The sequence below is a fragment of the Brucella sp. H1_1004 genome (assembly GCF_047308065.1).
Classification (GTDB): Bacteria; Pseudomonadota; Alphaproteobacteria; order Rhizobiales; family Rhizobiaceae; genus Brucella; species Brucella pseudogrignonensis_B.
In genome coordinates this window covers 2,187,624-2,299,913 of sequence record NZ_JAYKZA010000002.1, presented here as the reverse complement: position 1 = coordinate 2,299,913, position 112,290 = coordinate 2,187,624, and the positions used below count along the sequence as shown (strand labels likewise).

The window sequence follows — 112,290 nt, the reverse complement described above, 5'->3', positions numbered from 1 at the left end:
GCTGACCCTTTTCTGGGAGGAGCATGACCCGACACAGGGTATGCGACAGGGCAATGATATCGGCACGGCTTATCGTTCGGTGATTTATACATTTGATGCTGCGGATCGTGAAGTGGTTGAAAAGAGCAGGGATGCTTATCAGGCCGCCCTGACGTCGCGTGGTCTCGGACCGATCACCACGGAAATTGCTGATGCTCCGACGTTCTATTATGCGGAAGATTATCACCAGCAATATCTGGCTAAGAATCCGAATGGCTATTGCGGCCTGCGCGGAACGGGCGTGAGCTGCCCGATACCGGCTGCATCATAAGAAGCAAAAAAATCGCGCGGTTAGCCCCGCGCGATTTTCTTATTTAGGATCAGCATGGCTTCATCATCGCCGGTCAGTTCTTCAAAGTCGCTCCAGCCGATTTTCCTGTAAAAGTCTGGCTTGTCGGTGTAGAGATAGACTTCGCTATAACCGAGCTCATGAGTTGCCGTTTCAATCGCTGTCATGAGCGCCTTGGCAACACCGCGCCCACGAAACTCCGGTGCAACGAGCAGGCTTGCAACCCATGGCTTGAGGTGCGGGTGGCTTTCGAGATCATTGTGAATGAGCAGAACAAAGCCTGCCAGTTCACCATTCCAGAGCGCTGCACGCACGGCCTGACCATCGGTGGCGTTGATCAGCTCATTCAGAGCATGGACGATTTGTTCTTCGGTTGCGCCTGCCGCCTGTCCCCATTCGGCATGGTTCCATTTGGCGCAAGTGGCTGCAAGGTTGGGGCGGTCCGTTAGCTCTATGATTTCGATCATTGCATTACCAGTGTGGAGGCTTGGTGACAGGGATTTCAGGTGCCGTCTGTTCTTCCAGTGTCAGAAAGCGGTCTGTCAGCGCGGACAGTTTTTTGTTGAGGTGATCAATCGTTTTCCACTGCTCTGCAAGCGCAGATGAAAGCTCATCAATCGTCTTTTCCTGCTCTGCGACTCGAATTTCAAGTTCTGTCAGGCGGTTATCCGTGGACATAGGACTATTCCGTTTCTGCTGATCATCAGAAGATAAAAAATCCGCACTGTCCGCTCAATAGCAATTATCGAGTGGTCAGCGCGGATTGATATAAGGCTTATCGTAGGATTTGAAGCTTACTTCGTGCCATACATGCGGTCGCCGGCATCACCGAGACCCGGAACAATATAGCCTTTTTCATCAAGGCTATCATCGATAGAGGCGGTAAAGACATCAACATCTGGATGAGCCGCAGTGAAGCGCTCAATGCCTTCCGGGGCTGCCAGCAGGCACAGGAACTTAATATTGGTCGCGCCGCGTTCCTTCAGCTTGTCGATGGCCGCAATGGCCGAATGGCCGGTGGCCAGCATAGGATCAACAACGATAATCAGGCGGTTGACGATATCTTCCGGAGCCTTGAAATAATATTCGATTGGCTGAAGCGTATCGTGATCGCGATAAAGACCGATATGTGCCACGCGCGCTGCTGGCACCAGATCCAGCATACCTTCTAGAAGTCCATTGCCCGCACGCAGGATCGAAGCGAAAACCAGCTTCTTGCCTTCAAGCGTCGGCGCTTCCATTGGCATCATCGGTGTTTCGATATGCATGGTGGTCAATTCGAGATCGCGTGTCACTTCATAGCAAAGCAGCAGCGATATTTCTTTCAGCAAACGCCGGAAACTGGCCGTCGAAGTTTCGCGCTTGCGCATAATGGTGAGCTTGTGCTGGACAAGCGGATGGCTGACGACATTAACGCCCATGTTGTTTCCACTTTTCTTGTTATCTTTATCGACTGTAACGGCTAATTAAGCCGGAGAAAACGCGTGGCAGGCGCGCACGCACAGTTTTCTATTTCTTTGAACATTTTGCACAGATGCGCAAGTGGAGATCACAAAAGGGGTATCGGCTTGCGGTCTGTGCTTGTATCGTCCGGTACAAGCTTTATATGCATCAGGCAAACGGAAAACGGAGATCGGCTTCGTTTCGCACATGAACCGGCAGGATAGTTATGAGCCAGCACAACGGCAATGCAGACCGCGTGGGCGCACAAGGTGGCATGGAGCATTCATTCGGCTTCAAATCGGTCGATGAAAGCGAAAAGCAGGGGCTGGTCAACGAGGTTTTCCATAAAGTCGCCAAGCGTTATGATGTGATGAATGATCTGATGTCGGGTGGCCTGCATCGTGTCTGGAAGGATGCGATGATCGGCTGGCTGGCGCCATCCAAGCGTCCGGGCTTCAAATCTCTCGATGTGGCTGGCGGAACCGGCGATATTGCTTTCCGTATTGTTGAGGCCTCTAACCGTCAGGCGCATGTCACCATTCTCGACATTAACGGCTCGATGCTGGGCGTCGGTCGTGAACGTGCGATTAAGAAGGGCTTGGCTGACAATCTCGAATTTGTTGAAGCGAGTGCAGAAGAACTGCCCTTTGAAGATGCAAGCTTTGATGCCTACACGATTTCATTCGGTATCCGTAATGTACCGCATATCGACAAGGCGCTGTCCGAAGCCTATCGCGTGTTGAAGCCAGGCGGTCGCTTCCTGTGCCTTGAATTCTCTGAGGTCGAAATGCCATTGCTTGATAAGATTTATGATCAGTGGTCGTTTAACGCCATTCCTCAGATCGGAAAGATGATCACGGGGGATGCTGATTCTTACAGCTATCTTGTGGAATCGATCCGTAAATTCCCCAAGCAGGAAGATTTTGCGCGCATGATCCGCGAGGCGGGTTTCGAGCGTGTGAGCTATCGCAATTTTACCGGCGGTATTGCAGCCCTTCATTCTGGCTGGAAGCTCTGAGATCAGTATGAGCAATATTTCTGCGGCTTTGAGATTGATGCGTGCTGGCTGGATCATGGCACGTGAAGGCGTGCTGAGTTCACTGCCTGTGGATGATGCGGCTGGATTGCCAGCGTTAGGACATAAGGCTGCGAAGCTTCTGGCGCGCAAACGTGCGAAAGACGCGCCGCGCTCGGAACGCATTTCGCGGGCGATGAACAAGCTTGGGCCGTCCTATGTGAAGCTGGGTCAGTTTCTGGCCACGCGACCTGATATTGTCGGCAAGGATGTTGCCGCTGATCTGGAGCTTTTGCAGGATAGGCTTGATTTTTTTCCGCAGGCAGAAGCGGTTTCAGCAGTCGAAAATTCCCTTGGCCGTAAGATCGATGATCTCTATGTGAGCTTTGACGCACCAATTGCTGCCGCATCCATGGCGCAGGTGCATCCAGCCTATGTAATGAAAGACGGCGCGCCACATAAGGTTGCGGTGAAGGTTATTCGCCCCGGCGTACGCCAGCGTTTTGCACGTGATCTTGAAAGCTTCTTCATGGTCGCTCGCATGCAGGAGCGGCATATACCCTTTACGCGGCGCTTGCGTCCGGTTGAGATGGTGGAAACGCTGCATCAGACCACGCGTATCGAAATGGATCTGCGGCTCGAAGCGGCAGCACTGTCCGAGATTGCAGAAAATATCAAGGACGATGAAGGCTTCCGCGTTCCTAACGTGGACTGGGAACGCACGGGCCGCGATGTTCTGACGCTTGAATGGATCGACGGCATTAAAATGTCGGACATTGATGGCTTGAGAGCGGCAGGCTTTGATCTCAAAAAGCTTTCCGAAACGCTGATCCAGTCGTTCCTGCGCCATACGCTGCGCGACGGATTTTTCCATGCCGATATGCATCCGGGCAATCTGTTTGTTGATCCGCAGGGCGTCATTGTTGCCGTTGATTTCGGCATTACCGGGCGGCTTAACAAAGATCAGCGCCGCTTTCTGGCAGAAATTCTCTATGGCTTCATTAAGCGTGATTATTTGCGTGTGGCGGAAGTACATTTTGAAGCCGGTTACGTGCCGCACACGCATGACGTGGCGAGCTTCGCACAGGCAATCCGCGCCATTGGCGAACCAATCCACGGTCAGCCAGCCGAAACCATTTCGATGGCAAAGTTGCTGACGCTGCTGTTTGAAGTAACCGAGCTGTTTGACATGGAAACGCGGCCTGAGCTTTTGATGCTTCAGAAGACCATGGTGGTGGTGGAAGGTGTTTCGCGCACGCTCGATCCGCATTTCAACATGTGGAAAGCTGCAGAGCCGGTTGTCGGCGGCTGGATTCGCAAGAATCTCGGACCGCAGGGCATGTTGCTTGATGCAAAAGATAGTGCTTATGCGCTGCTACATTTCGCCCGTAAAACGCCTGAAATGGTTGCACGAATGGATCGTGCCACGGCTGCAATGGATGCGATGGCCGTCAAGGGTTTGCATTTTGATGCAGAGACAGCGGAAGCCATTGGCAGGGCGGAAGCGCGCCATACGCGTTGGGGCCGCATCGCACAGATCGTGATTGCAATATCACTGGCTGCGATTGCAATTAAACTGTATATCGAGCTTTAACTCAACATTTAGTTGATTATCTAATGGGATAGTGATTTCATTGATTGCACCAGAAAACATACGGTGCAATCAAATGGCCAGTATTACCATTCGCAATCTTGATGACGCAGCCAAAGAACGGCTGCGTGTGCGTGCCGCTCAAAACGGGCGTTCGATGGAAGAAGAAGCGCGGCATCTACTTGGCGGGTTTGAAGAGGCAACGTCGGTAGCCGTTGCCTCGTCGCCTGTTTCCGGTTCATTGCGCGATAAGCGTATTCTTCTCATCATCAGCGGCGGGATTGCAGCTTACAAAGCACCGGATCTTATCCGGCGTCTGCGTGAGCGTGGCGCGCATGTGCGTCCGCTGATGACGGCGGCAGCTCAGGAATTCGTAACACCGCTGACTATTGGTGCGGTCGCTGCCGATCATGTGTTTACCGATCTTTTCTCACGCGAAGACGAGCAGGATGTTGGCCACATTCGCCTTGCACGTGATGCTGATCTGATTGTGGTTGCACCCGCGACTGCTGGCCTTATGGCTAAAATGGCCAATGGAATTGCTGATGATTTGGCGAGTGCCGTGCTTCTGGCACGCAAAATTCCGGTGTTGCTTGCGCCTGCAATGAATCCTGCCATGTGGGATAATCCGGCAACCAAGCGCAATCGTGTGACACTTGAAAAAGATGGTGTACATTTCATTGGCCCTGAAAAGGGTGAGATGGCGGAAAGTGGAGAGGCGGGCACAGGCCGCATGAGTGAACCGCTCGCAATTGTTGCAGCCATTGAAAGCTTGCTCACACCACAGGCAAAGCCGCTTGTGGGTAAAGTGATCGTCATGACATCCGGGCCGACGCACGAGCCGATTGACCCGGTGCGCTATATTGCCAATCGTTCATCGGGCAAACAGGGTCATGCGATTGCCGGAGCCTTGGCACGACTGGGCGCAACGGTGCATCTGGTTTCCGGTCCGGTCACCATCCCCGATCCTGAGCGGGTCAATGTCATCCATGTTGAAACCGCGCGGGAAATGCAGGCGGCGGTCGAAAGCCGCCTTCCGGCTGATGCAGCTGTGATGGTTGCTGCCGTTGCCGACTGGCGCACAGCCAATGCAGCGGATCAGAAGATCAAGAAGCAACCGGGCGAGGGTGCACCAACGCTCAGTATGGTTGAAAATCCGGATATTCTGGCCGGTGTTGGGCATAGTGAGAAGCGTCCCGGCCTTGTAATAGGCTTTGCCGCGGAAACACAGGACGTCCTCGCCAATGCTACTCGCAAGCTCGACAAGAAAGGTGCCGACTGGATCGTTGCCAATGATGTGTCTGGCGATGTGATGGGCGGCGATCGCAATCGTGTGCGTATCTTAAGTCATTCTGGCATCGAAGAATGGCCGGAAATGAGCAAGGAGCAAGTTGCTGAAAAGCTTGCAGAAAAAATTGCGAGCGTTCTTCTCGCAATAAAAAGCTGAATTTTCTAAGCGGGCATGTCACATTCCGGTGCAGCTATCTCGTCCTGTTGATGAGCGACCATTATGGATCGATATCAAGGAGAAGAGATCATGGAACAAAGACTTGCCCCTTACACTTTCGCACCGCAGATCATGCAGGCAATGGTGGAGCTGGAAAAGCGTGTTGCTGCATCAGGGCTTGAATATAGCCTTTATGAGCTGGTGAAAATCCGCGCTTCGCAGATCAATGGCTGCGCCTATTGCATCTATATGCATACGGCTGATGCGCGGAAGGCTGGCGAAACCGAAGAGCGTCTCTATCTGGTTGCTGCATGGCGTGAATCACCGCTTTATACCGCGCGGGAGCGGGCGGCACTTGGCTGGACCGAGGCGCTGACACTCGTGGCACAGACGGGCGCACCGGATAAGGATTTTGATGCTTTGAAAGCGCATTTCTCAGATGAAGAGATCGTCAATTTGACTATGCTGATTACCACCATCAATGCATGGAACCGCATTGCGGTCGGCCTGCGTCTCGTTCATCCGGTTAAAACCGATGCAGCTGCCGCTTGAGCCAAATATCAATGATGCGGGTGTTTTCGAGGCCTTGCGGCCTCGGCTCATCCGCATTGCCTATCGAATGGTGGGCACGCATTCTGAGGCTGAAGACATTGTGCAGGATGCATGGTTGCGCTGGAGTGCTGCGGATCGGGAGATTATCCGCGAGCCGAAGGCATGGCTTACGCGCGTGGTCAGCCGGCTTGCGCTCGACCATCTGAAATCTGCCCGTGTGCGGCGCGAGACCTATCCCGGTACATGGTTGCCTGAACCGCTCGTCGAGACTGATGAAGATCGCAGCGATGACATCACTTTTACATTGATGCTGGCGCTTGATCGCCTGTCGCCGCTGGAGCGGGCGGCATTTCTTTTGCATGACGTGTTCGATATGGGCTTTGACGAGGTTGGGCGTGTGCTTGGTCGCGATGCTGTAGCCTGTCGTCAACTGGCGAGCCGCGCGCGCAGCCATGTTCGACAGGAGAAGTCGCGTTTCAACGTGCCTGAGGATCGTGGACGCACGATTGCAGAAGCTTTCTTTCAGGCATCCCGAAGCGGGGATATGACGGCGTTGAAAGGCCTTCTGGCGGAAGATGTTGTGATGTATTCCGACGGTGGTGGTATCCGCAATGCTGCGCTCAACCCGATATACGGGCGCGAAAAGATTATGCGGCTTTATGAAGGGATCGCTCGAAAGGCTTTCGGCAAGGTGCCTGCCGTCAATCATTTTGCGCTGTTTGATGGCTTGCCCGGCCATATGAGTCTTGAGGCTGATGGCCTGCCGCAAGTGGCTGCGATAGAGATCGAAGACGGATTGATCCGTACAGTCTATCTCATCCGAAACCCGCAGAAGCTGACGCATCTGCGGATGGATGAATTGATCAGGCCTTGTCGCGAACCTGATAGTCTTTGATCGTGGCAAAGCGGATCGCCTTCCAACGCTCGGCTTCGTAGTTGAGCGAGAAGCCGTTTTGCGCGAGAAATACCGGATCATTATCAAGATCATGCGCGATGTCGGCGCGATGCGAGGCAATGAAGCGGTCGAGTTCAGCCGGATCATCTGCTGAAATCCAGCGGCAAATCGAGAAGCGTGACATTTCAAAGCCGACCGGCAGTGAATATTCGATCTTGAGGCGTTCAGTCAGAACGTCGATCTGGAGAGCGCCGACAACGCCGACAATCGCTGGAGAACCATCATCCGGCACGAAGAGCTGTACGACGCCTTCTTCTGCCATCTGTTGAAGCGCTTCGCGCAGCTTTTTGGCCTTCATTGCATCATCAAGACGGACGCGGCGCAGGATTTCCGGCGCGAAGTTTGGCACGCCACGGAACAGAATGTCTTCGCCCTCGGTCAGCGTGTCGCCAATTCGCAATGTACCATGGTTCGGGATACCGACGACGTCACCCGCAAAAGCTTCATCGGCAATCTGACGAGAACGCGCAAAGAAGAACTGTGGTGCAGACAAGCTCATTGGCTTGCCGGTGCGGACCAACTTTGCCTTCATGCCGCGCGACAGTGTGCCTGAGCAGACGCGCAGGAAGGCAATACGGTCGCGGTGGTTCGGGTCCATATTGGCCTGAATCTTGAACACGAAGCCAGTCATTTTGTCTTCGGTCGCACCGACCATGCGGCTGTCCGCCTGCTGGTCGCGTGGGCTTGGGCCAAAATCACAGAAGGCTTCGATCAGATCGCGCACGCCGTAGTTTTTGAGTGCCGAGCCGAAATAAACTGGTGTCATATGGCCTTCGCGGAAAGATGCGAGGTCAAACGGGCGGCAGACGCCCTGCGCCAGTTCCAGACTGTCGATCCATGCCTGACGTTCGTTTTCTGGCAGAAGCTTTGCTGCTTCTTCGGGGCCGCTCACTTTGGTGGGCTTTTCTTCCGAATCCTTCTGGCGCACAGTGTTGTTGCGCAGATCATAGGTGCCAGCAAAGCTTTTGCCTGAGCCGATTGGCCAGGTGATCGGGGCAGTATCAAGCGCCAGCTTTTCTTCGATCTCATCAAGAATTTCGAGCGGGTCGCGAGCTTCGCGGTCCATCTTGTTGACGAAGGTCACGATTGGAATATCGCGCATACGGCAAACTTCAAAGAGCTTCAGTGTGCGTGGCTCAATACCTTTCGCGGCGTCGATAACCATGACGGCAGAATCCACGGCTGTCAGCGTGCGATAGGTATCGTCCGCAAAGTCTTCGTGGCCCGGTGTATCGAGCAGGTTGAAGATGCAATCCTTATATTCAAACGTCATCACGGAAGTGACGACGGAGATACCGCGATCGCGTTCGATGTTCATCCAGTCGGAACGTGTCTGGATGCGATCTTTCTTGGCCTTCACTTCCCCGGCCAGCTGAATAGCGCCACCGAACAGCAGCAGCTTTTCTGTGAGTGTGGTTTTACCGGCGTCAGGGTGCGCGATGATCGCGAAGGTGCGGCGCTTTGAAACTGGATGGTCTTGAGCGGACATAAAAGAAACTCGTAATTGCGAAAGGTTGGGCTGCGCAAAACGCGCGCCGCGAAGATGTTGCGCTGCATCTAGCAGTCATTGGGCAAAAGGTCGAGTTGAAATGAAAAAAGCGGCGTGTGAACGCCGCTTAGTGTCGCTTGAGAGCCTGTATCAGCGCTTGATTCCAAGGCCGAAGGCAATGAACGACCAGCCTTGGAAGATCAGATCGATGGCAAGAAATAGGCCGAGAATGAACAGGCTGTTGACAGGCCACTGCATGGCAATAACGAGACCGGCGAGAGCGGTGATAACACCAGCCGCAACGATCCAGCCCCAGCCAGCCGCCGGTTTTGAATGGAAACCAAGCCAGATACGGAAAACGCCCGCACCAATCAGCGCTGCTGCCAAAAAGATAGTAAAGACGCTGGCGGCAAGAAATGGATTGGTGAATGCGACAATACCCGCAGCTGCATAAAGCAGGCCGCTCAGTAGCCAGAAGAAGAAACCGCCCCATGTTTTAACGCCGAATGCGTGAATGATTTCGATGATGCCTGCGACCAGCATCATGATACCGACATAGTAAACTGAAACCACGGTAGCGAGCACAAGATTGCCGAACGCAATGCCACCCAGAATCAGTAGCGCTACGCCAAGAGCGACGAACCAGCCCCATTTCGTTGTGACTTCTGTCGGAAGATTAGACCGGTTAAAATTACTTTGCGTTGTTGCCATGAGATGTCCCTCTGATTGCAAGTCCCGCAGCTAATATAAAGTAGATCGCAGATTTGACCAGCGAACTCTATAAGTTTGGTTTATTTGGTAAATGAGTGTTGGCGGATCGGGCTTTCCACTATATCTCTAGTGTGGTGGGCTTGAAGTCCCTATCATTTGTGTTGCATTCGCGTTTAGGAACTTCAAATCCGTAAACCACACTAGATTCAAAATTTTACTCGTATGGCTTAGAATCCGAAATTCGCTCCGAGAATTGCTTGAAAGTGATACGAGTTTCGGGTTCGCCATACTAGGCTGTCGCAGTGCGTTTGAGGATAAGGTCGGTTCATGTTTGATATTCTTTCACATTATTGGCCGCATATCCTCGCAGTCTTGTCGATCATTCTTGGTGCAATCGCTGCCATTCACGCCACTATGACGAAAGATGAAGTCCGCACGGCGCTTGGCTGGGTCGGTATCATCGTGCTGTCGCCTATTGTTGGAGCAGTGGTTTATGGTCTGGCTGGTGTTAACCGCATCAGACGAAATACGCTCGAGCATCAACGCGAAAATCTCGGCAATATAGCTCTGTATCATCTGTCTCATTTCGATACCACCAATGACCGGGTGCGCGCAGCTTTTGGCCGACAGTTCGGCGCGATGAAAATTCTCGGCGACACTGTCAGCCTTTATGATTTTACCAGCGGCAACAATATACAAATGCTGCAAACGGGCGACGAAGCCTATGATCAAATGCTGGAAGCCATTGCGAAGGCTGAACGCAGCATTATGCTCGAAACCTATATTTTTGATCGCGATGCGATTGGGCAGAAATTTGCCGATGCTCTGGAAGCAGCAGTTAAGCGTGGCGTTGAAGTGCGCGTGCTGGTCGATGCAGTGGGTGCACGTTATTCCATTCCGAGCATTGTCGGCTTGTTGAAGGAAAAAGGTATTATTGTTGATGTCTTCAACGGTAATATCATCATGGGTCTGCGCTTGCCCTATGCCAATTTGCGCACACACCGAAAGATCCTGATCGTTGATGGCAAGCTCGCTTTTACCGGCGGTATGAACATTCGCGGCGCTTTTGTGAAGGCCATTGCGGGTGACGAGGTGGCTTTCGACACGCATTTTCATATCGAAGGCCCAGCAGTTGCCGATCTGTTTCATGTGGCGTCTGAAGACTGGCGCTTTGCAACGGGCGAGCTTTTGGCGGGGGATGCGTGGAGCATCGTTGCACCCAATGACCCGCCAGGAACGGGTAAGCTCATCCGTGTGGTTGGTTCGGGGCCGGATAAGAATATCGAGACCAACCACCGTATGATGATGGGCGCGTTTTCAATTGCACAGGAGCATATCCTGATCATGTCGCCTTATCTGCTTCCGGACCGTGAATTTATCAGTGCCCTAGTCACAGCCGCACGGCGTGGTGTTTCAGTCGACTTGGTTATTCCGGGTGTCAACAATCTTAAGTTGGTGGATCGCGCCATGCGCGCGCAGTTCGATCAATTGCTCAAAGGCGGTTGCCGCATTTGGCGTGCCGGAGGAGCGTTTAATCACTCGAAGCTGATGACTATCGATGGGGCATGGTCTTATGTCGGCTCATCGAATCTGGATGCGCGTTCGCTTCGACTGAACTTCGAGATTGATCTTGAAATTCTTGATCGTGACGTGGCCCTGCAGGTGGAAGAACGCATCGGCAAGGCAATCGAAACAAGTCGTGAAGTCAATCTCACACGGCTTAAAAATCGCCCATTCCATGAGCGGCTGATTGACCGGATTATCTGGCTTGGAACGCCTTATCTTTAGTTTTCTACAGTGGAATTACTTGTCAGCAGCGATGGATTGAACTCTTCCAAAAGCTTCGAAGCCGTTTTGAGATCAAGATGGGCCTTAATCGGTAAATGATCGGACGCCATACGCGCGAGCGGCGTGTTGTGCACTTCGACAGCTGTTACCAGATTATGCGGTGTGCCGAGAACGCGATCCAGCGCGAAGATCGGAAAGCGTGACGGAAAACTCGGCACTGCGGTCGCGACATGGTTGAAGGTTGGCATGAGTGAAGCCAGCGAGGAACGCTTGCCGATGCGCCATTCGTTAAGATCGCCAATCAGCAAGGTTGGCAGCGTGTCGGCTTCTTCCAAGGCAGAAAGGATGCTTTCGGCCTGTTGTTGACGCGAGCGTTTCAAAAGCCCCAGATGGGCGGCGATGACGCGCAAAGGACCAGAGGAAAACTGCAAGTCCGCGACAAGCGCCCCACGTGGCTCAACGCCGGGCAGTGCAAGCTGGCGAACATTGCGCACAACTCCTTCGCGAAATAGCAATATATTTCCGTGCCAGCCATGGCCTTTGGGCATGGTTGACGTGATCGGCACCGGGACGAGACCATGGCGCTTTTCCAAAAGACCGAGATCAAGCAGACCAGAGCGTTCGCCAAAGCGTTTGTCTGCTTCTTGTAGCGCGATCACATCGGCATCAATCTCACTGATAACATCGGCGGTACGCTGCGGATCAAAGACCTTATCCACTCCAATGCATTTATGCACATTATACGACGCAATCGTAATATCGCCTTCTGGCGTATCGGGGTGATGGGGTCGGAAGCCGGGCCGATTACGGATTGCAGTCAATATTTTGCTAGAAATCCGCCCCGGTGTTTTCTTCTTCTGCACGCGCTGCTGCCTCGCATTATGATTTGAAGAGTATTGTTATTCTTAAATAGGGCATTTTGCAGTTTGAACAGTATTTATATTCTATCTTGTGATGAAGCGAATGATCCGATCCGTCAGGCCAGCATAGGGCGGCTTGATCAAATCCGTTGAGGCTGGTGTATATTTGGTTAGAACTGGCATGGCTTTCGAGAACGTCAAAAAGCCATCGCGCCCGTGATAGTGCCCCATGCCGCTATGCCCAACCCCGCCAAAGGGCAGGTCGCCACAGGCAAAGTGATAAAGCGTGTCATTAATGCAGACGCCACCGGCCACGACTTGCGAAAGCACAGTTTCAATTTCTGCCGAGTTATCGCTGAAGCAATAAAGCGCCAATGGCCGCTCATGGTTTAATATAACGGCAATTGCCTCATCAATTGAGCGATAGCTGATGATGGGCAATAGCGGACCGAAAATTTCCTCATTCATGATCGCGCTGGTCGGGGCTGGTTCAAGAATAAGTGTTGGCGTCATCAGCCGCGACCGGCTCTCTATTGCTGCTTCATTCAATAAAGGTATGACGGCTTCGCTTTTGTCTTTTGCATCATCAAGCAATCCAACAAGACGTGAATGCTGCATGTCATTAATGATTGTGGTGCGGTCCGCTTGCGCCGTTTCGCCGCCATAGCGCTGTTGTGTTTCGGCGCGCAGCAAGTCTACAAAATTATCGCGCTTGCTGTGATGGATCAGCACATAATCGGGCGCAATACAGGTCTGACCAGAATTGAAATATTTGCCAGTCGCAATAGATGCCGCAGCACGTTTGAGATTGGTGCTTTCATTGACGATGGCTGGCGACTTGCCGCCAAGCTCTAGGGTGACGGGCGTGAGATTTTCAGCCGCCGCTTTCATGATCTTGCGCCCCACAGCTGTTGAGCCTGTGAAGAACAGATGATCAAAGGGCAGGGCGGAAAAGGCAGCTGACAATTCTGCATCACCCAGAATGACCGTTGCCCTGTCCTCTGGGAAAACATCCGCTATAAGCTTGCGCAGAAACTCGGATGTATTCGGTGTGTGTTCCGAAGGTTTCAGAAAAACGTGGTTTCCGGCGGCGATCGCCGCAACAAGCGGCGCAAGTGCCAAATTGACCGGATAATTCCACGGCGAAATAATGCCAACAACACCGAGCGGCACAAAACGCAGTTCTGCCTTCGCGGGCCAAAGCTTCCAACCAGCCTTGCGGCGCTGCGGCTTCATCCAGCGTTTAAGATGATGCAAAGTGTGGTCGATTTCTGCGAAAACGACACTGGCTTCGCCCAGCAATGTTTCATGAATGGAACGATTGCCAAAATCGGCATTGATCGCTTTTGCCATATCCTCAAGGCGTTCGTGCAGCAGCTTACGCAAAAGACGCAGATCATCGACACGCTGCTCATAGGAGGGGCGGTCGTCGAGCCAGCTTTGCCTTAAGCGCTGAAAGGTCGGGCGAAGCTTGGTATCAGCGCTCATAGGCAAAGTTCTCGGTTGATCGGGCAAAGAGGAATTGTGCTGCATAATATGTGCTGAGTACCCAAAGGCCAGCCAATGGGATTGGCGTGTAAAAACGGTTAAAGGCTAGCAAAGTGTCGCTTGCCATGAAGAAAAGACCTCCCGCGGCTGCAAGCCATGCGCTGTAGCGCTGTGTGGTTTCGGGCGGCATGGATATTGCGCGGCTGAAAGCCTGAGCCGCCATAACTCCCAGCGCAATCGCATAGATAACAACCGGGATTTTCATCGCATTTGGTAAGCTGGTCCACAGGCCCGCGATAATCATAATTGCAAAAATGACAAAGATTACAAAGATAGGCTTTTTATCAGCGAATTTGGTATTGCGAGACAGTCCATAGATATAGATGCAATGGGTAATCAAAAAGCAGATTAGGCCTGCAAGAAAATAATCGCCGGGCAGCATCAGAAAAAAGTCTCCTGCCGCTGCAAACAAAAGACCAAAAGAAATCGTGAATCCGTAGCTTTTCGTGATCAGGCGCGGGGCTGCCAGAATAGCGCAGATCAACAGCAATGTTGCGGTTGGTTTCGTGAGATAATAAAGCCAGCGCCAGAAAGTGGAATCATCATTCTGGCCTAGAAGACTGCTGAAAATCGCACAGGCAGCACAGATGAAAAACAGTTTGAAAAACACAGCATGATGCTCAAAATTGAACAGCTTCTTGTGTCGCATTTCGCTCCCCATTGCTTTTGTCAGGCCATTTCCCTTGTTTTTCTGAGGCCTTTTGTGTGGCTTACGGCTCGCTTTTCTTCTCTGCCCCACGTCGACGTTTGCGACCCATACGTTCCGCTCGCGTCGAGAGCTCGCTATTTCCTTCCAGATCGGATTGCAAAATGAGGCCATGTTCTTTGAGCCAGCGAATTATCTCGCCAAACTCAAGATCATAGGTAGGCTGCGCCATCTGATTTCGTCCTCAATTTGCAATCACTTTCAGGCAGGATGCGCGGAGTTGTTGCATGTGGCAAGGCCCAAAGCTTTGCGATGCAGGAAAGCTTGGCGGGTTAACGTTTTATTAACCATTCGCTTTCACTATGAGGACATAGCTGTTGCGGTGACTGCGGATGTACCAGCACTGTCGACAAAGAAAAAAGGCCGGGCAATTTGCCGGCCTTTTTTGTTTTTACTGTATTAGGCTTTTTAAGCCATGTGCGACGGACCTGCGCTTGGAGCGCCTTGCGATTCCGATTTGCCTTCGCCCCAGTTGCGAGGCTTATATTCGGTCGTCTGGCATCCCGCTGTGGCCAAAGCGATTGCTGCGATTGCGATGAGTGAGAATATCCGCTTCTTCATGCTTCATTTCCTTAATTTGCCTGAATTTATCAGACCGCTCTATTGGCCAACTGTTGATTTTTGGTTTCATTTTTGAACTGAGCGTTTCAGCTCACGCTTATGTGTTTTGAAGGTCAGCCGCGGGAAGATTTAGGTAACAAAAAAGTCCGCTTGCGCGGACCTTTTTGGGGTGCTTCTAGACCTTGGTAGTGGTCCGAAGACTTGGAAATGGTGCCCAGAAGAGGACTCGAACCTCCACGCCCTTGCGAGCGCCAGCACCTGAAGCTGGTGCGTCTACCAATTCCGCCATCTGGGCGACGAGGACCGATCTAAGGGGTCAGCCTGCTTCTGTCAATCGTGATTTCATACTTCTATCAGCTTTTTTTCACATTGCGGATTGAAGCAATCAAAAAGGCAGGAAAACGCAGATCGGGCGCGGAGCGTTAGAGCTTCCGCGCCCGAAAAAACCTTATGCAGAAAGCACTTCCTTGGAAGCGACAGTCGAATCGGCATTCAGCTTGTAGATGATCGGCACGCCGGTATTGAGTTCTTGCTTGAGAATTTCTTCCGGTGTCAGGCCATCAAGCGCCATGATGAGCGCGCGCAGTGAGTTGCCGTGTGCCGCAACCAGAATGGTTTCGCCACGCAGAACGTGTGGCTGGATGGTGTGCAGGTAATAAGGCCAGACGCGCGCGCCAGTGTCTTTCAGGCTTTCGCCACCCGGAGGAGGGACGTCGTATGAACGGCGCCAGATGTGAACCTGCTCTTCGCCCCATTTTTCGCGCGCATCGTCCTTGTTGAGACCGGACAGATCGCCATAGTCGCGTTCGTTCAAAGCCTGATCGCGGATAGTTTCAAGATCGGACTGGCCGAGTTCGTCGAGGATGTGCTGGCACGTGACCTGCGCGCGCGAAAGGCCCGAAGTGTATGCGAGGTCAAATTTGAGGCCAGCGGCCTTCAAACGCTGGCCGGCAGCCTTGGCTTCGGCATGGCCCTGTTCGGTCAGGCCCGGATCGCGCCAGCCGGTAAACAGGTTCTTGAGGTTCCATTCGCTTTGGCCGTGGCGGACCAGGACGAGGGTACGAGACATCGCAGCACTCCGTTGGGATAAAATAAGTTAGTCGTTAAGTCCAAGAACATCGAGCATGGAATAAAGACCGGGCTTTTTGCCATGCGCCCAAAGCGCTGCCTTCACAGCGCCACGGGCAAAGATTGAACGATCCTGCGCATGATGGGAGAGCGTGATGCGCTCGCCTTCGCCAGCCAGAATGACGTCATGGTCGCCAATGACAGAACCGCCGCGCAATGTTGCAAAGCCGATAGTGCCTTGCTCACGCGGGCCGGTATGCCCATCGCGCACACGCACGCTGTTCTGCTCAAGATTGATTGCACGGCCGAGGGCTGCGGCTTCACCAAGCAGAAGCGCTGTGCCCGATGGCGCATCGACCTTGTGCTTGTGGTGCATTTCGAGAATTTCAATGTCGAAGTCTTCAGGGCCAAGGGCTTGAGCAGCCTTTTTCACGAGGCCAGACAGAAGATTGACACCAAGGCTCATATTGCCGGATTTGACGATTGTTGCGTGGCGGGCTGCCGCCAGAAGCTTTTCGTTGTCATCGTTCGAAAAGCCCGTTGTGCCAATGACATGCGCGATGCGCGCCTGAGCCGCGAGGCCCGCATAGTCAACGCTTGTGGCGGGCGTGGTAAAATCAAGAACACCCTGCGCTTTTGCAAAAACGGGCAGTGGGTCATCGGTGATTGCGACACCGAAATTGCCGACACCTGCGACTTCGCCAGCGTCTTTGCCCAGAAATGGCGAGCCGGGACGCGCAATGGCACCCGCGAGGCGAGCCCCATCAATAGCATGGATAGCGCGGATAAGCGCTTGTCCCATACGGCCATTCGCGCCAACAACCACCAATCCGATTTCAGCATTCTCAGCCAATGGACTTTTCCTCCGTGCCATTGTTCCCGATAAGCAATTCGTCTTTACCGCTCTGCAGTTCATAGAAACGGGCATAGACCCCGTTGGGGATTTTAATCAGATCGCCATGGCGACCTTCTTCAACAACGTGGCCTGCTTCCATGACGACGATACGATCTGCGTTAACGACTGTGGAAAGTCGATGCGCGATCACGATGGTCGTGCGGTCATGCATGATGTGATCGAGCGCCTGCTGAACGCGCTTTTCAGACTCGTTATCGAGTGCCGAGGTTGCTTCATCGAGCAGCAGAACCGGCGCATTGCGCACAATTGCACGGGCAATCGACACGCGCTGACGCTGACCGCCTGAAAGCGTTACGCCGTTTTCACCAACGGGCGTGTCATAGCCCTGTGGTTGTTGCAAAATGAACTCATGCGCGTTGGCAAGCTTGGCTGCTTCGATAATATCGTTCTGTGTCGCGTCCGGGCGTCCGTAGCGAATGTTATCGGCAATCGTGCCTTCAAACAGGTAAGGCTGCTGCGAGACATAGGCGACGGAATGGCGCAGCGAGTGTTTCGTGACTTTGGCAATATCCTGTCCGTCGAACAGAATTTTCCCATCCGTGACATCGTAGAAACGCTGCACAAGATTGATAAGTGTTGATTTACCAGCACCCGATGCGCCAACGATAGCGGTGGTCTCACCGGCTTTTGCGGTAAAGCTTATGCCGTGCAGAACAGGCACTTTATTTGCATAAGCAAAATGCACGTTCTGGAAGTCGATCTCGCCTGTACCAGCCTTTAGTTCTGTTGCGTCTGGTGCATCACCCTGATTGGGCTCGATATCCAGCACTTCATATATCATGCGCGCATTGACGAGTGCGCGTTCAAGGCCAACTTGCAGACGTGCCAGGCGGCGTGCAGGGTCATATGCCAGAAGCAGGGCTGTGATGAACGCGAACATCGAGCCGGGAGGCTGCTGGTTCAGAATTGCATTATAGCCGCTATAGGCCAACACGCCCGCAATCGCGATGCCAGCAAGAATTTCTGAAATAGGGGTGGTGCGCTCTGAAACACGGGCAATTTTGTTGCTGCGGTTTTCGGTCTGATCAATAAGCAGGTCGATTTTGCCACGAAGCTGGTCTTCCATCGTGAATGCTTTCACAATGGCGATGCCTTGAACAGATTCCTGCATCGCACCGAGCAGATGCGAATTCAGATGCACCAGATCACGGGTAACGGTGCGGATGCGGCGTGAAATATATGCGACTGCCAGAACCAGTGGTGGTCCAATCAGGAAGACCGCTGCTGACATATATGGGTCGGTATAAAACATCATGCCGACGAGACCGATCAGCGACACGAAATCGCGCGCGATCGAGGTTATGGTCATATTCAGAAGGTCACGGATGCCGTTGACGTTCTGGTTGATTTGCGCGGCCAGATGGCCAGAGCGCGTATCATTATAAAAATCCAGACCGAGCTTCATCAGATGGTCGAAAATGCGCTTTTGATAACGGGCGACCAGATTGTTGCCGATCTTCGCAAGCTCGACCGCCTGAATATAGCTCGACAGACCACGCATGATGAAAATGCTGAGGATCGCGCCGCAGATAATCCAGATGAGACCGATTTGCTGTTCATAGAAAATCTTGTCGATCATCGGCTTCATCATATAAGCCAGAGCAGCGTTTGAGCCACCCACGATCAGAGATGCGCAAATTGCAATCGCGTAGCTCGTTTTATACTGATGCACATTCTCCGACATCATGCGGCGAATGACGCGCGTGGCCTCGCTTGGGTCGATCTTCTTCTTTTTCTTTTTGAATAAGCTCACGGGCAAAGTGCTTTTTATCTGGCAGCCAAAGGCCGCAATAGGTGTCTGTTTGCAGCGCTTCTATAGCGTTATCTTTGTGGCTTGACCATGCCTGAGAATAAAAGCCCCATCAGTCAACGCGCCAGCGACGGCCTTTGGTGGCGACTTCAAACCGCGTCGGCGCGCGGGCAAATGCGGATAATCCGCTCAAAGCTGCGAGCGGGTGGACCACGACGCGTACCGGAATTTCGCGCATAAAATGGCTGTGTGGTGCCTTGTCTTCAAAGGCTGCGCGGAACGATCCGGCTTGCAGCGCAGATAAAATGCGCTGTGGAATGCCGCCAGAAAGATAGACGCCGCCATGCGCTTTGAAAACGAGCGCCAGATCGCCAGCAATGCGTCCCAGATAGGTTACGAAAAGTTCCAGCGTTTCGACAGCCTGTGCATTGCTGCGATTAAGGCCAGCTGCGGTAATCTCCGGCGGCGTATCAAGAACCGGCGTTACTTTGTCGGCAGCACAGATAGCCAGATAAAGATTGCGCAAGCCGCGTCCACACAGGATCTGTTCTGCTGCAACGCGGCCTTCAATCGTCTCGATATGCGGGAATACTTCATAATCGCGCGCGCTGCGTGGGCCAATATCGATATGACCGCCTTCGCCGGGGACTGGTACCCATGCCTTGCTGGTACGCACAAGCCCGGCAACGCCTAAGCCTGTGCCCGGGCCCAGAACAACGCGCGTGGCAACGATCTCTTCGTCATTGCCGCCGATCTGATGCAAATAGTCTTTATCAATTGAGACTACGGCGAGCGCTTGTGCCTCAAAATCATTGAGAACCGTGACGTCTTCAAAGCCCAGATTGGCAATCATCTGCTTTGGGCGAACAACCCAATCGCAATTGGTGAGGTCAATTTCGTCGCCGTCGACCGGACCTGCAACCGCAAGAATTGCTGAGCGTGGGCGAATGGATGTGTGGTTGAGCACTGTTTGCTCTATTGCATCATCAATCGTTGCGTAATCAGCCGTTTGAACGACCGGAAATTCTTTTGGCTCTGCATGAGAATCAACAAGCAATGCGAAGCGCGCATTGGTGCCACCGATGTCGCCGACGAGGACGGGAAACTTAAAACTCTGGTCAGCGTTCATCATCATGTGCCTTGCTGTCTCGTTTATTCTTATTATTTGCGGGCGATACCGGAGTGACGGATTAATCCAGCACTTCTATAAGTTTGTCTGCCGTTGCGGGGTTCAGTGCCATTGGAATGTCATAGACGCTGCCAAGGCGGGTCAACGCCTTCACGTCCACGTCATGTGGGAGTGGTGAAAGCGGGTCAATGAAGAAGAACAATGCCTGCACAGTGCCTTCTGCAATCATTGCGCCGATTTGCTGATCACCACCCAATGGACCGCTTTTAACACGCAGAATATTGAGTGAAGGACAGGCCTCCTGAATAAGTCCGCCTGTGGTGCCAGTCGCCACAATATCGTAGTGCGCCAAAGCTTTTTCGTGGCTGCGTGCGAAAGCAACCATCTCGTCCTTCTTCAGATCATGGGCAATCAGTGCAATGCGCAGACGTTCGGACATGAGAATGATAACCTTGTCATACGTTTTTTACGCACATCTTGATCCGAAATTGGCTCCCCACTTTCGGGATGTGCTCTAAGTTAAATCGTTTGAAAGCTATAGCGAAGCCATAAGCCAGTGAAAAGCTTGTTTTCTATTGTATGCTTTAATTGGCATTATAGATCACATCTGCGATAGAATCGGGCGAGGGACCGTTCAGCACCGCAGCGCAAGCCTTTGGGAGGTCTGAAACCATCACCGGCTTTGGCTTTTTGGGTGGCTCTTTGGATGGCTTTGCTGGCTTCCACGGCTCGTCCGTGAACCACCATGCAAGCGACTTATCGCAGCCATCGCCGCCTGTGACTTTCGGCTGCGGCGTGCAATCCGGTGATCCTGGCTGGCAATGCAGCCTCACGTGGAAATGATAGAAATGACCCCAATATGGGCGCACTTTTCCAAGCCACTTTCTATCGCCTGTCACTGTATCGCAAAGCTGTTTCTTGATGCCCGGATGAACGAAGATACGCTCAACCTCCGGGTAGCTGGCCGCATGTTTGATGAGTGCCGTGCGTGCTGGCGTCCATTTTTTTGGATCGACATAAAGTGAATCATTTTTAAGCATCGATACGGCAGACACGCTTTCGCGTTCGGCATCTGTAAAGCGCTTTTTTGGCATCGGCGTCAGCCAGATGTCGGCATCAAGTCCGATCTGATGCGAGGCATGGCCTGTCAACATCGGACCACCACGCGGCTGCGAAATATCACCAACCAGAAGCCCCGACCAGCCGTCTTTTGCGGCGTCGCGGGAAAGCTTTTCCAGAAGCCCAATTGTGCGCGGGTGGCCCCAATTGCGGTTGCGCGATAAGCGCATAACCTGCCAGTTTGGACCATCAATCGGGAGCGCAACGCCACCGGACAGACAACCCTTGGCATAGAATCCAATGGATTGCGGCTCTTGCGCTACCACGGGAAGTTTTTTGCTACCGAATGCCTGTTTGGCGGGTGCATCCTGCGCAAAAGCTTGCGCAGCGAATTCCGGCGCAATCATTGCCGTAAGGCAGGTTGCAAGGACGAAACGCGACCAGAATTTGGAGAGAGATCTCTTAGCCATGGGCAGTTTCCAAATAAATATTGCTCGAATCATACGAACGGATAGCGTGAATTATGCTTCGCGTTGATAAAAACGGCAATTAATCACTTATTTTGTGCGTGTCGTTAGCAAAAATTAGGTCGCACTTTTACGCGATACACCTTAACGCCAATTGTCGTCTTGCCACATTTTAGTAAAGGCTGCTTTGTAATCGGGATATATAAATTCATAGCCCAACGCTTTGATACGCTGGTTGGAGACCCGTTTGTTTTCGCCGTAGAATGAGCGCGCCATCGGGCTCATCTCAGCTTCGTTAAACGGAACTTCCGGCGGCGGAACAACGCCCATCAGCTCGGCCGCATAGGTCACGACATCTTGTGGAGGTGCTGGTTCATTGTCGGTGATGTTGAATGCGCCGCCGGTATTGGTGCCTGCAAGAAAGCGCAATGATCCGGCAATATCGTCGACATGGATACGATTGAAGACCTGATCTTCCTTGATAACGCGGCGTGCGGTGCCCCGTTCAAGGTTGACGAAAGCATTGCGGCCGGGGCCGTAAATTCCTGACAGGCGCAAAAGAGCAACCGGCGTGCCGTGGCGTTCACTCAGCGCTTCCCATGCATCTTCTGCTTCAACGCGTTCAAGCGAACGTTGCGAACCGGGCTGGCGCTGTGCTGTCTCGTCAATCCAGTTGCCATCGAAATTGCCATAGACGCCGACCGTTGAAAGATAGCCGATCCAGCGAATAGTATTACCGGGGCGACGCAGCGCTTCTTCAACGATTGCAAGCGATGGATCAACATTGTCACGCGGTGAAATTGAAATAACCACATGCGTTGATTTTGCGAGACGGTCGATCAATTCGGGAGACGCGGTATCACCGTCGAAAATGATCGGCGCGATGCCAAATTTTTCGAGAAGTGGGAAATTCTGTTCGTTGCGCGTGGTGCCGTCGATGCGCTCTGCCTCTCCGGTCATCAGGCGGGAAAAGGCTCTCGCAGAATAACCAGCTCCAAACAGAAAAATGCGCATTCTAACAGTCCTCCAATTTCCATTCTGCACGCACCGTATCATCCTCTTCGCGTGAGGCCAGACGATTTTTCAGAATTTTGAAATGTTCCTGATCTGTGAGTTGGCTCAAGGCCCAGATAGCCGCTCCACGCACCACCGCAGCAGGATCTTCGAGCAGGTTTTCCACGTGTGGTACCAGCGACGGATCGTCTGAATTGCCTGTTGCAATCAGCACATTGCGCAAAAAGCGGTCGCGACCGATGCGCTTGACGGGTGAGCCAGAAAACAGCGTGCGGAAGCTCGGATCATCAAGGGCGAGAAAATCAGCAAGCTTTGGCGCTTTGAGATCATCGCGTGCTTTCAGCTTCATTTCGCTGGTCGTTTGCGCAAATTTGTTCCAGGGACATACCGACAGGCAATCGTCGCAACCATAGATGCGGTTGCCCATCGCTTTGCGAAACTCGAGCGGGATCGGGCCTTTATTCTCAATACTCAGATAGGAGATGCAGCGCCGCGCATCGATCCGGTAAGGCGATGGGAAGGCTTTTGTCGGGCAGGCATCAAGGCAGGCGCGGCAGGAGCCGCAATGATCGCGATCTGGCTGATCGGGTGGGATGTCAGCTGTGGTGAAGATTGAGCCGAGAAACAGCCACGAACCAAGTTCTCGGCTGACGAGATTGGTGTGTTTGCCCTGCCAGCCAAGCCCTGCGGCCTGCGCAAGCGGTTTTTCCATCACGGGCGCCGTATCAACAAAGACTTTGACATCCTGTCCTGCACGCGCAGCAAAGCGGCTCGCTACATGCTTGAGCTTGCCTTTGATGATGTCGTGATAATCGCGGTTCTGCGCATAGACCGAGATTGCCGCCCGGTCTTTGTGTTTGAGAATTTCGAGCGGGTTGCTGTCCGGGCCGTAATTCATGGCAAGCACCATGATGGACCGGACTTCAGGCCATAAAACGCTCGGATTGCCGCGGCGCTCTTCGGTCTCTTCCATCCAAAGCATATCGGCATGATGGCCGTCAGCAATATATTGCCGCAAACGCCGGGGCGCTTGCGGGATGGAATCAGGACCAGTGAAAGCCACGGCATCAAAGCCGACAGCTTTCGCCTCTTCGATCAGAAACCGCTTGAGCTTGAGTGCTTTTTCCGCAGCTTGATTGGTGTCAGAAATCGAGATCGCCATAATGAGCCACTGGAGCCAGTCCGCGCACACGATCAGCCAGGAGCGGACGGAAAGCAGGGCGCGATTTCATGCGAGCATACCAGTCGCGCGCAGCTTTTGTCTCGCCCCATTCGATTTCGCCGAGATAGTCGAGGACGGAAATAGCAGCCGCTGCTGCGATATCCGCATAACTCGGATGACCACCCGCAAGCCAGTCGCGGGTGGCTGCAAGCCAGTCAATATAGCGCATGTGCTGGCGAATGTTGGTGCGTGCGGCACGAATGGCGGTTGAATCAGGCGCACTGCCGCCCATTTCATCGGCCATTTGCAGCTTGAACACGCGCTCGCGGGCAATGTGGCGTGTGACTTCATTTTCGAGCTTGAGCAAAAACCAATCGACAAGGCGACGCACTTCGGCGCGCTCCATCGGGCTTTCTGGCAGAAGACGGCGGCTGCGCTTCAACGCACCGCGCGTCTCATCAAGATATTCGGCAATGACGGTTGCGCCGACGACGGGCAGGTCGCGTTCGGCCAAAAGCACAGGAAGCGTTGCTGCCGGGTTGAGCGCAAGGAATTCTTTTCGGCGCGACCACGGGCGTTCCTCGATCATTTCCGCTTCAACATCGTATTCACCGAGAATAAGCCGCACATAGCGCGAGCCTGAAGACATAGGATGATGAAAAAGCGTAAGCATAATCGACGCGGTACTCTCGACTAAAAAAGCTCTGATTGAATTCCGCTCAGGAATTGTGGCTGGCATCTGCACTGGCAGCAGGTTTTTCTGCTGTCAGGAGATTTAAGCCACCTCAACGGAATGTTTAGGTTATAGGTGCTAAGCTTGATGGAGACAAGCAATCGCTGTAGGCGCTAATTGTAGCACTTTCATGCTTAACAGCTCGTCAAGATGCGCCATTTTTATCCTGCCACCTTCTAAGGTACTGACTTCATGGAAATTTATAATCTTCTGGAAGCCGCTTTTCTCGGCCTGGTCGAAGGTTTGACGGAATTCATCCCTGTTTCGTCGACAGGCCACTTGCTGCTGATCGGCCATTTTCTGGGCTTTGAATCAAACGGTAAGACCTTTGAGGTGCTCATTCAGCTTGGTGCAATTCTCGCGATCTTGACGGTCTACTCGTCAAAACTCATTAAGATACTGACCGATTTTCCGCGTGATGCCCGCACACGGCGCTTTGTTTTCGGCATTCTGTTGGCGTTTCTGCCTGCCGCTGTGATTGGTGCAATGGCGCATGGCTTTATCAAAAGCGTGTTGTTTGAAACGCCGATGCTGGTTTGTATCATGCTGATCGTTGGCGGTTTTATTCTTCTCTGGGTCGATCAACTCGATCTCAAGCCGCGTTATAATAATGTGATGGATTATCCGCTGCCGATTTGTCTGGCGATTGGCTTTGTGCAGTGCCTTGCCATGATCCCCGGCGTATCGCGCTCAGGCTCGACAATTGTTGGTGCACTTTTGCTGGGTGCAGACAAGCGCTCTGCTGCAGAGTTTTCGTTCTTCCTCGCCATGCCAACAATGGCCGGTGCTTTCACCTATGACCTTTATAAAAGCCACAGCTCGCTGTCGATGAATGACACAGCGCTGATCGTCGTCGGCTTTATTATGGCCTTTATTTCAGGCGTGTTTGTTGTGAAGCATTTGCTTGATTATGTCTCGCGCCATGGCTTCAAGCTGTTTGCATGGTGGCGTCTGATTGTCGGTTCTCTTGGAATGGCAGCGCTTCTGATCTGGGGGTGAGGAGCGTTCCGCGTAAAAGAAAAGGGGCCTTTCGGCCCCTTTACTCGTTAGTCTTGCAATCTCATGCAAATCCGGTCTTGGTGTATTGACCCGCAACGCGGTAGCGCCAGAGATAGGCTGGAAGAATGGCATCGACGGCTTCAGGCTTGATGCCGATGCCCTGTAAAGTGCGGCCTTCTTTGGCAGCCTGATCCGACACAACATTATCGGACTTGAGCAACGTTACCTGATCATTGGTGAGCATTGGATTTGGCAACAGGCCGAGAACTGAAGCCTGAATTCGAGCAACCCAGAACGGAATGGACAAGATCATGCGCTTGCGTGCGATGACACCGAGCATATCTTTCATCCAATGCTTGAATGGCTGAACGTCTGGGCCACCCAGTTCATAAATTGTGCCTGCGGTTAGATCGCCATCCACGGCGCGTGCAACAGCTTCGGCAACATCACCGACATAAACCGGCTGCAGCTTTGTTTCGCCACCACCGATAACCGGTAGGAATGGCGAGAAGCGTGCCATATTGGCAAAGCGGTTGAAGAAGCTGTCTTCATGGCCGAAAATAATCGACGGACGCAGGATGACCGTATCGGGCAGTACGCTCAGAACAGCCTTTTCGCCTTCTGCCTTTGTGCGGGCATAATCGGATGCGGAATTTGCATCTGCTGCAAGCGATGAGAGATGCGTAAGCTTGATGCCTGCAGCTTTGGTGGCTTCGGCAATGTTCTTGGCGCCAAGCACCTGAACGCTGTTGAAACGTTGCTTGCCGCTTTCCGAAAGAATGCCAACAAGATTGATCACATGATCGGCACCCATAATGGCGCGTTCAACTGATGCGCGATTGCGAACATTGGCCTGAAGCATCTGAATTTGACCAACATTGCCCAGTGGCGCCATATAATAGGCAACTTCTGGCTTGCGCACTGCAACGCGCACACGATAGCCGCGCTTGGTAAGGGCTGCTACGACCGCGCGTCCAACAAAGCCAGAGCCGCCGAAAACGGTGACCAGTTTCGGCCTGTTGTGAACTTCGTTTGGTTCGGTCTTCATCCTGAACTCCTGCATGAAAGCCTGATTATTAACGCCGGACATGATCATTGCGGCATGTTTTCTGGCGCTGATTTATCGCCTTTTGGCAACAACGCAAAGGGGACTTGTTGTCACGACTGCGACAAAGGCCGCTTTTCCCGTATTAATCATGCAATACCGCTTTGAGATTTCGCGGCTTACTGGTAAATCGCGCGCATGAGCACACCACTTGACCATATTCGCAATTTTTCGATCGTCGCCCATATCGACCACGGCAAATCGACGCTGGCCGACCGCCTCATTCAATTGACGGGCGGGCTGGACACGCGTGAGATGAAAGACCAGGTCCTCGACTCGATGGATATCGAGCGCGAGCGCGGCATCACCATCAAAGCCCAGACCGTTCGTCTTACGTATAAGGCGAAGAACGGCGAGGACTATGTGCTGAACCTTATCGACACCCCCGGACACGTCGACTTCGCTTATGAAGTCTCGCGTTCGCTGGCTGCGTGCGAGGGTTCGCTTCTGGTGGTGGATGCTTCACAGGGTGTTGAAGCGCAGACGCTGGCCAATGTCTATCAGGCCATCGACAACAACCATGAGATCGTGGTGGTGCTGAACAAGGTTGATCTTCCGGCGGCAGAGCCTGAGCGCGTTCAGAACCAGATCGAAGAAGTGATCGGTATCGATGCCAGCAAGGCCGTGATGATCTCGGCCAAGACTGGCCTTGGCATCGCTGATGTTCTCGAAGCGATCGTCGAGCAGCTGCCGCCTCCGAAAGAGGGTGATCGCAATGCGCCGTTGAAGGCCATGCTGGTCGACAGCTGGTATGACAGCTATCTCGGCGTTATCGTTCTGGTCCGCGTTATCGACGGTGTGCTGAAAAAGGGCCAAACCATCCGCATGATGGGGACGGGCGCGAAATATCCTGTTGAACGGACCGGCGTATTTACGCCGAAAATGGTTCAAATGGATGAACTTGGACCGGGCGAACTGGGCTTCATCACCGCTTCTATTAAGGAAGTGGCTGATACGCGCGTCGGTGATACCATCACCGAAGACCGCCGTCCGACAGCAGCGGCCTTGACGGGCTTTAAGCCAGCGCAGCCGGTCGTGTTCTGCGGACTTTTCCCGGTTGATGCGGCAGATTTTGAAGACCTGCGCGCCGCCATGGGCAAGCTGCGTCTCAACGATGCGTCATTTTCGTTTGAAATGGAAACGTCTGCGGCGCTTGGTTTCGGCTTCCGCTGCGGGTTCCTGGGGCTTCTGCATCTTGAAATCATTCAGGAACGTCTTGAGCGTGAGTTCGATCTCGATCTCATCACGACGGCACCTTCGGTTGTCTATCGTCTGAACATGCAGGATGGTTCGCAGAAAGAACTGCACAACCCGGCGGATATGCCGGACGTTGTGAAGATCGAAGCGATTGAAGAGCCGTGGATTCGCGCCACAATCATGACGCCCGATGATTATCTCGGTGCGATCATGAAGCTCTGTCAGGAGCGTCGCGGCCTGCAGATTGATCTCACTTATGTTGGACCGCGTGCGATGATCACCTATGATCTGCCGCTCAACGAAGTCGTATTCGATTTCTACGATCGTCTGAAATCGATCTCGAAGGGTTATGCTTCGTTCGACTATAATCTCTCGGATTATCGTGAGGGCGATCTGGTCAAGATGTCGATCCTGGTCAACGAAGAGCCAGTGGACGCGCTTTCGATGCTCGTTCACCGCTCGGCTGCAGAAAAGCGTGGCCGTGCGTTGTGCGAAAAGCTCAAGGAGCTGATCCCGCAGCATATGTTCAAGATTCCTATTCAGGCAGCCATTGGCGGCCGTATCGTGGCGCGCGAAACTATTTCGGCACTGCGCAAGGACGTGACGGCCAAGTGTTACGGCGGCGATATTTCGCGTAAGCGCAAACTTCTGGACAAGCAGAAGGAAGGCAAGAAGCGCATGCGCCAGTTCGGCAAGGTGGAAATCCCGCAAGAGGCCTTCATTCAGGCACTCAAGATGGGTGATGATTAAAAATACAAAGAGGTGCATTGGGGCACCTCTTTTTTGTTTCAATGTTGCTATTGCATGGTAATCGGGATAAATCTGATGAAAGCGTTGCCTCGTATTTCCATCAGCTATTGCACGCAATGTAATTGGATGTTGCGGGCTGCATGGCTGGCGCAGGAGCTGTTGCAGACATTCGGGCAGGACTTGGGCGAGGTGGCATTGCGGCCCGGCACAGGTGGCGTGTTTGAAATCCATCTGTCTATGCCGGGCGGTCAGGATGAACTCATCTGGGATCGCAAGCGGGACGGCGGATTTCCGGAAGCCAAGGTATTGAAGCAACGCGTGCGTGATCTGGTCTGGCCTGATCGCGATCTTGGCCACTCTGACAAGACGTCAAAACCTCAATAAGACAAAGCCCGCAAGTTGCGGGCTTCTTTGTTTTGGTAGGTTTCAATCCTCATCCACCACGCGCAGGCGCATTTGGCTGGGAGCGTTTTCTTGTTGTCGCTTAGGTTGTTGAACCTCATCAGTAGGGGCCGGCCCAAATTCCAGTGCTTCGATCTTCGCACCGCGCTTGGTGACTTTGTTTGAAGACACCAAAATATCGTCAATATCCTTGTTGGCCTGCACGAAATGGGTTTGCAGCTTGCGCACACGCTCATCAAGGCGGCCTACGTCTTCCATCAGACGGATCACTTCACCCTGAATGACATGCGCCTGTTCGCGCATACGTGCATCTTTCAGGATCGCCTGAATGACCTGAATGGACAGCATCAGGAGCGATGGCGAGACAATAACGATCCGCGCCCGGTGCGCGCGCTGGATCAGCGCTTCAAAATGCTCATGAATATCGGCAAAAATAGATTCCGACGGCACGAACAGGAAAGCCGTATCCTGTGTTTCGCCTGTAATCAGATATTTGTCGGAAACATCCTTGATATGCACTTCCATATCGCGACGGAACTGCGCAACAGCTGTCTTGCGTGCTTCCGGCGCTTCGGTTTCGCGCATGGAGTTCCATGCTTCGAGCGGGAATTTCGCATCGATAACCAGTGAAGGCGCGTTGTTTGGCATCCTGACAAGGCAATCGGGGCGCGTGCCGTTGGAGAGTGTCGCCTGAAACTCGTAAGCGCCCTGTGGCAGGCCATCGGCAATGATCGCTTCCATGCGCGATTGGCCAAAGGCTCCGCGCGTCTGCTTGTTGGCAAGGATCGCCTGCAACTGCACGACCTGACCGGCAAGCGACTGGATATTGTTCTGCGCTGTGTCGATGACCGCAAGGCGCTCCTGCAACTTTGCGAGGTTTTCATGGGTGGAGCGTGTCTGCTCGGTCATGGTCTGGCCGATGCGATGCGTCATACCGTCGAGCCGTTCGCGGATCGATTGGTTGAGCTCTGCCTGCCGTGAACCAAAGACTTCCGCCATGGTTTGCATCCGACCCTGCATTTCGGATTGTGCTTTCAAAATCTCCGCCATGCGGTATTCCGCATCACGCGCACGGTCTTCAGCCTGTGCTTCCGCAACCGCGCGAAGACGCGCAGAACGCGCTGCCGCAATGAGGAAAATGGCGAGGCACAGGACCAGCGCGACAATGCCCGCAAGGAGGATATCTCCCAGCGTGAAAGAGGTTGCACCAAGCTGCAAAAGCGGTTCGTTCAAGAGATTCTGGTTTTCCATAGAATAAGCTTAGCTGATTCGTGTCGTCTTGATGAGATCAAAACAAGAACGTTTTACAAGTTACAATTGACGATTCTCGCGCAAGCGATTACGTGAAGCGCATGTCTATTAAACCACTCATCATCCTTCCGGATCCTCTTCTGCGTGAACTGTCCAAGCCAGTTGAACGCTTTGATGATCAATTGCGCAAATTTGCCGGCGACATGCTCGACACCATGTATGACGCGCCGGGCATCGGCCTCGCTGCCATTCAGGTGGGCGAACCTCTGCGGATGCTGGTGATTGATCTGGCCAAGGAAGACGCTCCGAAGGAGCCGCATGTCTTCATCAATCCAGAGATCATGGCTTCATCGGACGAACGCAGCGTTTATGAAGAAGGCTGTCTTTCGATCCCGGATTATTATGCCGAGGTCGAGCGGCCTGCGAGCATCAAGGTCAATTATTTTGATGCGGACGGCAAGGAAAAGTCGATGGAAGCCGACGGGCTGATGGCGACCTGTCTGCAGCATGAAATCGACCATCTCAATGGTGTGCTGTTTATCGATCATATCTCCAAGCTCAAGCGCGATATGGTCATCAAGAAGTTCAAGAAGCTCGCCAGCCAGCGTGCGTCAAACAGGGCTTTGTGATGCGGATCGTCTTTATGGGGACGCCGGATTTCTCCGTGCCAATCCTTACAGCCATCATCGGACAGGGCTATGAAGTTGTAGCGGTTTATTCGCAGCCACCGCGACCGGCGGGCCGTCGCGGATTGGAAGTGACCAAGTCGCCTGTGCATGAAAAGGCTGAGGAATTCGGCATTCCGGTTTTCACGCCGAAAAGCCTGAAAGTCACGGAAGAGCAGGACGTCTTTGCGAGCCTGGAAGCGGATGTGGCGATTGTGGTGGCCTATGGCCTGCTGCTGCCACAGGCCATTCTCGATGCGCCGCGCCTTGGATGTTATAACGGTCATGCGTCGCTTCTTCCGCGCTGGCGCGGGGCGGCTCCCATTCAGCGGGCCATTATGTCTGGCGACACGGAAACCGGCATGATGATTATGAAAATGGATGCGGGGCTTGATACCGGTCCTGTCGCCATGGCGGAAAAAGTTGCGATCACGCCGGACATGACTGCAGGCGAGCTGCATGATCGTTTAAGCCTTATCGGTGCAGATCTGATGGTCCGTGCATTGGGTGCGCTTGAGCGCGAAAGTCTCACACTTCAGCCACAGGACGAAGAGGGCGTCACTTACGCCGCCAAGATCGACAAGGCCGAAGCGCGTATCGACTGGTCGAAGCCTGCGCAGGACGTTCACAATACGATCCGTGGCATCTCACCATTTCCGGGCGCCTGGTGCGAGATGGAAATCAACGGTGTCGTTGAACGTGTCAAACTCCAGCGCTCCACATTGGGCGAGGGAAGCGGCGCTCAGGAAACTGTGCCGGGAACTATACTTGATGATCGCCTGACGATTGCGTGCGGCGAGGGGGCCGTGCGGCTCGTAACGTTACAACGTTCAGGTGGTAAACCTTTGCCCGCGCAGGAGTTTCTGCGTGGCGCGTCTGTGACGAAGGTTCTCTGAGCGGTGCCTCGTTATAAGATCACAGTCGAATATGATGGCACGCCCTATGTCGGTTGGCAGCGGCAGGAAAATGGCCATGCCGTGCAGAACGCGATTGAGCAGGCGTTTAAGAAGTTCTGCGGAGAAGATCTGACGTTGAGTGCGGCAGGCCGCACCGATGCAGGCGTTCATGCGAGCGCGCAGGTCATTCACGTCGATCTGACAAAAGATTGGGGTGCTGCGAAAGTGCGCGATGCGCTCAATGCGCATCTGGTGATGGCGGATGAACGTATCAGCATTCTCAATGTCGAGAAGACGACGGATGCTTTCGACGCACGGTTTTCGGCGCGTGGACGGCATTATCTTTATCGCATTCACAATCGCCGTTCGCCGCTGGCAATTGATTATCAGCGCGTTTGGTGGGTGCAGAAACGCCTTGACCACGAAGCGATGCATGAGGCTGCAAAGCGCTTGCTTGGTGAGCATGATTTTACGACATTTCGCGCCACGCAATGTCAGGCTAAAAGCCCGATCAAAACGCTCGACCGGCTGGATATTACACGCACTGGCGATTATGTCGAAATGCGGGTTTCAGCGCGCTCGTTCCTGCATAATCAGGTCCGTTCCTTTGCAGGAAGCCTGATGGAAGTGGGCGTTGGCCGTTGGACGGCTGATGATTTGCAGGCCGCTTTAGAAGCGAAAGATCGAAAAGCTTGCGGTCAGGTTGCACCACCTTACGGTCTTTATCTGGTTGGTGTGGATTATCCGTTTCCGTTTTAAAAAGTCTGCGCGCCAATTCCGATGCCAAAAAGCTGTTGCAGGACCACTGTGATAAACAGTGAGCCGAAAAACACACAGGCATAAAACGGTGCGACATAGGCATGTGGGCGTTGCAGCACGATGAATGTCAGTCGGTAGCTCAGGATAATCGAGATGCCGAAAAGCACAAAAGCGAACAGCGTCGCAAAATCCAGCGCTCCCGGAAAGAATAGTTGTATCAATGTTATGGGCGCGAAAAGCCAAGCCAGCAACGCGCTGCCCCAATTGGTCGCGATGACGTAAGGCGCGTAACGTTTTGAGATACCGATGCGGTGGGCGAGCAGGCCGATTATGATAAGTGGTATGATCCACGCTGCAATATCAACGAAAGCTGCACGGATAGTGATTGCAAGGCGGAGCCCCGCTTCGTCTTGCCCTGATGTCAGATCCGCTGCATAGGCAACCCACGTCGCAAAAAGCGGCGGCAGGGCCACGATAATCGCATAAAACGATGCCCAGAAATCTTCTGCTGAGATGTCCAGATATGCAAGGCCATCTTTGCGGCCAAGCATCATCTTCCAGACGCCCGTGAAATATCTGAAAATATCATCCAGACTGGGCATGTCGTTCCCTTATCCGAAGAAATCAGCGATGAAGCGTTCGTAGATCTGTGTCAGGCCTTCAAGGTCGGCCAGTGCCACGCGCTCGTCAACCATATGCATGGTTTGTCCGACAAGGCCGAACTCGACGACCGGGCAGTAATCCTTGATGAAACGCGCATCCGACGTGCCGCCCGATGTGGAAAGCTTGGGGCGTTTGCCGGTGACAGCCTCTACAGAAGATGTGAGTGTGCCGATCAGCTTTTCATCGCGTGTCAGGAACACATGGCTTGGATGTTCGCGCCATGTCAATTCATAATTGATGGGCGTTTCGCGGCCCGGGCGCAGACGGTCGTTACGCGAAGCCTTTTCAAGACGTGAAATGATTTCAGCCTTCAGGCTATCTGCGGTCCAGGTATCGTTGAACCGGATATTGAAGGAGGCTAACGCCTTGTTGGCAATGACATTGGTGGCCTTGTTGCCAACATCGATGGTGGTGACTTCCAGATTGCTGGCCTGAAAATCTTCAGTGCCTTCATCAAAAGCTGGATAGAGCAGGCTATCGACAAGGGTTGTGATGCCACGGACTGGATTTTCTGCAAGGTGCGGATAGGCGGCATGGCCCTGTACGCCGTGAACGGTGATCGTGCCGGAGATTGAGCCACGACGCCCGATCTTGATCATGTCGCCGAGCGTATCGGGATTGGTTGGCTCGCCAACAAGCGAAGCATCCCACGTTTCACCACGCTCTTTGGCCCATTGCAGCAGCTTTTCGGTGCCGTTGATTGCCGGGCCTTCCTCATCACCTGTGATGAGGAAGGAGACGCTACCCTTAAGGCTTCCGTGTTTTGCAATATGGCGCGCCACGGCAGCCACAAAGCAGGCAATGCCACCCTTCATGTCGACTGCACCACGGCCATACATAATGCCGTCTTCGATAGCGGCGGAGAAAGGCGGATGTTTCCAGTCGCTCTCATTGCCCGGAGGCACGACATCTGTGTGGCCGGCAAACATCAGATGAGCACCATTGCCGGATTTGCGCGCATACAGATTTTCAATGTCGGGCGTATCTTCATCGGTAAAGACTGGACGCTGGACGGAAAAGCCCATTGGCTCAAGCATCGCTGCAACTGCCGTAAGCGCGCCGCCTTCTGCGGGCGTTACGGAAGGACAGCGGATGAGAGCGGCGAGGTTATCGGCGGGATTGGTAGGCAGGCTCATGATGTCAAAGCTTCATTCTGAGAATCGTATGGGCTTGAGATTAGATCGGGACGCTCCCAGATGAAATAGCAATCGCCTCTTTAGATAAACAAGTTCGCGAACGCGCAAAAATCGCAGCTTTTCTCAGATCGTTGCAATTCGGGAATGAAATTTCCTTGACCAAGGGGGCTTTGTCATCGTTAGTTAAAAAAAGGTTGATAGCGAGACCCGGGAAACGGGCCGGTCAACGGGAACAGTTTCTACAAATGCCTTTCGTGGCATTTTAAAAATGGGAATCCGCTATGCGTTTAATGACCACAGCAGCATTAGGTTTCATCGCGCTGTTTGGCGCAGCTGTTGCTCCGGCAAAGGCTGGTCAATGGAGTGAAGCAGGCGGGATCACCAGTATTCCCTACGGTCATCTTGATTATTGCAAGCGCAATCCGCGTGATTGCGGTTCGCACCGCGCTCTTGCGCCGATGAAGCTGACGCCAGATCGCATGAAGCTGCTGCAAAGCGTCAATGCTTCGGTCAATGCCGCGATCAAGCCGGTTTCCGATCAGGATAATTATGGTAAGCGCGATTACTGGACCATTCCTCGCAATGGGAAGGGGGACTGCGAAGATTATGTACTGATGAAGCGCGCCAAACTGATGGCTCGCGGTATTAGCCCTTCGCAACTGCTCATCACTATGGTGCAGGGGAGCGAGGCACATATCGTTCTGACAGTCCGTACAGATCGTGGTGATTACATTCTCGACAATATGCGATCAGAGGTGTTGCCGGTTGAGAAGACCTCTTATCGCTATATCAAAATGCAGTCACCGTCGCATTCGGGGCAGTGGGTTTCAATTTCAGGCCGTTCTGTGAATGTCGCGAGCAATTAAAATCCAGGCGGAAAAACGGGTGAACTTGTTTGAAACAAAGGGTCGGCTTGCCGACCTTTTTTGTTGTTTGTCATTGAGCTGACAAACCAAAAGGCTCACTGGCCTGATTTTCAATTAAATCATCAGCGCTGCAACTGTGACTAACGCCCTTTATTGTTCATTAATATGATACAGTAATCGATAACAGACTGTTCGCAAAAAATGAACAAAAATGTCTTTATAACGTATTTGTGAATGCTGATATATGATTTAAGGTATTGATTATATTTATTAATATTCATTTCATTTGTGTGTTTAGAAAAAATTGGTTGCACAAATGTGTGATTAGGAAAACATTTTCGTGACTGGAACTTTTCATCACTGTCACCCATTTGAGATGCATGAGGACGACGCAGAGAACGTCGCCCAAGTGACTAAGGAGATAGAAAATGAATAAGTTTGTTCTTGCTGCTGCTGCCCTTGCTCTTAGCGCCGGTGCTGCTTTTGCTGAAAACCCAAATGTTGGTACACCAGCAGATCTTTATGCAAATGATCGTACTCCAGTTGCTGCTCAGCGTGTTGATCACACCGCAACTGCTGCAATCGGCCAGTCGACCTATATGGATGGTTCTGCAAACCGTTTCGGTGATGCATCGCCATCAAGCTTCCAGAATTAAGCATGTCGTCCGTTATCCGCTATTGAGGCCTGATCGCAGGCCTCAATAGTTGAAATTGATCAAGTCGTGAGCATGACCTCCCAAGCTGTTCGCTGACGGATCGTAAGATAGTGAATTAACGAATCTCCCCGGAGGATGGCTGTTTGCCAACCTGGAGTCCCCGAAAGGAGTGGTAGATTGCCGTCCGATGGGGTGATAGAAGGATTATGAAAATGAAGAAGTTTGCTCTTGCTGCCGTAGCTGTTGCCCTTAGCGCCGGTGCTGCTTTCGCTGAAAATCCAAATGTTGGTACTCCAGCAGACCTGTATGCAAATGATCGCACGCCAGTTGCAACTCAGGGCGTTGATTACACCGCTCCTGCATCGATCCAGACACAGACCTACAGCGACGGCTCCGCACACCGTTTCGGCGATGCGTCGCCTTCGAGCTACCAGAACTAATCAGTCTGATAGTAAAATAAAAAAGGCGAAGCTTTCGAGCTTCGCCTTTTTCTTTGATCAAGTGGTAGAATCAATCACGCAGCAATTCATTGATTGAAGTCTTCGATCTGGTCTTTTCATCAACGCGTTTGACGATTACAGCGCAATAAAGGCCAGGACCAGCGTCACCATTCGGGAATGGCTTGCCCGGCATTGTGCCTGCAACAACGACCGAATATGGCGGCACTTCGCCATAGAAGATTTCGCCGGTTGCACGGTCAACGATCTTGGTCGATTTGCCGATGAAGACGCCCATGCCGAGCACGGCACCTTCGCGAATGATACAGCCTTCAACGACTTCCGAACGCGCACCGATGAAGCAATTGTCTTCAATGATGGTCGGGCCAGCCTGCATTGGCTCCAGAACGCCGCCGATGCCAACGCCGCCCGAAAGATGCACATTCTTGCCGATCTGTGCACAGGACCCGACTGTTGCCCATGCATCGACCATTGTGCCTTCATCGACATAAGCGCCGAGGTTGACGAAAGATGGCATCAGGATCGCGTTTGGTGCGATGTAAGCTGAATAGCGCACAACCGAATTAGGCACGGCGCGAATACCAGCCTTTTCGAACTCATTGGCTGTCCAGCCGTCAAACTTGGAAGGAACCTTGTCCCACCATGATGCTTCGCCGGGGCCGCCCTTGATAATCTTCATTGGGTTGAGGCGGAACGAAAGCAAGACTGCTTTCTTGAGCCACTGATTAACCTGCCAGTTGCCGTCCGCCTGTTTTTCTGCCACACGCGCTTCACCGCGATCGAGCAAAAGCAGCGACTGCTCAACAGCATCGCGAACTTCGCCGCGGGTTGCTGTGCTGATGCCATCGCGTTCGTCAAAAGCCTTTTCGATGACCTTTTCAAGGGGGGCGAAATCTGGCTTGGTCATATGGCGGTCTCCATAAAATGGCAGGAAAAGCGGCTGCCGTCTTTTTTGGTCGGCAGTTGTCAGCCAAGTGATTAAGCGAAGGCAGGATATGGGTCAATCGCGTTATTGTTTGAAATAACTCAACGCAATTGCGCCAGATTAAGAATTTAACGCTGAAAATAATGCTAAGGCAACAATACGCATTGAAATTGAAGGAGCAGGCAAGCATGAACCCGATGGAGAAGACTGGCTGGACGCCTTTCCCCAATTCTGAGGAGGCCGTTAAACAGGCGCGTACTGTGCCAAAGACTCCTCAGACCGAGGCCGAAGCCTATCGGCTTGCCTTCATGGATGATGATTTCATGACGCGTCGCGATATGCGTCCGATACGGCTTCAGCTTGAGCTTTTGAAACCAGAACTGATTCTTGCGGATCGTGGCATCAAGTCTACGGTCGTGATGTTTGGTGGCGCCCGTATTCCAGAGCCCGGCGGCGAAGCATGGGCGGCGAAGAACGAAGTCCAGAAAAAAAACCTAGAGGCGAATGCACGCTATTATGAAGAAGCGCGCAAATTTGCCCGTATCTGCTCTGAATATGCAGCGACGACCTATTATCGTGAGTTCATCGTGGTTACGGGTGGCGGTCCGGGCGTGATGGAAGCGGGCAATCGCGGCGCGGCCGATGTTGGCGCGCCGACTATTGGTCTCAATATCGTGCTGCCGCATGAGCAGGCACCAAACGCTTATGTGACGCCGGAACTCTGCTTCAACTTCCATTATTTTGCGCTGCGCAAGATGCACTTTCTGATGCGTGCGAAGGCAATCTGCGTATTCCCCGGCGGCTTCGGCACGATGGACGAGTTGTTTGAAGCCATGACACTGATCCAGACCGACCGCATGGAACGTATGCCGCTTATTTTGTTTGGCAAAGAGTTCTGGAGCAAGGCGATCAATATTGAGTTTCTGGCAGAGCAGGGTACCATCTCGCCTGCCGATATTGAGTTGCTGACCTTTGTTGATACAGCCGACGAAGCTTGGGACGAGATCAAGAATTTCTATAAGCTTTGATGTAAAAAGAAAAAGCCCGGCTCTAAGCCGGGCTTTTTTAACGGCCTGCATTTATGGTTTGCAGGAACTGGGTCAGATTGTCGGTGACGTAATCAACCTGATCGGTGAATTCCGGATCGCTTTCCCAAATCTCTGAGAATGTCGGTTCAAAATTATTGGGCACAATAAGCACTGTCTTCATGCCAAGTGTTTTTGGCACAACGAGATTGCGTGCCAGATCCTCAAACATCACGGCCTTCTGCGCATCAATGCCAAAAGCACCAAGGAAGCGGTCATAGGTCACGCGCTCCGGCTTTGGTGTCAGGCCAGCTGCAACAATGTCGAAAATGTCGTCAAAATCATCGAGAATGCCGAGCTGCTTTGCTGCTCGTTCCGCATGGCCGCGATCGCCATTGGTGAAGATAAAGCGACGACCGGGCAGGGCGCGGATTGCCTCGCTTAAAGCCGGATCAGGTGTCAGCCACGTATAGTCGATGTCATGGACGTGTTTGAGAAAATCGTCCGGATCGATTTTGTGACATTCCATCAGGCCTTTGAGCGTGGTGCCATATTCCAGATAAAACTGCTTTTGAATCTTGCGTGCTTCATCGCGTGGCAGATTAAGCAGCTTCTCGACATAGTTCGTCATCCGCACGTCGATCTGCGAAAACAGATCGGCGGCGTGCGGATAGAGCGTGTTGTCGAGGTCAAATACCCAGTCAGTGACGTGAGCAAAGGCCGAGGCTTCGGGTTGGTTGGTCATCGGTCTTTTATGGCACGATCAGCGTGCCAGCACCATGCTCGGTGAAAAGCTCAAGCAGAACCGAGTGGGGTGTCTTACCATTGAGAATAACAACACCTTCAACGCCGCGGCGGATTGCATCGATACAGGTTTCGACCTTGGGGATCATACCGCCTGAGATCGTGCCGTCCTTGATCAGTGCTTGCGCATCGGCAACCGACAATTCCTTGATGAGGTTTTTGTCTTTGTCGAGAACACCAGGAACGTCAGTCAGGAACAGCAGGCGCGTCGCAGCCAGCGCGCCAGCAATGGCACCAGCAAACGTATCGGCATTGATGTTGTAGGTATGCCCATCACGGCCCGGTGCGACAGGTGCGATCACCGGGATCATTTCGGAACGCGCCAGCAGATCGAGAAGCGTGCGATCAACTTCTGCCGGTTCGCCGACGAAGCCCAGATCTAGCACTTGTTCGATGTTGGAATCGGGATCAATAACGGTCTTGTGCGCCTTGCGCGCGAAAACCATGTTGCCGTCTTTGCCGCACAGGCCGATGGCCCATTCGCCTTCGGCATTGATGAGGGCGACGATTTCCTTGTTGATGGAACCGGCCAAAACCATTTCCACCACTTCAACCGTCTTTTCGTCGGTGACGCGCAGGCCACCTTCAAAGCGCGATTCAATGCCGAGCTTGGTCAGCATGGCCTGAATCTGTGGGCCACCGCCATGCACAACGATTGGGTTGATGCCTGATTGCTTTAAAAGCGCGATGTCGCGAGCAAAGGCTTTGCCGAGTTCCGGGTTGCCCATGGCGTGTCCGCCATATTTCACCACGACATTCTTGTTCTCGTAGCGCTGCATATAGGGCAGGGCTGCGGAAAGGAGTTGCGCTTGCATTTCAGGACTTTCAAGAGTCGTCATCGTGGCTTCCATGGCTGGCGACGGGGCAAATCGGGAGCGTTTTTAAAGCAGTTTGGCGCTTATGAAAACCGCTTTATGATTTCAGACTATTCCTTGGCAACCAATGCGATAGCAGCGCGCAACTCATCAAGGCCGAGGCCTTTTTCCGATGATGTTGTGATGATGCCGGGGAAACAGGCCGCGCGCTTTTTCGTGAGCGCGTGGGTTTCTTCAAGCAAGCGTGGAATGCCAGCGGCTTTGATCTTGTCGATTTTTGTCAGCACGATCTGATACGACACGGCTGCTTTGTCGAGCAGGTCGAGCACTTCGGCATCGTTCTTCTTAATGCCATGACGCGAGTCGATGAGAAGATAAACGCGCTTCAATGTCGTGCGGCCACGCAGATAATCGAACACGAGACGTGTCCATGCATCCACATGGGCCTTTGGTGCTTCGGCAAAGCCATAGCCCGGCATATCGACGAGTGCGAGCGGCGGCAAATCGCCGTTCTCACCCGAATAGCCATCGGGAACAAAATAGTTGAGCTCCTGTGTGCGGCCCGGTGTGTTCGATGTGCGCGCCAAACCCTTCTTGCCGACAATCGCATTGATCAGCGATGACTTGCCGACATTGGAACGTCCGGCAAAGGCGATTTCTACAGGGCCTTCCAGCGGCAGAAACTTCATAGAAGGTACGCCACGGATGAAGATCCACGACTTCTTGAACAACAGCCGGCCTTCTTCGACCAAGGCTGCGTGCGCTGCGCGTGTCGCATCTGCTGCTAATTGGGCTGCTGCCAGCTTTTTGTCCTGATCGCTCAATGTCGTCTTCCTGATACGTGTCTTTTATTAAATACACGCATCAAGGTTACACGCTGTATTGTCAACCATTGAGCATGATGGGGCACAAAAAAAGCCCCGCGTGAGCAGGGCTTTTAATCTATTTATTTCTTTGCTTCTTTCGGCTTTCGCCTGAAGAGGCCTTTCAGGTTGTCGAAGAGTTCAATCTTGACCCCTTGACGCTTCATAATGAAGCCCTGCTGAAGAATGGACAGTGTGTTGTTCCATGCCCAGTAGATCACGAGACCGGCCGGGAAAGATGCCAGCATGAAGGTGAAGATGATCGGCATCCATGTGAAGATCATCGCCTGTGTTGGATCCGGAGGCGTCGGGTTCATGCGCATCTGCAGGAACATGGTGATGCCCATAATGATTGGCCAGACGCCGATCATGAGGAATGCAGGCACTGCATAGGGCAGAAGACCAAACAGGTTGAAGATCGATGTTGGATCAGGTGCTGCAAGGTCGTGAATCCAGCCAAAGAACGGCGCATGGCGCATTTCGATGGTGACGTAGAGAACCTTATAGAGCGCGAAGAATACTGGAATCTGCACCAGAACTGGCCAGCAACCTGCAAGCGGATTGATCTTCTCTTCCTTGTAGAGACGCATCATTTCCTGCTGCTGTTTCATCTTATCATCCGCATATTTCTCGCGGATTTCCGTCATCTTTGGCTGCACGAGCTTCATGCGGGCCATCGACTTGTAAGACTTGTTGGCAAGCGGGAAAAACAGGCCCTTGAGAAGAACGGTGACGAGCAGAATAGCCACACCGAAATTACCGGAGAACTTGTAGATCCAGTCGATGAGGTAGAACATCGGCTTGGTGATGAAGTAGAACCAACCCCAGTCGATCAGCAGTTCGAACTGCTTGATGCCGAGCTTAGTTTCGTAGTTCTGGATGTCCTGAACAACCTTTGCACCAGCAAACACATGGTTCTTGATCGTCTGCGACTGACCGGCATCAATGGTAACCGGTGCGCTCAGAAGATCGGACTGGTAGCGTGGGCGACCATCGGTGAAATGCGAGAAGCGGGCCGTGAATTTTTCTGTCTGAGGCGGAACGAGTGTCGCTGCCCAGTATTTGTCGGTGATACCGACCCAGCCGCCAACGACGTCTTTGAATGAAATATCCTTGTCGTCTTCGACTTTGGAATATTTGATTTCCTGCAAGCCATCCTGACCCATGACGCCGATGAGGCCCTCATGGAGAACATAGGTCGCACTTGCATGTTCAGGCTGGTTGAAGCGTGTGACGCGACCATAGGATGCCAGCGAAACTGGAGCGCCGGTATTGTTGGTAATCGTGTCGTCGACTGCGAACATATAAGCATCGTCAACCGAGATGACGCGCTTGAAGGTAATGTTCTTATCGTTGGTGTAGGTCAGCGTAACAGGTGTTGACGGCGTCAGCTTGTTGTTGCCTTCCACCGACCAGACGGTGTTCGGACCGGGAACCTGACCAACAGCTTCATTGCCGGCAAAGCCCAGTTCGACAAAGTAGCCTTGCTTGAGACCCGATGGAGCGAGCAATTCAATCTCAGGCGAGTTCGGATCGACCGTTTCGCGATACTTCTTGAGATAAAGATCATCAAGGCGGGCGCCGGTCAGATTGATCGAACCGCGCAGAGAAGGCGTATCGATGTCCACGCGCTGCGACTGCGCAACAGCTGCTTCACGGGTCAGCGTTCCCGCTGCGGCTGCACTGTCATGCTGGCCCGGCACTGCACCGGGAGTGCCGGAAATCTGTGGAGTATCGCCCTGAGCGCTGCCCTGACCACTTTGAGTGGCTTGCTGGGCCTGGCGCTGTTGTTCCTCAATGCGTGTCTGTTCACGCTGGGCTTCCGTTTTCGGTCCCAGATAGAATACTTGCCACAGCGTTAATACGAGGATGGACAGGGCAATGGTTATGAAGAAATTACGATTATTTTCCATCGACGGGTCCTGATTCCGGTCTTTCCGTTCGGCGTTTCTTTTCGCCCCGCCGATCACCCTTGGCTTTAATGCGTTTGGAGAGTTCTGCGGTCAGTTGCGAAAAGGGCGCAGTAAGTGCTTGCTCGCGTGCTACGATCACATAGTCGGTCGAGAGCGCCATGTCACTCCCTACGTGACAACGAACTGCTTCTCGCAACCTGCGACGGATACGATTGCGTACGACTGCATTGCCGTTTTTCTTGGTGACAGTGAAGCCTGCGCGGGGCTTTTCGCCAATTTTGGCAGCCGCAGATTCTTCTTCTGTCCGTTCCCGGACTTCCAAAAGAAACAGTGGACCACGCCGTTTTTCACCATTCCTCACAGACAAAAACTCCGCTCTCTTGCGAAGGCGGAGTATTTGTTTCTGCTTTTTCATATCTTTAATCACCGCGCTGTTCGCGCGGGGAAAGATTAAGCGGAAAGCCGCTTGCGACCGCGCGAACGGCGAGCAGCAAGAACTTTACGACCGGCAGCTGTTGCCATACGTGCACGGAAGCCGTGGCGACGCTTGCGGACGAGATTGGATGGCTGGAAAGTGCGCTTCATTTATTTAATACCGCGGTGTGCGGCCCTTCTTGGTTCTGTCTTTTCGACGAGCAGGTCGTTTCTGAAATCTATATTTACGTTTCAGGACCAAGCTCTATTGAACAGGAGCGAGTTCTTTTCCCATAAAGCAGGATAGCAAAAGCCACCCATTAACCCTTAAGGGCGAACGTGGTGCGGCTTATAGGGAAAGGGGCTGAAAGAGTCAATCGCCCGGCAATAATTCTCGATACTATATGCGTCTCAGCCATTGCCAAAGCGGGCGGGTGCTTTCATAAGAACTTGCACATTTTTTATATGCGGATAAATCCGCTGCAGTCATGAGAGGAGTTCACCATGAGCATCCGTCGTATCGAAGTCGGACCACGTATGAGCCAGGCCGTTGTTCACGGCAATACCGTTTATCTTGCTGGCCAGGTTGGTGAGCCAGGTGCAAGCGTGACCGACCAGACCAAAGCCGTTCTGGTTGAAGTCGATCGCCTGCTGGCCGCTGCAGGTTCAGACAAGTCGAAGATCCTTCAGGCGATCATCTGGCTTGCTGATATGAAGGATTTTGCAGAAATGAACGCAGTCTGGGACAGCTGGGTCGATAAGGCCAATACGCCAGCGCGTGCGACTGGTGAAGCAGCGCTTGCAACGCCTGACTACAAGGTCGAAATCATCATCACCGCTGCAATCTAATTGATTGCAGTTGCTGATTTGAAACCCCGCGCAAGTGGGGTTTTTTTATTGGCGAATGCGTTCGGAATAGCCTTCGCGGTCCCCTGCCTGTGCCTTCGCATCTATGGATGCGCGCTGACGGGCTTCTTCGACGGTGCTGCCATCATTTTTGAGCCATCCATGATCGTGGAGGTAACCGGGTAGATAGCCGGACAGCAGAATGCGATAATCGAACGGAATGCCCGGATCGAGAAACCGCGCCATCTGGAAGATAATGGTCGTGCAGTTTGTCGTCACCGTGTTGTAGAATTTGGCTTTTTGAGCAAGCTGGTTTGCTTGCTCTACGTAAGAAAGGAAGAGCTCCTTCGCCGCTGCTTGTGGAAGATCGATCTCATAGCGATAAACATCTTCTTTGCGGACATTGGTGCGCAGGAAAATAATGTCGCTTTCCTCTGCCGCGATCATCGCCAGTTCAAATTCTCGGAAAAAACCGCCAATTGCAGAGTAGCTTTCGTGATGCTCCTTACGAATCTCGCCAGAGAACACGACGTGCCGCCCATCTTCAAAGCCGAACGACAGCAGGGTGTGGGCGATGGCCGGGCCCGTCCAATAAGAAAGATACAGGTCGACAGATGTTATTTTGTCTAGGTTATAGGTTTCATCTTTCCAGACAGGCGTGAAGTCGTCGACCGTCCGCCAGTCGAAATCACGCACATTGTAGAGCGTGACTTGATTGCCATCCACCTTGCCGGTGACGGTGCGTGCAACTTCGGGCGCCCAAATGCGGTCGAGTGATGGCCGAATCGTTGACCACCAGCCAAGAAAGACCAGTGCGAGCAGACAGAAAAGAAGACGTTTGCGACGGCAGTAGAACTGGCGTTCACCTACAATGACCCAAAGCGCAATTGCCAGCCACGCAACAATGATTGAGCCACGTACAGCATTGCCAAAGGGCAGCTGAAACCACATTGCAAAGCTGGACCAGATTGCAAAGAGTATAACGAATAAGACAAAGATGAACTTGACCGTGAAGCGGACGGGTTTGGATTTCAAGATAGATGACATGGATATCCCGTATTCGCTTGCCGTCTCAATTATCAATCGCGGTGTGATATTGGCATGATTTGCAGTTCAATGTCATCGCCTATCCTGTGGGTAAGCCGATTTATCTCATAGATTAGAGTTTCTTGAAACAAAGCTGCTGTAACTTATTTCTTTAATATTAGTGCAGCTTCACGCGGGCGCTTTGTTTGTTTGCCTGTTTTGAAGAATGGACGCGCCACGCGCCACAGCAAAAGAATTGCGACAATTCCGGCATAAATAACCGGTTCAGCAGGCCAGCTTTTGACTGACATTAAAAAGTGAATCGCACCACCTGCAATGGCTATATAGACCAGCTTGTGCAGCGTAACCCATCGCCGCCCGAGCTTTCGGATAGACCAGTTGTTCGATGTCAGTGCCAGAGGCAATAGCAATACAAGGCTGATCATGCCGATGGTAATGAACGGTCGCTTCACAATGTCTGCAATGACGGACGACATATTCAACGCCTGATCCAGCACCATATAGACAGCGAAATGCATCAGCACATAATAAAAGGCCAGCAGCCCAAGCGCACGTCGATAACGTAACAGACTGACACCTGTTAGATCGCGTATGGGGGTTATGAGAAGCGTCAGGATCAGAAACCGCAGCGCCCATAGTCCCAGCGTATGCTCGAAGCTTTTGATCGGGTCAGCGCCCAGCTGGTCGGTTGCGGCAAGATAAAAAGTCCACACAGCGGGGAGCAGCCCGACAGCGTAGAGGCCCCAGATTTTCAAATCATTGATGCGCGCTGAGCGGGATTTGGCGACCATGTCAGTAGTTTTTCCGCAAATCTATGCCCGTATAAAGCGATGCTACTTCTTCGCCATAGCCGTTGAACGGCAAGGTCGGGCGGCGGCTGGCGCTAAAAAAACTGCCTTCGCCAATTCTGCGTTCAGTTGCCTGTGACCAGCGTGGATGATCGACGTCGGGGTTCACATTGGCATAGAAGCCATATTCATTGGCCGCCTGTTGCTGCCATGATGTCGGCGGTTGTTTTTCCACGAAGCTGATCTTCGTGATCGACTTGATACCTTTGAAGCCATATTTCCACGGCACAACAAGGCGGACAGGCGCGCCGTTGGCGTTTGGTAATGTCTCACCATAGAGGCCAACTGATAGAAGGGTCAGCGGATGCATGGCTTCATCAAGGCGTAATCCTTCAACATAGGGCCAGTTCAGAACCTGGAACAGCCCCGTCTGACCGGGCATTTCCTCTGGCCGCACAACGCCTGTGAATGCAATATATTTGGCGGAGCCGAGCGGTTCGACTTGTGCAAGCAGGCTTGCCAGCGGAAAGCCGATCCACGGAATGACCATCGACCATGCTTCGACGCAGCGCATTCGATAGATGCGCTCTTCAAGCGGCATCTTGGCAATCAGCTCCTGCATGTCGAATTCTTTGGGTTGTTTGACCAGCCCGTCGACTTTCAGGCGCCATGGCAACGGTTTGAAGTTTCCCGAATTGGCGGCAGGATCGCTCTTGTCAGTGCCGAATTCGTAGAAATTATTATAGGTGGTGACCGCTTCCTTTGGTGTCAGTTTCTCATCGACCTTATAGCCCGAAGCGGCTGCTTTCAGCGGATCGGCAAAAGCGCCTGATGCAAAGCCTGTTGCAGCGATTGCACCTGCGCCGATGAGAAATTCGCGTCGACGCAGATAGAGACTTTTCGGTGTCACATCGCCCGAATTGAGGCGGGCAGATGAAAAACGGCCAGGCTTGAAGCTGCTCATATCGAAATTTTCTCCGCCAGGTTTATTTTTTAAAGCTAGGGCAGTTTTCGCTCTAAACACGTCAAAAGAATGATTTTTTTGCCATTCAATTATGCCTCACACGATATTGATAGGCAAAATTAAGTGTAACAGTAATGTAACAGATTGTAATTTTGCGTGTTTTCGTCACATTCTTGCTCAATCTCTGCTGTTAAGAGCACCGCGTAAATTGAATTGGCACGGGTCTCAATCAGATCCGGGGGGCTGCCTTAAAACCTTCGTTAACATATAAGTGGCAAATTGTTCTTATGGTAAAGAAGACGTTTATAGCCGCCATAATGATGGCGCTCGCAGCAACAACAACCACTGCTTTTGCAGAGGGTGAACTCATGCCGGTTAAGGTTGTGAGCAAGTCACAAGGCATGGCGTTAAACGGCATCTCTGCTTCTATGAAAGATGAAACTGGCACTCCCCGGCTGGGTGAGGGCGTAACAATGCGTGACAAGAAAATGGATGTTGAAACGACGCCGGAGCAGAATTTCTCGCGTAGCAAGCGGTTCATCTATCGTTTTTATAAGCCTGAAAACGCGTCAAACGAGTTGATTGTCTTGCTGCACGGTTCAGGTGGCAATGAAACCAGCCTCGTTCCGATGGCATCAAAAATCTGGCCACGTGCAACGCTTCTCGGTGTCCGCGGTCGCGTGATGCAGGATGGTGGTACGCGCTGGTATAAGCGCATTACGCCTGTCAAATTTGACCAGAAAGATGTGAAGCTTGAAGCCAATGCGTTTGTGACTTTCCTCACGCGCCTTGCTGACGAGAAGGATCTTGACCTGCCACATGCGACATTCGTTGGCTATTCGAATGGCGCAAATCTGCTGGCAGCAACCATGATGCTGCACCCAGACTTAGTGAAGCGTGCCGTGTTGATGCGCTCAATGCCGGTTCTGGATAATGTATCGGTTGCCAATCTCGGCAAGACGCGCGTGCTGACGATTACCGGACAGGAAGATAAGCTTTACTCGCCATTCGCACCGGCTCTCTCGGCACTGTTGCGTGCTGGTGGGGCGAAGGTTGATGCCCGTATGATCGAGGCAGATCATATGCTTGGCGACAAGGATGCGTCGGCTATCAGCCAATGGGTGGCTTCCCTTGGTCCCGATGGCGGGCCAACGGTCACGATGAAAGCGAAGTGATCAAAAGGCCCCAATCGGGGCCTTTTGTTTGACTGTTTGGTCAGGTGGTTGTCATATCGATGACGCCGCAGTCGCCCGTTTCAGAGCCGAAGGCAAGACGTGTTCCGTGATTGTCCCAGCCCATGCTGGTGATGGAACCCTTACCGGGACGACGCAGAAGAACTTCCTTCTGGTCTTCAAAGCGCACGAGAAGCACCATGCCGTCATTATAACCAATGGCGGTGATATCTTCGACTGGGTGACAGGCGACGGATGTGACCATGCTGTCGCCGCGAAGCCCCAGTTCCAGAGGTGCCTTGCCCATCGGGCCGTCTTTGCCAGCAAATGGCCAGACGATTGCCGCTGGTGCGCCGGAGGTTGCAAGCCACTTGGCTTTCGCGCTCCAAGACCAATCCTTAACCTTGGCCGGATAGCCGGTCATGCGCATGTGCTTGTTATCTTCCAATCGCCAGCCATGCAGTGCGTTTTCCTGCATCGATGTGATCAGGAAACGGCCATCGGGCGAGAAGATTGCCCCGATATGTGCGCCTTTCCATTCCAACTCCACAGGCTTTGTTTCCGTGCCGGTCCAGATCAGCGTTGCACCATTATAGCGCGCAATTGCCAGACGCTGGCCTTTTGGCGCGAAAGCAATGCCTTCAACGCTGCGCTCCTGCGGATATTCCTGCACTTTGCCGTTGGATGTGCGCACCCATGCCGAGCGGCTTGAGGCGAAAGCAACAGTGCCGCTTGGGCCGCTCGCAATTGCTGTCATCCATTTGCGCGGAACTTTGGCAAGCTCTTTGACTGTGCCATCCGATGCAGTTTGGCAGACACGACCATCCTCGCCACCGGTGAGCAGCGATTTGCCGTCAAAGGACAGCGTTGCACTCAGTAAACCGTCATGTGCTTCGCTGGTCTGGTGGCCGTTATCCAGCCGATGGATGGTTCCATCGGCCAGAGCAAAGAACGGAACGCCGTTGATAAAACGGGCGTAAAGGCAATGACCGTGAAGGTCGAGTGGGGCAACTGTAGGCATCAGTGTCCAATTTTACTTTGCTAAGTTTACTGGGCTTGGCAGTTCTCAAAGCCAGCTTTGAGTTCAGCCGCATCCAGTTCACGTCCGATAAAGACCAGACGGCTTTCATGCTTTTCTTCTGGTTTCCATGCGCGCTGGTGATCACCTTCGATGATCATGTGCACGCCCTGAACAACGTAGCGGTCCGGGTCGTCTTTAAACGCGATGATGCCCTTAAGACGCAGAATATTTGGACCCTGTGTCTGGGTGATATTCTGAATCCATGGGAAGAATTTCGCCGGGTCGACTTCACCCAAACGTAGCGAAACAGAAGTTACAGTCACATCATGGATCGGCGATGCATGGTCGTGATGATGGTGGTCGTGGCCATGTTCATGCCCATGGTCATGATTGCAGTCCGGGCCGCATGTATGGTCATGATCGTGCCCATGATGATGGTGATGATCATGCCCGTGATCGTGGTCACAATCAGGGCCACAAACATGATCCGGATGGTCGTGGTCGAGGAAGTGCGGATCGTTTTCGAGCGCGCGCTTCAAATCAAAGGCACCGCGATCAAGCACGCGATCAAGCGGAATGGCCGAACGTTCGGTACGGTGAATGATGGCATGCGGATTGATCGCGCGAACTGTTGCTTCAACAGCTGCCAGTTCTTCCGGTGTGACAAGATCAGTCTTGTTGATCAGCACCACGTCAGCAAATGCGATCTGGTCTTCGGCTTCGCGGCTGTCTTTCAGGCGCAGTGGAAGATGCTTGGCATCGACGAGGGCAACAACGGCATCGAGAACTGTCTTAGCGCGTACATCGTCATCCATGAAGAAGGTCTGCGCAACTGGAACCGGATCAGCAAGGCCAGTAGTTTCAACGATGATCGCATCAAAACGACCCGGACGGCGCATCAGGCCCTGCACAACGCGAATCAAATCACCGCGCACCGTGCAGCAAATGCAGCCATTGTTCATTTCGTAGATTTCTTCGTCTGACTCGACGATCAAATCGTTGTCGATACCGATCTCGCCAAATTCATTGACGATGACCGCATAACGCTTGCCGTGATTTTCGGTCAGAATGCGGTTGAGAAGCGTGGTTTTACCCGAGCCCAGATATCCGGTCAGAACGGTAACGGGAATGCGGGCTGCTTCTGTGGTCAACTTGCCCTCAGTTTGGGCTTCAGCCTGGCTCATTGTTCATGCCTCTTGCGTTGCTGCCTTTTTATGGTCGCGCAGATGCGCACCAGTCAGGCTTCAGATCGGATATTTCATATAAGGGAAGGTATCCGGTAATGCTATATGCAATGCTATATTATAACACCCGCTCCAATCACGTTCTTGCCAACACGTCCGGCGTAAAGCGGGCAAGGTCAAATTGATCCACATCCTGCAAAAGTTCGAGGAAGCCCGCAACGGCGTGGGCGAGGATTTTCTCACCCGCTTCGGCAGTTGCAGCGCTGGCGTTGCCCGCAACGCCTTGCGCGTTGAGATCGTGCATTTTCCAACCGAAAGCATGCGGGCCATAGGCGCGCAAATGTTTGAACTCTTTTGCGAAGTCGGATTGTTTGCTTGGGAAGTTTTGAGCCTTTGACATATCGACCAGATCGGGCCGTAATGCCAGCATCACCGATGTTTCAATGAAGCCGCCATGAATATCGAGCGCTTTGTCTTCTGGTGTGATCAGTCCTTCAGGCAGCCCGAAACGCGTCCAGCTTGTCGCAACCGCCAGCATATCGAGGCGGGTGCGCAGTTCGGTTGCAACGATTGTCATGAGTGGTGAATTGCCACCATGCGCATTGAGCATCACAAGCTTGCGAATGCCGCCTGCATGGAGGTTTTCGCCCATACCGATCCATTGATTGACCGCTTCCGAAAAGGCGAGGCTTTGCGTGCCTTCCACATCCATATGTTCGATGGAATAGCCGACTGGCTGTGCGGGCAGAAAATTGACATTGAGATTAGCGGGCAGTGCTTCGTTGACACGCGCAACAATGCCTTCAACGATAATCGTATCCGTTTCAAAGGGCAGGTGAGGACCATGCTGTTCGTGAGCGCCAAGTGGCAGGACGACAATCATGTCGCTGTTCTGGTCGCGCAGGTCGGTCATGTTTTTCTCCAAGCTGAATATTCTTAAACTATCGGGCATGAGCCTAATGTTGATCGATTAAAACAGCAACCATTGGTCAGATTCCGACATTTGCGTTTCGCATGTGCTAAAGACGTGCAATGTTAGCCGCGAAAATTTATTTGCTGCGGCAAAGTTACTTTGCAGCTGCAATATTTACCTTAACATGTTGCTGGTGCTTGCGGCTTCATATGTCAGACAATATCTTACTATAAATTGCACTTTATTAGTCGGTTGACCAAGGGTGAGGTGGCGATGAGCAAGGACAACAAGGCAGTGATGCTCTACCGGATGCAATCGGTAGCAAGGCTCACACGGACAGTGCTTGCCACACGTCTTCTCGAATTGGGGCTTTATGCCGGACAGGATGCAGTGATGCTGCAACTGGCATCCGAAGATGGTTTGCCGCCTGGTGTTTTAGCGCAGCGTCTCGGTGTGCGTCCGCCAACTATCACAAAAACCATCACGCGACTGCAAAGTCAGGGTTTTGTTGTCAAGCGGGCGTCTGACACCGATCAGCGTCAGTCGCATGTCTATTTGACACCGCAGGGCATCGAAGCCATCAAGATCATTGAGAAGTCGATTAAGAAGACCGAAAAGGACATGCTCAAAGGCCTCGATAAGAAAGAGCGCAAGGCTTTCCTCAAGATGCTTGGCCGCATGGAGAACAACCTCAATGAACGGGGTGCTATGCGCTTGTCCGACGAGTTGGACAAGGAAGTTGTTGATGATGACGATGTGGAATGAGTGTAAGGCCATAACGCGGCGCTGAAAAAACTTTCAATTCAATGATTGCAATGGCATAACCAATTGAAATGGGATTGCCGCTTCTCTCTTTGAAATGATCTGAAGCGATTCCCGTTGTGATTGATGCAAGATCATTTCGGGGAGGCGACTTGGCTCAGAAAATCAAGCTATCGACCATCGCAGATGCGCTTGGTGTTTCGACTGCTACCGTTTCGCTGGCATTGCGCGACAGCCCGCTTGTCGCGGACCAAACCCGTGAGAAAATTAAAGAGCACGCCCGCGCCATTGGTTATATTTATAACCGGCGTGCTGCCAGTCTGCGCACGTCACGTTCCGGTATTGTCGGTGTCGTGGTGCATGACATCATGAACCCGTTCTTTGCTGAAATTTTGCGTTCCATTGAAACGGAACTGGATCGGTCGCGCCAGACTTTCATTCTGTCCAACCATTATGATCAGCTCGAAAAGCAACGCACGTTTATGGACACGCTGCTGCAGCTCGGTGCCGACGGCGTGATTATGTCGCCAGCCATTGGTACGCCGCCAGAAGACATTCAGCTGGCCGAAGATAATGGCTTGCCGGTTGTGTTGATTGCACGTGATGTGGATGGCGTTCATGCGCCGGTTTTCCGTGGCGACGATGCTTATGGTATTGGCCTTGCCACCAATCATCTGATTTCGCTTGGTCATACGCGCATTGCGATGATCGGTGGTACCGACCAGACCTCGACAGGTCGCGATCGTTATCAGGGCTATTTGCAGGCCATGCAGAAGGCTGGGCTGGAAGTAAAGCCGGAATGGCGCATTGCCGGCCCGCGTACCAAGCAGGCGGGGTTTGAAGTTGCTCCTCAGTTTCTGGCTCTGAAAGACAAACCAACGGCAGCGGTCTGCTGGAATGACCTTTCTGCCATTGGTCTGATGAATGGTATTGCGCGCGCTGGACTTGTGCCGGGCGAAGATATTTCCGTGACAGGTTATGACGATCTGGAAGAAGCAGCGATTGCGACGCCTGCGCTGACAACCGTTTGGAACGGTCAGCGCGAGGTGGGTCGCCGTGCGGCTCGCGCGCTGCTTGATCAATTAAATGGCGTAGAGGTTTCGCATGATCAGGAACTGATCAAGCCGGAACTACATATTCGACAATCTACATCCAAGCCGAAAAATCTTTGAATTTCTCTTCAATAAGCGAGCCATTTGCCTGGCTCGCTTTATTTTTGCATGAACATAAGGAAGCTGGCATGACCCAACGTGAAGCGACCATTCTGGTGCTCGGTAATTTCAACGAATATGCCGTGCAGCGGCTGTCGGGCGAGTTCAAGGTCAAGCGCATTCCCAAGGGAGATGCGGCGCTGGTTGAAGCAAGCTGGGCTGGTGATGTTAAAGGCATTGCGAGCATGTCGACGGTAAATGCTGGACTGATTGATGCGCTGCCAAACCTTGAAATCATTGGCAATTTCGGCGTTGGTTATGATGCGGTTGATGCAAAACATGCGGCCACCAAAAGCGTCATGGTCACAAATACACCGGACGTTCTGACCGACGAAGTGGCCGATACGACGATTGGTCTGCTGATCGATACGGTTCGCGAATTGTCAAAATCGCAGGCGTTTCTGCGTTCTGGTGAGTGGGTCAAGCAGGGCCGCTATCCGCTCTCAAAACTGTCGTTGCGGGGCCGTAAGGTCGGTATTTTCGGCCTTGGCCGTATTGGTAAAGCCGTTGCCCATCGCATTGAAGCGTTTGGCTTGCCGATTTCCTATCACAATCGCCGCAAGGCTGATGATGTAAGCTATACCTATTATCCAAGTCTGCTTGAACTGGCGAAGGCGGTCGATACGCTTATTCTTGTGGCGCCCGGTGGTGCGGAAACAGAAAAAGCAGTTAATGCGGAAGTTTTAAGCGCACTCGGTTCTGAAGGCGTTTTAATCAATATTGGCCGCGGTTCAGTCGTGGATGAAGCGGCACTTGCAGAGGCGTTGAAGAACGGCACGATTGCCGCTGCTGGTCTTGATGTTTTCGCCAATGAACCGAATGTGCCGCAGGCGCTTCTTGATGCGCCAAATACAGTTTTGCTACCACATATTGGCTCGGCATCGGAACAGACCCGTCAGGGCATGGCCGATCTCGTGATCGACAATCTGATTTCATGGTTCGACAAGGGCGAAGCACTGACGCCCGTGCCGGAAACCGCGAACCTGAAGAAGGCCTGATATTGGTTTACGCTGTGCGCTGTGCCTTGTGCGCGCGCACAGCTTCACCAAAAGCCTCGAAAATCTTGCGGGAAGGTGCATCGGTTTGGACCCAATATTCCGGGTGCCACTGAACGCCTACGACAAAGCCCTTTGCATTTTTGACAGAGACGGCTTCAATTGTGCCGTCTTCAGCGGTGGCTTCGACAGCCAGCATTGGGGCGAGCTTGTCAATTGCCTGACGGTGAACGGAGTTGACCTTCACGCTGTCGGACTTGAGAATTTCTGCAAGACAGGAGTTTGGCGCGATCTTGATCGGATGCTGAATGGCAAATCGTTCGGCCTGGCTGTCTGATTCCGGCGCGCGATGGTCCATGCGACCTTCCAGTTCCTGAATTTCGGTGGCCAGCGTGCCGCCCAGCGCAACATTTAGCTCCTGAATGCCACGGCAAATTGCTAGCACGGGGACGCCCTTGTCGACTGCCGCTCGGATGAGTGGGAGCGATGTCGCATCACGCGCATTGTCATATGGCTCGAAAGCCGCACTTTGCTCTACGCCATAAAGCTCTGGATTGACGTTTGATTTTGCTCCCGTCACCAGCAAGCCATCCACGCCATCAAGGATTGCGTCAATATCGATCTTGTCGCCAAAACTTGGAACGAGAAGCGGTGTGACTTCTGCAACATCAATTGCTGCGGCCAGATACTGTTCAGGAGCCGAGTGCCAGACGTAGTTTTCAAAAGGCTTAACATCGGTGGGGACGGCGATGAGCGGGCGAGGATGTTTTGACATAGTCGAGAGGATTCCAGCGGAGGCTTCTGATGTTGAATTAGTTAATACGTCGGTGATCGCGGCGCAATCTGCATGTAAAATATAGTGTTGTTGTGGTGGGTTTTTGCTGACGCCCCTTTGCACGCAAAGTTTATGCTGCTCCAAATCAACTGCTTAGATTGGCGTTTTGGGGTGGGCAAATGACCGATAATCAATTTTTCTTCGTCGCAGGATGTTGCAAAACCTATGATTAGTCGTGGCAGCTGGGGGAGTGATCTTTAACACGACGAGCATTCTTGCGGAGCGAGCGCAAAAAAGCGCTGCTGCCGATGCCATGTCGAAGGCCCGTGTCAGCAAAATGACGCGTGAATTGGTGCTTAAGTTTGCATCCTGTGGTCTTCGTGTGAATACTATCGCGCCGGGTGGTTCCCGACACGAATCAACGTGCAATATCTTGGTGGACCGGTGGCGCTTCACTTAAAAAAGCTTTCATCCGATGAAGCAGTTTGGAGCAATAAAGCTCATTGATGGTGACGTGCTTCTGTTTGCTTCGTATACCAGCGTACAAAACAGGCTCTGCGCTTACAATCGCTGGTGGTCTTTGTTTGTGAGTTAAAAAAACGGTTAGCTCGTTTCTGATAATGGCAGCGGCTGCGGTAATTTTATATTTCTCGATCATTATGTCGAAAACCATACTAGAAATAGCGGCTATATCCGCTTTTCGGCCTAATATCGGAGGATTTTCCTAATCTATATGAAATGGAGCATTTTTACTTTTTATTCTATCAGAATTTGATTGTACTAAAAAATTTCCGAAAGTAAGCGTCAAGGTTGTATTCTCAATTTTACCTTGTCGATATTTATCAAAGTCTTTAAAAGCAAAATACATCTTTTGATTGTTTCAATAACAGCTTGTGGTTTAGTTTGGCGAAACGTATTTTTAAGTGATTAGTGGCATATTCCCCTCTGAAAGGGGTACAATCAAAAAGATGTGGCATAGCCTTCAACCAGAGATGCCTGTTGATGTACGACTGTCGTTTTTGCGTTCGCTTTACGGCAATCGGACGACATTATGGTTTGGTTTGCTTGCCCATGTGGTGGCATGCGTCGTCATATATGTAAAAACCGCTGACTGGCGCTTTTTGGGCTTTGCCGGTTTTTTCACGATTGTTGCTCTTGGTCGTCTCTACGACATGCATAAATTTGACCAGGCTAAACTTGGTAATTTATCTCACGCTGATTTAGACAAATGGGAAGCACGATATTTGGTCGGCGCTTCATTGGTTTGCGCTACGCTTGGAATGCTTTGTTTCTTCTCAAGCTATGTATTGCGCGATTCATTTGCCGAGCTGGCAAGTTTGACGATCCTGCTTGCGTCAGTCGTTTCGATCGTTGGACGAAATTATGCGTCTGCAAAAGCCGTTATGTTGATGTCCGCATGCACCCTTATTCCGGTGTTGGCTGGACTTATTCTTGCGGGGACACCCTTTCACGTCGTGATTGGCTTACTGTTAATTCCGTATTTCCTTTCTAATATCCAGATGGCTAACGGACTGCGCGAGTTTCTTTTTGCGGCGGTTATGGGAAAGCGGCGCCTTTCGGTTGTCGCAACGCGTTTTGACGCTGCTCTCAATAACATGCCGCAAGGCTTGCTGATGTTTGATGCGCAACAGCGTATAGCGGTGATAAATCATAAGACGAAAGAGCTTCTGAAAATCGCTGAGCATACGAAACTTAGGGGGCGCAGGCTGGAAGTTTTACTGCGCTATTGTGCGAAACAGGGCTTGTTTCCGCATAATGATTTGAACAGCATAAGAACACGGATGCAGGATCTTATTTCGGGTCGGAAGTCGCGCGATATTTTACAATTATCCGATGATCGTTACATTGAATGCGTTGGCAACCAGACGTCGAATGCTGGCGTTGTTTTGATGTTTGAAGACGTGACGCAGCGTGTTGAGTCTGAAGCGCGTATTCAACATATGGCGCGTTTTGATGGTCTTACGGGACTCCCGAACAGAAATTACTTTGAGACGATGGTGCGCTCCGTGCGAGCGCATCATCCCCAAGACTCTCTCGCTGCGTTGATTGTTATAGACATCAATCACTTCAAACACGTCAACGATACGCTTGGTCACCACGTTGGCGACATGTTTCTGCGTCTTTTTGCAGACCGGTTGAATTCTCTTGATCCGGAACGTTTCGTTGCATCTCGTTTCGGTGGTGATGAATTTGTGGTGTTCGCATTCAATTTGAAGGGAGACGATGACGTCGCGCCCGTGATGGAACACGTTTTTTCCGTCGTAAATGGTGTTTATGATTTGAATGGTGATCAAATTCACATTGAAATCAGTGCCGGGGTTGCCACGGAAAGCATCGAAAAATGCGACGTTGCCAGCATGCACATGAATGCTGACCTTGCGCTTTATGAAGCAAAAGGCTCTGAAGGTACGCATTGGGCGCAGTTCGTTGGCGCGATGGATACGAAGTATCGTGGACGGCAGAAACTGAAGGCCGATCTTCGTCTTGCCATTGAAAACCGCGAGATCAAAGTCGTCTACCAACCAATAGTAAGTGCACAATCGTTGCGCATTGTCGCTTATGAAGCGCTTGCACGTTGGGAACATTCGGAGCTCGGTCCAATCTCTCCGGTGGAGTTTATCCCGCTTGCTGAAGAGATTGGTATCATCACGAACATCACTCGTTTCATGCTGAACCAGGCATGTCTCGACTGTATGTCTTGGGGTGATCGCATCGGTGTTTCAGTAAATTTGTCGGCGATCGATTTGAAAAACAGTGACATAGCGCGCGATATCGCGAATGCGTTACAAAAATCAGGTCTTCCGGCGCGGCAGCTTGAGGTCGAAGTGACCGAAAGCGCGATCATTGCTGATCGTAACCAAACTTCGCTTGTATTGCAGCGACTGAAAAATGCCGGAATTAATATTGCTCTGGATGATTTTGGTACTGGCTATTCAAGCTTGAGCTATCTTAACAGCTTGCCTCTCACCAAGGTAAAGATTGACCGATCATTCGTACAGGATATTACGACAGATCGGCGGTCGCTGATGCTGCTTCGTGGCGTTACTCAGTTATCGCACGAGCTTGGTTTGGCCGTTACAGTTGAAGGTGTTGAAACTGAAGAGCAATTGGCTCTTGTGCGCGTGGCGGCCGGTGCTGATCTTGTTCAGGGCTATCTCTTAGGCAAGCCTATGCCTGGTGACCAAATCAAAACGTCTTCTGCCAAGGCTACCTTGATTCACGATATCGGGCACTCAATTGCCTGATCGATAGAGACGATACATGGCCTTTAATTTAGGCATTGATAACTCAAGTAGCCCGCACTTTATAGTGATTTTCAACTCTGCATAACATGTGATCATATCATCCAATTCTCTTAGAAATTTTTTGAGAGACGTTTTGTGAATTTTAGACATGTGGGGAGGACATGAATAAATATTTGCGCAGAATAATTTATTCTCTAATTTTTATTCTTATTTTGATGGGTATCTCGGCGGCTTTTTTCTGGAAAAAGATTCACGAATATTGGGCCGTTTATCAATATGCCCAAACGTTTGAGCCGAGTGTGATCGATCAAAATTTCCGAAGTCTTTATAAGAAATATTCTTCGGTTCGCGTACCACATTCGTCTGATGTGGGTGTCCTGCCAAGGGCAGAGAAAACACTACCTGAAACTTATGAATATAAGGGCGAGACACGTAAGATTGACGACTTGCTTCGACGAACCGACACGACTGGCTTCATCGTTTTAAAAGATGGTGCAATCGTTCACGAGCAGTATGCGCGTGGAAATACGGATCAAACTCAGTCTATAGCGATGTCGCTCTCCAAATCATTCGTATCATTTCTAATTGGGAATGCGGTACGAGATGGTTTGATTGACCTCAATAAACCAGTCGACGATTATTCGCCGATGTTAGCGGAGGGTGGTTATAAGGGCGTTACGGTCAAAAATGTACTTCAAATGTCATCTGGCATTGGGTTCAATGAAGATTACGGAGATCTCAATTCGGATATCGTTCATTACATTATCCAAATATTGACGGGTTCTGTCTTTGAATTCACAGCACATTTAAAGAGTGAACGTCCGCAAGGCACTGTCAATCAGTACGTATCTGCGGATACGCAGGTTCTGGCAATGGTTCTGGAAGGTGCCACAGGCGTTCCGATTCAAAAATATTTTCAAGATAGACTGTGGTCGAAACTCGGAGCGGAAGCAGATGCCTATTGGCTGACTGATTCAACGGGTGAAGTTGTTGCTGCCGGTGGCTTGAATGCTGTCCTTCGTGATTTTGCGCGTTTCGGTTTGGTTTATATGAACGAGGGGCGGAATTATCGCGGCGAGCAAATCGTACCGACCCGGTGGGTGCATGATTCAGTCACCCCGGATGCTCCCCATTTGATGCCCGGTCGTCCTATGTCCGGTGGAAAAGTCTCCTATGGTTATGGGTATCAGTGGTGGATACCGGCTGAGCCACAGGGCGATTTCGTGGGCGTGGGTATTTATGGACAGTTCATCTACGTCAATCCGGTCAAGCGTGTGGTAATTGTGAAAACCTCAGCCTATGCAAATTACAACGTGAATGGCGCTGCGATGAAGGATGAAACAATCCACATGTTTCAGTCGCTGGCTAATGAGCTGGAATAGTTCGAATTGCTCTCCAAAATGGCCGCTTTTGCGGCCATTTCTTATTTATACAACTGCCGATTATGCGAGATTGAAGGCTAGAAAGAACCAATGAGAGTTTATGTCATCGACAAGTGCTAAAAACTCAATCTTTCACCTTTACACGCTTATAAAGCACCTTATTCTGCGCAGTGATTTGACGGGGTGCGGATGCAATTTGAATGAGTAATGAAGCTGTCTCCGGTGGGCAACCGCCACTATCGAATTTCGCGCGGCAGCTATTGCAGTTTCTGGATCGAGTGGAATATCGACGCATTGTTCACGCGGAAGATCTCGAGGAGATTGGGCGGCTGCGCTATCGTTCCTATCGAACTGCGAATGTAATGCATGAAGCGGCTGTGCCATCGATTGTCGATGATATCGACCGCGATAGCCACGCCTTCGTGTTTGGCATTCATATTGATGGGCAGCTTGTGAGCACGCTGCGTATTCATCACATCACGCCTGACCATCGTCGGGGCACGAGTTATGCGCTTTTTCCTGATATTCTTGATCCACTACTCAATAGCGGGATGAGTTTCGTCGATCCAACACGCTTTGCGGCGGATCCGGAATTGCTGAGTGAATATCCGGCAATCCCCTATGTGACGTTGCGCATCGCTGCGATGGCTTCTGAATATTTTGATGCGGATCAATGTCTTGCATCGGTAAAGCCAGAGCATATGGCGTTTTATAAGCGTATTTTTGGTACGACCGTTATGGCTGAAGCCCGTGAGCATGAAGGGTATGGCATCAAGGTCGGTCTAGGCGCGGCACCTATTCGCAATATCCGCGATGCCGTTGCGGTGCGCTTTCCTTTTTTCAAATCGCAGCCGCACGAACGCCGTGCCATGTTTGGTAGCATTGCCAATGGTGTGGGACCGCTAACGATTATGCCGACAGCAAAATATACTGGGCTGGGTGTCTGATACGGTGATCATCTCCAGTTTATGTATGATGATTTCATTTTATTATTAAATTTATTTTGAAAATTTCTTTAAAGAATTAATTCTGGCAATTTTCCAAAATAAACGTTATCTGGATCGCGGAGCCGCTTGATGCGGAACGAGGGATGACGACACCCACCGAAGAAGCCGTTGCTCTAAATGGCCTTTGACTGTGATGTCGTGCATTGAAGATTGCGGATATTCTGTCTAAACTTCGACAAAATATCTCAATGGGTGGAACTAAAAATGGCAGAACATCACAACACGGCCCCGGCCGAACTTGGCGCGCCAATGGATTATACCGAGCATGATAAAACCTATGCTGGTTTCATGGGCATGTTTAAATGGGGCACAGTAGCGGTTGTCGCACTCCTGGCTTCCATGGCGTTCGGTTTTTTCGCGGGTGGGTTCTTCTCCGCGACCGTTCTGTTTGTTCTGATCTGCGCCGCTGCCTGGTTCCTGCTTTAAGGATTTAAACCAGCAATCATCCGCACGATTTGATCGAATGCCTTGGTATGGGTGCAAAACGCGCTTTACCGGGGCTTTATGCATGTCGTCTGTTCAAGTTTTGAGGGCTTCTTCCGGGACGCCCGCATTGTGCCCGGCTGTGAGGTCGGATCAGAGCGTATCCCGAAAAGTGTGAAGCTGTTTTTGGAAAAGTACGCGAAAAAATTAACACGTGTAGCGTCGATCCGATGCCAATTAGATCGGTGCGTCTCAAGCCACGAAAGGGAAACCAGTTGGCCCAGACTATATTCATTCCGAAAGAGAGTGATCCCGTTGAGCCCCGCGTTGCGGCATCTGCCGAGACGGTGAAGAAATTCATCGCGCTTGGATTTGATGTCGTGGTGGAAAAAGGCGCAGGAGAAAAATCGCGTATCATCGATGCCGATTTTGTGAGCGCTGGCGCGCGCATAGGCACTGCGGCTGACGCCAAAGCGGCAGACGTCATCCTGAAAGTGCGCCGTCCGAACGATGCGGAACTCAAAGGGTATAGGTCGGGCGCAGCCCTTTTCGCGATGCTTGATCCTTACGGACATGAAGATGCCGTTGCAGCGCTGGGCAAGGCCGGGATTTCCGCTTTTACGATGGAATTCATGCCGCGCATTACCCGCGCGCAGGTGATGGATGTTCTGTCATCGCAGGCCAATCTTGCAGGATATCAGGCAGTGATTGATGCGTCTGAAACTTATGATCGTGCAATGCCGATGATGATGACGGCAGCTGGCACTGTTCCAGCGGCGCGCGTCTTCGTCATGGGGGCAGGCGTCGCCGGACTTCAGGCGATTGCGACCGCGCGTCGTCTGGGTGCGGTTGTAACGGCGACCGACGTTCGGCCTGCCGCAAAAGAGCAGGTGGCCTCGCTCGGTGCAAAGTTCATTGCGGTCGAGGATGAGGAATTCAAGACGGCTGAAACCTCAGGCGGTTATGCCAAGGAAATGTCGAAGGAATATCAGGCGAAGCAGGCGGCACTCGTTGCTGATCATATTGCCAAGCAGGATATTGTCATTACGACCGCACTTATTCCGGGCCGTCCGGCTCCGCGTCTTGTGACGAAGGAAATGGTTGCGGCCATGCGTCCCGGATCAGTGCTGGTTGATCTGGCAGTGGAACGCGGCGGCAATGTTGAAGGTGCTGTTGCCGGTCAGGTTGCCGAGGTTAACGGCGTGAAGATCGTCGGCCATCTCAATGTGCCGGGCCGGATTGCAGCCACTGCCTCGCAGCTTTATGCGCGCAATCTTTATGCATTCCTCGAAACGCTGGTCGATAAGGAAACAAAGCTTTTCCGGTTTGATCCGCAGGAAGAGCTGGTAAAGGCAACACTTCTGACCCACGAGGGCAAAGTCGTGCATCCGGCGTTTGCCAAGGCTGAAGTGGAACCTGCACCCGTGGCTGTAGCCGAGAAGCCAAAAGCGGCATCGAAGACAAAAGCCGCTGTTTCCGAAGGCGAGGCTCAAAAACCTGTCGCCAAAACAACCCGAAAAACACCGGCAAAAGCTGCAAAAACTTCCGCTGATGGAGGAGAGGCATAATGTCCGATACAGCACTCGAAAAAGCTCTTGAGAGCCTCAATCAGGCGGCGGATGCCGTAAGGCAAGCCGCTGAAAATGCAGGCGGCTTAGGTGATGCAGCGGCTGCTGCCGCTCATGCCGCATCCGGTGGTGTGGTTGATCCGTTTGTCTTCCGCCTTGCGATTTTCGTTCTGTCGATTTTCGTCGGCTACTATGTTGTCTGGCAGGTGACTCCTGCGCTGCATACGCCGCTTATGGCTGTTACCAACGCTATTTCATCGGTGATCGTGGTGGGTGCGCTTCTTGCAGTCGGTCTTTCGCTTTCGGGCTGGGCAACCGGCTTCGGCTTCATCGCGCTCATCCTTGCAAGCGTGAACATCTTTGGCGGCTTTCTGGTTACCCAGCGTATGCTCGCCATGTACAAGAAAAAAGAAAAGTGAGGGCTGAGCCATCATGAGCGTTAATCTCGCAGCCTTCCTCTATCTGGTTTCCGGTGTTCTGTTCATCCTGGCACTGCGTGGCCTTTCGCACCCAACCACCAGCCGTCAGGGTAACACCTACGGTATGGTCGGTATGGGCATCTCCATCGTCACCACGCTGTTGCTGGCACGTCCAAGCTTTGGCGGTCTGGTTTTGATTATCCTCGGTATCGCCATTGGTGGCGGTATTGGTGCAGTGATTGCACGCCGCATTGCCATGACCGCGATGCCGCAGCTTGTGGCGGCCTTCCACTCGCTGATTGGTCTTGCAGCTGTCCTTGTGGCTGCCGCAGCCCTTTACTCACCGCATTCCTTTGGCATTGGCGAGGTGGGACAGATCCACGGTCAGGCGCTGATCGAAATGTCGCTGGGTGTTGCGATTGGTGCAATCACCTTCACCGGTTCGATCATTGCGTTCCTGAAGCTTGATGGCCGTATGTCGGGCAAGCCGATCATGCTGCCGGGGCGTCATGTCATCAATGCGGCCCTTGCTGCTGCAATCGTGATCCTGATTGCCGTTCTGACCAATACCGAAAGCCATTTCGTGTTTTGGCTGATCGTCATTTTGGCACTGGTGTTTGGCGTGCTGATCATCATCCCGATTGGCGGCGCGGATATGCCGGTCGTCGTTTCCATGCTCAACTCCTATTCGGGCTGGGCTGCGGCAGGCATTGGTTTCACGCTCGGCAATCTGGCGCTGATTATTACCGGTGCGCTGGTTGGTTCATCCGGTGCGATCCTGTCCTACATCATGTGTAAAGGCATGAACCGCTCGTTCATCTCGGTTATTCTGGGTGGTTTCGGCGGTGATGTGGCAGCTGGCGGCAGCGGCGAAGTCGAACAGCGTCCGGTCAAGCAGGGTTCCGCTGACGATGCAGCCTTCATCATGAAGAATGCGTCGAAGGTCATCATCGTGCCGGGCTATGGCATGGCAGTGGCACAGGCACAGCACGCGCTGCGTGAAATGGCCGACAAGCTGAAAGCCGAAGGCGTGGAAGTGAAATATGCAATCCACCCCGTTGCCGGTCGTATGCCGGGCCACATGAACGTGCTGCTGGCTGAAGCCAACGTGCCTTATGATGAAGTGTTCGAGCTTGAAGACATCAATTCGGAATTTGCGACGGCTGATGTTGCCTTCGTGATTGGTGCAAATGATGTGACCAATCCGGCAGCGAAAACTGATCCGCAATCGCCGATTTTCGGTATGCCGATCCTTGATGTCGACAAGGCCGGTACGGTGCTGTTCATCAAGCGCGGCATGGGATCAGGCTATGCTGGCGTGGAAAACGAGCTGTTCTTCCGCGACAACACCATGATGCTCTTCGCTGATGCCAAAAAGATGGTGGAGAGCATCGTCAAGGCTTTGGACCACTAGGCCTTTGATATTCGGGTTCTGGCGGCCTGCAAATGGCGCGGTTCTGCGCTTCCGGTGCTCATGTACGTTCAGTACATTCCGCTCCGGTTCTCGAACCCCACCATTTTCGGCGCGCCATTTCCCCGAATCTCATAAGGCCGGAGTGCATGGGTGAAAAAAAAGGGCGGCTTCGAGCCGCCCTTTTATTGTAATCGAACAAGTTAGATCAGCCGTATATCATCTTGTCCTGCAATGCGCGCAACTCGGCAATCTTGGAGCCGGGCTGCGGTGCTGCATTGGCATAGGTGATGAGTTCACCCTTTTTGATTGGTGCAGTGACTGTTCCGTTTTGCAGCAAGCCGCAAGGAATGGCTTTCGCGGCGCGTGCTTCCGGTGTCGTCATGATCCATGAACGGTAGCAATATTGTCCAATGGCATCGAGCTTTTCGCCGGGCTGCATGTCTTTCTTTGCGACTGCGCAGACTTCTGCAACCGGCTTTGGCAGCGGCACCATATCGGATTTTCCATATAGAACCGCGCGTGCGACTGTCAGCGGCACTTCAAGCGATGTGAGGTGGTATGGACGGTGGAAGGTGAAATAGGGGCCTTTACCGATCTTCAGATCTTCAAGGCGCTCATTCAGGCGAGGGTGGTCCATCTTGGCCACAACGAACACGCCGGGCGAAACGCCTTTACCAATGGAATAGTCCACAACGCCGCTCTTGCTGAGAACGCCGCCATCGGCTTGTGGGATAAGGGTTTGGCTCAACTGATCGACGCTGGCGCGAGGGCCATGCATGCCAGCAATATCCGGGACAAGGCCAGTCGCATTGGCAATCGCGGCCATTTCGACCATGGTTTTTGAGCCGTCAATGAATTCCACCAGCAGGCGGACATTCATGTTTCGGCGGTCGGCCTCTTCCTGATAGTCGTCAGGGATGGCATCAAAATTGAGAGGGTTGTTCTTGCCCTTGCCAGCAGAGACCACTTCATAGCCAAGGGCTGAGACAAATTCGATCAGTTCCATGCAGGATGAAGGCTCGTCACCTGCGCCCAGCGAATAAATGACGCCCTGCTTGTCGGCCTGTGCCTTGAGGTAAGGCCCGATGGTGACATCGGCTTCGACATTCATCATGACAAGATGCTTGCCGTGCTCAATTGCTTTGATGCCGGTTTCAGCACCGACTTCCGGAATGCCTGTTGCATCGATGATGACGTCGATCAGCGGATTGGAGAGGATCAGATCATTATCGCCGGTGACGGCGATTTTGCCGCTTTCGATTGCGCTGGTCATAGCGCTTTCAGTATTGGCCTCACGCGCATTTTCTTCATCGCCATAGGCGGTGCGGACAGCCTTGAAAGTGTTCGGCAGACGACGGGCGGAAAGAGCGCCGACCTCGATGCCGGGCATACGGGCGACCTGCGTGACGATGTCGGTTCCCATTTCGCCAGCGCCAATAAGACCGATGCGGATGGGTTTGCCTGTCTCAGCGCGCGCTTGTAAGTCCCGCGCCAGTCCAACCAGTGCCACATTCGTTGTCATAAGGGTCTCCGCGATAATTTTTGTCACGCTTCAATTGTTATGATGCGCAATCGACGAACAGTCTCTATATCAACAACGAAACATGCGCATCTCAAATCGGCGCGACAAAATACGCATTCTACCGGAGTTCTCATGAGCAACGCATCCCCCTTCGACCTCGTTATCTTTGATTGCGATGGTGTTCTCGTCGATAGCGAACCGCTTTCCTGTCGCGCCTTTGAGCAAGTCTATGCAAATCATGGCATGCCATTGCCGGAAGGAACGGTCGCTAAAGGCATTGGCATGAAGGTTGCTGACATTGTAACGATGATTGAAGGCATGACCGGGCATCGATTGCCGGAAGGTGCTGCCAATGATTTTTGGCCGATTACGCGCGATTTATTTGCGGAGCATTTGCAGCCAGCGGTTGGTATTGCAGACTTCCTGAAAGTGCTGCCCAACAAACGTTGCGTGGCTTCTTCTTCGCAGCCAGAGCGTATTGCCTTCAGTCTCGAGAAGACCGGGATCAGCCAATATTTTGGTGATGCCGTTTATTCATCCAGCATGGTCAAGCGCGGGAAGCCTGCGCCAGACTTGTTTCTGTTTGCTGCCGATAAGATGGGTGTCGATCCGGCGCGCTGTGTGGTGATCGAAGATTCGCCTTTTGGTGTTGAAGGTGCAATTGCGGCTGGTATGACGGCTTTTGGCTATACGGGCGGCGGACATACCTATGAAGGTCATGCTGAACGCTTATCATCCAAGGGTGCCCACAGAGTTTTTGATCATTGGGACAACATTGCCCGTGAAATATTGGTTACTGCCTGATTAACGGCCTTGCTGTTGTGTTCTTAATAGATAACAACTGAGTATCAGTTCAGCAGAAAGTTTCATGGAATGAAAGACGCAATTACGCTCGACCAGTTGCGCGAGGCGATCGGTACGGAAATCGGATGTTCCGAGTGGCGCGAAGTCACGCAGGAAATGATCAATCAGTTTGCGGATGCAACGGATGATCATCAGTTCATTCACGTCGATCCAGAGCGTGCAGCCAAGGAAACGCCTTTTGGCGGCACGATTGCGCACGGCTTTTTGACCCTGTCGCTGCTTTCGACGCTGGCATTTGAAGCACTTCCAATGCTTGAAGGTGCAACAATGGGCATCAATTACGGCTTTGACAAAGTGCGGTTCATGTCGCCGGTGAAGACCGGTGCGCGTGTTCGTGCCCGTTTTAAGCTCGCAGATGCCGATATTCGTCCATCGGGCCGCGTCGTGAACCATTACGAAGTGACGCTGGAAGTCGAAAATATGGTCAAGCCAGCTCTGACTGCAACCTGGCTCACCATTGCTGTGGTTGAGCCCGTTCGCGGATAACAGTTTCGCTCATTATGAAACGAAGAGCCGTCCTTCTTCATCAAGAGGGGCGGCTTTGTCTTGATGCGTCGTCATCAAGTCACGGAAGAAAAATGGCCCATGTAGGAACATGCCAAAATCATAGAAGTTCTTCTTTTCGGCACCGCGCATGTAAAGCAGGTGCATCAGGAAGAAATTGCCCTTCGAGCGCTTGTAGCGGTTCTCGCTATGCACATTCTTGAAGCGGATGCGGTGGATAAGTGGCGGGTTTTGCGTCTTGATCTTAAGGGCTTTTGCCGGATCCGAGCCATAAAAATGGATAATATCGGTAAGAACCTGAAATTCGGACCAAAGAACCGGACTGTCTTCCATCACAACACGCACATCTTCGCGCAACGCTTTTGCTTTTGGATGCAGTGCAATCATCAGCAGGCACGAGCCGATGGCAAGCATCGATACGGGCTGCTTTTTGAGTAGGTCCGGGCGTTGGCGCTGAAGGTCTGCAAGCGCTTCGACGGCGGGAACGGTGCCGAGGCTGTGGCCGACGATAACGACTTCATCGGCGTTGCTTTCTTCTATTTTCTTCTTCAAAGCTTCTGCGAAAGCTTTGCGTCGCGCATTGAGCTTATCATTGCGACCATAAATACGGTCATAGGCTGCAGACCAGTCATCCAGCAGATAGGACATAAAGAATCGGTCGCCCGGCCAGCGCACGAGCAAGGTTGCAACCACAGCCGCGATGGGCAGTGACCAAACGAGGTTCCAGACCGGGAAACCCGCAAATATCGGCGCATAGGCAATAAGCGCTGCGATTGCGATAATCACAATCGACAACAGAAATGGCCACAGGAAGAACATTACAAAACGCCAGCTTGTCGTGAGATAGCGAAGCAGGGTGCCTGTGAATAAAATGTTCATGAAGGCGCGGAAGCCCGTTAGCATGCGCTTAGGCGTGGAACGTGCTGCGTAATCGTCAAAGATGTCTGCGGTGCCAAACTGGCAGAACTCAGTTTCTGTTTGCCAGCCATTGCCGTGAGTCGTTGCGGTGAATGTTCCGCAATCATCCGGCTCGTCTTTCATCGGCGGCAATTTGGTCTTCGCATGCCACAAACGGTCGAAATCCTTCAGCGCCTGCGCATGGCGCACGCGGACGGCTTTGGGATGCAGGCCTTCATAGCCTGTGAACTGAATAACGAGTCGTTTGCGAAAAGACATAAATCTCGACAGAAGGAATCAATGATTGGGGATAGAGCGGTGTTTGAACCGTTTTTTGCTATGATTGAGCAATGAGGCTGAATTGTGCGGAAAGTGGAGGCTCTCTAGCCGATATGGTGTGATTTCGTCACTATAATTTGTCGTGAAGCCATTATTTATGCCCATTACCGGGCAAAGTCTTATCTTGAGGTGGACAAAAGCTAGGCTATCTGGTAATGCCAGCCCCAATTTGCAGCGTTTATGTTGCGAAGCTTGGGAGCCTTTGGGCGTATAGACAGTTGACTCTATCAGCTGAACATCGTTAAGAGACGCCCTTAATGCCTCAGGCTCAATCGAAATTCTAACCGATACGGGATTACACGTGCAGGTACTCGTCCGCGATAACAATGTTGATCAGGCTCTCCGCGCTCTTAAGAAAAAGATGCAGCGCGAAGGTATCTTCCGCGAAATGAAGATGCGTGGCCATTATGAAAAGCCATCTGAAAAGCGCGCCCGCGAAAAGGCAGAAGCCGTTCGTCGTTCGCGTAAGCTGGCTCGTAAGCGCGCACAGCGTGAAGGTCTTATCGGCGGCGGTCGTACCGCAGCTCGCTAAGTGACCTGAAATTGGCGCTGCCTGTGTGGCGCCTTTTGCTTGCCGGTGCAGCTTATGGCTCGCGCCGGTTTTTGCATGTCTGAACGTTTGTTGATGCGCTCTGAAAGTGCTTCACGAGATAAGACATGTCGTTTTGAAGTGTCAGCACGCCGCCATATACTGACCTTTATTGTGGCGTTGAGCTTGATATGAAAGAGAAGCATAGCTTCTGGCCAGTTGAGTTGATCGGCGTTCTTCCTGCGGTCTTCATCTGTGCTATACACTGCAAACATTATGGTTGTTGAAAACAGCCGGGGACAAAGTAGATGCAAGCTTGGGTACGCTCCCGCGCTTCGTTCATGCAGAAAGGAATGCTGCCGTTGCCAATGCGCTTTAAGGTGATGCACTCGTCCGGCAAATTTGTTGCCCGTAACTGCCTGATGGCTGCAACAGCTGTTTTGGCTCTTGGTCTTGTCGGCTGCCAAAGCTCCTCGACACAAACCGCGTTGAGCACGGTTGATCGTGCTCAGGGGTCTACCGAGAACATTGGCTCGCTCACCAGCGTTATTCAGAGCAATCCGCGCGATCCAGAAGCTTATAATGTTCGCGGCTCAGCCTATGGTAAGGCACGACGCTATAAGGAAGCCCTGCGCGATTTTGATCAGGCGATAGCACTCAATCCGAATTTCTATCAGGCTTATGCCAACCGCGCCTTGATCTATCGTTACATGAATGACAACGGTAAGGCCGCGCAGGACTATAGCCGCGCGATCCAGATCAATCCGCAATATGATGCGGCCTATGTTGGTCGCGGTAATGTGTATCGTCAGGCTGGACGTCTTGATCAGGCATTGAGTGATTTCAATCAGGCGATTGCCTTGCAGACGACGGACGGCCGCGCTTACCATAATCGTGGTCTGATCTATCAGTCCAAGGGCCAGCATAAGCAGGCGATCGAGGATTTCTCGAAAGCGATTTCACTGAATTCGACTGCACCTGAACCATACAATGGCCGTGGTATTTCTTATTTGGCGCTCGGCGATCTCGACAATGCGTTTGACGATTTCAATACGGCGATCACCCTTGATGGCAATGTTGCTGAAAGCTGGGCTAATCAGGCGGTTGTTTATGAACAGCGTGGTGATAAGGCAAAGGCAGCAAATTCCTATTTGCGCGCGACGCAGCTGGATCCAAACTATCAGCCTGCAAAATCCGGACTTGCGCGCACACGCGGCTAATCCTGTCTTTTTCGAGAATAATGATGGTGGCGCTCCCCAAAATAGGGAGCGCCGCTTTTCTTTATGAAAAGCCGACATATAATCATGGCTATGTCGCTCTTCGATCACATCGGCTTTCAAAGCAAAGACCTTCGCCGCAGCTTATCTTTCTATGAAAGCTGCATGCCTAAACTTGGGCTGGCTGTTATTCCACATTCGGATAGGGGTTTTTTTGTCAGTGGCGGGGAGAGGGCACCCGTGCCTTTTCTTTGGATCCACAAAGCGCAGAAAGCTGGCGCAGACCAGCCTGATGGCAAGCCGGGCAACTATCTTCATCTGATGTTCAATGCGGGCAGTCGTGACGATGTAGAGGCGTTCTTCCGCGCTGCTATACAGAGCGGTGGCAAGGAGAGCGGACCACCGGCTTATCAGGGGCCCGAAGAGATGGGCTATTATGCGGCTCTCGTTTTCGACCCCGATGGCAATACGCTGGAAGCGGGTTTTCGAAAGAGGGTGGGATAAACACCCTCTCGTTGAGCAAATTCTAGCTGCGTGATCGCAGGTTGCGCTTGTCGAGACGATTGACGAGATAATCGCCGATCAACTGAATCCCGCAGACCATGATGATCAGAATAATCACCACAGCAACCATGATCTGTGTTTCGAAGCGCTGATAGCCGTAACGAATTGCCAGATCGCCCAAGCCGCCCGCACCAATGGCACCAGCCATGGCAGACGCGCCAATGAGCGTGATGATTGTCACCGTAAAGCCCGCAATAATACCGGGAAGGGCTTCCGGCACCAGCACTTCACGCACAATTGTCCAGCGGTTTGCGCCCATCGAACGGGCAGCTTCGACGAGGCCATTATCCACTTCGCGCAGTGACACTTCCGCGATACGCGCATAATAGGGAATAGCGGCAATCGACAATGGCACGATGGATGCCCATGTGCCGATTGATGTGCCGACAACAAAGCGCGTTACCGGAATGAGTGCCACCAACAAAATGATGAAAGGCACAGACCGGAAACCATTGATGATGGCACCGAGAATTGCATTGATTGTCAGATTTTGTGCAAGGCCACCCCGTTCCGTCAGAATCATGATGAGTGCCAGCGGCAGACCGACGACGAGCGAAATCAAGCTCGAGAAGCCGGTCATGATGATGGTCTCCCAGAAGGAGCGCCAGAGAAGATTAAGCATTGCCTGAGACATAGCCGAGAACCTCCGTGGCGTCTGCGTGGGTGTTGAGATACGCGATTGCGGCGTCTAGTTTTGCTTGGTCCTGCGCGGGCAGGCCAATGAACATGGTTCCAACCGGCTCGCCCTGAATGGTATCCATGCCGCCATGGATCAGCTGAAGCGCAATACCGGTCGCAAGTGTTGCTTCGCTGAAGAATGCGCCTTTGGCAGCGGCACCCGAGAGCTTGACCTTAAGAATGGCGAGATCGCCGGTCTTCTCAAGACGTTCGCGCCACACGACAGGCAGTTCCGGCTCCAGCACCTGTAACATGCTTTGTGTGATGGGCGAGCGCGGATTGGCAAAGACTTTCCACACCGGACCTTCTTCAGCAATGACGCCGTGGTCCAGCACAATCACCCGGTCGGCGATGCGGCGGATGACGTCCATCTCATGGGTAATGAGCAGGATGGTCAGGCCAAGCTTGGTGTTGATATCTTTGAGCAGAGCCAGAATTGACTGGGTTGTCTCAGGATCGAGCGCCGAGGTGGCTTCGTCAGACAGCAGAACAGCGGGTTCGGCAGCAAGTGCGCGCGCAATGCCGACGCGCTGCTTCTGGCCACCAGAAAGCTGTGCCGGATATTGCTTTGCCTTGTCGGAGAGACCGACGAGATCCAGCAGTTCGGCCACGCGCTTGATGCGCTGAGCTTTTGGCATACCCGCAATCTTGAGCGGCAGGGCCACGTTCTGCGCGACGGTCTTGGCCGACATGAGATTGAAGTGCTGAAACACCATGCCGATGCGGCGGCGTACAGGGCGCAGCGCGTCTTCACCAAGGCCGGTGATTTCGCGACCTTCAATCAGGATTGAGCCGCTGTCGGGTTTTTCGAGGCCGTTAACGCAGCGGATCAGTGTGGATTTACCCGCGCCACTGCGACCGATAATACCGAGGATTTCGCCGCGTGCGACGGAAAGAGAGACGCCATTGATTGCCGGTGTTTCACCGAACATTCGACGCACGTCTTTCATGGCGACGATGGGCGCTAATGCGGCAGGTGGCTGTTCAATGGTCACGGTCGTTTCTTCTATTTTTTATCCCGCAGCAAGGCGGCTGCGAATGAATAGTTTGATGAGGCTTCAAGGAAAATGACGCCAAAGGGCATAGGCGGCTTTTGAGGAGCGCGCGGATGCTTTTGGGCAATTTTTTCGCTTACGTCAATAAAAGCCGCGCCGGAAATGCTTTTCCGGCGCGGTCTTTCAGTCACTTATAGCAATTAGTTCCAGGCTGGAATGCCTGTGCCTTTGTAAACGCGGTCGAGCTCAGCCTTCACTGCGTCGTTCTGGAAGGAAGCAACAAGGTTCTTTACCCAATCAGCATTTGCATCTTCGGTGCGAACCGCGATGAAGTTGTTGTATGGGTTGTTTTCCTTGGATTCCCAACCGATTGCTTCTTCTTTCTTGAGGCCAGCCTTGCCAGCCCAGTCATTGTTCACGATGGCGACATCGAGATCATCAATCGAGCGACCCACAACACCGGCATCAAGTTCCTTGATTTCGATGTTCTTCGGGTTCTCAATGATATCGATTGGTGTTGCAAGGATACCTGCTTCTGGCTTCAGCTTGATGAGGCCGCTTGCTTCGAGAACGCGGAGCGCACGACCTTCATTCGAAGGGTCGTTTGGTACACCGACAACTGCGCCTTCCTTCAGTTCGTCAAGACTCTTGATCTTGCGCGAATAGATGCCGATTGGCCAGACCGCAGTGTAACCTGCAACGCTGATCTTATAGTCGTGCTGCTTGATCTGTTCGTCAAGGTAAGGCTTATGCTGGAAAGCGTTCGCGTCGATTTCCTTGCGTTCCAGCGCTTCATTGGGCTGGTTGTAATCGTTGAAGGTGACGCGCTCGATGATGAGGCCGTGCTTCTTGCCTTCTTCGGCAACGACTTTCCAGACGTCTTCATCTTCGCCGCCCATGATGCCGACCTTGATGGTCTTGTCTTCTGCATGGCTTGGGGCGCTCGCAAAGCCAATGGTGAGGGCTGCAACCGTGAAAAGGGCGGCTTTCAGACCCGCGCGGCGGGTCAGCGAGTAGCGGGAAAGGACTGACGACATTCTTATTTTCCTTGTCTAAAGTTTTTTGGAGAGCCGGTCCCGGAAAGCGATCAAATGAGATGATCTTTCTCCCCCTGCCCACCTTAGGGGCGATAATTCCCGTTTATTTGTCAAGAAACAAGAAAAATAATTTCACCTTCACGCGATTCAGCGATTGTGAAATTGCGTTCACAGTCGCGTGAGCGGATTGTCTTTTCTGTGTGGCTTCCTCTCAGGAATCTGGTTCTAAAAACTGTCAGAAATAATCATCTGAGCGGCCTTTTCGGCAATCATCAAAGTGGGTGAATTCGTGTTGCCGGAGGTGATCCCCGGCATGATCGAGGCATCGGCCACGCGCAGTCCCTGAATGCCGTTTACGCGCAGACGCGGATCGACGATGGCATCTGCATCCGCCCCCATGCGACACGTTCCGACCGGATGGAAAATGGTTGTACCAATATCGCCCGCTGCTTTTTCCAATTGTTCTTGTGTTTGATAGCTTGGTCCGGGCTTGAATTCTTCCGGGCGATATTTCTGCAAAGGTGCCTGCGCCACGATATGGCGGGTGAGGCGGATAGCATCGGCTGCAACACGACGGTCGCTTTCGGTGGCGAGATAGTTCGGCTGGATGGCCGGTTGGGTCCGGTGATCAGGGGACTTGATATGAATCGAACCACGGCTGTCGGGGCGTAGATTGCAGACGGATGCAGTAAAGGCCGGAAAGGGGTGGACGGCTTCGCCGAATTTCTCAAGGCTCAAGGGCTGCACGTGATATTGCAGATTGGCTGTTTCATAGGATGGGTCCGAGCGGGTGAAAACACCGAGCTGGCTGGGTGCCATCGACATGGGGCCGGAGCGACGCAGGAAATATTCAAGGCCGATCATGGCTTTGCCAGTAAGCTTACTGGCCTTTTCATTGAGCGTTGGAATGCCGGTAACTTTATAAGCGCAGCGCAGTTGCAAATGATCCTGCAGGTTTTCACCAAGCTGTTTGCGTTCGAGCTTAACCGGAATGCCTGCCTTTTGCAGCACATCACCACGTCCTACGCCTGAAAGCTCCAATATCTGTGGCGAGCCGACGGCACCTGCTGCTAGAATAATCTCGCGTTTTGCTTTGACGGTTCGGGTTGTCCCATTCTGATCGAAAGTGACGCCGGTTGCCCGCAGTTCTTCGATCTCGATGCGACGAACATGGGCGCCGGTTTCAACGCGCAGGTTCGGGCGATCAAGGGCCGGGCGCAGAAAGGCTTTGGCCGTGTTCCAGCGAATACCGCGCTTCTGGTTGACCTTGAAATAGGACACGCCTTCATTGTCACCGCGATTGAAATCTTCGGTTGCTGGAATTCCGGCAGCAATGGCTGCATCACGAAAAGCATCCAGAATATCCCAGTGCAGACGGGCGCTTTCGACACGCCATTCGCCACCCGCACCATGCAGCTCGCTTGCGCCTTCAAAATAGTCTTCCGATTTTTTGAAGAAGGGCAGCACATCGTCCCAGCCCCATCCATCGCAACCCGCCTGTCGCCACAGATCATAATCGCGGGCCTGACCGCGCATATAGATCATGCCATTGATGGAGGAGCAGCCACCGAGTACCTTGCCGCGCGGATAGCCGAGCGAGCGTCCATTGAGGCCTGCTTCCGCTTCGGTGGTAAAACACCAGTCGGTGCGCGGATTGCCGATGCAATAAAGATAGCCGACGGGGATATGAATCCACGCGTAATTGTCTTTGCCGCCTGCTTCAAGCAGCAGCACGGAACGGTTTTTATCTGCGGAAAGCCGGTTCGCAAGCGCGCACCCTGCCGTGCCCGCGCCAACCACGATGTAATCGTAGGTGTCGGTCATGATTCATATCCAGTAAAAAGGTGGAGCCGCTATCTTGTGATCATGCGGCTCCGAAAATATCGGTTACCCGAATAGTTTCTTTCCAAGCCGCGATGCATAGAACTCGCCGACGATGCCTTTACGGAAGAGCAGAACGCAGGCCATGAAGATGACGCCTGTGACAATTGTCACGGGGAAGTCGGAGGTTGCAAGATAGTTCTGCAAAGCCACCACGAAGGCTGCACCGACGATTGGGCCGATCAGCGTTCCGATGCCGCCCAGCAGCGTCATCAGGATCACTTCGCCCGACATCTGCCAGCCCACATCGGTGAGGGTGGCAAACTGGAAGACCAGCGCCTTCATGCCGCCTGCAAGTCCTGCAAGTGCGGCTGACATGACAAAGGCTGCAAGCTTGTAGTGATTGACGGAATAGCCCAGCGACACGGCGCGGTTTTCGTTTTCGCGCACCGATTTGAGGATCATGCCGAAAGGCGAATTGATGATGCGCCAGATCGCAAAGACGCCGATTACGAAGAGTGCCAGCACCAGATAATACATGTTCATCGGCTGGTTGAGGTCGATGAAGCCAAACAGATAGCCGCGTGGCACGCCCTGAAGACCATCTTCGCCATGGGTGAAGCTCGCTTGCAGACAGAAGAAGAAGAACATCTGCGCCAGTGCCAGCGTGATCATCGTCGAATAGATGCCCTGACGACGAATAGCGAGATAGCCGATGATAAGGCCAAGCACTGCTGCGGCGAGCATGCCAAGCAGAATGCCAATTTCAGGCGTTACACCCCATACTTTGACGGCATGAGCCGTCACATAGGCAGCGCCGCCAAAGAAGGCTGCATGGCCAAAAGACAGAATGCCGGTATAGCCGAGCAAGAGGTTGAACGCGGAGGCAAAGAGCGCAAAGCACAGCATCTTCATCAGGAAGATCGGATAGACCATGAAAGGTGCTACGACCAATCCGGCCACGGTAATCGCCAGAATGATGGCCGAGAGGCTGTTGAGGGCTGGCGCTTTTGCCTGATGATGTGCCGTCGTTGCTTTGAGAACAGTGTCAGTCATATCAGGCCTCCTTCCCGAACAATCCGGCGGGTCGCACAAGAAGGACGATTGCCATGATAACAAAGATGACGATGCTGGAAGCTTCGGGATAGAAGACCTTGGTCAGGCCCTCTGCCAGTCCCAGCACATAGCCGGTGATGATGGCGCCAAGGATCGAACCCATGCCGCCAACCACCACCACGGCAAAGACCACGATGATGATGTTTGACCCCATCAGCGGGCTGACCTGATAGATGGGTGCTGCGAGAATTCCGGCAAAGCCAGCAAGGGCGGCACCCAACGCATAGGTGAAGGTAAGCAGCAGTGGCACATTGATGCCAAAGGCTTTGACCAGTGTCGGGTTTTCAGTTGCGGCACGAAGGTAAGCGCCGAGCTTGGTCTTCTCGATCAGCAGCCATGTTCCGATACAGATGACGAGTGATGCAACCACCACCCATGCGCGGTAGTTGGGCAGGAACATGAAGCCGAGATTATTGCCGCCTGCAAGTGATGGAGGGACAGCATAAGGCTGACCGGCAGCACCATAATAGTAACGGAAGGTGCCTTCGATCACGAGCGCTAAGCCAAAAGTGAACAGCAGGCCATAAAGCGGATCAAGATTATAGAGCCTTGAAAGCGCAACGCGTTCGATAATAGCGCCGCCCAGACCCACGATCAGTGGAGCGAGAATAAGCGCTGGCCAATAGCCGATGCCAAGGCCGCTTAACAGCAGGTAGCCAACAAATGCGCCGAGCATATATTGCGCGCCATGGGCAAAATTGATGATGCGCAAAAGCCCGAAGATGATGGCAAGGCCCAGGCTCAGCATGGCATAGAAAGACCCGTTGATGAGGCCGACAAGCAACTGCCCGAGAAGCGCCTGCACAGGGATACCGAAGATCATTGTCATTGGTTCAGACCCCCAAGGCTTGTGTAAGTTCTGCCATGCGGGAAGGCAGTTCAGTGGTTGGGAAGTTTTCCGTCACCACACCATGATCCATCAGATAAAAGCGGTCTGCGACCTTGGCGGCAAAGCGGAAGTTCTGCTCAACCAGAAGCACAGTCATGCCGCGCTTTTTAAGTTCGACCAGCACATCGCCGATGCGCTGGATGATGACGGGCGCAAGACCTTCCGTCGGCTCATCAAGCAGCATTACCTTCACGCCGGTGCGCAGAATACGGGCGATGGCCAGCATCTGCTGTTCGCCGCCCGAGAGCTTGGTGCCGGGGCTGTTGCGGCGCTCATAGAGATTGGGGAAGAGTTCGTAAATCTCGTCGAGTGACATGGCTCCGCTGCCCTTGCCGACTACGGGCGGCAGCAGCAGATTTTCATGCACGTTGAGCGTGGCAAAGATTCCGCGTTCTTCCGGTACGAAGCCTAAGCCTGTACGGGCGATGCGATGCAGCGGCACGCGCAGAATGTCTTTCCCATCAAGCGTGATCGTGCCGGTGCGCTTGCGGATAATGCCCATGATGGCGCGCAGCGTTGTGGTTTTGCCGACGCCGTTGCGGCCTAAAAGCGTGATGGTTTCACCGGGCCAGATATCGAGATCGACGCCGTGCAGCGCATGGCTTTCGCCATACCAGGCATTAAGCCCGCGCACGGAAAGCAAGGGGTGGCCTCTATTCATGTTCGGTTCCCATGTAAGCGGTGCGGACGCGCTCGTCTTGCGCGACGGTGGCATAACTACCCGAAGCAAGGATTTCGCCGCGTTGCAGCACCGTGACGTGATGGGCGATGTCGGCCACCACTTTGAGATTGTGTTCGACCATCAGCACCGCACGATCTTTCGCTACATCGGAGATGAGAGCGGCAATGATGTGCACGTCTTCGTGGCCCATGCCTGCCATTGGCTCATCGAGCAGCAGCACTTTGGGATCGAGCGCCAGTGTGGTGGCGATTTCAAGCGCGCGCTTGCGGCCATAGGAAAGATCGGCCGCCAGCGCATGACGCGCATCGGCCAAACCCACACGCTCCAGCAGATCAATCGCTTTTGCATCAAGCCGATCAAGCATGGATAACGAACGCCAGAATTGTGTTGCCAGACCGCTTGGGCGTTGAAGCGCGACCTTTACGTTTTCCAACACCGTCAGATGCGGGAATGTCGCTGAAATCTGGAACGAACGTACCAGACCCATCCGCGCTACCTTGGCAGGGTTGGTCTTGGTGATGTTTTCGCCAAGTAGCGTAATCTCGCCGCTCGTCGGCTGGAGGAATTTTGTGAGCAGGTTGAAAACGGTCGTTTTGCCTGCACCATTTGGCCCGATCAGAGCATGAACGCGGGCGTGCTCTACATCCAGATCGACATTCTTCACCGCATGAAAGCCGCCAAAGGACTTGCCCAGCCCACGTGCCGAAAGAACGATCTCCAACGGCTCTGCTTCTCGCAGAGCCGTAGTATTTTGGGTTGCTGTGTTCATCCCACCAGCCTCTTATTGTGTGACCAATGAGCAGCCGCTTTCTTCAGGTTTCATGTAAGCCTGATCGCCGGGGATGGTCGCCAGTACGTTATAGTAGTCCCATGGAGCCTTGCTTTCGTCTGGCTTTTTCACTTCCATGAGATACATGTCATAGATCATACGGCCATTTGGCCCGACCTTGCCATTGCGGGCGAAAACATCATTGACCGGCAGCTCATGAAGCTTCTTGGCGACGGCTTCGGTCTCGTCGGTGCCTGCTTCCTTGATGGCTTTGAGATATTGCAGCACGGCGGAATAAGTGCCTGCCTGAATCATATTCGGCATACGGCCAGTGCGGTCGAAGAAGCGCTTGCTGAACTCGCGCGATTCATCGTCGCGATCCCAATAGAAGCCCTCGGTGAGCGTCAGGCCCTGTGCCGCATCAAGGCCCAAGCCATGCACTTCGGCAATGGTGAACAGCAGAGCTGCAAGGCGCTGGCCGCCGGCAACGATGCCAAATTCGGCTGCTTGTTTGATCGCGTTGGATGTATCAAGTCCAGCATTGGCGAGGCCAACCACCTTGGCACCGGAAGCCTGTGCCTGCAAAAGGAATGATGAATAGTCTGTCGTGCTCAAAGGATGGCGCACGGAGCCAAGAACTTTACCGCCTTTTGACGTGACGAATTTTGATGTTTGGTCTTCCAACGAATAACCGAAGGCATAATCGGCCGTCAGGAAATACCATGTATCGCCACCCTGTTCGACGAGAGAGCCGCCGGTTCCAACGGCAAGCGCATGGGTGTCATAGGCCCAGTGAAAGCCATAAGGCGAGCATTGCTTGCCTGTGAGTTCCGATGTCGCGGCACCTGTATTGATGGTGATTTTCTTTTTGTCTTTGGAAAGTGCCTGAACGGCGAGGCCGACTGAGGAGCTGGTCAGCTCCATGATTGCATCGACCTGTTCGGTGTCATACCACTGGCGCGCGATGTTGGCGGCGACGTCTGGCTTGTTCTGATGATCGGCTGTGATGATTTTAATTGGCGCATCCAGCACCGTACCGCCAAAATCTTCGGCAGCCATTTTTGCAGCTTCATAAGACCACTTGCCGCCGAAGTCAGCATAAACGCCCGACTGGTCGTTCAGAATGCCGATTTTGACTTTGCCGTCTGATATTTCTGCTGCGGATGAAATCGCGGTTGCGGCAAAAAGTGCAGCCGTCGCAAGTGCAAAAAGTTTCATTCAATATTCCTCCCAAAAACTCCATATCCGTCGCAAAAAATCAGACGGAATCCTCCTGTGAAGCAGTCTTTTCAGATCAGAATGCAAACCTCCTCATGGTCATACACTCTTCTGCTTCAGCCCGAACTGTTCCTCCCGTCGGGCTGTTTGTCAGAACGGTAGCATTGACAAATGCGTACAAGAATAACAATTTTTGAACATCATCTGTTCGAAATTGTACAGATGATGAAAGGGAGGACGTGGTGCGCCAGTTTGCATGGGATGATCTGCAATATTTTCTGGCTGTGGCGCGTACTGGCCAGCTTTCAGCAGCCGCCCGGCAATTGCGCACCAGCCATGTCACGGTTTTGCGCCGGATCGACCGTCTGGAGCAGTCGCTCGCGACCAAGCTTTTTGAACGTAATCCGCGCGGTTATCTGTTGACGCCAATGGGAGAGCGGTTTGTAGAGCCAGCGGAAGTGATGGAGCGCGAGGCTCTGAAGTTCCAGACAGAAGCGACGGGCAGTTTCTCAGCTCTATCGGGGGTTGTGCGATTGTCTACGCTTGAAGGCTTCGGCAATTTCTTTCTGGCGGATCGCTTGCCAGTGTTAGCGCAATCCTATCCCAGTTTGTCTGTAGAAGTTGTGACGATCCAGCAGATTATGTCGTTGTCAAGGCGTGAGGCGGAACTGTCCATTACGCTTCATATGCCGCGCACCGGGCCTTATCACAGCGAGCGGATCACGCCTTACAGGCTGTTTATTTACGGGCATCGGGATTATCTGAACTGTCACCCGCCAATCAGAACGCGTGAAGATCTGACACGGCATCCGTTCATTGGTTATATAGATGACATGGTCTTTACGCCCGGCCTTGATTATATGCGTGAGATTTTGCCCGGACAGCGTTGTAATTATCAAAGCTCAAGCATTCACGCTCAGCTTACCGCAACGCTGACAGGCTACGGTCTTTGTGTGCTGCCTTATTTTATTGCGTGTCAGTATCCAGATCTTATGCCTGTGCTGCCTAAAGAACTGCATCTGGAACGCGAATACTGGATGAATTGCCACGTCGATGTGATGGCCGCACCACGTATACGTGTGATTAGTGATTTTATGCTTGGTGCGGTGCGCGAAGCGTCGGCAAATTTTTTAGGCGAGAGCCTGCTTTAGAGCGCGTTTCGATCTGATTGAATCAGATCGGCGCTCTAACGATTTGTTTTAACGCGCATCTTATCCCAAAAACGTTTCACACTTTTCGGGATGCGCTCTAATGTTCAGATCAATCCGCCGTTCATTGCGTAAATACAGGTGATAATTAATGCGCTGAAGCCAAAACCAATAATAAATAAATTAAGTGTTCGCAAAGTCCCCTCCCATTGCAACCCGGGCGGTTTATGTGCGACTTGAGTAAAAATGTCTACTCTAAATTGTATTAATCCAAACGAAAGTTGTATTTCCTACATTGCAGCCTGTTCATAAGTGACATCGCGGCGAACCCTGTAAATTTTAGAGGTATTCTCCGCATTTAAATGGATTGAATTGACGCCCGGGAAGTTAGGCCCGGCCTTCGTCGAGACGAAAACCCGGCCTGAAGATTCGATAATTGAACACTGTCAGCGCTGCTTCGCCAGTCCTTGTTCGCGCATTTGGCTCAGCGTCATCTTGGGCGAAAGCGCCTCAGGATCAATGCGGATTTCAATCAGACCCGGCTTGCCAGATTGCTCGCACCGCTTGAAGGCTTCAGCAAAATCGGCCGTTTTTTCCACCGTTTCCCCATGCAGGCCATAGGCGCGGGCGAGTGCTGCAAAGTCAGGATTGGCAAGGCCAGTGCCGGAAACGCGACCCGGATAAGTACGTTCCTGATGCATACGGATCGTGCCATACATGCCGTTATTGACGACGATGAAAATCGCATTGGCACCATATTGCGCAGCCGTTGCGAGTTCCTGACCGTTCATCAGGAAGCAGCCGTCGCCAGCAAAGCAGACGACCGTACGTTCTGGCGCGGTGAGTTTTGCTGCCACTGCCGCCGGAACGCCATAGCCCATGGAGCCGTTGGTGGGCGCCAGCTGGCTGCGATAGGTGCGATACTGATAGAAGCGGTGCGGCCACGCCGAATAATTGCCAGCGCCATTGGTGATGATGGCGTCTTCGGCCAAATGTGCGCGCAGCCATTCCATGATCTCGCCCATCTGAACGGCACCGGGAATTGTCGGCGTTTTAAGATTGTCGCGATAGTCGGCATTGGCGCTTTCAGCCCATGCTTTCCACCGAGGACTGGCGATAGGCTCAAGCTTGGAAGCTGCTTTGGGGAAGGCGGCCATACTGGCATTGATCGGGATATCCGCATGATAGACGCGGCCCAGTTCTTCCGCGCCCGGATGGACATGGATGAGCTTCTGCTTTGGAACAGGGATATTGATAAGCTCATAGCCCTGCGTGGTCATTTCACCAAGGCGCGCGCCCACGACCAGCAAAAGGTCCGAGTCTTTAACCCGGGCCGCAAGTTTCGGGCTGATCGATGTTCCCATTTCACCAGCATACAGCGGGTGCTGATTGTCGAACATATCCTGACAGCGGAAGGATGCTGCGACAGGCAGCGACATGTTCTCTGCAAATGTTTGCAGGTCGCGGACCGCTTGCGCATTCCAGCCGCCGCCACCGACGATCATCAGTGGTCGCTCTGCTTTTTCGAGAAGCGCTTTCATGTCCTGTAACTGATCGCTTCCCGGATGCATCTCGACATGCTTGTAAGCCGGTGCATCGCTGACGGTCGCATGTGATGTCAGCATATCTTCGGGAAGGGCGATGACCACAGGACCGGGGCGTCCGTTGACCGCACGATGGAAAGCCTGACTGACCAGTTCCGGGATACGCGCAGGATCATCGATCTGCACCACCCATTTGGCCATCTGGCCGAACATGCGGCGGTAATCAACTTCCTGAAATGCCTCACGTTCCACCTGATCGCTTGCGACCTGCCCGATGAACAGAAGCATCGGTGTGGAATCCTGAAAGGCGGTATGAACGCCGACGGAGGCATTGGTTGCACCGGGGCCGCGCGTGACAAAGCAGATGCCGGGCTTGCCGGTGAGCTTGCCATAGGCTTCCGCCATGTAAGCAGCGCCACCTTCCTGACGACAGACAATCAAATCGATCTGGTCACTGACGTCATGAAAAGCATCCAGCGCTGCAAGGTAACTTTCGCCGGGCACGCAGAAAACGCGGTCGACGCCATGAATGCCAAGTGCATCCACCAGTATCTGACCGCCATTGCGTGTGTTGGAGTTGGTTGTGGATTTGTGCATTTCCCTACTCTCAAAATGTCTCAAAGACTTTGGCGCGTATGCGCTCTATTTCGGAGGCATACGCAGCGCACCATCGAGCCGAATGGTTTCGCCGTTGAGCATGCTGTTTTCGATAATATGCAGCGCGAGTGCCGCATACTCGTCTGGCCGACCCAGACGCGGGGGGAAAGGAACCATCTGGCCCAGCGCATCCTGTGCCGGTTGCGGCAGGCCTTTGAGCATGGGGGTTTCAAAAATACCGGGTGCGATGGCGCATACCCGAATGCCAAGCGGCGCTAATTCACGCGCAGCAGGCAGGGTCAGGCCAACGATACCGCCTTTAGACGCTGCATAGGCCGTCTGACCGATCTGGCCGTCAAAGGCCGCAACCGACGCCGTGTTGATGACAACGCCGCGCTCGCCTGTTGGCAGGGCTTCGCTTTTGGATGCGACATCGGCAAAAAGTCGCAGCAGATTGAATGAGCCAATCAGGTTGATTTCAACAGCGCGACGGAAATCATCAAGCGGCATGACGCTGCCATCGCGTGCCAGCATTTTCTTTGCTGGTGCCACGCCCGCGCAATTGACCAGAATATGCGGTGATCCGAGCTTTTCGCCGATTGCCTTGAAGGCAGCTTCTGCACTCGCTGCGTCCGATACGTTGCATTGAATGGCGATGCCGCCAATTGCGGCTGCCACCGTATTTGCACCCTCAATGTTGAAGTCGAGGATTGCAACTTTCGCGCCCTTGGCTGCCAGAGCCTGTGCAGTTGCAGCACCAAGACCTGATGCACCACCACTGACGATGGCGATTTTTCCTTCAATATCCATTTGTTCCCCCGCTTAAAGCGCTTCCAGTGCAATGGCCGTTGCCTCGCCGCCACCGATGCAGACAGAAGCCATTCCACGCTTGAGATCGTTCTGCTTCATGGCATGAAGCAGCGTGACGATGATGCGTGCGCCAGAGCAGCCAATCGGATGGCCCATAGCGCAGGCACCGCCATGGATATTCACCTTGTCGGCGGGGAGGTCGAGTTCCTGCATTGCAGCCATAACAACAACGGCGAAAGCTTCATTGATTTCAAACAAATCAATGTCGCGGACATTCCAGCCGGTTTTGTCGAAGAGTTTCCGCATTGCAAAAATCGGGGCCGTGGTGAAAAGGGCAGGCTGTTGTGCATGGCTTGCGTGACCGCGAATAATGGCAAGCGGTTCTATGCCAAGCTTTTCAGCTTTGGACAGGCGCATCAGGGTAAGCGATGCCGCACCATCTGAAATTGATGAGGAATTGGCAGCAGTGATTGTGCCGCCTTCGCGGAAGGCTGGCTTGAGGTTTGGTATTTTTTCAGGTTTCGCGCGGGTTGGCTGCTCGTCGCGGTCAAGCTCTGCAACGGAAACCAGTTCGTTTGCGAAAGAACCAGCTTCAGTGGCTTTGAGTGAAAGAGAAAGTGAGCGGAGGGCAAATTCGTCCTGTTGCTGACGCGTTAACTGGTAGTGATCGGCGGTTTCTTCCGCGAATGTTCCCATGGCGCGGCCTTTGTCATAGGCGTCTTCAAGGCCATCAAGAAACATGTGGTCGTAGATTTTGCCGTGGCCCATGCGATAGCCGCCACGCGCTTTTTCGAGCAAATAGGGCGCATTGGTCATGCTTTCCATGCCGCCTGCAACCACAATGTCCGCACTGCCTGCGCAAATGAGATCGGTGCCCAGCATGACGGTTTTCATGCCCGATCCGCACACCTTGTTGATGGTCGAGCAGGGTGTATGTTGAGAAAGGCCAGCATGAATTGCGGCCTGACGTCCGGGTGCCTGTCCCAGCCCTGCAGGCAATACACAGCCCATAAGCACTTCGTCGATTTGATCAGGGTTCAGCTGAGCCTTGCGGACCGCTTCCTTGATTGTGACAGCGCCCAGTGCTGTTGCACTCTCCCCCTTGAGCGCGCCTTGAAAACTTCCGATCGGTGTTCGTACCGCACTGGCGATAACGATCGGATCTTTTGTTTCCGACATTTGTTTCCTCCTCACAAACGCATTAGAGATAACAACATAGCGGGGGCCGTGAAAACAGCCTAAATATCATGAGTAACTCTCATGAGTTCATGTCGTGGAGGTATGGATAAAATGCGTGAGACAAATTCAGGCAAAATCCGTGTGGGTATTGGCGGCTGGGCTTTTGAGGAGTGGGAGAAGAGTTTCTATCCGGAAAAGCTCTCCAAAAAACGCCAGCTCGAATATGCTTCGAGCAAGCTGACCTCCATCGAAATCAACAGTACCTATTATGGTCCGCAGAAGCCTGCGACTTTTGCCAAATGGCATGACGAAACGCCGGATGACTTCGTTTTTTCGCTCAAAGCACCGCGCTTTTCGACCAACAAACGTGTTTTGGCTGAAGCAGGCGAGAGTATCGAGAAATTCGTGACCGGCGGTCTTCTTGAGCTGAAAAACAAGCTCGGCGTTATCAACTGGCAGTTCATGGGCACGAAAAAATTCGATCCAGTCGACTTTGAAGCTTTTCTCAAGCTTTTGCCAAAACGTGTCGATGGGCGCGATCTGCGTCATGCTGTTGAAGTGCGTCACGATAGTTTCAACTCACCGGATTTCATCGCGTTGTTGCGGGAATATGGCGTTGCGGTGGTGATTGCGGGCGACAGCAAATTCGTTGAAATTGCCGACATGACTGCTCCGTTTGCTTATCTGCGTATCATGGGCACACAGGAAGACAAGAAGCTCGGTTACAGTGAGGGCGAGCTTAACCATTGGGCAGAGCGGGCGAAAGCGATAGCGTCGGGCCATGATGTGCCGGACAGTCTCAAAACCGTCACCCCGCCGCTCCCTGATAATGTGGCTCGTGATGTCTATCTTTATGTCATCAGCGGCCATAAGGCGCACAATCCACACGCTGCGATGGCCTTGATTGATCGTTTGAAATGATGGCTCTTACCAAACATTGAATTATGTGAGTCCTGAGTCGATCATGTCCAAGTTTGATACGTCTGCCCTTGAAGCCTTTGTGCGTCATATTCCACAAAATTACAAAGGTCCGGGCGGCGTTGTTGCTGTCGTGAAGGACGGCGAAGTTGTGTTGCAACACGCCTGGGGTTTTGCGGATCTTCGCACACGAACGCCCATGACGCTCGATACGCGGATGCCGATCTGTTCGGTCAGCAAGCAGTTTACCTGTGCTGTGCTGCTTGACGCGGTTGGAGAACCGGAGTTGCTTGATGATGCGCTTGAAGCCTATCTCGACAAGTTTGAAGATGAGCGTCCCGCCGTTCGCGATCTTTGCAACAACCAGTCTGGCCTGCGCGATTATTGGGCGTTGAGCGTTCTGTGCGGTGCTGATCCGGAAGGGGTGTTTCTGCCTGCACAGGCTCAAAGTCTGCTGCGCCGTCTCAAGACTACGCATTTTGAACCGGGCTCGCATTACTCTTATTGCAACGGCAATTTCCGCATTTTGGCAGACCTCATCGAAGCCCATACCGGGCGCCCGCTGGTAGATCTTCTGTCTGAGCGGATATTTGCGCCCGCTGGCATGAAGCGTGCCGAGCTTATTCCCGACACGGCGCTGTTTGACGAATGTACGGGTTATGAAGGCGATACGGTTCGGGGCTTTCTGCCTGCAACCAATCGCATTCAATGGATGGGTGATGCAGGCATCTGCGCATCACTCAATGACATGATTGCCTGGGAGCAGTTCATCGATGCAACGCGTGACGATGAGGGCGGGCTTTATCGTCGGTTGAGCGGGCCGCAAACTTTCAAAGACGGTGTCGCCGCGCCTTATGGTTTTGGTCTCAATCTTCACGAAACAGGCGGTAAGCGTCTGACTGGTCATGGTGGTGCATTGCGCGGCTGGCGCTGCCAGCGCTGGCATTGCGCGGATGAACGCCTGTCCACAATTGCCATGTTCAATTTTGAAGGCGGTGCTTCAGAGGTTGCCTTCAAACTGATGAATATTGCTCTGGGTGTATCGTCATCTGAAGTGTCGCGGGTGGAGGCTGATTCAGCATGGTTCGGCTCATGGCTGGATGATGAAACCGGGCTTGTACTGAGCCTTGAAGATGCTGGCCACGGTCGCATGAAAGCACGTTTTGGCACCAGTCCGGAAATGATGGATGTGGTAAGTGCAAATGAAGCGCGTTCAGCCGTGACAACAATCCGTCGCGATGGCGAGACAATCGAACTTGTGCGGGCCTCTGAAAATCTGCGCTTGAGCATGAAGCGTGTCAAAGGCGAAGCCAAACAGGACATTATTGGCCGATATCATAGTGATGAACTCCATGCCGATCTGCTGCTGGTTTCCGAAGGTGGCGCGATCTATGGCGCGTTTGAAGGGTTCCTTGGCAAGAGCGACATGTACCCGCTTTATAGTGTCGGGTCTGATGTCTGGCTGCTGCCTGTTCAGCGTTCGATGGATGCACCATCGCCCGGCGAGTGGAAGCTTGTTTTCCGACGCGACGACAAAGGTGAAATTACAGGTTTGAGCGTCGGCTGCTGGCTTGCGCGCGGTGTTGAATACAGGAGAGTTCAGCCATGAGCGAACTGAAAGTCAGAACCCGCGAAACCGGAGCGGTCGCGGAAATGCCGCATGGCAAGCTGCCGACGATCACCACGCCGACAGGCGGTACGGTAGAGATTGTCACCAGTGTCAGCCAGCCGGGTTTTAATCCGCTCGATCTGATTTATGCATCGGTTGCTGCCTGTATGGCGCTAAGCGCGCGCATTGCTGCGACCAAGCTCGATTTACGTGAAAAGCTTAACGATGTTCGGGTGGAAGTAAAAGGCGATAAGGCCCATGAAGGCCCGTCACGCATCGAACGATTCGATATAACATTCCATTTCGACGGCGATCTCACCGAAGATGAAAAGCATCATCTTGCGGAAATGGCTGAGGAAATCTGCACCGTCAGCAATACGCTGCGTGGTGATCCGCAGTTTGACCTCAAAGTATCTTAAGCGTGATCATATCTCTTCACGGATGCGTTCGACGCCAAATGTGATGACGTTTTCCATCGCAGCGCGTGCTTTTTGACGGTCGCGCGATGCTATTGCGTGGGCGATGCGCAAGTGATTGGCTGCGCATTCGGCAATACCTTCTGGCGAGCTTGCGGGCGAAGAGAGCTGAAATGAAATAGCAAGTGCTGCTTCAATCAGACTGCTGACCGAACGCATAAATGGATTGCCCGACATGCGGGCAATCGCAAGATGAAACTCCAGATCGACCTTGGCAATGGATTCTGGTGTATGCTTGGGATCGTCAAATTTTGCGGCCAGCGCGTAAAGTTCAACGAGTTCTTCGCTGGTTGCGTTTTTTGCAGCCGCCGCCGCCGCCGCTGGTTCCAGCGCCATACGCATTTCGGCCAGATGATCGACGAAGACTTCATCGAAGCCTGCTTCAAAGCGCCATGTCAGTACATCAGGATCGAAGAAGTTCCAGGAACTGCTGCCCAAAACACGCGTACCGACCTTGGCCTTGGCCTCAATGAGGCGTTTTGCGCCAAGCGTTTTCATCGCCTCACGCAGAACAGTACGGGAAACGCCAAAGCGCAACGATAACTCGTTATCGCCCGGAAGTATCGAGCCTTCGGGAATTGTGCCCGCGACAATGCCGCGGCCCAGTTCGCCCACGACAACTGCGTGGCTGTTATGGCGCTTGCGTCCGGTTATGGCCGTTTCCAGTAATCCCAATTCAGGCCTCCTTCATGCGTTGACGCGCGAGTCTTATATCGGAAAACCATACAAGTCCTCGCTGTAGCGCAATAAACAAGAACAGCAAGATACCAATCGCTATTTTTGTCCACCAGGAAGACAGTGTTCCATCGAAAACAATATAGGTCTGTATGAGGCCTTGTATGAGAATACCGACAAACGTCCCTGCCACCAGGCCGGCACCGCCGGTGAGTAGTGTGCCCCCAATCACGACCGACGCAATTGCGTCAAGCTCAACACCCACAGTTGCCAGCGAATAGCCCGATGATGTGTAGAGCGTATAGACGATGCCTGCGAGGCCGGAAAGCACGCCCGACATGGTATAGATGCCAATTGTGGTCCGACCAATCGGAACGCCCATCAGTTCTGCCGATTGCGCGTTGCCGCCAAGCGCATAGATATTGGCACCAAAACGCGTGCGATGCGCAATGATGCCGCCGATGATGAAAACTGCCAGCATGAGCATGGCAACAAAGGTTAATCTGCCGCCGCCCGGGAGCCTGAAGTAAAAGCCTTGTAAGGTTTCGATGAACGGATGCGAAATCGGCACAGATTGCGTCGAGATCAGAAATGCTGCTCCGCGTGCCAGAAACATGCCAGCGAGTGTCGCTACAAAGGGCGGGATGCCGAGGTAATGGATCATCATCCCCATCCACGCACCAAATAGCGCTGCTATCACCAGTACGAGCCCAAAAGCAATCAGCGGATGCACGCCAAGCTGTCCGACGAGCACGGCCACAAAAACGCTGGTAAAGGCGATGACGGATCCAACCGAAAGGTCTATGCCGCCGGAGATGATCACAAAGGTCATGCCAACGGCTGCAATGCCGAGGAAGGCATTATCGGTCAGAAGGTTGCCGATCACCCGCGTTGAAAGCATGTTCGGGAACTGGATGACGCAGATCGCATAGGCAAGCAGGAAAATTGCGACTGTTGTGACGAAAGGCAGATTGCGAAGCACTCTCATTGCCGTGCTCCTTGGTGCGTTGGCTTTGCGGCACTGTTTTTACGTTCAGCACGCAGGAAGGTGAAGAAGCTGACGATTGCCGGCGACTGGAATGTCAGCACGATGACGATAATGCCTGCCTTGATGATGAGGTTAAATTCCGGCGGAAACCCAGCCATCAGGATGCCGGTATTGATCGCCTGGATGATCAGCGCGCCAAGCAGCGACGCCATGATCGAGAAACGCCCGCCATTCAACGATGTGCCACCAATGACGACAGCCAGAATGGCATCGAGTTCAAGCCAGAGACCGGCGTTGTTGGCATCTGCACCGCGAATATCAGCGGTTGCGATCAGCCCGGCAAGCGCTGCACAAAGGCCAGAAACTGCATAGACACTAAACAGGAGAAAGCGCGCTTTAACCCCTGCCAGCATGGCGGCACGGCGGTTAATGCCTGTGGCTTCAATCAGGAAACCAAGCGCTGTCGAGCGCACCGCAAATCCGATTGCCAGCCCTGCACATACCCAGATTAAAACAGGGATGGGCACACCGAGGAGCGAGCCGGAACCGAGTGCTGCAAAGGAATCATTGTTGAAGGTGAGGATTGCGCCTTCGGTGATAAGCTGTGCGATGCCCCGCCCCGCCACCATCAATATCAGCGTTGCAATGATCGGCTGAATGTCAAAGACGGCGACAAGAAAGCCGTTCCACAATCCGCAAACGAGTCCGACGCCGAGGGCGACGGGTATGACAATCGCCAGCGGATAGCCTGCCACGATGAGTGATGCAGCTGTTGCGCCGCTGATTGCCATGACCGCGCCGACCGAGAGATCAATGCCGCGGGTGGCGATCACCAATGTCATGCCGACTGCCAGAATGGCGACAGGTGCAGCACGCACCAGAATATCGATCAGGCTCCCGTAGAGGCGTCCGTTCTGAAAAGAAATACCGAGAAAACCTGGCGCGATGATGGTATTTGCCGCCAGAATAAGCGCGAGGGCTGCCAGTTGTGGGCTTAGTCTTTTCAGTTTTCTGGTCATGCGAGCGATCATGCTGCCGCTTCCTTATCACTTCCGGTCTCAGCAATCGCACGCACGATATTGTCGGCGGTGATTTCTTCGCCTTTGAGTTCTGCCACATGGCGACGGTCGGAGAGCACCACCACGCGGTTTGCCACGGCTGCAAGCTCCTCGAATTCGGAGGAAATGATGACAAGAGACATGCCTTCGGTGCAGAGTTCGCCGATGAGCTTGAGAATTTCGGCATGGGCACCAATATCGATGCCACGCGTTGGCTCATCCAAAATCAGCAGGCGAGGATCGGTGGCGAGCCAACGCGCCAGAATGGCCTTTTGCTGGTTGCCGCCCGACAGAAATTTGATCGGTTTGTCCGGATCAGGCGGGCGTATATCCAATGCTTTGATATAACGCTGGGCGAGGGCAGCCTTTTCGCGTGACGAGATCGGTTTTGACCAGCCACGCTTGGCTTGAACGGCGAGCGCGATATTCTCGGCCACCGAAAAATCGCCGATGATCCCATCGGTCTTGCGCTCTTCAGGACAAAAGGCAAAGCGTTCGGAAATGGCTGCGACCGGTGAGGGGAGTTTTGTATCTTTGCCGTCAACACTAAGCGTGCCACTGTCTGCCTGATCGACGCCGAACATAAGCAAAGCAGTCTCTGTACGACCAGAACCGAGCAGTCCGGCAATGCCAACGGCTTCGCCGGGCTTGATCACGAGATCAAAGGGGGCCACGCTTCCTTTTTTGCCAAAGCCAGTGAATTGGATGGGCGCGGAATAGCTGTCGCTGACTTCCTCAGTTAGCTGACGACGGACAGTCTCCTGCAACTGATGCCCTAGCATCATGGAAATCAAATCGGTGCGAGGCAGTTCCGACAGATCGCGGCTGCCCACCAGACGACCGTTGCGCAGCACAGTTGCGCAATCAGCGATATCATAGACCTGATCCAGAAAATGCGTGATGATGATGATGCCAAGACCCTCGGCCTTCAAATGGCGCAAGACGCCAAACAGCATCTCGACTTCATGCGCATCAAGACTGGCCGTTGGCTCATCCAACACCAGAACTTTGCCTGAAACATCGACAGCGCGGGCGATTGCGATGATCTGGCGGATGGCGACAGAATAAGCCGACAAAGGTGCACCGACATCAATCGTGAGGCCGTATCGGGCGAGCAGGGTGGCTGCATCTTTTTCCATGCGGCGACGGTCAATGAAGCCGAGGCGTCGCGGCTGGCGACCAAGAAACAGGTTTTCGGCGACTGTCAGATTTTCAAGAAGATTGACCTCCTGATAGACGGTTCCAATGCCGAGCGTTTGCGCTTGCATCACAGAGGCGGGCGCGATGAGCTGGCCTTCAAGCAAAACAGAACCGTCAAAGCCGTGATAGGCGCCGGTCAAAATTTTGATGAGCGTTGATTTTCCTGCGCCGTTTTCGCCAAGGAGCGCGTGAATTTCACCGCGATTGAGCGCGAAATCGACGTGATCGAGTGCAGTCACACCAAGAAAAGATTTGGTAATTGAGCGCGCTTCAAGAAGCGGCGTTGCTGGCGTTTCGCGCACAGCGAAGTCGGGGCGAGCCATGGCAGTCTTCCGTTTGCGAATTTCAAAACCAGAGCGTGTCGCATGTAGTGCACCACTGCACTTGCTCTGTTTCTATTTCACGCATGTCGCGAAAAGCCGTTTCCCACTCTTTCGCGACGCAAGCAGCGCCGGGCCGCAGTCGATGCGGCCCGAAACCATGAAATTCAATCCGAAGATCAGTAGCCGAGGCCCTTCTTGGCTTCGTAAACAGCCTTCGGGTCATCAGCTTGTGTGTAAAGCTTGGATTCGGTCTGGATCCACTTTGGTGGAACCGTGCCTTTTTCCTTGAACGCTTCGATGACGTCGAAAGCAGGACCTGCCATGTTTGGTGTCAGTTCCACCGTCGCATTGGCTTCACCATTGGCCATCGCCTGGAAAATATCAGGAACGGCATCAATCGAGACGACCTTGATGTCGGTGCCGGGCTTCAAGCCAGCTTCCTTGATGGCCTGAATGGCGCCAACTGCCATGTCGTCATTGTGCGCATAAACGGCGCAGATGTCCTTGCCGCCATTTTCGGCTTTGATGAAGCTTTCCATGACTTCTTTACCCTTGGTGCGGGTGAAGTCGCCGGTCTGCGAGCGGGAAATCTTGATGTTGTCGTGGCCTGCAAGCGCTTCTTCAAAGCCCTTCTTGCGGTTGATCGCCGGTGAAGAACCGGTGGTGCCCTGAAGTTCGACAACCGAGCAAGGCTTGTCGCCCACTTCCTTGACCAGCCAGTCGCCCGCGACCTTGCCTTCATGGACCTGATCAGAGGTAACAGCGGTGAGATAGAGGTCTTCCGGTGCATCGATCTGGCGGTCGAGAAGCACGACAGGAATTTCTGCTTCCTTGGCTTCCTTCAGAACCGCATCCCAACCCGTTGCAACAACCGGCGCAATCAGGATCGCGTCAACGCCCTGCGCAATAAAACCGCGAACGGCTTTGATCTGGTTTTCCTGCTTCTGCTGCGCGTCGGCAAATTTGAGTGCGTGGCCGCGCTTCTCAGCTTCCTGTTTTGTCACGCTTGTTTCAGCGGCGCGCCAGCCCGATTCGGAACCGATCTGCGAGAAGCCGACCGTAAGTGAAGCGGCGGACGCGCTTGAGATCAGAGCGAATGAAAATGCGGCCGTCAGAGCCGTCAGACTGCGTTTCATAATGGATCCTCCCAAAGAAAAGGCCCTCCCGGCCTTCTCGTTTATGAAGCATATAATATTACTTTATGGCAAGCGTCTTTGTTGTATTTACTTTGGAATAGGGGTGCGACAAACGTGCATAATCGTAAATTATATAATTAAAACATAGTTTTATATTCGCCTTGCCTGATGCAGGCCTTAGAGGGTGGTGTATGGGGCATTTCCCTTGCTTGACAAGTATGCGTTTGACAAAATAGTCATATTAATAAGAAGGAGCCGCACTTTCGCACATGGGTGCTCTGAGCGGTTGGATAGAATGTTCCGCGATAGTTTTGCGGAAAATGGGAGGTTCAATGTTACGTCTGGTACAGTTCCGCGATGCAAGCGGAGAAACGCGTGTGGCCGCTTGCGATGATGAAGGTGCTGCACATGTCGTCAATGGCGTAACGACGACCTATGAACTGGCATGGGCTGCAATTTCCGCCGGCATCAGTCTGAGCGAACAGGTTGAACGCAATGGCAAGGGCGAAGCAGTTGATATTGATGCAGCGCTCTCAGATGGCCGCGTTGGTCTGCCCATTACCCATGAAGATCCAGCACATCTGATCGTTGCAGGTACGGGCCTCACACATCTTGGATCTGCCGATGGTCGTGACAAGATGCACAAGGCAGCGCAGGCGGCTGAAAAGCCGACCGACTCCATGCGTATGTTCCTGATGGGTGTTGAAGGGGGCAAGCCGAAGCCCGGTGAAACCGGCGTGCAGCCGGAATGGTTCTATAAGGGCGATGGTTCGGCACTGGTTGAAACTGGTGGTGCGCTGGTCTCGCCAGCTTTTGCCGAAGATGGTGGTGAAGAACCGGAACTGGCGGGCATCTATCTGATTGGACCGGACGGCACGCCGTTCCGCCTTGGTTTTTGCCTCGCGAATGAGTTTTCCGATCATGTGACGGAAAAGCAGAATTATCTCTGGCTCGCGCATTCCAAGCTGCGTCAGGCGTCGCTGGGGCCGGAGCTTTATGTCGGTGATCTGCCGGATCACGTTGAAGGTGTTTCGCGCATTAAGCGCGGGGATCAGGTGATCTTTGAAAAGCCGTTCCTGTCGGGCGAAGCGAACATGTCACACACAATTGCCAATCTGGAGCATCATCATTTCAAGTATGAACTGTTCCGTCGCCCGGGAGACATTCATGTGCATTTCTTTGGCACGGCGACACTGTCCTTCTCAGAAGGTGTGAAGACGGAAAATGGCGACCAGTTCGAAATTTCGGCAAAGCCTTTCCGTTATCCGCTGGTCAATAAATTGGCGCAGGCGAAAGCCGAAGACGTTGTTGTGAAGGCGCTCTGAAATGGCGGCCGCATCCAATATCAATCTGGCAATTGTTGGTCTTGGCAAAATTGCTCGTGACCAGCATCTGCCGTCCATTGAAGCTGTTGATGGTATTGAACTCAAAGCCATTGCCAGCCGCAATGCAGGCCTTGATGGTTTGCCATCCTTTCATGACATCGATCAATTGCTTGAAAGCGACATTGCCATTGACGCGGTATCGCTTTGCACGCCGCCGCAGGGCCGGTTTCAACAGGCCTATGCAGCGCTCAGCGCTGCCAAGCATGTGATGCTGGAAAAGCCTCCGGGTGCAACGATTTCGGAAGTGCAGGCGCTGACGCGTTTTGCTGAAAAGCAGGGCGTTACGCTTTATGCAACCTGGCATTCACGCGAAGCTGCAGCCGTTGAGCCTGCACGCGAATTTCTGAAAGATGCTGCAATTCATTCTGTTGCGGTGTCGTGGAAAGAGGATGTGCGCCATTGGCATCCCGGCCAGCAGTGGATCTGGGAGCCGGGTGGTCTTGGTGTGTTTGATCCGGGCATTAATGCGCTGTCGATTGTCACGCATATTTTGCCGGAACGGTTTTTTCTGACGAAGTCCGATCTTTATTTCCCTGAAAATCGTGCGGCACCGATTGCAGCTGATCTTGCGTTTGAAACGGAAAGTGGTGTGCCAGTTTCCTTTGAACTCGACTGGCGTCAGACGGGTCCGCAGACATGGGATATTCGTGTCGAGACTGATAAAGGAACGCTGCTGTTGAGCCATGGCGGTAGCCGTCTGACCATCGCAGGCAGCGAGAAAATGGCCGAGCCGGATCGTGAATATCAGCGCCTTTACCAGAATTTCGTGAAGCTGGTTGGTGCGGGGCAGAGCGATGTTGACCTCGCGCCGCTGACGCATGTTGCAGACGCTTTCCTTATGGGACAGCGCCATATCGTTGAAGTTTTTGAAGATTAGGAATTGGGGCCGCACTGCGGTCTCTTACCCACGCAGGACAGTGAAATGAATAAGCCCGTCGATCCGAAAGCACCACGATTCCGTTCCCGCGCATGGTTCGATAATCCGGACAATGTCGACATGACGGCGCTCTATCTTGAGCGCTACATGAATTATGGTCTCAGTCAGGAAGAGTTGCAATCGGGGCGACCGATCATCGGCATTGCGCAGACGGGTTCGGACCTTTCGCCATGCAACCGTCATCATCTGGAGCTCGCCAATCGCGTGCGTGAGGGTGTGCGTGAAGCGGGCGGTATCGTGATCGAGTTTCCGGTTCATCCTATTCAGGAAACCGGCAAACGTCCGACTGCGGGCCTTGATCGTAACCTTGCTTATCTCGGCCTTGTTGAAGTGCTTTATGGCTATCCGCTGGATGGCGTTGTGCTGACTATTGGTTGCGACAAGACCACGCCTGCCTGTCTGATGGCAGCTGCGACTGTCAATATTCCAGCGATTGCGCTCTCGGTTGGTCCGATGCTCAATGGCTGGTTCCGGGGCGAACGCACGGGTTCGGGCACCATCGTCTGGAAGGCGCGTGAGCTGCTTGCCAAGGGCGAGATCGATTATGCGGGCTTTATCAAGCTGGTTGCCTCGTCTGCGCCATCGACTGGCTATTGCAACACGATGGGTACGGCAACGACCATGAACTCGCTTGCCGAAGCGCTTGGTATGCAGTTGCCGGGTTCGGCTGCAATTCCCGCGCCTTATCGTGATCGTCAGGAAGTGGCCTATCTGACTGGTCGTCGTATTGTCGAAATGGTTTATGAAGATTTGAAGCCAACAGACATCATGACCAAGGAGGCGTTCATCAATGCAATTCGCGTCAATTCCGCGATTGGCGGCTCGACCAATGCGCCGATTCATCTCAATGCGCTTGCGCGTCATGTTGGCGTTGATCTGACGATTGACGACTGGCAGAAATATGGTGAGGATATTCCGCTGCTGGTCAATCTCCAGCCAGCGGGTGAATATCTTGGCGAAGATTATTACCATGCGGGCGGTGTGCCAGCGGTCGTTAATCAGCTGATGGGGCAGGGCCTCATTCATGAGGACGCGCTGACTGTTAACGGCAAGACCATCGGTGAAAACTGCAAAAATGCCACGATTGAAGACAGCAATGTCATCAAGACCTATGATCAGCCATTGAAGAGCCATGCTGGTTTCCGCGTGCTGCGCGGCAATCTGTTCTCGTCGGCGATCATGAAACTGAGCGTTATCTCGGAAGAATTCCGCAATCGCTATCTGAGCGACGCAAAAGACCCGAATGCTTTTGAAGGCAAGGCAATCGTTTTTGATGGCCCGGAAGATTATCATCACCGGATTGATGATCCGTCGCTGGAGATTGATGAGCACTCTGTACTGTTCATGCGCGGTGCTGGCCCAATCGGCTATCCGGGTGCGGCGGAAGTTGTGAATATGCGTGCGCCGGATTACCTTCTCAAGAAGGGCATCAGTTCGCTGCCTTGCATCGGAGATGGCCGTCAGTCGGGTACTTCCGGTTCGCCGTCGATCCTCAACGCGTCGCCGGAAGCAGCTGCTGGCGGTGGTCTGGCATTACTGAAAATGGGCGATCGGGTGCGCATCGATCTTGGTCGCGGCACAGCCGATATTCTGATTTCCGATGAAGAACTGGCAGAGCGCCGCAAGGCTCTGGAAGCTGCTGGCGGTTATAAATATCCCGAAAGCCAGACGCCTTGGCAGGAAATCCAGCGCGCGGTCGTCGGGCAGATGGAAACCGGTGCGGTTCTTGAAAATGCGGTCAAATATCAGGACATTGCGCACACGCGCGGTCTGCCGCGAGACAACCACTAAATGTCTGGTGCGAAAACACCATTTGCGGCAGTGGCGGATTGGGGGACCACCCGGTTCCGCCTCTGGACGCTGGATGTTGATGGTCATGTCCTCAGGGAAAGCCGCGGTGACGACGGGTTGATCTCGGCAAAAGAAAAGGGCTTTGAGACGCTGCTCGAACGGCATCTTGCATCCGTCGATGCGCCGGATGATCTGCCGGTCGTGATCTGCGGTATGGCAGGTTCGCGGACTGGCTGGGTCGAAGCGCCTTATATGAGCCTGCCAGCCGGGTTGGAAGGTATTGTTGCTGCTGCGGTTCGCGTGCCTGCAAAGCGCCCTGTCATCATGCTGCCGGGTGTTGCCCGCCGCAGCGAAGATGCGCCGGATGTGATGCGCGGTGAAGAAACCAAGCTGCTTGGTCTGGTGCATCGCGGCACGCGCGATGCCGTGGTGGTGATGCCCGGTACACATGCGAAATGGGTGCATATCGCAGACGGCAAGCTTAATGATTATCGCTCTTTCATGACAGGTGAATTGTTTGCTCTGCTCAAAGAGAGGTCGGTTCTGGCTGGTGCGCTTGAAGGAGCAGGGCCGGTTGATCCAGCGAGTGCAGCCTTTAAGGTTGGTGTTAAAACTTCGCTTGAGACACCTGAGCTTATCGCCAATGCGCTCTTTACGGTGCGTGCTGGCTGGCTGGTGCATGACTTTAAGCCGACAGATCAGCTTGCACGTCTGTCGGGTCTGTTGATCGGGTTGGAAGTTGCTGGTGGCCGCACATTGTTTGGAAAACCAAGCGAGGCCCTGCTGCTTTCCGATGGCATGATGGGTGCGCTTTATGCTTCTGCGCTTGAGATTGCCGGTGTGAAAGTAAAACGCATCGAAGCCGATGAGTTGGTGCGCGATGGGCTGTTTATGGCGGCAAAACACGCATTTGCGGGAGGCGCACAATGAGCGAACGTATCGCATGGCCGAAGCTTCGCTATCCATTGGTAGCTATCCTGCGTGGTATTCGGCCAGAAGAAACGGAAGCGATTGTTTCCACGCTGATCGAGGTGGGTTTTGAGGCAATTGAAATTCCGCTCAATTCGCCGGATCCCTTCGTATCCATTGAAAAGGCTGCGAAACTCGCGCCTGCTCATGTGCTGATTGGGGCAGGAACGGTTCTTTCGGTTGAGAATGTGGATCGGTTGAACGATGTTGGCGGCAGGCTTCTGGTCAGCCCGAATGTCGAGCCTGATGTTATTCGCCGCGCATCGCATCATGGCATGGTGACGATGCCTGGTGTTTTCACACCGACCGAGGCCTTTGCCGCAATTCATGCAGGCGCATCGGCGTTGAAGTTCTTCCCGGCCAGTGTGCTGGGCGCTGAAGGCATCAAGGCGATCTGTGCCGTATTGCCGAAGGATATTCCGGTGGGTGCCGTGGGTGGCGTCTCGGAGAATGATTTTGCAACCTATCGGGCAGCGGGAGTGAGCTGCTTCGGGCTTGGTTCCAGTCTTTACAAGGCTGGTTTGACGGTTGCCGATGTGCGTGAACGCGCACAGCGTGCAGTTGAGGCTTGGAACAAGATCGCGGGCTGAGAGAGCCTGGATTTTGTTTGAAAAGTATTCCGCAGGTTCAGGCTCAGGATGTTCTGGGCATGGGGCGGGGGCGGAAGTTTTGGGAGAATGGCAGTCTCAATGAGACAGCCCAATTACGGGAGTGAGATAATGGCAGGCATAAAATCATTCACACTGGCAGCAGCGCTTGCTGCCTTTGCATTTACGGGCTTTGCACATGCTGAGGACAAGGGCCTCGTTGGCGTTGCAATGCCAACCAAGTCGTCCGCACGCTGGATTGCCGATGGCGACAACATGGTAAAGGTGCTTCAGGAACGCGGTTACAAGACCGATCTTCAATATGCTGAAGATGACGTTCCGAACCAGCTGGCCCAGATTGAAAACATGGTCACCAAGGGTGCTAAAGTTCTGGTCGTTGCGTCGATCGATGGCACCACATTGTCCGATGTTCTGGCCAAGGCCAATGACGCAGGCATCAAGGTTATCGCTTATGACCGCCTGATCCGCGACACACCAAACGTCTCTTATTACGCGACCTTCGATAATTTCCAGGTTGGCGTTTTGCAGGCACAGTCGATTGAAAAAGCACTGGATCTCAAGAACAAGGAAGGTCCGTTCTATATCGAGTTGTTCGGCGGTTCGCCAGACGATAACAATGCCTATTTCTTCTATAATGGTGCAATGTCCGTTCTCCAGCCATACATCGACAGCGGCAAGCTTATCGTTGGTAGTGGCCAGACCGGCATGGACAAGGTAGCGACACTCCGCTGGGACGGTGCCACCGCTCAGGCGCGCATGGACTCGATCCTCTCAGCCTTCTATTCCGACAAGAAGCTGGATGCTGTGCTGTCACCATATGACGGTATTTCCATTGGCATTCTGTCCTCACTCAAGGGTGTTGGCTATGGCAGCGGCGACATGCCAATGCCTGCGGTTTCCGGTCAGGACGCCGAAGTGCCTTCTGTCAAGTCGATCCTTGCTGGTGAGCAGAATTCCACCATCTTCAAAGATACCCGCGAACTCGCCAAGGTCACCGTTGATATGGTTGACGCCGTGATGAGTGGTAAAGAGCCAGAAGTGAACGACACCAAGACCTATGACAATGGCGTCAAGGTTGTGCCGTCCTATCTGCTCAAGCCTGTCATCGTAGACAAGTCGAACTGGAAGGAAGTTCTGGTCGATAGCGGTTACTACAAAGAAGACCAAATCAAGTAATTTTGTGTCTGGACGCGCCATTTTGTGGCGCGTCCATAATGCCTGCTTCCTTGTCATGATCCCCGCCGCCCAGTTTTCGAACTGGGTTAGGCCGAAAGATTGACAGCGTTGTCTTTTTATGAGTGTGCAGCTTCTCATAAATTGACGACAGAGCAGGTTTGTCATGGGAGCGAGCGAATGAGTTTAGCCAATCCTGTTGAACGTGAGACAGGCAGCGAAGGCCCACATGTGAGTGGTCCGCCGCTGCTTGAAATGCGCGGTATCAGCAAATCCTTCGGCGTTGTGAAGGCTCTGAGTGACGTCAATTTCACGGTGATGCCGGGCGAAATCCACGCCTTTGTCGGTGAAAATGGCGCGGGAAAATCCACGCTGATGAAAGTGCTGTCTGGGGTTTATCCCTCTGGCAGTTATGACGGCTCGATTGTCTTTGATGGCGAAGAGCGACACTTCCGCGATATCAACGATTCCGAAGCGCTGGGCATTGTCATCATCCATCAGGAGCTCGCACTTGTGCCATTGATGTCGATTGCCGAGAATATTTTTCTCGTCAATCCGCCCGGATCTTATGGCGTCATTGACCGCAGCGAAGTCTATCAGCGTACGAAAGTGCTGTTGAAGAAGGTTGGTCTTACGGAATCGCCCGATACGCTGGTGACGGACATTGGTGTTGGCAAACAGCAACTCGTTGAAATCGCGAAAGCCCTTTCCAAGCGGGTACGTCTGCTGATCCTTGATGAGCCTACCGCGAGCTTGAACGAAACCGACAGTGCGGCATTGCTGGCATTGCTGAAAGAATTCCGTGCGCAGGGCATTACCTCCATCCTGATCTCGCACAAGCTCAATGAAATTCGTGAAGTGGCGGACAAGATCACCGTTCTGCGTGATGGTCGTGCAGTAGCAACGCTGGATTGTCATGAGGGTGAGGTCGAAGAAGACGAGATCATCCGCAAAATGGTCGATCGTGATCTCGAAAGCCGCTATCCGAAGCGTGAGCCGAAGATCGGTGAAGTGATTTTCGAGGCTGAGAACTGGTCGGTCTATCATCCGCTGCACCCGGAGCGACACTCGGTTAAAAATGTTTCGTTCAACGTGCGCGCCGGGGAAATTGTCGGGATTGCAGGCCTGATGGGTGCTGGCCGCACCGAGTTCGCCATGAGTCTTTTCGGGCGTTCATGGGGCACGAATATCACTGGCGAAGCGCGGATGCATGGCAAGCCGGTGGATATTTCTACCGTGGCACGGGCTATCAAATCCGGGCTCGCTTATGTGACCGAGGACCGCAAGAAGCTGGGCCTTGTTCTTGGCGATAATATATCGCGCAATATATCGCTCGCGCATTTGCGTGGCGTCAGCCCGAAGGGCGTGATCGACAGCATTCGCGAAATGAAGGTCGCGAATGACTATCGCAGCCAGATGAGCATCCGCTGCCACAACGTTTATCAGGAAACAGGCACGCTTTCCGGAGGCAACCAGCAGAAGGTGGTGCTGTCAAAATGGCTGTTCACCGGGCCGGACGTGCTGATCCTCGATGAACCGACGCGCGGCATCGATGTGGGTGCCAAATACGACATTTACACAATCATCAATTCATTGGCCGACAGCGGCAAGGGCGTGGTCGTCATTTCGTCCGAAATGCCGGAACTGATCGGGATTTGCGACCGCATTGTCGTCATGCATGAGGGAGCCTTCGTCGGCGAAGTCGCTGGCGAAGAAGCAACGCAGGAAAACATTATGCGTGCGATCATGCGCAATAAGGGAAAACAATCATGAGCGAGACCGTAGTCCAGAAAGCGCCGAGCGGTATCGGGCGTTATCTCAAAAACAACCTGCGTGAATCGGGAATGCTGCTCTCGCTTATCGCGATCATGATCTTCTTCCAGATCGTCACTGGCGGCGTGTTGATGAAGCCGCTGAATCTGACTAACCTTGTGTTGCAAAACAGTTATATCGTCATCATGGCGCTCGGTATGTTGCTGATTATCGTGACCGGACATATCGATTTGTCGGTCGGATCAGTCTGCGGATTTATCGGCGCACTGGCGGCGGTGATGATGGTTCGGTGGGGAATTCCGTTTCCTATTGCTGCCATTCTGTGTCTGATTGCCGGTGGTATTATCGGTGCGATGCAAGGTTTCTGGGTCGCTTATTTTAATATTCCATCCTTCATCGTCACCCTTGCTGGGATGCTGGTTTTCAAAGGATTGATGCTGGCCGTTCTCGGTGGGCAGTCGGTCGGTCCATTCCCTCCGATGTTTCAGAAATTGTCGTCTGGCTTCATTCCCGAATTTATCGGTGTGACGGGTGGTGTCTATCTGACATCGCTGATCCTCGGTCTCGTGCTTGCTGGTTTCATCGTCTGGCAGAACTCAAGATCGCGTGCGCGTCACATTGCGCATGAGGTAGAAACCGAGCCTTTCGCCTTTTTCGTGATCAAGAATATCGTGTTGTTTGCCGGTATCGCTTATCTTGCCCTGCTGATTTCTTCACATCGCGGCATGCCCAACGTGTTGATTATTATGGCAGTTCTGATTGCGGCCTATGCGTTTCTCACGACGCGCACGGTGATCGGTCGCCAGATTTATGCGGTCGGTGGTAATCGCCATGCGGCAAAGCTTTCGGGTGTTAAAACCGAGCGACTGACCTTTCTGGCATTCGTCAATATGGGTGTGCTGGCAGCCCTTGCCGGGCTGGTTTTTGCAGCCCGTTTGAATACGGCAACACCAAAAGCCGGTCTTGGATTTGAGCTGGATGTGATCGCCGCCTGCTTCATCGGTGGGGCATCGGCCTATGGTGGCGTTGGCCGTGTGACAGGTGCCGTGATCGGTGCGCTGATTATGGGTGTGATGAACAATGGCATGTCGATCTTGGGTATAGGTATCGACTATCAGCAAGTGATCAAGGGTATTGTTTTGTTGGGTGCTGTTTGCATCGATGTTTACAACCAGCGTCGCTAAAAAGGGGTTTTGCCGCGATATTGCCACATTCTTACCATGGGTTTGCCACAGCAATCACATTCTGAACATCGCTTTTGAGCACGAAATGCGCACAAAAAACGTGTTTTAGCACGTTTTAGCACTTTTGCTCCGCTCTTTTGGGAGAGGGAAGCGTGAGCAAAACGGGCCGGAACCGAGTTCCGGCCCGACTGTTTTCAGATCGCGGTCCGGCGTGCGTGGTCGAGATAAATCTCACGCAGCTTGAGTGCGACCGGACCCGGCTTGCCACCGCCGATAGGCTTGTCGTCGATGAACGAAATCGGCGTTACGAAAGTGCCCGCGCTGGTCATGAAAGCTTCTTTCGCAGCATAAGCTTCGTCAATCGTGAAAGCGCGTTCTTCAAGCGTCATGCCGGTTTCAGCAATCAGCTGCAAAAGGGACAGACGTGTGCAGCCAGGAAGCACTGCATTGCTGTTCGGGCGGGTGACGATGACATCATCCTGCGTGATGATATAGCTGGTCGACGATGCACCTTCGGTGACATAGCCGTCCTCGATCATCCAGGCTTCGTCGCAACCGGCATGTTTGGCAATTTCCTTGGCAAGCGCCTGTGGCAGAAGGCAGACGGTTTTGATATCGCGACGCTTCCAGCGCAGATCATCGAGTGAAAGCACCCGAATGCCTGTCGTGACTTCCGGCCGGTTGGCGAGGGCTTTAACCTGTGTGAACAGAACGACTGATGGCTTCAAACCCTTGGCGACGAAATCACGGTCGCGACCATCGCCGCGCGTGACTTGCAAATAGACCAGACCTTCGGTGAGATTGTTGCGGCGGATCAGTTCGCGTTCGATCTCGACGATCTCATCTTCGCTCATCGGCATAGGAATACCGATTTCTCCGGTTGAACGGCGCAGGCGCTTCATATGTGGGTCGCTATCGACCAGCTTGCCGTCAAGGACTGCGGTTACTTCGTAAATTCCGTCACCAAAGAGAAAACCACGATCAAAGATCGAGATTTTTGCATCGCGTGCGGCGACATATTCGCCATTCACATAAACGATGCGGTCTTCAAGTTCTGCTGAAACGGCCATGATGGAACGGTCCTGAAAATAGCGCATATCCAAAGCGCTAGAAAGAAAAGGCTGCGAAGAACATCGCAGCCTTTTCTTAAGATACCATCTCATCAGAAGGAACAATAATTTTCAGGCAGCCTGTTTTGCAGCTGTAATTGCTTCGCTGCGGATTTCTTCGGTAAGCTTTAAGCGCAGTTCGGAGAATTCAGGGCTGGCTTTGACCTGATAAGAACGCGGATGTTCGATATTGACTGGCGTGATTGATTTGATCTTGCCGGGGCGGGCTGTCATCGTCACCACGCGGGTCGCCATAAAGATGGACTCTTCAATATCGTGGGTGACGAAAATGACGGTCTTCTGTTCCCGCTCCCAGATACCGAGCAGAAGTTCCTGCATCAGCCCACGCGTCTGGTTGTCGAGCGCGCCGAAAGGCTCATCGAGAAGCAGAATCTTTGGATCATTGGCCAGAGCGCGGGCGATTGCCGTGCGCTGCTGCATGCCGCCTGAAAGCTGTTTTGGCCAGTGGTTTTCAAATCCGCGCAGGCCGACCTTGTCGATATAGCTATCGATGATTTCACGGGCCTGCTTTTCCGGCATGCCTTTTTCGCGCAGGCCGAAACCGACATTCTGCCGAACGGTCAGCCATGGAAACAGCGTATAAGACTGGAACACCATGCCGCGATCGGCACCCGGTCCTTTGACTGGCTGATCTTCCAGCGTCACCGTGCCCGTGGTTGGCTTGTCAAGACCGGCAATGATGCGCAGAAGCGTGGACTTGCCGCAGCCTGATGGACCAAGAATGGTCACGAAATCATTCTTTGGAATGATGAGATCGGTCGCTTGCAGCGCCAGCGTTGGCTTGCCGCCGTGCACACCCGGAAAGGTGCGGCTGACGCCTTTGACGACGAGTTCCTGTTCGGTTGTCGTAAGCATTACGCAAACCTCCACGCAAAGAGCCAGCGGTTGATGTATTTGAACGCCAGATCAGAAATCAGACCGATAACGCCGATGACGATGATGCCGAAAATAATCTGTCCGGTCGCCATCAGCGCCTGGGAATTGATGATCATATAGCCGATGCCCGACGATGCACCGATCAGCTCTGCCACGATCACATAAGTCCAGGCCCAGCCCAACACGAGACGCAGCGTTTCAGCAATATCGGGAGCGCTTGAAGGCACAAGCACACGGCGAATGACGCCGCGGTCCTTGGCGCCGAGTGTATAGGCAGCTTCAACCAGATCGCGGCGTGTGCCGGAAACGATAACAGCGATCATCAGAATGAGCTGGAACACGGCACCAATGAAGATAACGAGTAGCTTTTGTGTTTCGCCAATGCCTGACCAGAGAATAAGAAGCGGCACGAATGCAGATGCTGGCAAATAACGCGCGAAGGAAACGAAGGGTTCGAGCAGCGCTTCAATCGGCTTATAGGCGCCCATGGCTATTCCGAGCGGAATGGCCACGATGCTTGCCATAATGAAGCCGCCCAACACACGCCAGACAGTCATGCCAATATCCGACATAAAACCCTGATTGACGATAAGATCATACCCATCCTGAACCATGGTAATCGGATCGGCGAGGAAGGTAGGCGAAACAAAGCCTCCGAGCGTCGCAACGCCCCAGAAAGCAAAGAAAAGCACGAAGAACAGAATTCCCAGAAGAATTCGGGCTCCATTTCCGATCGGTTGCATAGGCTGCATAGGCATATCCGTTTAGTCAGGCACGCAGGCTGCCTCAAGCATGAGGCGGAAATAAAACAGACCCGGAGTGAACTCCGAGTCTGCGCTGCAATGGCATTTACTTGATAAAGCTGATGTCGACAATCTCGTCGAGATTTGGCTTGTTCTTGATGACACCAGCGTCAAGCAGGAGCTTTGTTGCTTCTTCGGAAAATTCCTTGAATTCGCCTTCAAAGAACTTCTGGTTGGCGGCCTTGTCCTGCCAGCGCAGATAGGCTGCGGACTTGCCAAATTCTTCGCCCGACTGCTTTACGTCCTTACCCATGATTTCATAGGACTTGGCCGGATCCGCAGCAATCATTTCCAGCGCTTCAAAATAGCTGGTGGCGAGCGCCTTGGCAGCTTCCGGGTTCTTTTCAAGGAAGTCCGGTGTGCAGCCGACCGTATCCATCACAGCGGGATATTCCAGCGTGGTCGCGAGAATTTTGCCCTTGTCCGGTGCCGCGCGAACGGTCGAGAGATATGGCTCATAGGTCATGGCCGCATCATTCTGGCCCGCAACAAAAGCCTGTGCTGCTGGTCCCGGTTCCATGTTGACGATTTTGACGTCCTTGGTGGTCATGCCGTTTTTAGCGAGCATATAGGCCAGGAAGAAGTAAGGCGACGTGCCGGGCGCGGAGGCTGCAACTGTCTTGCCTTTAAGATCGGCAAAGGAATTGACGTCACCACGCACGGCAATGCCGTCAGCGCCATAGGATTTATCCATCTGGAAAATCTGCTTGGACTTCACGCCAGCGGAGTTCCAGATAATCCATGTTTCAACCGTGGTTGCAGCGCACTGGATATCACCGGAGGCCAGAGCCAGATGGCGGCTTGCCTGCGGAATTTTATTGAGCGTGACGTCGAGGCCGTTCTTCTTGAAGATACCCGCTTCTTTCGCAAGTGTGAGCGGACCAAAGCCGGTCCAGCCGGAAAAGCCGATTGCGACTTTGGTTTCTGCCTGTGCGGCAGAGGCAAGGGTGAGTGCTGCGAGGGCTGCACCAGCCAACCAAGATTTTCTCATATGTGAACCCCTTTTTGTTTTAAGCATATACATATTCTTGCAGACAAATTAGCAGGACCACAATTTCTGTCCAGAGAGACAGGCAAAGAAACCTTTGCTTGTCCGTCTCGCGAAATATCGAATAAGCCTTTGATTATATGTCTATAATCGAAATCTTATAGGCGATGCCTCTCCCAGTAAGCTCTACAGAAAACTGCGCATCTTCTGATAAGATCAGGCAGTCATGCTGGTCGAGATGCGCGATTCTATTGTCGCTTTTCAGCTCGAAATTTCCTTCTGCACAGAAAATAAGCACGGTGCCGCTTTCCGCTTCAACGATTACCGAATCATTTGTGACGATGCGGGTGACCTGATGCGTGAAGCTCAAGCGTCGTGTCATGACATTGAGGTCGGTGATTGGGCCGTCGATGAGGCGGGCACCAGAGCTTGCATCGGCGGCAAAGGCAAAGGGTGCTGTCTCTCGGGTGAGGGTGGTTTCCACCCCTTCAACATCGAGAACAATGCCGTTGCCTTCCAGAACCGACAAGGTGCGATCAATGTCGGGGAAGGTCGAGAAGGGGCCATCATTGGCAACGGTTGCCGTGGAAATGCGCCAGTCGAAATTATCGACCGACGCATTGATCGGATGGATTGCGACTTCGACCGTTACGCCGCCGCCGTTTTTCCACGGCATGCGGCGATGGTCCTTCGCTTTGAGGACTTTGAATTCCATTAATTCAACCAACCGTTTGATACTGCCCAGAAAGCAACGGGTGCGGTGAGCAGAATGCTCAATGCTGTGCGGATGTACCAAATGACGATCAAATCACGGAATTTGAGCGGTACGGATGTTGCCAGAACGCATGGGATCGAAGCGGACAGGAACAGAACCTGGCTGACCGAAACAACAGCGGCAACAAACTTTAGCGCGACATCTGCATCTTTGAGAAGAATGGCGGGCAGGAACATTTCGGCGAGACCGGAGGCCATGGATTTCGCAGCAAGCATTGGGTCGGAAAACTGCGCAAGCCATGTGAATGGATAAAGTGCAAGGCCCAGAACATCGAAAAGCGGTGTATATTTTGCAGCCAAAAGGCCAAGAAGACCGACGGCCATAATGCTTGGCAAAATCATCGATGCCATGCGCAGACCGTCGAGGAACGTTGCCCAGAGCAGAGGCAACAGCTTTGGTGCGCTCTGTGCCTGCGTAATGCCCGCATCTATCGCAGTTTCAATGCGACCTTTGCCTGCTGGCAGTGGCATGTCGCGATCTTCCGGATGGTCCATACGGCTTAGCGGCCACAGGCGCGCTGCGATCGCTGAGACGATGAAAGTGACGAAGAAAGTCGTCCAGAAATAGAGGTTCCATGATTCCATCAGACCGAGTGTCCGCGCGACGATAATCATGAAAGTGGCAGAAACCGTCGAAAATCCGGTTGCAACAATTGCAGCTTCTCGTGCGGTATATTTGCCTTCTTTATAAACGCGGTCTGTGATCAGAAGTGCCAGCGAATAGCTGCCAACGAATGATGCGACGGCATCAATTGCCGACCAGCCGGGGGTGCGCCAGATGGGGCGCATCACAGGCTGAACGATAACGCCGGTGAATTCGAGCAGGCCGTAACCGATCAAAAAAGCAAGTGCCAGTGCGCCGATTGGCACAATCAGGCCGACGGAAAGCACGAGTTTGTCAAAAAGAAAAGGCAGCATGTCAGGCGTGAACAGCAACGCCGGACCGAGATTCGCGAGATACATGACCGTTGCAACTAGTCCAAGCACCCGCAAGACCGAGAAGATTTTTTCCGTCAGGTTCTTCTTCCATGTTCCATTGAAGAATGGTCCAAACGCACCATAAGCAATCAGCAGACAAACAAGTGTCAGAGCGACAGGTCGCAATTGGGCTGCCAGTGCCGTGGCTGCATGATCAAGCAGAATAGTGGATTTTCCGCCAATCGTAACAGGAACGAAAAAGAAGAAGATTCCTATGAAGCTGTATACAACCAGCTTGAGTGCTGCCGTTCCGCGTGAGGGTTCCCGGCCGCTAAGCGTCGTGTCTGTCATCGATATTCCCCGGTATTACGTGTATTTTTGAACATGAAAAAAGGCGGCCCCCGTAAGGGCCGCCTTCGATTGGATTCTTAGTTTCCAAGGATCGCCGGAAGGCGAAGACCCTGCTGTTTTGCCCAGTCGAGGGCTTCTTCATAGCCCGCATCGGCATGGCGCATGACGCCGGTGGCCGGATCATTCCACAGCACGCGACCGATGCGTTCATCGGCATCTTCCGAACCGTCACAGCAGATGACCATGCCCGAATGCTGGGAGAAGCCCATGCCGACGCCGCCGCCGTGATGGAGCGATACCCATGTTGCGCCCGATGCCGTGTTGAGAAGCGCGTTGAGCAGCGGCCAGTCGGATACGGCGTCGGAGCCGTCCTTCATGGCTTCGGTTTCGCGGTTTGGTGACGCGACCGAACCTGAATCGAGATGATCACGGCCAATGACGATTGGCGCTTTCAGCTCGCCGTTGCGAACCATTTCGTTGAAGGCGAGGCCGAGGCGGTGACGATCACCAAGGCCAACCCAGCAGATGCGCGCTGGCAGGCCTTGGAATTCGATGCGCTCCTTTGCCATGTCGAGCCAGTTATGCAGGTGTTTGTTGTCTGGCAGCAGTTCCTTCACCTTGGCATCGGTCTTTGCAATATCTTCTGGATCGCCGGAAAGGGCTGCCCAGCGGAAAGGTCCAATGCCGCGGCAGAACAGCGGGCGGATATAGGCGGGTACGAAGCCCGGGAAGGCAAACGCGTCTTCCAAACCTTCTTCAAGCGCCATCTGACGGATATTGTTGCCGTAATCCACCGTTGGAATGCCCGCATTATGAAAGTCGAGCATGGCCTGAACCTGCACCTTCATCGAAGCGCGGGCGGCTTTCGCAACTGCTTGCGGATCGCTTTCCTGCTTGGCGCGCCATTCAGCAACGCTCCAGCCGATTGGCAGATAGCCATGCACCGGATCATGGGCTGAAGTCTGGTCGGTCACGATGTCAGGGCGCACGCCGCGCTTGACGAGTTCCGGGAAGATTTCAGCCGCGTTGCCTATGAGAGCTATGGATTTGGCTTCGCCTGCCTTGGTCCATTCGTCGATCTTGGCCAGAGCTTCATCGAGGCTGTGGGTCTTTTCATCGACATAGCGGGTGCGCAGGCGGAAATCGGCGCGGGTTTCGTCGCATTCAACGGCCAAGCAGCAAGCGCCTGCCATGACGGCTGCAAGCGGTTGAGCGCCGCCCATGCCGCCGAGGCCGCCGGTCAGAATCCACTTGCCTTTGAGATTGCCATCATAGTGCTGGCGACCGGCTTCCACGAAGGTCTCATAGGTGCCCTGCACAATACCCTGAGCGCCGATATAAATCCACGAACCGGCAGTCATCTGGCCATACATGGCGAGACCCTTCTTATCCAGTTCGTTGAAATGATCCCAAGTTGCCCAATGGGGCACGAGGTTGGAATTGGCGATCAGAACGCGCGGTGCATCCTTATGGGTGCGGAACACGCCAACCGGTTTACCGGACTGCACCAGCAGGGTTTCGTCGTCATTGAGTGTTTTCAATGTTGCAACGATGCGGTCAAAGTCGTCCCATGTGCGGGCTGCGCGACCAATGCCGCCATAGACAACCAGTTCATGCGGGCGCTCGGCAACATCCGGGTCGAGGTTGTTCATCAACATGCGCAGCGGTGCTTCGGTGAGCCAGCTCTTCGCATTGAGTTCGGTGCCGCGTGGAGCACGGATTTCACGCTCGTTATGACGTGGGTTGGACATGGTTTACTCCTCAGGATTTCAGTTCGGCGGCAATGTTCTCAAGCCGCTCAAGAATGGATTTGAGATGCACACGAAGCTTTGTTGCCTTCGCCTCGTCATAGGCAAAGGGAACGGTCTCGGTGGTTAAATGGGTTGATTGCGCCAGCTCCATCTGGATGGCGTGGACGCCGGTTTCGGGCTTGCCATAGTGGCGCGTCGTCCAGCCGCCCTTGAAACGGCCATTGAGAATGTATGTGTAGCCGCTGGCGTTTTCGGTCACTTCCACGGCTGCGGCTTCGATTTCCGGTGCGCAGGTCTTGCCAAGGTCTGTGCCGATGTTGAAATCCGGCAGCTTGCCTTCAAACAGGAACGGGATATGCGAGCGGATCGAGTGGCAATCGTAAAGGATTGCTACGCCGTGGATTGCTTTCACGCGTTCGATTTCAGCGGCAAGGGCATCGTGATAGGGCTTGTGAAAGCGGGTGATGCGATCTGTAATATCGGCTTCGGTGGGGGCTTCGCCGTCTTTCCAGATTGCAAGGCCGTCGAAATCGGTTTCCGGGATCAGCGTCGTGGTGTTCTGGCCCGGATAGAGGCTCACACCTGCCGGATCGCGATTGGCATCGATGCAATAGCGATGAAAGGTGGCGCGGACTGTCGTGACATTGTCCAGTAGCCCGTCATAGAGCTGATGGATATGCCAGTCGGTGTCGGCAAGAATGCGGCCATTGTCATTGAGCCGCGCCCAGATGTCTTCCGGCACGTCTGTTCCGGTGTGGGGCAGGCCGAGAATGACAGGTGACGAACCCTGGTGGAGTTCAAAAGCGCTCATTTCAAATCTCCAGTGCAGGCAGAATATGGGCGCTGATGCTGCCGGTGAACGAGCCGTCGGCGATGATGGCGCTTGCGCTTGCCAAATCGTTGGCCATGTAGCGATCAACGTCGAGTGTCGGCACATGCGCGCGCAGAACGGCGATGGCGCTTTTCAGTTCTGGACTGGTTTCAAGGGGGCCACGCAATTCAACACCCAGCGCGCCAGTCAATGCTTCAATGCCGATGATTGCGTTGAGGTTTTCGGTCATCTGCAACAGGCGGCGTGCACCATGGCAGGCCATGGAAACATGATCTTCCTGATTGGCGGAGGTTGGCGTGGAATCAACCGATGCCGGATGCGCCATCTGCTTGTTTTCGCTCATCAGTGCGGCGGATGTGACTTCCGCAATCATAAGACCCGAATTGAGGCCCGGCTTTTTAGCGAGGAACGCAGGCAGGCCGAAGGAAAGCGCAGGATCGACCAGAAGTGCAATGCGGCGCTGGGCAATTGCGCCAATTTCACACACAGCCAGCGCAATCTGATCGGCTGCGAAAGCAACGGGTTCGGCATGGAAGTTGCCGCCTGAAACCACACTGTCATCGGAGAGGACGAGTGGGTTATCGGTGACGGCATTGGCTTCGATTTCCAATGTGCAGGCAGCCTGGCGCAGAATGTCGAGGGCTGCACCATCAACTTGCGGCTGACAGCGGATGCAATAAGGGTCCTGCACGCGCTGGTCGCCGTCCAGATGGCTTTCGCGAATGACCGAGCCA

Annotated in this window: 113 protein-coding genes and 1 tRNA gene (2 of these 114 running past the window's edge); 47 read left to right on the top strand and 67 right to left on the bottom strand. The window is 53.1% G+C overall.

All coding sequences use genetic code 11. From position 1 onward, the window contains the following. A protein-coding gene (gene msrA / locus U2P60_RS18540) for a peptide-methionine (S)-S-oxide reductase MsrA (protein ID WP_413573703.1) crosses the window boundary here: on the top strand, positions 1-310 show its final stretch. The gene continues 347 nt to the left of window position 1, outside the view; only the last 310 of its 657 coding nucleotides appear in the window; the start codon falls outside the window, past its left edge; its stop codon occupies positions 308-310. A 20-nt stretch (positions 311-330) separates the two neighbouring features. Here msrA and U2P60_RS18535 read toward each other — a convergent pair whose 3' ends face one another. The 3 genes from U2P60_RS18535 to upp all read right to left on the bottom strand — a co-directional run bounded on the left by U2P60_RS18535 (position 331) and on the right by upp (position 1,749). Continuing rightward, entirely contained in the window at positions 331-795 is a 465-nt protein-coding gene (locus tag U2P60_RS18535; RefSeq protein WP_313827085.1) for a GNAT family N-acetyltransferase, read from the bottom strand. 4 nt (positions 796-799) lie between these two features. Then, the gene (locus U2P60_RS18530; protein ID WP_313827084.1) at positions 800-1,006 is read right to left on the bottom strand and encodes a SlyX family protein; all 207 of its coding nucleotides are present in this window, start codon (positions 1,004-1,006) and stop codon (positions 800-802) included. Positions 1,007-1,122: 116 nt separating this feature from the next. Beyond that, complete coding sequence (gene upp / locus U2P60_RS18525) at positions 1,123-1,749, bottom strand: uracil phosphoribosyltransferase (protein WP_310010992.1); 627 nt, start codon at positions 1,747-1,749, stop codon at positions 1,123-1,125. A 248-nt stretch (positions 1,750-1,997) separates the two neighbouring features. Here upp and ubiE point away from each other — a divergent pair, with 248 nt between their 5' ends. From ubiE to U2P60_RS18500, 5 genes are all read left to right on the top strand, one after another. Continuing rightward, entirely contained in the window at positions 1,998-2,789 is a 792-nt protein-coding gene (ubiE, locus tag U2P60_RS18520; RefSeq protein ID WP_413573702.1) for a bifunctional demethylmenaquinone methyltransferase/2-methoxy-6-polyprenyl-1,4-benzoquinol methylase UbiE, read from the top strand. Between the two features lie 7 nt (positions 2,790-2,796). Continuing rightward, positions 2,797-4,380: a 2-polyprenylphenol 6-hydroxylase gene (gene ubiB / locus U2P60_RS18515; RefSeq protein ID WP_413573701.1), complete on the top strand. Its 1,584-nt coding sequence runs from the start codon at positions 2,797-2,799 to the stop codon at positions 4,378-4,380. A 73-nt stretch (positions 4,381-4,453) separates the two neighbouring features. Then, a complete protein-coding gene (gene coaBC, locus U2P60_RS18510) occupies positions 4,454-5,824 on the top strand; it encodes a bifunctional phosphopantothenoylcysteine decarboxylase/phosphopantothenate--cysteine ligase CoaBC (RefSeq protein ID WP_413573699.1) in 1,371 nt (456 codons plus the stop codon). A gap of 90 nt (positions 5,825-5,914) precedes the next feature. Then, on the top strand, positions 5,915-6,376 hold the full coding sequence (locus U2P60_RS18505) for a carboxymuconolactone decarboxylase family protein (protein WP_313827077.1): 462 nt from the start codon (positions 5,915-5,917) through the stop codon (positions 6,374-6,376). After that, the gene (locus U2P60_RS18500) at positions 6,360-7,271 is read left to right on the top strand and encodes a sigma-70 family RNA polymerase sigma factor (RefSeq protein ID WP_413573697.1); all 912 of its coding nucleotides are present in this window, start codon (positions 6,360-6,362) and stop codon (positions 7,269-7,271) included. Before U2P60_RS18505 ends, U2P60_RS18500 begins: the two co-directional genes overlap by 17 nt. Here U2P60_RS18500 and U2P60_RS18495 read toward each other — a convergent pair. Continuing rightward, positions 7,240-8,820 (bottom strand): peptide chain release factor 3, encoded by a 1,581-nt coding sequence (locus tag U2P60_RS18495; RefSeq protein ID WP_413573695.1) that lies wholly within the window; start codon positions 8,818-8,820, stop codon positions 7,240-7,242. The two genes, U2P60_RS18500 and U2P60_RS18495, sit on opposite strands and share 32 nt — an antisense overlap. 150 nt (positions 8,821-8,970) lie before the next feature. Further along, positions 8,971-9,531 (bottom strand): HdeD family acid-resistance protein, encoded by a 561-nt coding sequence (locus U2P60_RS18490; protein ID WP_413573694.1) that lies wholly within the window; start codon positions 9,529-9,531, stop codon positions 8,971-8,973. 327 nt (positions 9,532-9,858) lie between these two features. Here U2P60_RS18490 and cls point away from each other — a divergent pair, with 327 nt between their 5' ends. Continuing rightward, on the top strand, positions 9,859-11,319 hold the full coding sequence (cls, locus tag U2P60_RS18485) for a cardiolipin synthase (protein ID WP_413573693.1): 1,461 nt from the start codon (positions 9,859-9,861) through the stop codon (positions 11,317-11,319). Here cls and U2P60_RS18480 read toward each other — a convergent pair. From U2P60_RS18480 to U2P60_RS18410, 15 genes are all read right to left on the bottom strand, one after another. After that, the gene (locus U2P60_RS18480) at positions 11,316-12,182 is read right to left on the bottom strand and encodes an endonuclease/exonuclease/phosphatase family protein (RefSeq protein WP_313827071.1); all 867 of its coding nucleotides are present in this window, start codon (positions 12,180-12,182) and stop codon (positions 11,316-11,318) included. The two genes, cls and U2P60_RS18480, sit on opposite strands and share 4 nt — an antisense overlap. 81 nt (positions 12,183-12,263) lie before the next feature. Beyond that, positions 12,264-13,667 carry a coniferyl aldehyde dehydrogenase gene (locus tag U2P60_RS18475; RefSeq protein WP_413573691.1) on the bottom strand — a complete coding sequence of 468 codons (1,404 nt, stop codon included), beginning with the start codon at positions 13,665-13,667 and terminating at the stop codon, positions 12,264-12,266. Further along, positions 13,657-14,376 (bottom strand): lysoplasmalogenase, encoded by a 720-nt coding sequence (locus U2P60_RS18470; protein WP_413573689.1) that lies wholly within the window; start codon positions 14,374-14,376, stop codon positions 13,657-13,659. The genes U2P60_RS18475 and U2P60_RS18470 overlap by 11 nt, the downstream gene beginning before the upstream one ends. A 61-nt stretch (positions 14,377-14,437) precedes the next feature. Then, a complete protein-coding gene (locus tag U2P60_RS18465) occupies positions 14,438-14,605 on the bottom strand; it encodes a hypothetical protein (RefSeq protein WP_413573687.1) in 168 nt (55 codons plus the stop codon). A 236-nt stretch (positions 14,606-14,841) separates the two neighbouring features. Beyond that, complete coding sequence (locus tag U2P60_RS18460; RefSeq protein ID WP_413573686.1) at positions 14,842-14,994, bottom strand: hypothetical protein; 153 nt, start codon at positions 14,992-14,994, stop codon at positions 14,842-14,844. Positions 14,995-15,202: 208 nt separating this feature from the next. After that, positions 15,203-15,289: transfer RNA gene (locus U2P60_RS18455), tRNA-Leu, on the bottom strand. 153 nt (positions 15,290-15,442) lie between these two features. Then, entirely contained in the window at positions 15,443-16,063 is a 621-nt protein-coding gene (locus tag U2P60_RS18450) for a 2,3-bisphosphoglycerate-dependent phosphoglycerate mutase (protein ID WP_064321000.1), read from the bottom strand. A 27-nt stretch (positions 16,064-16,090) separates the two neighbouring features. Further along, complete coding sequence (dapB, locus tag U2P60_RS18445) at positions 16,091-16,936, bottom strand: 4-hydroxy-tetrahydrodipicolinate reductase (protein ID WP_413573684.1); 846 nt, start codon at positions 16,934-16,936, stop codon at positions 16,091-16,093. After that, complete coding sequence (locus tag U2P60_RS18440) at positions 16,908-18,731, bottom strand: ABC transporter ATP-binding protein (RefSeq protein WP_413573682.1); 1,824 nt, start codon at positions 18,729-18,731, stop codon at positions 16,908-16,910. Before U2P60_RS18440 ends, dapB begins: the two co-directional genes overlap by 29 nt. Positions 18,732-18,840: 109 nt before the next feature. Then, entirely contained in the window at positions 18,841-19,860 is a 1,020-nt protein-coding gene (locus U2P60_RS18435) for a glucokinase (protein ID WP_413573870.1), read from the bottom strand. A 58-nt stretch (positions 19,861-19,918) separates the two neighbouring features. Continuing rightward, positions 19,919-20,296, bottom strand: a complete 378-nt coding sequence (locus U2P60_RS18430) for a methylglyoxal synthase (RefSeq protein ID WP_413573680.1) — start codon at positions 20,294-20,296, stop codon at positions 19,919-19,921. A 145-nt stretch (positions 20,297-20,441) separates the two neighbouring features. Further along, positions 20,442-21,386 (bottom strand): penicillin-insensitive murein endopeptidase, encoded by a 945-nt coding sequence (gene mepA / locus U2P60_RS18425; protein ID WP_413573678.1) that lies wholly within the window; start codon positions 21,384-21,386, stop codon positions 20,442-20,444. A gap of 141 nt (positions 21,387-21,527) precedes the next feature. Continuing rightward, the gene (locus tag U2P60_RS18420; RefSeq protein WP_413573677.1) at positions 21,528-22,397 is read right to left on the bottom strand and encodes an SDR family oxidoreductase; all 870 of its coding nucleotides are present in this window, start codon (positions 22,395-22,397) and stop codon (positions 21,528-21,530) included. Between the two features lies 1 nt (position 22,398). After that, entirely contained in the window at positions 22,399-23,559 is a 1,161-nt protein-coding gene (queG, locus tag U2P60_RS18415) for a tRNA epoxyqueuosine(34) reductase QueG (RefSeq protein WP_413573675.1), read from the bottom strand. Beyond that, positions 23,540-24,232 carry a glutathione S-transferase family protein gene (locus U2P60_RS18410; protein WP_413573673.1) on the bottom strand — a complete coding sequence of 231 codons (693 nt, stop codon included), beginning with the start codon at positions 24,230-24,232 and terminating at the stop codon, positions 23,540-23,542. The genes queG and U2P60_RS18410 overlap by 20 nt, the downstream gene beginning before the upstream one ends. A gap of 252 nt (positions 24,233-24,484) precedes the next feature. Between U2P60_RS18410 and U2P60_RS18405 the strand changes: the two genes are divergently transcribed. Next, positions 24,485-25,291, top strand: a complete 807-nt coding sequence (locus tag U2P60_RS18405) for an undecaprenyl-diphosphate phosphatase (RefSeq protein ID WP_413573671.1) — start codon at positions 24,485-24,487, stop codon at positions 25,289-25,291. A gap of 61 nt (positions 25,292-25,352) precedes the next feature. Here the strand turns inward: U2P60_RS18405 and U2P60_RS18400 are convergent, their stop codons facing one another. After that, a complete protein-coding gene (locus U2P60_RS18400; protein ID WP_413573669.1) occupies positions 25,353-26,339 on the bottom strand; it encodes a complex I NDUFA9 subunit family protein in 987 nt (328 codons plus the stop codon). Between the two features lie 195 nt (positions 26,340-26,534). Between U2P60_RS18400 and lepA the strand changes: the two genes are divergently transcribed. Both lepA and U2P60_RS18390 read left to right on the top strand, forming a co-directional pair. Then, positions 26,535-28,343 carry a translation elongation factor 4 gene (gene lepA, locus U2P60_RS18395; protein WP_313827050.1) on the top strand — a complete coding sequence of 603 codons (1,809 nt, stop codon included), beginning with the start codon at positions 26,535-26,537 and terminating at the stop codon, positions 28,341-28,343. Between the two features lie 75 nt (positions 28,344-28,418). Continuing rightward, complete coding sequence (locus tag U2P60_RS18390) at positions 28,419-28,727, top strand: SelT/SelW/SelH family protein (protein WP_413573667.1); 309 nt, start codon at positions 28,419-28,421, stop codon at positions 28,725-28,727. Positions 28,728-28,769: 42 nt separating this feature from the next. Here the strand turns inward: U2P60_RS18390 and U2P60_RS18385 are convergent, their stop codons facing one another. Continuing rightward, complete coding sequence (locus U2P60_RS18385) at positions 28,770-29,996, bottom strand: DNA recombination protein RmuC (RefSeq protein ID WP_413573665.1); 1,227 nt, start codon at positions 29,994-29,996, stop codon at positions 28,770-28,772. 101 nt (positions 29,997-30,097) lie between these two features. On the opposite strand from U2P60_RS18385, the gene def reads away from it, so the two are divergent. The 3 genes from def to truA are packed head-to-tail and all read left to right on the top strand — an operon-like array spanning position 30,098 to position 32,316. After that, positions 30,098-30,625 (top strand): peptide deformylase, encoded by a 528-nt coding sequence (gene def / locus U2P60_RS18380; RefSeq protein ID WP_413573664.1) that lies wholly within the window; start codon positions 30,098-30,100, stop codon positions 30,623-30,625. Beyond that, a complete protein-coding gene (fmt, locus tag U2P60_RS18375; protein ID WP_413573662.1) occupies positions 30,625-31,557 on the top strand; it encodes a methionyl-tRNA formyltransferase in 933 nt (310 codons plus the stop codon). Before def ends, fmt begins: the two co-directional genes overlap by 1 nt. A gap of 3 nt (positions 31,558-31,560) precedes the next feature. Then, positions 31,561-32,316 carry a tRNA pseudouridine(38-40) synthase TruA gene (truA, locus tag U2P60_RS18370; RefSeq protein ID WP_313827044.1) on the top strand — a complete coding sequence of 252 codons (756 nt, stop codon included), beginning with the start codon at positions 31,561-31,563 and terminating at the stop codon, positions 32,314-32,316. Here the strand turns inward: truA and U2P60_RS18365 are convergent. Further along, complete coding sequence (locus U2P60_RS18365; protein ID WP_413573660.1) at positions 32,313-32,918, bottom strand: hypothetical protein; 606 nt, start codon at positions 32,916-32,918, stop codon at positions 32,313-32,315. The two genes, truA and U2P60_RS18365, sit on opposite strands and share 4 nt — an antisense overlap. A 9-nt stretch (positions 32,919-32,927) precedes the next feature. Beyond that, positions 32,928-34,115, bottom strand: a complete 1,188-nt coding sequence (gene dapE / locus U2P60_RS18360) for a succinyl-diaminopimelate desuccinylase (RefSeq protein ID WP_413573658.1) — start codon at positions 34,113-34,115, stop codon at positions 32,928-32,930. Positions 34,116-34,429: 314 nt separating this feature from the next. On the opposite strand from dapE, the gene U2P60_RS18355 reads away from it, so the two are divergent. The 3 genes from U2P60_RS18355 (at position 34,430) to U2P60_RS18345 (ending at position 36,077) form a co-directional block, all read left to right on the top strand. Further along, on the top strand, positions 34,430-34,981 hold the full coding sequence (locus U2P60_RS18355; RefSeq protein WP_413573869.1) for a transglutaminase-like cysteine peptidase: 552 nt from the start codon (positions 34,430-34,432) through the stop codon (positions 34,979-34,981). Positions 34,982-35,409: 428 nt separating this feature from the next. Then, complete coding sequence (locus U2P60_RS18350; protein WP_313827040.1) at positions 35,410-35,637, top strand: hypothetical protein; 228 nt, start codon at positions 35,410-35,412, stop codon at positions 35,635-35,637. Between the two features lie 212 nt (positions 35,638-35,849). Continuing rightward, the gene (locus U2P60_RS18345; RefSeq protein WP_413573656.1) at positions 35,850-36,077 is read left to right on the top strand and encodes a hypothetical protein; all 228 of its coding nucleotides are present in this window, start codon (positions 35,850-35,852) and stop codon (positions 36,075-36,077) included. A gap of 70 nt (positions 36,078-36,147) precedes the next feature. Here U2P60_RS18345 and dapD read toward each other — a convergent pair whose 3' ends face one another. Beyond that, positions 36,148-37,002: a 2,3,4,5-tetrahydropyridine-2,6-dicarboxylate N-succinyltransferase gene (dapD, locus tag U2P60_RS18340; protein WP_413573654.1), complete on the bottom strand. Its 855-nt coding sequence runs from the start codon at positions 37,000-37,002 to the stop codon at positions 36,148-36,150. A 206-nt stretch (positions 37,003-37,208) separates the two neighbouring features. Between dapD and U2P60_RS18335 the strand changes: the two genes are divergently transcribed. After that, complete coding sequence (locus U2P60_RS18335; protein ID WP_313827037.1) at positions 37,209-38,048, top strand: LOG family protein; 840 nt, start codon at positions 37,209-37,211, stop codon at positions 38,046-38,048. 37 nt (positions 38,049-38,085) lie between these two features. On the opposite strand, the gene U2P60_RS18330 is transcribed toward U2P60_RS18335, so the two are convergent. From U2P60_RS18330 to rpmH, 6 genes are all read right to left on the bottom strand, one after another. Next, complete coding sequence (locus tag U2P60_RS18330; protein WP_413573652.1) at positions 38,086-38,790, bottom strand: pyrimidine 5'-nucleotidase; 705 nt, start codon at positions 38,788-38,790, stop codon at positions 38,086-38,088. 7 nt (positions 38,791-38,797) lie between these two features. Further along, on the bottom strand, positions 38,798-39,688 hold the full coding sequence (gene argB / locus U2P60_RS18325; protein WP_413573650.1) for an acetylglutamate kinase: 891 nt from the start codon (positions 39,686-39,688) through the stop codon (positions 38,798-38,800). 86 nt (positions 39,689-39,774) lie between these two features. After that, positions 39,775-40,488 carry a ribosome biogenesis GTP-binding protein YihA/YsxC gene (yihA, locus tag U2P60_RS18320; protein WP_409558615.1) on the bottom strand — a complete coding sequence of 238 codons (714 nt, stop codon included), beginning with the start codon at positions 40,486-40,488 and terminating at the stop codon, positions 39,775-39,777. Positions 40,489-40,610: 122 nt separating this feature from the next. After that, complete coding sequence (yidC, locus tag U2P60_RS18315) at positions 40,611-42,440, bottom strand: membrane protein insertase YidC (RefSeq protein ID WP_413573647.1); 1,830 nt, start codon at positions 42,438-42,440, stop codon at positions 40,611-40,613. After that, entirely contained in the window at positions 42,430-42,855 is a 426-nt protein-coding gene (gene rnpA / locus U2P60_RS18310) for a ribonuclease P protein component (protein ID WP_313827033.1), read from the bottom strand. The genes yidC and rnpA overlap by 11 nt, the downstream gene beginning before the upstream one ends. A 35-nt stretch (positions 42,856-42,890) precedes the next feature. Then, a complete protein-coding gene (rpmH, locus tag U2P60_RS18305; protein ID WP_094505388.1) occupies positions 42,891-43,025 on the bottom strand; it encodes a 50S ribosomal protein L34 in 135 nt (44 codons plus the stop codon). Positions 43,026-43,358: 333 nt separating this feature from the next. Between rpmH and U2P60_RS18300 the strand changes: the two genes are divergently transcribed. After that, entirely contained in the window at positions 43,359-43,703 is a 345-nt protein-coding gene (locus U2P60_RS18300) for a RidA family protein (protein WP_310009588.1), read from the top strand. Positions 43,704-43,748: 45 nt separating this feature from the next. Here U2P60_RS18300 and U2P60_RS18295 read toward each other — a convergent pair whose 3' ends face one another. From U2P60_RS18295 to msrP, 3 genes are all read right to left on the bottom strand, one after another. Further along, the gene (locus tag U2P60_RS18295; protein WP_413573646.1) at positions 43,749-44,747 is read right to left on the bottom strand and encodes a DUF4105 domain-containing protein; all 999 of its coding nucleotides are present in this window, start codon (positions 44,745-44,747) and stop codon (positions 43,749-43,751) included. Between the two features lie 143 nt (positions 44,748-44,890). Beyond that, a complete protein-coding gene (msrQ, locus tag U2P60_RS18290) occupies positions 44,891-45,538 on the bottom strand; it encodes a protein-methionine-sulfoxide reductase heme-binding subunit MsrQ (RefSeq protein ID WP_413573645.1) in 648 nt (215 codons plus the stop codon). Between the two features lies 1 nt (position 45,539). Next, positions 45,540-46,499 carry a protein-methionine-sulfoxide reductase catalytic subunit MsrP gene (msrP, locus tag U2P60_RS18285; RefSeq protein ID WP_413573643.1) on the bottom strand — a complete coding sequence of 320 codons (960 nt, stop codon included), beginning with the start codon at positions 46,497-46,499 and terminating at the stop codon, positions 45,540-45,542. A 317-nt stretch (positions 46,500-46,816) separates the two neighbouring features. On the opposite strand from msrP, the gene U2P60_RS18280 reads away from it, so the two are divergent. Continuing rightward, positions 46,817-47,674 (top strand): alpha/beta hydrolase, encoded by an 858-nt coding sequence (locus U2P60_RS18280; protein WP_413573867.1) that lies wholly within the window; start codon positions 46,817-46,819, stop codon positions 47,672-47,674. Positions 47,675-47,714: 40 nt separating this feature from the next. On the opposite strand, the gene U2P60_RS18275 is transcribed toward U2P60_RS18280, so the two are convergent. The 3 genes from U2P60_RS18275 to U2P60_RS18265 all read right to left on the bottom strand — a co-directional run bounded on the left by U2P60_RS18275 (position 47,715) and on the right by U2P60_RS18265 (position 50,789). Further along, entirely contained in the window at positions 47,715-48,692 is a 978-nt protein-coding gene (locus tag U2P60_RS18275; RefSeq protein WP_413573642.1) for a WD40 repeat domain-containing protein, read from the bottom strand. A gap of 26 nt (positions 48,693-48,718) precedes the next feature. After that, positions 48,719-49,876, bottom strand: a complete 1,158-nt coding sequence (locus tag U2P60_RS18270; RefSeq protein ID WP_413573640.1) for a CobW family GTP-binding protein — start codon at positions 49,874-49,876, stop codon at positions 48,719-48,721. Between the two features lie 136 nt (positions 49,877-50,012). Further along, positions 50,013-50,789: a creatininase family protein gene (locus U2P60_RS18265; RefSeq protein ID WP_413573638.1), complete on the bottom strand. Its 777-nt coding sequence runs from the start codon at positions 50,787-50,789 to the stop codon at positions 50,013-50,015. A gap of 273 nt (positions 50,790-51,062) precedes the next feature. Between U2P60_RS18265 and U2P60_RS18260 the strand changes: the two genes are divergently transcribed. From U2P60_RS18260 to U2P60_RS18250, 3 genes are all read left to right on the top strand, one after another. Further along, a complete protein-coding gene (locus tag U2P60_RS18260) occupies positions 51,063-51,554 on the top strand; it encodes a MarR family winged helix-turn-helix transcriptional regulator (protein WP_313827023.1) in 492 nt (163 codons plus the stop codon). Positions 51,555-51,703: 149 nt separating this feature from the next. After that, positions 51,704-52,723 (top strand): LacI family DNA-binding transcriptional regulator, encoded by a 1,020-nt coding sequence (locus U2P60_RS18255; protein ID WP_250038635.1) that lies wholly within the window; start codon positions 51,704-51,706, stop codon positions 52,721-52,723. A gap of 68 nt (positions 52,724-52,791) precedes the next feature. Further along, positions 52,792-53,760 (top strand): 2-hydroxyacid dehydrogenase, encoded by a 969-nt coding sequence (locus U2P60_RS18250; protein ID WP_413573636.1) that lies wholly within the window; start codon positions 52,792-52,794, stop codon positions 53,758-53,760. Between the two features lie 7 nt (positions 53,761-53,767). Here the strand turns inward: U2P60_RS18250 and U2P60_RS18245 are convergent, their stop codons facing one another. After that, positions 53,768-54,532: a gamma-glutamyl-gamma-aminobutyrate hydrolase family protein gene (locus U2P60_RS18245; RefSeq protein ID WP_413573634.1), complete on the bottom strand. Its 765-nt coding sequence runs from the start codon at positions 54,530-54,532 to the stop codon at positions 53,768-53,770. Between the two features lie 235 nt (positions 54,533-54,767). Here U2P60_RS18245 and U2P60_RS18240 point away from each other — a divergent pair, with 235 nt between their 5' ends. Continuing rightward, on the top strand, positions 54,768-54,992 hold the full coding sequence (locus tag U2P60_RS18240; protein WP_413573633.1) for an SDR family oxidoreductase: 225 nt from the start codon (positions 54,768-54,770) through the stop codon (positions 54,990-54,992). Here the strand turns inward: U2P60_RS18240 and U2P60_RS18235 are convergent. After that, positions 54,951-55,190 carry a hypothetical protein gene (locus U2P60_RS18235; RefSeq protein ID WP_413573877.1) on the bottom strand — a complete coding sequence of 80 codons (240 nt, stop codon included), beginning with the start codon at positions 55,188-55,190 and terminating at the stop codon, positions 54,951-54,953. The genes U2P60_RS18240 and U2P60_RS18235 overlap by 42 nt on opposite strands. Before the next feature lie 310 nt (positions 55,191-55,500). On the opposite strand from U2P60_RS18235, the gene U2P60_RS18230 reads away from it, so the two are divergent. The 7 genes from U2P60_RS18230 (at position 55,501) to U2P60_RS18200 (ending at position 64,011) form a co-directional block, all read left to right on the top strand. Further along, positions 55,501-57,798, top strand: coding sequence for a putative bifunctional diguanylate cyclase/phosphodiesterase (locus U2P60_RS18230; protein WP_413573631.1), 2,298 nt, complete (start codon positions 55,501-55,503; stop codon positions 57,796-57,798). A 215-nt stretch (positions 57,799-58,013) separates the two neighbouring features. Next, a complete protein-coding gene (locus U2P60_RS18225) occupies positions 58,014-59,180 on the top strand; it encodes a serine hydrolase domain-containing protein (protein ID WP_413573866.1) in 1,167 nt (388 codons plus the stop codon). A gap of 200 nt (positions 59,181-59,380) precedes the next feature. Continuing rightward, the gene (locus tag U2P60_RS18220; protein ID WP_313827019.1) at positions 59,381-60,127 is read left to right on the top strand and encodes an N-acyl amino acid synthase FeeM domain-containing protein; all 747 of its coding nucleotides are present in this window, start codon (positions 59,381-59,383) and stop codon (positions 60,125-60,127) included. A gap of 264 nt (positions 60,128-60,391) precedes the next feature. Next, positions 60,392-60,613 carry an aa3-type cytochrome c oxidase subunit IV gene (locus tag U2P60_RS18215; RefSeq protein WP_250038640.1) on the top strand — a complete coding sequence of 74 codons (222 nt, stop codon included), beginning with the start codon at positions 60,392-60,394 and terminating at the stop codon, positions 60,611-60,613. A 272-nt stretch (positions 60,614-60,885) separates the two neighbouring features. Beyond that, a complete protein-coding gene (locus U2P60_RS18210) occupies positions 60,886-62,178 on the top strand; it encodes a Re/Si-specific NAD(P)(+) transhydrogenase subunit alpha (protein WP_413573629.1) in 1,293 nt (430 codons plus the stop codon). Then, positions 62,178-62,597: an NAD(P) transhydrogenase subunit alpha gene (locus U2P60_RS18205; protein ID WP_007876330.1), complete on the top strand. Its 420-nt coding sequence runs from the start codon at positions 62,178-62,180 to the stop codon at positions 62,595-62,597. The genes U2P60_RS18210 and U2P60_RS18205 overlap by 1 nt, the downstream gene beginning before the upstream one ends. 13 nt (positions 62,598-62,610) lie before the next feature. After that, the gene (locus U2P60_RS18200) at positions 62,611-64,011 is read left to right on the top strand and encodes an NAD(P)(+) transhydrogenase (Re/Si-specific) subunit beta (RefSeq protein ID WP_413573626.1); all 1,401 of its coding nucleotides are present in this window, start codon (positions 62,611-62,613) and stop codon (positions 64,009-64,011) included. Between the two features lie 205 nt (positions 64,012-64,216). On the opposite strand, the gene U2P60_RS18195 is transcribed toward U2P60_RS18200, so the two are convergent. Further along, on the bottom strand, positions 64,217-65,533 hold the full coding sequence (locus tag U2P60_RS18195; RefSeq protein WP_413573624.1) for a 1-deoxy-D-ribulose 5-phosphate reductoisomerase: 1,317 nt from the start codon (positions 65,531-65,533) through the stop codon (positions 64,217-64,219). Between the two features lie 132 nt (positions 65,534-65,665). On the opposite strand from U2P60_RS18195, the gene U2P60_RS18190 reads away from it, so the two are divergent. Both U2P60_RS18190 and U2P60_RS18185 read left to right on the top strand, forming a co-directional pair. Next, complete coding sequence (locus tag U2P60_RS18190) at positions 65,666-66,337, top strand: HAD family hydrolase (protein ID WP_413573622.1); 672 nt, start codon at positions 65,666-65,668, stop codon at positions 66,335-66,337. 69 nt (positions 66,338-66,406) lie between these two features. Continuing rightward, complete coding sequence (locus U2P60_RS18185; protein WP_313827014.1) at positions 66,407-66,883, top strand: MaoC family dehydratase; 477 nt, start codon at positions 66,407-66,409, stop codon at positions 66,881-66,883. A gap of 12 nt (positions 66,884-66,895) precedes the next feature. On the opposite strand, the gene U2P60_RS18180 is transcribed toward U2P60_RS18185, so the two are convergent. Then, positions 66,896-68,077: an alpha/beta hydrolase gene (locus tag U2P60_RS18180; RefSeq protein WP_413573620.1), complete on the bottom strand. Its 1,182-nt coding sequence runs from the start codon at positions 68,075-68,077 to the stop codon at positions 66,896-66,898. Positions 68,078-68,438: 361 nt separating this feature from the next. Between U2P60_RS18180 and rpsU the strand changes: the two genes are divergently transcribed. From rpsU to U2P60_RS18165, 3 genes are all read left to right on the top strand, one after another. After that, positions 68,439-68,669 carry a 30S ribosomal protein S21 gene (rpsU, locus tag U2P60_RS18175; RefSeq protein ID WP_187544203.1) on the top strand — a complete coding sequence of 77 codons (231 nt, stop codon included), beginning with the start codon at positions 68,439-68,441 and terminating at the stop codon, positions 68,667-68,669. 350 nt (positions 68,670-69,019) lie between these two features. Beyond that, on the top strand, positions 69,020-69,886 hold the full coding sequence (locus U2P60_RS18170) for a tetratricopeptide repeat protein (RefSeq protein ID WP_313828537.1): 867 nt from the start codon (positions 69,020-69,022) through the stop codon (positions 69,884-69,886). A 90-nt stretch (positions 69,887-69,976) separates the two neighbouring features. Beyond that, on the top strand, positions 69,977-70,387 hold the full coding sequence (locus tag U2P60_RS18165) for a VOC family protein (RefSeq protein WP_313828536.1): 411 nt from the start codon (positions 69,977-69,979) through the stop codon (positions 70,385-70,387). Between the two features lie 22 nt (positions 70,388-70,409). Here U2P60_RS18165 and U2P60_RS18160 read toward each other — a convergent pair whose 3' ends face one another. The 9 genes from U2P60_RS18160 to U2P60_RS18120 all read right to left on the bottom strand — a co-directional run bounded on the left by U2P60_RS18160 (position 70,410) and on the right by U2P60_RS18120 (position 79,652). Continuing rightward, positions 70,410-71,081, bottom strand: coding sequence for a methionine ABC transporter permease (locus tag U2P60_RS18160; RefSeq protein ID WP_313827013.1), 672 nt, complete (start codon positions 71,079-71,081; stop codon positions 70,410-70,412). After that, positions 71,062-72,120, bottom strand: coding sequence for a methionine ABC transporter ATP-binding protein (locus tag U2P60_RS18155; RefSeq protein WP_313827012.1), 1,059 nt, complete (start codon positions 72,118-72,120; stop codon positions 71,062-71,064). Before U2P60_RS18155 ends, U2P60_RS18160 begins: the two co-directional genes overlap by 20 nt. A 200-nt stretch (positions 72,121-72,320) precedes the next feature. Then, positions 72,321-73,157, bottom strand: a complete 837-nt coding sequence (locus U2P60_RS18150; RefSeq protein ID WP_413573617.1) for a MetQ/NlpA family ABC transporter substrate-binding protein — start codon at positions 73,155-73,157, stop codon at positions 72,321-72,323. Between the two features lie 225 nt (positions 73,158-73,382). Further along, positions 73,383-74,981 (bottom strand): GMC family oxidoreductase, encoded by a 1,599-nt coding sequence (locus U2P60_RS18145; RefSeq protein ID WP_413573615.1) that lies wholly within the window; start codon positions 74,979-74,981, stop codon positions 73,383-73,385. Between the two features lie 63 nt (positions 74,982-75,044). Further along, positions 75,045-76,034, bottom strand: a complete 990-nt coding sequence (locus U2P60_RS18140) for a branched-chain amino acid ABC transporter permease (protein WP_413573613.1) — start codon at positions 76,032-76,034, stop codon at positions 75,045-75,047. A gap of 1 nt (position 76,035) precedes the next feature. Next, positions 76,036-76,923 (bottom strand): branched-chain amino acid ABC transporter permease, encoded by an 888-nt coding sequence (locus U2P60_RS18135; RefSeq protein WP_313827007.1) that lies wholly within the window; start codon positions 76,921-76,923, stop codon positions 76,036-76,038. A 4-nt stretch (positions 76,924-76,927) separates the two neighbouring features. Next, positions 76,928-77,644 carry an ABC transporter ATP-binding protein gene (locus U2P60_RS18130; RefSeq protein WP_413573611.1) on the bottom strand — a complete coding sequence of 239 codons (717 nt, stop codon included), beginning with the start codon at positions 77,642-77,644 and terminating at the stop codon, positions 76,928-76,930. Next, positions 77,637-78,434, bottom strand: coding sequence for an ABC transporter ATP-binding protein (locus U2P60_RS18125; RefSeq protein ID WP_313827003.1), 798 nt, complete (start codon positions 78,432-78,434; stop codon positions 77,637-77,639). Before U2P60_RS18125 ends, U2P60_RS18130 begins: the two co-directional genes overlap by 8 nt. A gap of 12 nt (positions 78,435-78,446) precedes the next feature. Beyond that, the gene (locus tag U2P60_RS18120) at positions 78,447-79,652 is read right to left on the bottom strand and encodes an ABC transporter substrate-binding protein (RefSeq protein WP_413573609.1); all 1,206 of its coding nucleotides are present in this window, start codon (positions 79,650-79,652) and stop codon (positions 78,447-78,449) included. Between the two features lie 242 nt (positions 79,653-79,894). On the opposite strand from U2P60_RS18120, the gene U2P60_RS18115 reads away from it, so the two are divergent. Continuing rightward, positions 79,895-80,803: a LysR family transcriptional regulator gene (locus tag U2P60_RS18115; protein WP_413573608.1), complete on the top strand. Its 909-nt coding sequence runs from the start codon at positions 79,895-79,897 to the stop codon at positions 80,801-80,803. Between the two features lie 443 nt (positions 80,804-81,246). Here the strand turns inward: U2P60_RS18115 and U2P60_RS18110 are convergent, their stop codons facing one another. From U2P60_RS18110 to U2P60_RS18100, 3 genes are read right to left on the bottom strand one after another with little or no spacing between them, the layout of a single operon-like run. Beyond that, positions 81,247-82,941 carry a thiamine pyrophosphate-binding protein gene (locus U2P60_RS18110; RefSeq protein WP_413573606.1) on the bottom strand — a complete coding sequence of 565 codons (1,695 nt, stop codon included), beginning with the start codon at positions 82,939-82,941 and terminating at the stop codon, positions 81,247-81,249. Between the two features lie 45 nt (positions 82,942-82,986). Continuing rightward, positions 82,987-83,751: an SDR family oxidoreductase gene (locus tag U2P60_RS18105; RefSeq protein WP_413573605.1), complete on the bottom strand. Its 765-nt coding sequence runs from the start codon at positions 83,749-83,751 to the stop codon at positions 82,987-82,989. 12 nt (positions 83,752-83,763) lie between these two features. Further along, positions 83,764-84,930, bottom strand: coding sequence for an acetyl-CoA C-acyltransferase (locus U2P60_RS18100; protein WP_413573604.1), 1,167 nt, complete (start codon positions 84,928-84,930; stop codon positions 83,764-83,766). A 111-nt stretch (positions 84,931-85,041) separates the two neighbouring features. On the opposite strand from U2P60_RS18100, the gene U2P60_RS18095 reads away from it, so the two are divergent. The 3 genes from U2P60_RS18095 to U2P60_RS18085 are packed head-to-tail and all read left to right on the top strand — an operon-like array spanning position 85,042 to position 87,876. Then, positions 85,042-85,851, top strand: a complete 810-nt coding sequence (locus U2P60_RS18095; protein ID WP_413573603.1) for a DUF72 domain-containing protein — start codon at positions 85,042-85,044, stop codon at positions 85,849-85,851. A 43-nt stretch (positions 85,852-85,894) separates the two neighbouring features. Continuing rightward, a complete protein-coding gene (locus tag U2P60_RS18090; RefSeq protein ID WP_413573601.1) occupies positions 85,895-87,457 on the top strand; it encodes a D-aminopeptidase in 1,563 nt (520 codons plus the stop codon). Next, on the top strand, positions 87,454-87,876 hold the full coding sequence (locus U2P60_RS18085; protein WP_313826987.1) for an OsmC family protein: 423 nt from the start codon (positions 87,454-87,456) through the stop codon (positions 87,874-87,876). Before U2P60_RS18090 ends, U2P60_RS18085 begins: the two co-directional genes overlap by 4 nt. Before the next feature lie 6 nt (positions 87,877-87,882). Here the strand turns inward: U2P60_RS18085 and U2P60_RS18080 are convergent, their stop codons facing one another. The 5 genes from U2P60_RS18080 to ytfQ form a co-directional block, all read right to left on the bottom strand. After that, positions 87,883-88,608 carry a FadR/GntR family transcriptional regulator gene (locus tag U2P60_RS18080; RefSeq protein ID WP_413573599.1) on the bottom strand — a complete coding sequence of 242 codons (726 nt, stop codon included), beginning with the start codon at positions 88,606-88,608 and terminating at the stop codon, positions 87,883-87,885. Position 88,609: 1 nt separating this feature from the next. After that, positions 88,610-89,596, bottom strand: a complete 987-nt coding sequence (gene yjfF, locus U2P60_RS18075) for a galactofuranose ABC transporter, permease protein YjfF (protein ID WP_313826983.1) — start codon at positions 89,594-89,596, stop codon at positions 88,610-88,612. After that, on the bottom strand, positions 89,593-90,627 hold the full coding sequence (locus U2P60_RS18070) for an ABC transporter permease (protein ID WP_413573597.1): 1,035 nt from the start codon (positions 90,625-90,627) through the stop codon (positions 89,593-89,595). The genes yjfF and U2P60_RS18070 overlap by 4 nt, the downstream gene beginning before the upstream one ends. Next, positions 90,624-92,177, bottom strand: coding sequence for a sugar ABC transporter ATP-binding protein (locus U2P60_RS18065; RefSeq protein ID WP_413573595.1), 1,554 nt, complete (start codon positions 92,175-92,177; stop codon positions 90,624-90,626). Before U2P60_RS18065 ends, U2P60_RS18070 begins: the two co-directional genes overlap by 4 nt. A 176-nt stretch (positions 92,178-92,353) precedes the next feature. Next, positions 92,354-93,313, bottom strand: coding sequence for a galactofuranose ABC transporter, galactofuranose-binding protein YtfQ (gene ytfQ, locus U2P60_RS18060; protein ID WP_313826979.1), 960 nt, complete (start codon positions 93,311-93,313; stop codon positions 92,354-92,356). Between the two features lie 332 nt (positions 93,314-93,645). On the opposite strand from ytfQ, the gene araD1 reads away from it, so the two are divergent. From araD1 to mmsB, 8 genes are all read left to right on the top strand, one after another. Further along, on the top strand, positions 93,646-94,638 hold the full coding sequence (gene araD1, locus U2P60_RS18055) for an AraD1 family protein (RefSeq protein ID WP_413573592.1): 993 nt from the start codon (positions 93,646-93,648) through the stop codon (positions 94,636-94,638). A 1-nt stretch (position 94,639) separates the two neighbouring features. Continuing rightward, positions 94,640-95,575, top strand: a complete 936-nt coding sequence (locus U2P60_RS18050) for a Gfo/Idh/MocA family protein (protein WP_413573590.1) — start codon at positions 94,640-94,642, stop codon at positions 95,573-95,575. 45 nt (positions 95,576-95,620) lie between these two features. Beyond that, positions 95,621-97,426 carry an IlvD/Edd family dehydratase gene (locus U2P60_RS18045; RefSeq protein ID WP_313826976.1) on the top strand — a complete coding sequence of 602 codons (1,806 nt, stop codon included), beginning with the start codon at positions 95,621-95,623 and terminating at the stop codon, positions 97,424-97,426. Next, positions 97,427-98,356, top strand: a complete 930-nt coding sequence (locus tag U2P60_RS18040) for a 2-dehydro-3-deoxygalactonokinase (RefSeq protein WP_413573588.1) — start codon at positions 97,427-97,429, stop codon at positions 98,354-98,356. It abuts the gene before it with no gap. Continuing rightward, positions 98,353-98,985 (top strand): 2-dehydro-3-deoxy-6-phosphogalactonate aldolase, encoded by a 633-nt coding sequence (locus U2P60_RS18035; protein WP_413573587.1) that lies wholly within the window; start codon positions 98,353-98,355, stop codon positions 98,983-98,985. The genes U2P60_RS18040 and U2P60_RS18035 overlap by 4 nt, the downstream gene beginning before the upstream one ends. A gap of 129 nt (positions 98,986-99,114) precedes the next feature. Next, positions 99,115-100,179 carry a multiple monosaccharide ABC transporter substrate-binding protein gene (chvE, locus tag U2P60_RS18030; RefSeq protein ID WP_413573585.1) on the top strand — a complete coding sequence of 355 codons (1,065 nt, stop codon included), beginning with the start codon at positions 99,115-99,117 and terminating at the stop codon, positions 100,177-100,179. Positions 100,180-100,356: 177 nt separating this feature from the next. Beyond that, positions 100,357-101,949 (top strand): multiple monosaccharide ABC transporter ATP-binding protein, encoded by a 1,593-nt coding sequence (gene mmsA, locus U2P60_RS18025; RefSeq protein WP_413573584.1) that lies wholly within the window; start codon positions 100,357-100,359, stop codon positions 101,947-101,949. Next, positions 101,946-103,133 carry a multiple monosaccharide ABC transporter permease gene (gene mmsB / locus U2P60_RS18020; RefSeq protein ID WP_413573583.1) on the top strand — a complete coding sequence of 396 codons (1,188 nt, stop codon included), beginning with the start codon at positions 101,946-101,948 and terminating at the stop codon, positions 103,131-103,133. Before mmsA ends, mmsB begins: the two co-directional genes overlap by 4 nt. 194 nt (positions 103,134-103,327) lie before the next feature. Here mmsB and U2P60_RS18015 read toward each other — a convergent pair whose 3' ends face one another. The 9 genes from U2P60_RS18015 to hutH form a co-directional block, all read right to left on the bottom strand. After that, complete coding sequence (locus U2P60_RS18015; protein WP_413573864.1) at positions 103,328-104,206, bottom strand: D-amino-acid transaminase; 879 nt, start codon at positions 104,204-104,206, stop codon at positions 103,328-103,330. Between the two features lie 108 nt (positions 104,207-104,314). Further along, complete coding sequence (locus U2P60_RS18010; protein WP_413573582.1) at positions 104,315-105,118, bottom strand: ABC transporter ATP-binding protein; 804 nt, start codon at positions 105,116-105,118, stop codon at positions 104,315-104,317. Next, the gene (locus U2P60_RS18005; RefSeq protein ID WP_313826966.1) at positions 105,118-105,891 is read right to left on the bottom strand and encodes an ABC transporter permease; all 774 of its coding nucleotides are present in this window, start codon (positions 105,889-105,891) and stop codon (positions 105,118-105,120) included. Before U2P60_RS18005 ends, U2P60_RS18010 begins: the two co-directional genes overlap by 1 nt. A gap of 97 nt (positions 105,892-105,988) precedes the next feature. Further along, entirely contained in the window at positions 105,989-106,933 is a 945-nt protein-coding gene (locus U2P60_RS18000; protein WP_313826964.1) for an ABC transporter substrate-binding protein, read from the bottom strand. 133 nt (positions 106,934-107,066) lie between these two features. Further along, positions 107,067-107,645 carry a HutD family protein gene (locus tag U2P60_RS17995; RefSeq protein ID WP_413573581.1) on the bottom strand — a complete coding sequence of 193 codons (579 nt, stop codon included), beginning with the start codon at positions 107,643-107,645 and terminating at the stop codon, positions 107,067-107,069. After that, positions 107,645-108,973, bottom strand: coding sequence for a YjiH family protein (locus U2P60_RS17990; protein ID WP_413573580.1), 1,329 nt, complete (start codon positions 108,971-108,973; stop codon positions 107,645-107,647). Before U2P60_RS17990 ends, U2P60_RS17995 begins: the two co-directional genes overlap by 1 nt. 77 nt (positions 108,974-109,050) lie before the next feature. Then, positions 109,051-110,724, bottom strand: coding sequence for a urocanate hydratase (gene hutU / locus U2P60_RS17985; RefSeq protein ID WP_313826959.1), 1,674 nt, complete (start codon positions 110,722-110,724; stop codon positions 109,051-109,053). A gap of 10 nt (positions 110,725-110,734) precedes the next feature. After that, a complete protein-coding gene (hutG, locus tag U2P60_RS17980) occupies positions 110,735-111,535 on the bottom strand; it encodes an N-formylglutamate deformylase (protein ID WP_413573579.1) in 801 nt (266 codons plus the stop codon). Between the two features lies 1 nt (position 111,536). Beyond that, positions 111,537-112,290 carry the 3' end of a histidine ammonia-lyase gene (hutH, locus tag U2P60_RS17975; RefSeq protein WP_413573578.1) on the bottom strand. The gene runs 782 nt beyond the window's last position, so only the last 754 of its 1,536 coding nucleotides appear in the window; its start codon lies off the right edge, out of view; its stop codon occupies positions 111,537-111,539.

What these genes read in the sequence shown, in the direction of transcription:
- U2P60_RS18535 (WP_313827085.1), bottom strand. Translation starts at nt 795, where the DNA reads ATGATCGAAATCATAGAGCTAACGGACCGCCCCAACCTTGCAGCCACT.
- U2P60_RS18530 (WP_313827084.1), bottom strand. Translation starts at nt 1,006, where the DNA reads ATGTCCACGGATAACCGCCTGACAGAACTTGAAATTCGAGTCGCAGAG.
- upp (WP_310010992.1), bottom strand. Translation starts at nt 1,749, where the DNA reads ATGGGCGTTAATGTCGTCAGCCATCCGCTTGTCCAGCACAAGCTCACC.
- ubiE (WP_413573702.1), top strand. Translation starts at nt 1,998, where the DNA reads ATGAGCCAGCACAACGGCAATGCAGACCGCGTGGGCGCACAAGGTGGC.
- ubiB (WP_413573701.1), top strand. Translation starts at nt 2,797, where the DNA reads ATGAGCAATATTTCTGCGGCTTTGAGATTGATGCGTGCTGGCTGGATC.
- coaBC (WP_413573699.1), top strand. Translation starts at nt 4,454, where the DNA reads ATGGCCAGTATTACCATTCGCAATCTTGATGACGCAGCCAAAGAACGG.
- U2P60_RS18505 (WP_313827077.1), top strand. Translation starts at nt 5,915, where the DNA reads ATGGAACAAAGACTTGCCCCTTACACTTTCGCACCGCAGATCATGCAG.
- U2P60_RS18500 (WP_413573697.1), top strand. Translation starts at nt 6,360, where the DNA reads ATGCAGCTGCCGCTTGAGCCAAATATCAATGATGCGGGTGTTTTCGAG.
- U2P60_RS18495 (WP_413573695.1), bottom strand. Translation starts at nt 8,820, where the DNA reads ATGTCCGCTCAAGACCATCCAGTTTCAAAGCGCCGCACCTTCGCGATC.
- U2P60_RS18490 (WP_413573694.1), bottom strand. Translation starts at nt 9,531, where the DNA reads ATGGCAACAACGCAAAGTAATTTTAACCGGTCTAATCTTCCGACAGAA.
- cls (WP_413573693.1), top strand. Translation starts at nt 9,859, where the DNA reads ATGTTTGATATTCTTTCACATTATTGGCCGCATATCCTCGCAGTCTTG.
- U2P60_RS18475 (WP_413573691.1), bottom strand. Translation starts at nt 13,667, where the DNA reads ATGAGCGCTGATACCAAGCTTCGCCCGACCTTTCAGCGCTTAAGGCAA.
- U2P60_RS18470 (WP_413573689.1), bottom strand. Translation starts at nt 14,376, where the DNA reads ATGCGACACAAGAAGCTGTTCAATTTTGAGCATCATGCTGTGTTTTTC.
- U2P60_RS18465 (WP_413573687.1), bottom strand. Translation starts at nt 14,605, where the DNA reads ATGGCGCAGCCTACCTATGATCTTGAGTTTGGCGAGATAATTCGCTGG.
- U2P60_RS18460 (WP_413573686.1), bottom strand. Translation starts at nt 14,994, where the DNA reads ATGAAGAAGCGGATATTCTCACTCATCGCAATCGCAGCAATCGCTTTG.
- U2P60_RS18450 (WP_064321000.1), bottom strand. Translation starts at nt 16,063, where the DNA reads ATGTCTCGTACCCTCGTCCTGGTCCGCCACGGCCAAAGCGAATGGAAC.
- dapB (WP_413573684.1), bottom strand. Translation starts at nt 16,936, where the DNA reads ATGGCACGGAGGAAAAGTCCATTGGCTGAGAATGCTGAAATCGGATTG.
- U2P60_RS18435 (WP_413573870.1), bottom strand. Translation starts at nt 19,860, where the DNA reads ATGATGAACGCTGACCAGAGTTTTAAGTTTCCCGTCCTCGTCGGCGAC.
- U2P60_RS18430 (WP_413573680.1), bottom strand. Translation starts at nt 20,296, where the DNA reads ATGTCCGAACGTCTGCGCATTGCACTGATTGCCCATGATCTGAAGAAG.
- mepA (WP_413573678.1), bottom strand. Translation starts at nt 21,386, where the DNA reads ATGGCTAAGAGATCTCTCTCCAAATTCTGGTCGCGTTTCGTCCTTGCA.
- U2P60_RS18420 (WP_413573677.1), bottom strand. Translation starts at nt 22,397, where the DNA reads ATGCGCATTTTTCTGTTTGGAGCTGGTTATTCTGCGAGAGCCTTTTCC.
- queG (WP_413573675.1), bottom strand. Translation starts at nt 23,559, where the DNA reads ATGGCGATCTCGATTTCTGACACCAATCAAGCTGCGGAAAAAGCACTC.
- U2P60_RS18410 (WP_413573673.1), bottom strand. Translation starts at nt 24,232, where the DNA reads ATGCTTACGCTTTTTCATCATCCTATGTCTTCAGGCTCGCGCTATGTG.
- U2P60_RS18405 (WP_413573671.1), top strand. Translation starts at nt 24,485, where the DNA reads ATGGAAATTTATAATCTTCTGGAAGCCGCTTTTCTCGGCCTGGTCGAA.
- U2P60_RS18400 (WP_413573669.1), bottom strand. Translation starts at nt 26,339, where the DNA reads ATGAAGACCGAACCAAACGAAGTTCACAACAGGCCGAAACTGGTCACC.
- lepA (WP_313827050.1), top strand. Translation starts at nt 26,535, where the DNA reads ATGAGCACACCACTTGACCATATTCGCAATTTTTCGATCGTCGCCCAT.
- U2P60_RS18390 (WP_413573667.1), top strand. Translation starts at nt 28,419, where the DNA reads ATGAAAGCGTTGCCTCGTATTTCCATCAGCTATTGCACGCAATGTAAT.
- U2P60_RS18385 (WP_413573665.1), bottom strand. Translation starts at nt 29,996, where the DNA reads ATGGAAAACCAGAATCTCTTGAACGAACCGCTTTTGCAGCTTGGTGCA.
- def (WP_413573664.1), top strand. Translation starts at nt 30,098, where the DNA reads ATGTCTATTAAACCACTCATCATCCTTCCGGATCCTCTTCTGCGTGAA.
- fmt (WP_413573662.1), top strand. Translation starts at nt 30,625, where the DNA reads ATGCGGATCGTCTTTATGGGGACGCCGGATTTCTCCGTGCCAATCCTT.
- U2P60_RS18365 (WP_413573660.1), bottom strand. Translation starts at nt 32,918, where the DNA reads ATGCCCAGTCTGGATGATATTTTCAGATATTTCACGGGCGTCTGGAAG.
- dapE (WP_413573658.1), bottom strand. Translation starts at nt 34,115, where the DNA reads ATGAGCCTGCCTACCAATCCCGCCGATAACCTCGCCGCTCTCATCCGC.
- U2P60_RS18350 (WP_313827040.1), top strand. Translation starts at nt 35,410, where the DNA reads ATGAATAAGTTTGTTCTTGCTGCTGCTGCCCTTGCTCTTAGCGCCGGT.
- U2P60_RS18345 (WP_413573656.1), top strand. Translation starts at nt 35,850, where the DNA reads ATGAAGAAGTTTGCTCTTGCTGCCGTAGCTGTTGCCCTTAGCGCCGGT.
- dapD (WP_413573654.1), bottom strand. Translation starts at nt 37,002, where the DNA reads ATGACCAAGCCAGATTTCGCCCCCCTTGAAAAGGTCATCGAAAAGGCT.
- U2P60_RS18335 (WP_313827037.1), top strand. Translation starts at nt 37,209, where the DNA reads ATGAACCCGATGGAGAAGACTGGCTGGACGCCTTTCCCCAATTCTGAG.
- U2P60_RS18330 (WP_413573652.1), bottom strand. Translation starts at nt 38,790, where the DNA reads ATGACCAACCAACCCGAAGCCTCGGCCTTTGCTCACGTCACTGACTGG.
- argB (WP_413573650.1), bottom strand. Translation starts at nt 39,688, where the DNA reads ATGACGACTCTTGAAAGTCCTGAAATGCAAGCGCAACTCCTTTCCGCA.
- yidC (WP_413573647.1), bottom strand. Translation starts at nt 42,440, where the DNA reads ATGGAAAATAATCGTAATTTCTTCATAACCATTGCCCTGTCCATCCTC.
- rnpA (WP_313827033.1), bottom strand. Translation starts at nt 42,855, where the DNA reads ATGAAAAAGCAGAAACAAATACTCCGCCTTCGCAAGAGAGCGGAGTTT.
- rpmH (WP_094505388.1), bottom strand. Translation starts at nt 43,025, where the DNA reads ATGAAGCGCACTTTCCAGCCATCCAATCTCGTCCGCAAGCGTCGCCAC.
- U2P60_RS18300 (WP_310009588.1), top strand. Translation starts at nt 43,359, where the DNA reads ATGAGCATCCGTCGTATCGAAGTCGGACCACGTATGAGCCAGGCCGTT.
- U2P60_RS18295 (WP_413573646.1), bottom strand. Translation starts at nt 44,747, where the DNA reads ATGTCATCTATCTTGAAATCCAAACCCGTCCGCTTCACGGTCAAGTTC.
- msrQ (WP_413573645.1), bottom strand. Translation starts at nt 45,538, where the DNA reads ATGGTCGCCAAATCCCGCTCAGCGCGCATCAATGATTTGAAAATCTGG.
- msrP (WP_413573643.1), bottom strand. Translation starts at nt 46,499, where the DNA reads ATGAGCAGCTTCAAGCCTGGCCGTTTTTCATCTGCCCGCCTCAATTCG.
- U2P60_RS18280 (WP_413573867.1), top strand. Translation starts at nt 46,817, where the DNA reads ATGATGGCGCTCGCAGCAACAACAACCACTGCTTTTGCAGAGGGTGAA.
- U2P60_RS18275 (WP_413573642.1), bottom strand. Translation starts at nt 48,692, where the DNA reads ATGCCTACAGTTGCCCCACTCGACCTTCACGGTCATTGCCTTTACGCC.
- U2P60_RS18270 (WP_413573640.1), bottom strand. Translation starts at nt 49,876, where the DNA reads ATGAGCCAGGCTGAAGCCCAAACTGAGGGCAAGTTGACCACAGAAGCA.
- U2P60_RS18265 (WP_413573638.1), bottom strand. Translation starts at nt 50,789, where the DNA reads ATGACCGACCTGCGCGACCAGAACAGCGACATGATTGTCGTCCTGCCA.
- U2P60_RS18260 (WP_313827023.1), top strand. Translation starts at nt 51,063, where the DNA reads ATGAGCAAGGACAACAAGGCAGTGATGCTCTACCGGATGCAATCGGTA.
- U2P60_RS18250 (WP_413573636.1), top strand. Translation starts at nt 52,792, where the DNA reads ATGACCCAACGTGAAGCGACCATTCTGGTGCTCGGTAATTTCAACGAA.
- U2P60_RS18245 (WP_413573634.1), bottom strand. Translation starts at nt 54,532, where the DNA reads ATGTCAAAACATCCTCGCCCGCTCATCGCCGTCCCCACCGATGTTAAG.
- U2P60_RS18235 (WP_413573877.1), bottom strand. Translation starts at nt 55,190, where the DNA reads ATGATCGAGAAATATAAAATTACCGCAGCCGCTGCCATTATCAGAAAC.
- U2P60_RS18230 (WP_413573631.1), top strand. Translation starts at nt 55,501, where the DNA reads ATGTGGCATAGCCTTCAACCAGAGATGCCTGTTGATGTACGACTGTCG.
- U2P60_RS18225 (WP_413573866.1), top strand. Translation starts at nt 58,014, where the DNA reads ATGGGTATCTCGGCGGCTTTTTTCTGGAAAAAGATTCACGAATATTGG.
- U2P60_RS18220 (WP_313827019.1), top strand. Translation starts at nt 59,381, where the DNA reads ATGAGTAATGAAGCTGTCTCCGGTGGGCAACCGCCACTATCGAATTTC.
- U2P60_RS18215 (WP_250038640.1), top strand. Translation starts at nt 60,392, where the DNA reads ATGGCAGAACATCACAACACGGCCCCGGCCGAACTTGGCGCGCCAATG.
- U2P60_RS18205 (WP_007876330.1), top strand. Translation starts at nt 62,178, where the DNA reads ATGTCCGATACAGCACTCGAAAAAGCTCTTGAGAGCCTCAATCAGGCG.
- U2P60_RS18200 (WP_413573626.1), top strand. Translation starts at nt 62,611, where the DNA reads ATGAGCGTTAATCTCGCAGCCTTCCTCTATCTGGTTTCCGGTGTTCTG.
- U2P60_RS18195 (WP_413573624.1), bottom strand. Translation starts at nt 65,533, where the DNA reads ATGACAACGAATGTGGCACTGGTTGGACTGGCGCGGGACTTACAAGCG.
- U2P60_RS18190 (WP_413573622.1), top strand. Translation starts at nt 65,666, where the DNA reads ATGAGCAACGCATCCCCCTTCGACCTCGTTATCTTTGATTGCGATGGT.
- U2P60_RS18185 (WP_313827014.1), top strand. Translation starts at nt 66,407, where the DNA reads ATGAAAGACGCAATTACGCTCGACCAGTTGCGCGAGGCGATCGGTACG.
- U2P60_RS18180 (WP_413573620.1), bottom strand. Translation starts at nt 68,077, where the DNA reads ATGTCTTTTCGCAAACGACTCGTTATTCAGTTCACAGGCTATGAAGGC.
- U2P60_RS18170 (WP_313828537.1), top strand. Translation starts at nt 69,020, where the DNA reads ATGCTGCCGTTGCCAATGCGCTTTAAGGTGATGCACTCGTCCGGCAAA.
- U2P60_RS18165 (WP_313828536.1), top strand. Translation starts at nt 69,977, where the DNA reads ATGTCGCTCTTCGATCACATCGGCTTTCAAAGCAAAGACCTTCGCCGC.
- U2P60_RS18160 (WP_313827013.1), bottom strand. Translation starts at nt 71,081, where the DNA reads ATGTCTCAGGCAATGCTTAATCTTCTCTGGCGCTCCTTCTGGGAGACC.
- U2P60_RS18150 (WP_413573617.1), bottom strand. Translation starts at nt 73,157, where the DNA reads ATGTCGTCAGTCCTTTCCCGCTACTCGCTGACCCGCCGCGCGGGTCTG.
- U2P60_RS18145 (WP_413573615.1), bottom strand. Translation starts at nt 74,981, where the DNA reads ATGACCGACACCTACGATTACATCGTGGTTGGCGCGGGCACGGCAGGG.
- U2P60_RS18140 (WP_413573613.1), bottom strand. Translation starts at nt 76,034, where the DNA reads ATGACTGACACTGTTCTCAAAGCAACGACGGCACATCATCAGGCAAAA.
- U2P60_RS18135 (WP_313827007.1), bottom strand. Translation starts at nt 76,923, where the DNA reads ATGACAATGATCTTCGGTATCCCTGTGCAGGCGCTTCTCGGGCAGTTG.
- U2P60_RS18130 (WP_413573611.1), bottom strand. Translation starts at nt 77,644, where the DNA reads ATGAATAGAGGCCACCCCTTGCTTTCCGTGCGCGGGCTTAATGCCTGG.
- U2P60_RS18125 (WP_313827003.1), bottom strand. Translation starts at nt 78,434, where the DNA reads ATGAACACAGCAACCCAAAATACTACGGCTCTGCGAGAAGCAGAGCCG.
- U2P60_RS18120 (WP_413573609.1), bottom strand. Translation starts at nt 79,652, where the DNA reads ATGAAACTTTTTGCACTTGCGACGGCTGCACTTTTTGCCGCAACCGCG.
- U2P60_RS18110 (WP_413573606.1), bottom strand. Translation starts at nt 82,941, where the DNA reads ATGCACAAATCCACAACCAACTCCAACACACGCAATGGCGGTCAGATA.
- U2P60_RS18105 (WP_413573605.1), bottom strand. Translation starts at nt 83,751, where the DNA reads ATGGATATTGAAGGAAAAATCGCCATCGTCAGTGGTGGTGCATCAGGT.
- U2P60_RS18100 (WP_413573604.1), bottom strand. Translation starts at nt 84,930, where the DNA reads ATGTCGGAAACAAAAGATCCGATCGTTATCGCCAGTGCGGTACGAACA.
- U2P60_RS18095 (WP_413573603.1), top strand. Translation starts at nt 85,042, where the DNA reads ATGCGTGAGACAAATTCAGGCAAAATCCGTGTGGGTATTGGCGGCTGG.
- U2P60_RS18090 (WP_413573601.1), top strand. Translation starts at nt 85,895, where the DNA reads ATGTCCAAGTTTGATACGTCTGCCCTTGAAGCCTTTGTGCGTCATATT.
- U2P60_RS18085 (WP_313826987.1), top strand. Translation starts at nt 87,454, where the DNA reads ATGAGCGAACTGAAAGTCAGAACCCGCGAAACCGGAGCGGTCGCGGAA.
- yjfF (WP_313826983.1), bottom strand. Translation starts at nt 89,596, where the DNA reads ATGAGAGTGCTTCGCAATCTGCCTTTCGTCACAACAGTCGCAATTTTC.
- U2P60_RS18070 (WP_413573597.1), bottom strand. Translation starts at nt 90,627, where the DNA reads ATGATCGCTCGCATGACCAGAAAACTGAAAAGACTAAGCCCACAACTG.
- U2P60_RS18065 (WP_413573595.1), bottom strand. Translation starts at nt 92,177, where the DNA reads ATGGCTCGCCCCGACTTCGCTGTGCGCGAAACGCCAGCAACGCCGCTT.
- ytfQ (WP_313826979.1), bottom strand. Translation starts at nt 93,313, where the DNA reads ATGAAACGCAGTCTGACGGCTCTGACGGCCGCATTTTCATTCGCTCTG.
- araD1 (WP_413573592.1), top strand. Translation starts at nt 93,646, where the DNA reads ATGTTACGTCTGGTACAGTTCCGCGATGCAAGCGGAGAAACGCGTGTG.
- U2P60_RS18050 (WP_413573590.1), top strand. Translation starts at nt 94,640, where the DNA reads ATGGCGGCCGCATCCAATATCAATCTGGCAATTGTTGGTCTTGGCAAA.
- U2P60_RS18045 (WP_313826976.1), top strand. Translation starts at nt 95,621, where the DNA reads ATGAATAAGCCCGTCGATCCGAAAGCACCACGATTCCGTTCCCGCGCA.
- U2P60_RS18040 (WP_413573588.1), top strand. Translation starts at nt 97,427, where the DNA reads ATGTCTGGTGCGAAAACACCATTTGCGGCAGTGGCGGATTGGGGGACC.
- U2P60_RS18035 (WP_413573587.1), top strand. Translation starts at nt 98,353, where the DNA reads ATGAGCGAACGTATCGCATGGCCGAAGCTTCGCTATCCATTGGTAGCT.
- chvE (WP_413573585.1), top strand. Translation starts at nt 99,115, where the DNA reads ATGGCAGGCATAAAATCATTCACACTGGCAGCAGCGCTTGCTGCCTTT.
- mmsA (WP_413573584.1), top strand. Translation starts at nt 100,357, where the DNA reads ATGAGTTTAGCCAATCCTGTTGAACGTGAGACAGGCAGCGAAGGCCCA.
- mmsB (WP_413573583.1), top strand. Translation starts at nt 101,946, where the DNA reads ATGAGCGAGACCGTAGTCCAGAAAGCGCCGAGCGGTATCGGGCGTTAT.
- U2P60_RS18010 (WP_413573582.1), bottom strand. Translation starts at nt 105,118, where the DNA reads ATGCTTACGACAACCGAACAGGAACTCGTCGTCAAAGGCGTCAGCCGC.
- U2P60_RS18005 (WP_313826966.1), bottom strand. Translation starts at nt 105,891, where the DNA reads ATGCAGCCTATGCAACCGATCGGAAATGGAGCCCGAATTCTTCTGGGA.
- U2P60_RS18000 (WP_313826964.1), bottom strand. Translation starts at nt 106,933, where the DNA reads ATGAGAAAATCTTGGTTGGCTGGTGCAGCCCTCGCAGCACTCACCCTT.
- U2P60_RS17995 (WP_413573581.1), bottom strand. Translation starts at nt 107,645, where the DNA reads ATGGAATTCAAAGTCCTCAAAGCGAAGGACCATCGCCGCATGCCGTGG.
- U2P60_RS17990 (WP_413573580.1), bottom strand. Translation starts at nt 108,973, where the DNA reads ATGACAGACACGACGCTTAGCGGCCGGGAACCCTCACGCGGAACGGCA.
- hutU (WP_313826959.1), bottom strand. Translation starts at nt 110,724, where the DNA reads ATGTCCAACCCACGTCATAACGAGCGTGAAATCCGTGCTCCACGCGGC.
- hutG (WP_413573579.1), bottom strand. Translation starts at nt 111,535, where the DNA reads ATGAGCGCTTTTGAACTCCACCAGGGTTCGTCACCTGTCATTCTCGGC.